This is a genomic window from Ruegeria sp. BA12, assembly GCF_056539625.1.
The window spans coordinates 115343-225504 of the sequence record NZ_JBQFVF010000005.1 but is presented as its reverse complement, the minus strand read 5'-3'; the positions used below and the strand labels follow the sequence as shown (position 1 = coordinate 225504).

Annotated in this window: 122 protein-coding genes, 1 tRNA gene and 2 pseudogenes (2 of these 125 running past the window's edge); 68 read left to right on the top strand and 57 right to left on the bottom strand. The window is 56.0% G+C overall.

The window, feature by feature from the left end; translation table 11 throughout:
- Both cbiB and ACR0B0_RS12305 read left to right on the top strand, forming a co-directional pair.
- Positions 1 to 153, top strand: the 3' portion of a protein-coding gene (gene cbiB, locus ACR0B0_RS12310; protein WP_480647989.1) for an adenosylcobinamide-phosphate synthase CbiB. Its footprint begins 768 nt before the window's first position; the window shows 153 of its 921 coding nt (coding positions 769-921); its start codon lies beyond the left edge, outside the window; its stop codon occupies positions 151 to 153.
- Between the two features lie 11 nt (positions 154 to 164).
- Positions 165 to 1328, top strand: coding sequence for a lytic murein transglycosylase (locus tag ACR0B0_RS12305; RefSeq protein WP_480647987.1), 1164 nt, complete (start codon positions 165 to 167; stop codon positions 1326 to 1328).
- A gap of 12 nt (positions 1329 to 1340) precedes the next feature.
- On the opposite strand, the gene ACR0B0_RS12300 is transcribed toward ACR0B0_RS12305, so the two are convergent.
- The 5 genes from ACR0B0_RS12300 to ACR0B0_RS12280 form a co-directional block, all read right to left on the bottom strand.
- A complete protein-coding gene (locus ACR0B0_RS12300) occupies positions 1341 to 2138 on the bottom strand; it encodes a class II glutamine amidotransferase (RefSeq protein WP_170350346.1) in 798 nt (265 codons plus the stop codon).
- 130 nt (positions 2139 to 2268) lie between these two features.
- Positions 2269 to 2619, bottom strand: coding sequence for a hypothetical protein (locus ACR0B0_RS12295; RefSeq protein WP_480647985.1), 351 nt, complete (start codon positions 2617 to 2619; stop codon positions 2269 to 2271).
- Positions 2620 to 2673: 54 nt separating this feature from the next.
- Positions 2674 to 6129, bottom strand: coding sequence for a chromosome segregation SMC family protein (locus ACR0B0_RS12290; protein ID WP_480647983.1), 3456 nt, complete (start codon positions 6127 to 6129; stop codon positions 2674 to 2676).
- A 140-nt stretch (positions 6130 to 6269) separates the two neighbouring features.
- Positions 6270 to 6680, bottom strand: coding sequence for a hypothetical protein (locus ACR0B0_RS12285; protein ID WP_170398626.1), 411 nt, complete (start codon positions 6678 to 6680; stop codon positions 6270 to 6272).
- A gap of 45 nt (positions 6681 to 6725) precedes the next feature.
- Entirely contained in the window at positions 6726 to 7925 is a 1200-nt protein-coding gene (locus ACR0B0_RS12280) for an aminotransferase-like domain-containing protein (protein WP_480647981.1), read from the bottom strand.
- A gap of 150 nt (positions 7926 to 8075) precedes the next feature.
- Between ACR0B0_RS12280 and ACR0B0_RS12275 the strand changes: the two genes are divergently transcribed.
- Entirely contained in the window at positions 8076 to 8846 is a 771-nt protein-coding gene (locus tag ACR0B0_RS12275; protein WP_170550845.1) for a FadR/GntR family transcriptional regulator, read from the top strand.
- Positions 8847 to 9107: 261 nt separating this feature from the next.
- The gene (locus ACR0B0_RS12270) at positions 9108 to 9713 is read left to right on the top strand and encodes a hypothetical protein (protein WP_480647979.1); all 606 of its coding nucleotides are present in this window, start codon (positions 9108 to 9110) and stop codon (positions 9711 to 9713) included.
- A gap of 69 nt (positions 9714 to 9782) precedes the next feature.
- Here ACR0B0_RS12270 and ACR0B0_RS12265 read toward each other — a convergent pair whose 3' ends face one another.
- The 5 genes from ACR0B0_RS12265 to ACR0B0_RS12245 form a co-directional block, all read right to left on the bottom strand.
- Complete coding sequence (locus ACR0B0_RS12265) at positions 9783 to 10343, bottom strand: F0F1 ATP synthase subunit B (RefSeq protein WP_170350339.1); 561 nt, start codon at positions 10341 to 10343, stop codon at positions 9783 to 9785.
- Between the two features lie 5 nt (positions 10344 to 10348).
- Complete coding sequence (locus tag ACR0B0_RS12260) at positions 10349 to 10900, bottom strand: F0F1 ATP synthase subunit B' (RefSeq protein ID WP_170350338.1); 552 nt, start codon at positions 10898 to 10900, stop codon at positions 10349 to 10351.
- A gap of 86 nt (positions 10901 to 10986) precedes the next feature.
- Positions 10987 to 11211, bottom strand: a complete 225-nt coding sequence (locus ACR0B0_RS12255) for a F0F1 ATP synthase subunit C (RefSeq protein WP_005981269.1) — start codon at positions 11209 to 11211, stop codon at positions 10987 to 10989.
- Between the two features lie 48 nt (positions 11212 to 11259).
- The gene (locus ACR0B0_RS12250; RefSeq protein WP_170350337.1) at positions 11260 to 12018 is read right to left on the bottom strand and encodes a F0F1 ATP synthase subunit A; all 759 of its coding nucleotides are present in this window, start codon (positions 12016 to 12018) and stop codon (positions 11260 to 11262) included.
- Positions 12019 to 12020: 2 nt separating this feature from the next.
- Positions 12021 to 12353, bottom strand: coding sequence for an AtpZ/AtpI family protein (locus ACR0B0_RS12245; protein WP_170350336.1), 333 nt, complete (start codon positions 12351 to 12353; stop codon positions 12021 to 12023).
- A gap of 231 nt (positions 12354 to 12584) precedes the next feature.
- Between ACR0B0_RS12245 and ACR0B0_RS12240 the strand changes: the two genes are divergently transcribed.
- On the top strand, positions 12585 to 12920 hold the full coding sequence (locus ACR0B0_RS12240) for an ArsR/SmtB family transcription factor (protein ID WP_170350335.1): 336 nt from the start codon (positions 12585 to 12587) through the stop codon (positions 12918 to 12920).
- A gap of 2 nt (positions 12921 to 12922) precedes the next feature.
- Here the strand turns inward: ACR0B0_RS12240 and ACR0B0_RS12235 are convergent, their stop codons facing one another.
- The 4 genes from ACR0B0_RS12235 to ACR0B0_RS12220 all read right to left on the bottom strand — a co-directional run bounded on the left by ACR0B0_RS12235 (position 12923) and on the right by ACR0B0_RS12220 (position 15557).
- The gene (locus ACR0B0_RS12235; protein ID WP_170411388.1) at positions 12923 to 13336 is read right to left on the bottom strand and encodes a universal stress protein; all 414 of its coding nucleotides are present in this window, start codon (positions 13334 to 13336) and stop codon (positions 12923 to 12925) included.
- Between the two features lie 88 nt (positions 13337 to 13424).
- Positions 13425 to 13706: a hypothetical protein gene (locus ACR0B0_RS12230; RefSeq protein ID WP_170359979.1), complete on the bottom strand. Its 282-nt coding sequence runs from the start codon at positions 13704 to 13706 to the stop codon at positions 13425 to 13427.
- Between the two features lie 61 nt (positions 13707 to 13767).
- Positions 13768 to 14682 carry a DMT family transporter gene (locus tag ACR0B0_RS12225; RefSeq protein ID WP_480647976.1) on the bottom strand — a complete coding sequence of 305 codons (915 nt, stop codon included), beginning with the start codon at positions 14680 to 14682 and terminating at the stop codon, positions 13768 to 13770.
- Positions 14679 to 15557: a LysR family transcriptional regulator gene (locus ACR0B0_RS12220; RefSeq protein WP_480647974.1), complete on the bottom strand. Its 879-nt coding sequence runs from the start codon at positions 15555 to 15557 to the stop codon at positions 14679 to 14681. The genes ACR0B0_RS12225 and ACR0B0_RS12220 overlap by 4 nt, the downstream gene beginning before the upstream one ends.
- A gap of 117 nt (positions 15558 to 15674) precedes the next feature.
- Here ACR0B0_RS12220 and ACR0B0_RS12215 point away from each other — a divergent pair, with 117 nt between their 5' ends.
- Together ACR0B0_RS12215 and ACR0B0_RS12210 are read left to right on the top strand one after the other, a co-directional pair.
- Positions 15675 to 16256 (top strand): FMN-dependent NADH-azoreductase, encoded by a 582-nt coding sequence (locus ACR0B0_RS12215; RefSeq protein WP_170550833.1) that lies wholly within the window; start codon positions 15675 to 15677, stop codon positions 16254 to 16256.
- A 73-nt stretch (positions 16257 to 16329) separates the two neighbouring features.
- Positions 16330 to 17070 carry an aspartate/glutamate racemase family protein gene (locus ACR0B0_RS12210; RefSeq protein ID WP_170377459.1) on the top strand — a complete coding sequence of 247 codons (741 nt, stop codon included), beginning with the start codon at positions 16330 to 16332 and terminating at the stop codon, positions 17068 to 17070.
- Here ACR0B0_RS12210 and ACR0B0_RS12205 read toward each other — a convergent pair whose 3' ends face one another.
- Positions 17071 to 17601, bottom strand: coding sequence for a prolyl-tRNA synthetase associated domain-containing protein (locus ACR0B0_RS12205; RefSeq protein WP_480647972.1), 531 nt, complete (start codon positions 17599 to 17601; stop codon positions 17071 to 17073).
- An 88-nt stretch (positions 17602 to 17689) separates the two neighbouring features.
- On the opposite strand from ACR0B0_RS12205, the gene ACR0B0_RS12200 reads away from it, so the two are divergent.
- The 11 genes from ACR0B0_RS12200 (at position 17690) to trmD (ending at position 24691) form a co-directional block, all read left to right on the top strand.
- The gene (locus ACR0B0_RS12200; RefSeq protein ID WP_480647970.1) at positions 17690 to 18208 is read left to right on the top strand and encodes a hypothetical protein; all 519 of its coding nucleotides are present in this window, start codon (positions 17690 to 17692) and stop codon (positions 18206 to 18208) included.
- Positions 18209 to 18414: 206 nt separating this feature from the next.
- A complete protein-coding gene (gene ffh / locus ACR0B0_RS12195; protein WP_170350327.1) occupies positions 18415 to 19920 on the top strand; it encodes a signal recognition particle protein in 1506 nt (501 codons plus the stop codon).
- The gene (locus ACR0B0_RS12190) at positions 19917 to 20474 is read left to right on the top strand and encodes a GNAT family N-acetyltransferase (protein ID WP_170350326.1); all 558 of its coding nucleotides are present in this window, start codon (positions 19917 to 19919) and stop codon (positions 20472 to 20474) included. Before ffh ends, ACR0B0_RS12190 begins: the two co-directional genes overlap by 4 nt.
- On the top strand, positions 20471 to 21022 hold the full coding sequence (locus ACR0B0_RS12185; protein ID WP_170350325.1) for a GNAT family N-acetyltransferase: 552 nt from the start codon (positions 20471 to 20473) through the stop codon (positions 21020 to 21022). Before ACR0B0_RS12190 ends, ACR0B0_RS12185 begins: the two co-directional genes overlap by 4 nt.
- Positions 21023 to 21056: 34 nt before the next feature.
- Positions 21057 to 21353, top strand: a complete 297-nt coding sequence (locus ACR0B0_RS12180; protein ID WP_170350324.1) for a chorismate mutase — start codon at positions 21057 to 21059, stop codon at positions 21351 to 21353.
- 43 nt (positions 21354 to 21396) lie between these two features.
- Positions 21397 to 21786, top strand: a complete 390-nt coding sequence (gene rpsP / locus ACR0B0_RS12175) for a 30S ribosomal protein S16 (RefSeq protein ID WP_170350323.1) — start codon at positions 21397 to 21399, stop codon at positions 21784 to 21786.
- Positions 21787 to 21798: 12 nt separating this feature from the next.
- Positions 21799 to 22434, top strand: coding sequence for a 5,6-dimethylbenzimidazole synthase (gene bluB, locus ACR0B0_RS12170; RefSeq protein WP_170350322.1), 636 nt, complete (start codon positions 21799 to 21801; stop codon positions 22432 to 22434).
- A gap of 2 nt (positions 22435 to 22436) precedes the next feature.
- Positions 22437 to 22586, top strand: coding sequence for a hypothetical protein (locus tag ACR0B0_RS12165; RefSeq protein WP_165590802.1), 150 nt, complete (start codon positions 22437 to 22439; stop codon positions 22584 to 22586).
- Positions 22579 to 23082: a ribosome maturation factor RimM gene (gene rimM, locus ACR0B0_RS12160; RefSeq protein ID WP_170350321.1), complete on the top strand. Its 504-nt coding sequence runs from the start codon at positions 22579 to 22581 to the stop codon at positions 23080 to 23082. The genes ACR0B0_RS12165 and rimM overlap by 8 nt, the downstream gene beginning before the upstream one ends.
- Positions 23082 to 23897, top strand: a complete 816-nt coding sequence (locus tag ACR0B0_RS12155; RefSeq protein ID WP_170350320.1) for a hypothetical protein — start codon at positions 23082 to 23084, stop codon at positions 23895 to 23897. Before rimM ends, ACR0B0_RS12155 begins: the two co-directional genes overlap by 1 nt.
- Positions 23894 to 24691 carry a tRNA (guanosine(37)-N1)-methyltransferase TrmD gene (gene trmD, locus ACR0B0_RS12150; RefSeq protein ID WP_170350319.1) on the top strand — a complete coding sequence of 266 codons (798 nt, stop codon included), beginning with the start codon at positions 23894 to 23896 and terminating at the stop codon, positions 24689 to 24691. The genes ACR0B0_RS12155 and trmD overlap by 4 nt, the downstream gene beginning before the upstream one ends.
- Here the strand turns inward: trmD and ACR0B0_RS12145 are convergent.
- On the bottom strand, positions 24688 to 25488 hold the full coding sequence (locus ACR0B0_RS12145; RefSeq protein ID WP_170350318.1) for a glycoside hydrolase family 25 protein: 801 nt from the start codon (positions 25486 to 25488) through the stop codon (positions 24688 to 24690). The two genes, trmD and ACR0B0_RS12145, sit on opposite strands and share 4 nt — an antisense overlap.
- 380 nt (positions 25489 to 25868) lie before the next feature.
- Here ACR0B0_RS12145 and rplS point away from each other — a divergent pair, with 380 nt between their 5' ends.
- From rplS to ACR0B0_RS12130, 3 genes are all read left to right on the top strand, one after another.
- Positions 25869 to 26252, top strand: coding sequence for a 50S ribosomal protein L19 (gene rplS / locus ACR0B0_RS12140; RefSeq protein ID WP_170350317.1), 384 nt, complete (start codon positions 25869 to 25871; stop codon positions 26250 to 26252).
- 11 nt (positions 26253 to 26263) lie between these two features.
- On the top strand, positions 26264 to 26485 hold the full coding sequence (gene rpmE / locus ACR0B0_RS12135; protein WP_170350316.1) for a 50S ribosomal protein L31: 222 nt from the start codon (positions 26264 to 26266) through the stop codon (positions 26483 to 26485).
- 214 nt (positions 26486 to 26699) lie between these two features.
- Entirely contained in the window at positions 26700 to 26927 is a 228-nt protein-coding gene (locus ACR0B0_RS12130; RefSeq protein ID WP_170350315.1) for a hypothetical protein, read from the top strand.
- 45 nt (positions 26928 to 26972) lie between these two features.
- On the opposite strand, the gene ACR0B0_RS12125 is transcribed toward ACR0B0_RS12130, so the two are convergent.
- Together ACR0B0_RS12125 and ACR0B0_RS12120 are read right to left on the bottom strand one after the other, a co-directional pair.
- Positions 26973 to 28568, bottom strand: coding sequence for an MFS transporter (locus ACR0B0_RS12125; protein ID WP_170350314.1), 1596 nt, complete (start codon positions 28566 to 28568; stop codon positions 26973 to 26975).
- 79 nt (positions 28569 to 28647) lie between these two features.
- Positions 28648 to 29535, bottom strand: coding sequence for an AEC family transporter (locus ACR0B0_RS12120; protein WP_480647968.1), 888 nt, complete (start codon positions 29533 to 29535; stop codon positions 28648 to 28650).
- A 206-nt stretch (positions 29536 to 29741) separates the two neighbouring features.
- On the opposite strand from ACR0B0_RS12120, the gene ACR0B0_RS12115 reads away from it, so the two are divergent.
- Together ACR0B0_RS12115 and ACR0B0_RS12110 are read left to right on the top strand one after the other, a co-directional pair.
- Positions 29742 to 30551, top strand: coding sequence for a division plane positioning ATPase MipZ (locus ACR0B0_RS12115; RefSeq protein ID WP_170350312.1), 810 nt, complete (start codon positions 29742 to 29744; stop codon positions 30549 to 30551).
- 96 nt (positions 30552 to 30647) lie between these two features.
- On the top strand, positions 30648 to 31466 hold the full coding sequence (locus tag ACR0B0_RS12110; RefSeq protein WP_480647966.1) for a DUF2189 domain-containing protein: 819 nt from the start codon (positions 30648 to 30650) through the stop codon (positions 31464 to 31466).
- A 26-nt stretch (positions 31467 to 31492) separates the two neighbouring features.
- Here the strand turns inward: ACR0B0_RS12110 and ACR0B0_RS12105 are convergent, their stop codons facing one another.
- Both ACR0B0_RS12105 and ACR0B0_RS12100 read right to left on the bottom strand, forming a co-directional pair.
- Entirely contained in the window at positions 31493 to 32731 is a 1239-nt protein-coding gene (locus ACR0B0_RS12105) for an adenylate/guanylate cyclase domain-containing protein (protein WP_170350310.1), read from the bottom strand.
- 65 nt (positions 32732 to 32796) lie between these two features.
- The gene (locus ACR0B0_RS12100) at positions 32797 to 33249 is read right to left on the bottom strand and encodes a MarR family winged helix-turn-helix transcriptional regulator (RefSeq protein WP_170359952.1); all 453 of its coding nucleotides are present in this window, start codon (positions 33247 to 33249) and stop codon (positions 32797 to 32799) included.
- A 57-nt stretch (positions 33250 to 33306) separates the two neighbouring features.
- On the opposite strand from ACR0B0_RS12100, the gene hmgA reads away from it, so the two are divergent.
- From hmgA to ACR0B0_RS12055, 9 genes are all read left to right on the top strand, one after another.
- A complete protein-coding gene (gene hmgA / locus ACR0B0_RS12095) occupies positions 33307 to 34662 on the top strand; it encodes a homogentisate 1,2-dioxygenase (protein ID WP_480647964.1) in 1356 nt (451 codons plus the stop codon).
- Between the two features lie 7 nt (positions 34663 to 34669).
- Entirely contained in the window at positions 34670 to 35293 is a 624-nt protein-coding gene (locus tag ACR0B0_RS12090) for a LysE family translocator (RefSeq protein WP_480647962.1), read from the top strand.
- 22 nt (positions 35294 to 35315) lie between these two features.
- Positions 35316 to 36572 carry a fumarylacetoacetase gene (gene fahA / locus ACR0B0_RS12085; protein WP_480647960.1) on the top strand — a complete coding sequence of 419 codons (1257 nt, stop codon included), beginning with the start codon at positions 35316 to 35318 and terminating at the stop codon, positions 36570 to 36572.
- 28 nt (positions 36573 to 36600) lie between these two features.
- Entirely contained in the window at positions 36601 to 37077 is a 477-nt protein-coding gene (locus ACR0B0_RS12080) for a DUF2059 domain-containing protein (RefSeq protein ID WP_480647958.1), read from the top strand.
- Complete coding sequence (locus ACR0B0_RS12075; RefSeq protein ID WP_170578303.1) at positions 37077 to 38027, top strand: MBL fold metallo-hydrolase; 951 nt, start codon at positions 37077 to 37079, stop codon at positions 38025 to 38027. Before ACR0B0_RS12080 ends, ACR0B0_RS12075 begins: the two co-directional genes overlap by 1 nt.
- 136 nt (positions 38028 to 38163) lie before the next feature.
- Positions 38164 to 39774, top strand: coding sequence for an FAD-dependent oxidoreductase (locus tag ACR0B0_RS12070; protein ID WP_170350303.1), 1611 nt, complete (start codon positions 38164 to 38166; stop codon positions 39772 to 39774).
- Between the two features lie 4 nt (positions 39775 to 39778).
- Positions 39779 to 39976, top strand: coding sequence for a DUF2783 domain-containing protein (locus ACR0B0_RS12065; protein WP_170350302.1), 198 nt, complete (start codon positions 39779 to 39781; stop codon positions 39974 to 39976).
- A gap of 4 nt (positions 39977 to 39980) precedes the next feature.
- Positions 39981 to 40619: a maleylacetoacetate isomerase gene (gene maiA / locus ACR0B0_RS12060; protein ID WP_170350301.1), complete on the top strand. Its 639-nt coding sequence runs from the start codon at positions 39981 to 39983 to the stop codon at positions 40617 to 40619.
- A gap of 89 nt (positions 40620 to 40708) precedes the next feature.
- Positions 40709 to 41050, top strand: a complete 342-nt coding sequence (locus ACR0B0_RS12055; RefSeq protein WP_170350427.1) for a DOPA 4,5-dioxygenase family protein — start codon at positions 40709 to 40711, stop codon at positions 41048 to 41050.
- On the opposite strand, the gene ACR0B0_RS12050 is transcribed toward ACR0B0_RS12055, so the two are convergent.
- Positions 41047 to 42675: an acyl-CoA synthetase gene (locus tag ACR0B0_RS12050; RefSeq protein WP_170350300.1), complete on the bottom strand. Its 1629-nt coding sequence runs from the start codon at positions 42673 to 42675 to the stop codon at positions 41047 to 41049. The genes ACR0B0_RS12055 and ACR0B0_RS12050 overlap by 4 nt on opposite strands.
- Positions 42676 to 42896: 221 nt before the next feature.
- Between ACR0B0_RS12050 and ACR0B0_RS12045 the strand changes: the two genes are divergently transcribed.
- The 3 genes from ACR0B0_RS12045 (at position 42897) to ACR0B0_RS12035 (ending at position 45646) form a co-directional block, all read left to right on the top strand.
- On the top strand, positions 42897 to 44288 hold the full coding sequence (locus tag ACR0B0_RS12045; protein ID WP_480647955.1) for an aminotransferase family protein: 1392 nt from the start codon (positions 42897 to 42899) through the stop codon (positions 44286 to 44288).
- Between the two features lie 122 nt (positions 44289 to 44410).
- Complete coding sequence (locus tag ACR0B0_RS12040; protein WP_170377416.1) at positions 44411 to 44866, top strand: hypothetical protein; 456 nt, start codon at positions 44411 to 44413, stop codon at positions 44864 to 44866.
- A 117-nt stretch (positions 44867 to 44983) separates the two neighbouring features.
- Complete coding sequence (locus ACR0B0_RS12035) at positions 44984 to 45646, top strand: hypothetical protein (protein ID WP_170411440.1); 663 nt, start codon at positions 44984 to 44986, stop codon at positions 45644 to 45646.
- Positions 45647 to 45771: 125 nt separating this feature from the next.
- Here ACR0B0_RS12035 and rplT read toward each other — a convergent pair whose 3' ends face one another.
- From rplT to ACR0B0_RS12015, 4 genes are all read right to left on the bottom strand, one after another.
- Positions 45772 to 46137, bottom strand: a complete 366-nt coding sequence (rplT, locus tag ACR0B0_RS12030) for a 50S ribosomal protein L20 (protein ID WP_152457001.1) — start codon at positions 46135 to 46137, stop codon at positions 45772 to 45774.
- A 14-nt stretch (positions 46138 to 46151) separates the two neighbouring features.
- Positions 46152 to 46352 (bottom strand): 50S ribosomal protein L35, encoded by a 201-nt coding sequence (gene rpmI / locus ACR0B0_RS12025; protein WP_010443552.1) that lies wholly within the window; start codon positions 46350 to 46352, stop codon positions 46152 to 46154.
- Between the two features lie 182 nt (positions 46353 to 46534).
- Positions 46535 to 48085, bottom strand: coding sequence for an alanine/glycine:cation symporter family protein (locus ACR0B0_RS12020; RefSeq protein WP_170350296.1), 1551 nt, complete (start codon positions 48083 to 48085; stop codon positions 46535 to 46537).
- A 14-nt stretch (positions 48086 to 48099) separates the two neighbouring features.
- The gene (locus ACR0B0_RS12015) at positions 48100 to 48537 is read right to left on the bottom strand and encodes a universal stress protein (protein WP_170350295.1); all 438 of its coding nucleotides are present in this window, start codon (positions 48535 to 48537) and stop codon (positions 48100 to 48102) included.
- Between the two features lie 199 nt (positions 48538 to 48736).
- Between ACR0B0_RS12015 and ACR0B0_RS12010 the strand changes: the two genes are divergently transcribed.
- Positions 48737 to 49180 (top strand): Lrp/AsnC family transcriptional regulator, encoded by a 444-nt coding sequence (locus tag ACR0B0_RS12010; protein ID WP_174818870.1) that lies wholly within the window; start codon positions 48737 to 48739, stop codon positions 49178 to 49180.
- A gap of 48 nt (positions 49181 to 49228) precedes the next feature.
- Here the strand turns inward: ACR0B0_RS12010 and pyk are convergent, their stop codons facing one another.
- Complete coding sequence (gene pyk / locus ACR0B0_RS12005; protein WP_170350294.1) at positions 49229 to 50674, bottom strand: pyruvate kinase; 1446 nt, start codon at positions 50672 to 50674, stop codon at positions 49229 to 49231.
- A 133-nt stretch (positions 50675 to 50807) separates the two neighbouring features.
- Between pyk and ACR0B0_RS12000 the strand changes: the two genes are divergently transcribed.
- The 3 genes from ACR0B0_RS12000 to ACR0B0_RS11990 all read left to right on the top strand — a co-directional run bounded on the left by ACR0B0_RS12000 (position 50808) and on the right by ACR0B0_RS11990 (position 52291).
- On the top strand, positions 50808 to 51545 hold the full coding sequence (locus tag ACR0B0_RS12000; protein ID WP_170350293.1) for an N-formylglutamate amidohydrolase: 738 nt from the start codon (positions 50808 to 50810) through the stop codon (positions 51543 to 51545).
- Between the two features lie 86 nt (positions 51546 to 51631).
- Positions 51632 to 51871, top strand: coding sequence for a DUF6868 family protein (locus ACR0B0_RS11995; protein ID WP_170359919.1), 240 nt, complete (start codon positions 51632 to 51634; stop codon positions 51869 to 51871).
- Between the two features lie 105 nt (positions 51872 to 51976).
- On the top strand, positions 51977 to 52291 hold the full coding sequence (locus tag ACR0B0_RS11990; RefSeq protein ID WP_170377405.1) for a DUF1244 domain-containing protein: 315 nt from the start codon (positions 51977 to 51979) through the stop codon (positions 52289 to 52291).
- A gap of 44 nt (positions 52292 to 52335) precedes the next feature.
- On the opposite strand, the gene ACR0B0_RS11985 is transcribed toward ACR0B0_RS11990, so the two are convergent.
- The 3 genes from ACR0B0_RS11985 to dgcN form a co-directional block, all read right to left on the bottom strand.
- Positions 52336 to 53196, bottom strand: a complete 861-nt coding sequence (locus tag ACR0B0_RS11985) for a D-amino-acid transaminase (RefSeq protein WP_480647952.1) — start codon at positions 53194 to 53196, stop codon at positions 52336 to 52338.
- A 76-nt stretch (positions 53197 to 53272) separates the two neighbouring features.
- A complete protein-coding gene (dgcA, locus tag ACR0B0_RS11980) occupies positions 53273 to 54238 on the bottom strand; it encodes an N-acetyl-D-Glu racemase DgcA (RefSeq protein WP_425081521.1) in 966 nt (321 codons plus the stop codon).
- Between the two features lie 63 nt (positions 54239 to 54301).
- On the bottom strand, positions 54302 to 55303 hold the full coding sequence (gene dgcN / locus ACR0B0_RS11975; protein ID WP_425081522.1) for an N-acetyltransferase DgcN: 1002 nt from the start codon (positions 55301 to 55303) through the stop codon (positions 54302 to 54304).
- A gap of 295 nt (positions 55304 to 55598) precedes the next feature.
- On the opposite strand from dgcN, the gene ACR0B0_RS11970 reads away from it, so the two are divergent.
- Positions 55599 to 56558 (top strand): L-malyl-CoA/beta-methylmalyl-CoA lyase, encoded by a 960-nt coding sequence (locus ACR0B0_RS11970; RefSeq protein WP_480647949.1) that lies wholly within the window; start codon positions 55599 to 55601, stop codon positions 56556 to 56558.
- Between the two features lie 36 nt (positions 56559 to 56594).
- On the opposite strand, the gene ACR0B0_RS11965 is transcribed toward ACR0B0_RS11970, so the two are convergent.
- Positions 56595 to 57173, bottom strand: a complete 579-nt coding sequence (locus tag ACR0B0_RS11965; protein WP_170350286.1) for a PA14 domain-containing protein — start codon at positions 57171 to 57173, stop codon at positions 56595 to 56597.
- Positions 57174 to 57290: 117 nt separating this feature from the next.
- The gene (locus tag ACR0B0_RS11960; RefSeq protein WP_170350285.1) at positions 57291 to 57743 is read right to left on the bottom strand and encodes an Lrp/AsnC family transcriptional regulator; all 453 of its coding nucleotides are present in this window, start codon (positions 57741 to 57743) and stop codon (positions 57291 to 57293) included.
- A gap of 73 nt (positions 57744 to 57816) precedes the next feature.
- Here ACR0B0_RS11960 and ACR0B0_RS11955 point away from each other — a divergent pair, with 73 nt between their 5' ends.
- Positions 57817 to 58413, top strand: a complete 597-nt coding sequence (locus ACR0B0_RS11955; RefSeq protein ID WP_480647947.1) for a LysE family translocator — start codon at positions 57817 to 57819, stop codon at positions 58411 to 58413.
- Between the two features lies 1 nt (position 58414).
- On the opposite strand, the gene ACR0B0_RS11950 is transcribed toward ACR0B0_RS11955, so the two are convergent.
- Positions 58415 to 59248: an AraC family transcriptional regulator gene (locus ACR0B0_RS11950; RefSeq protein WP_170350283.1), complete on the bottom strand. Its 834-nt coding sequence runs from the start codon at positions 59246 to 59248 to the stop codon at positions 58415 to 58417.
- Positions 59249 to 59369: 121 nt separating this feature from the next.
- Between ACR0B0_RS11950 and ACR0B0_RS11945 the strand changes: the two genes are divergently transcribed.
- Positions 59370 to 60332, top strand: a complete 963-nt coding sequence (locus ACR0B0_RS11945) for an acetyl-CoA carboxylase carboxyltransferase subunit alpha (protein WP_170350282.1) — start codon at positions 59370 to 59372, stop codon at positions 60330 to 60332.
- A 4-nt stretch (positions 60333 to 60336) separates the two neighbouring features.
- Here ACR0B0_RS11945 and ACR0B0_RS11940 read toward each other — a convergent pair whose 3' ends face one another.
- The 3 genes from ACR0B0_RS11940 to ACR0B0_RS11930 all read right to left on the bottom strand — a co-directional run bounded on the left by ACR0B0_RS11940 (position 60337) and on the right by ACR0B0_RS11930 (position 62949).
- A complete protein-coding gene (locus tag ACR0B0_RS11940) occupies positions 60337 to 61464 on the bottom strand; it encodes a lytic murein transglycosylase (RefSeq protein WP_170398516.1) in 1128 nt (375 codons plus the stop codon).
- A gap of 111 nt (positions 61465 to 61575) precedes the next feature.
- The gene (locus ACR0B0_RS11935) at positions 61576 to 62223 is read right to left on the bottom strand and encodes a GntR family transcriptional regulator (protein ID WP_170350280.1); all 648 of its coding nucleotides are present in this window, start codon (positions 62221 to 62223) and stop codon (positions 61576 to 61578) included.
- 30 nt (positions 62224 to 62253) lie between these two features.
- Positions 62254 to 62949, bottom strand: coding sequence for a M48 family metallopeptidase (locus ACR0B0_RS11930; RefSeq protein ID WP_480647945.1), 696 nt, complete (start codon positions 62947 to 62949; stop codon positions 62254 to 62256).
- A gap of 100 nt (positions 62950 to 63049) precedes the next feature.
- Here ACR0B0_RS11930 and ACR0B0_RS11925 point away from each other — a divergent pair, with 100 nt between their 5' ends.
- From ACR0B0_RS11925 to ACR0B0_RS11910, 4 genes are all read left to right on the top strand, one after another.
- Positions 63050 to 63376, top strand: a complete 327-nt coding sequence (locus tag ACR0B0_RS11925; RefSeq protein WP_170350278.1) for a TIGR02300 family protein — start codon at positions 63050 to 63052, stop codon at positions 63374 to 63376.
- A gap of 141 nt (positions 63377 to 63517) precedes the next feature.
- Positions 63518 to 63593, top strand: a tRNA-Ala gene (locus ACR0B0_RS11920).
- Between the two features lie 864 nt (positions 63594 to 64457).
- Positions 64458 to 66104 carry an arylsulfatase gene (locus tag ACR0B0_RS11915; RefSeq protein WP_480647943.1) on the top strand — a complete coding sequence of 549 codons (1647 nt, stop codon included), beginning with the start codon at positions 64458 to 64460 and terminating at the stop codon, positions 66102 to 66104.
- A gap of 76 nt (positions 66105 to 66180) precedes the next feature.
- Positions 66181 to 67026, top strand: a complete 846-nt coding sequence (locus ACR0B0_RS11910) for a hypothetical protein (RefSeq protein ID WP_480647941.1) — start codon at positions 66181 to 66183, stop codon at positions 67024 to 67026.
- Here ACR0B0_RS11910 and ACR0B0_RS11905 read toward each other — a convergent pair.
- From ACR0B0_RS11905 to ACR0B0_RS11890, 4 genes are all read right to left on the bottom strand, one after another.
- Positions 67010 to 67489, bottom strand: a complete 480-nt coding sequence (locus ACR0B0_RS11905; RefSeq protein WP_170350276.1) for a hypothetical protein — start codon at positions 67487 to 67489, stop codon at positions 67010 to 67012. The two genes, ACR0B0_RS11910 and ACR0B0_RS11905, sit on opposite strands and share 17 nt — an antisense overlap.
- Positions 67490 to 68586: 1097 nt before the next feature.
- The gene (locus tag ACR0B0_RS11900) at positions 68587 to 69567 is read right to left on the bottom strand and encodes a CobW family GTP-binding protein (RefSeq protein ID WP_480647939.1); all 981 of its coding nucleotides are present in this window, start codon (positions 69565 to 69567) and stop codon (positions 68587 to 68589) included.
- A gap of 14 nt (positions 69568 to 69581) precedes the next feature.
- Entirely contained in the window at positions 69582 to 71048 is a 1467-nt protein-coding gene (gene gntH, locus ACR0B0_RS11895) for a guanitoxin biosynthesis MBL fold metallo-hydrolase GntH (RefSeq protein WP_217353331.1), read from the bottom strand.
- 25 nt (positions 71049 to 71073) lie between these two features.
- Positions 71074 to 71292, bottom strand: coding sequence for a hypothetical protein (locus ACR0B0_RS11890; RefSeq protein ID WP_170350274.1), 219 nt, complete (start codon positions 71290 to 71292; stop codon positions 71074 to 71076).
- Between the two features lie 99 nt (positions 71293 to 71391).
- Here ACR0B0_RS11890 and ACR0B0_RS11885 point away from each other — a divergent pair, with 99 nt between their 5' ends.
- On the top strand, positions 71392 to 72726 hold the full coding sequence (locus ACR0B0_RS11885; protein ID WP_480647937.1) for a tetratricopeptide repeat protein: 1335 nt from the start codon (positions 71392 to 71394) through the stop codon (positions 72724 to 72726).
- A 428-nt stretch (positions 72727 to 73154) separates the two neighbouring features.
- Here ACR0B0_RS11885 and ACR0B0_RS11880 read toward each other — a convergent pair whose 3' ends face one another.
- Entirely contained in the window at positions 73155 to 73679 is a 525-nt protein-coding gene (locus ACR0B0_RS11880; protein ID WP_480647935.1) for a flavodoxin domain-containing protein, read from the bottom strand.
- Between the two features lie 133 nt (positions 73680 to 73812).
- The gene (locus ACR0B0_RS11875; protein ID WP_170377375.1) at positions 73813 to 74193 is read right to left on the bottom strand and encodes a hypothetical protein; all 381 of its coding nucleotides are present in this window, start codon (positions 74191 to 74193) and stop codon (positions 73813 to 73815) included.
- Between the two features lie 375 nt (positions 74194 to 74568).
- Between ACR0B0_RS11875 and ACR0B0_RS11870 the strand changes: the two genes are divergently transcribed.
- The 8 genes from ACR0B0_RS11870 to ACR0B0_RS11835 all read left to right on the top strand — a co-directional run bounded on the left by ACR0B0_RS11870 (position 74569) and on the right by ACR0B0_RS11835 (position 84565).
- The gene (locus ACR0B0_RS11870; protein WP_480647933.1) at positions 74569 to 75015 is read left to right on the top strand and encodes a universal stress protein; all 447 of its coding nucleotides are present in this window, start codon (positions 74569 to 74571) and stop codon (positions 75013 to 75015) included.
- Positions 75016 to 75363: 348 nt separating this feature from the next.
- Positions 75364 to 76149: a formate/nitrite transporter family protein gene (locus ACR0B0_RS11865; RefSeq protein ID WP_480647931.1), complete on the top strand. Its 786-nt coding sequence runs from the start codon at positions 75364 to 75366 to the stop codon at positions 76147 to 76149.
- Between the two features lie 296 nt (positions 76150 to 76445).
- Positions 76446 to 76985 carry a SnoaL-like domain-containing protein gene (locus ACR0B0_RS11860; protein ID WP_480647929.1) on the top strand — a complete coding sequence of 180 codons (540 nt, stop codon included), beginning with the start codon at positions 76446 to 76448 and terminating at the stop codon, positions 76983 to 76985.
- A 347-nt stretch (positions 76986 to 77332) separates the two neighbouring features.
- On the top strand, positions 77333 to 78328 hold the full coding sequence (locus ACR0B0_RS11855) for an HlyD family secretion protein (RefSeq protein ID WP_170359684.1): 996 nt from the start codon (positions 77333 to 77335) through the stop codon (positions 78326 to 78328).
- Positions 78325 to 81021 carry a ribosome-associated ATPase/putative transporter RbbA gene (rbbA, locus tag ACR0B0_RS11850; RefSeq protein WP_480647927.1) on the top strand — a complete coding sequence of 899 codons (2697 nt, stop codon included), beginning with the start codon at positions 78325 to 78327 and terminating at the stop codon, positions 81019 to 81021. Before ACR0B0_RS11855 ends, rbbA begins: the two co-directional genes overlap by 4 nt.
- Complete coding sequence (locus ACR0B0_RS11845; protein ID WP_170397480.1) at positions 81022 to 82140, top strand: ABC transporter permease; 1119 nt, start codon at positions 81022 to 81024, stop codon at positions 82138 to 82140.
- Between the two features lie 196 nt (positions 82141 to 82336).
- Positions 82337 to 82840, top strand: a complete 504-nt coding sequence (locus tag ACR0B0_RS11840; RefSeq protein ID WP_480647925.1) for an Hsp20/alpha crystallin family protein — start codon at positions 82337 to 82339, stop codon at positions 82838 to 82840.
- 150 nt (positions 82841 to 82990) lie between these two features.
- Positions 82991 to 84565, top strand: a complete 1575-nt coding sequence (locus ACR0B0_RS11835; protein ID WP_480647923.1) for a trypsin-like peptidase domain-containing protein — start codon at positions 82991 to 82993, stop codon at positions 84563 to 84565.
- 9 nt (positions 84566 to 84574) lie between these two features.
- Here the strand turns inward: ACR0B0_RS11835 and ACR0B0_RS11830 are convergent, their stop codons facing one another.
- Both ACR0B0_RS11830 and ACR0B0_RS11825 read right to left on the bottom strand, forming a co-directional pair.
- Positions 84575 to 86191, bottom strand: a complete 1617-nt coding sequence (locus ACR0B0_RS11830; protein WP_480647921.1) for an MFS transporter — start codon at positions 86189 to 86191, stop codon at positions 84575 to 84577.
- A 48-nt stretch (positions 86192 to 86239) separates the two neighbouring features.
- The gene (locus ACR0B0_RS11825) at positions 86240 to 87460 is read right to left on the bottom strand and encodes an APC family permease (protein WP_480647919.1); all 1221 of its coding nucleotides are present in this window, start codon (positions 87458 to 87460) and stop codon (positions 86240 to 86242) included.
- A 263-nt stretch (positions 87461 to 87723) separates the two neighbouring features.
- Between ACR0B0_RS11825 and ACR0B0_RS11820 the strand changes: the two genes are divergently transcribed.
- The 3 genes from ACR0B0_RS11820 to ACR0B0_RS11810 all read left to right on the top strand — a co-directional run bounded on the left by ACR0B0_RS11820 (position 87724) and on the right by ACR0B0_RS11810 (position 89243).
- The gene (locus ACR0B0_RS11820) at positions 87724 to 88194 is read left to right on the top strand and encodes a c-type cytochrome (protein WP_480647917.1); all 471 of its coding nucleotides are present in this window, start codon (positions 87724 to 87726) and stop codon (positions 88192 to 88194) included.
- 131 nt (positions 88195 to 88325) lie between these two features.
- Positions 88326 to 88775, top strand: a complete 450-nt coding sequence (locus ACR0B0_RS11815; RefSeq protein ID WP_480647915.1) for a phasin family protein — start codon at positions 88326 to 88328, stop codon at positions 88773 to 88775.
- A 60-nt stretch (positions 88776 to 88835) separates the two neighbouring features.
- Entirely contained in the window at positions 88836 to 89243 is a 408-nt protein-coding gene (locus tag ACR0B0_RS11810; RefSeq protein ID WP_480647913.1) for a universal stress protein, read from the top strand.
- A gap of 199 nt (positions 89244 to 89442) precedes the next feature.
- Here ACR0B0_RS11810 and ACR0B0_RS11805 read toward each other — a convergent pair whose 3' ends face one another.
- The 4 genes and pseudogenes from ACR0B0_RS11805 to ACR0B0_RS11790 form a co-directional block, all read right to left on the bottom strand.
- Positions 89443 to 89979, bottom strand: coding sequence for an adenylate/guanylate cyclase domain-containing protein (locus ACR0B0_RS11805; protein WP_480647912.1), 537 nt, complete (start codon positions 89977 to 89979; stop codon positions 89443 to 89445).
- Positions 89980 to 89990: 11 nt separating this feature from the next.
- Positions 89991 to 90194 (bottom strand): annotated as a pseudogene (locus ACR0B0_RS11800) (integrase); the annotation flags it as partial.
- A gap of 425 nt (positions 90195 to 90619) precedes the next feature.
- Complete coding sequence (locus ACR0B0_RS11795; RefSeq protein WP_170350257.1) at positions 90620 to 91357, bottom strand: SDR family NAD(P)-dependent oxidoreductase; 738 nt, start codon at positions 91355 to 91357, stop codon at positions 90620 to 90622.
- Between the two features lie 34 nt (positions 91358 to 91391).
- Entirely contained in the window at positions 91392 to 91946 is a 555-nt protein-coding gene (locus ACR0B0_RS11790) for an NAD(P)H-dependent oxidoreductase (RefSeq protein WP_170350256.1), read from the bottom strand.
- A 116-nt stretch (positions 91947 to 92062) separates the two neighbouring features.
- Here ACR0B0_RS11790 and ACR0B0_RS11785 point away from each other — a divergent pair, with 116 nt between their 5' ends.
- From ACR0B0_RS11785 to ACR0B0_RS11765, 5 genes are all read left to right on the top strand, one after another.
- The gene (locus ACR0B0_RS11785) at positions 92063 to 92962 is read left to right on the top strand and encodes a LysR family transcriptional regulator (RefSeq protein ID WP_480647909.1); all 900 of its coding nucleotides are present in this window, start codon (positions 92063 to 92065) and stop codon (positions 92960 to 92962) included.
- A gap of 1272 nt (positions 92963 to 94234) precedes the next feature.
- A complete protein-coding gene (locus tag ACR0B0_RS11780) occupies positions 94235 to 94807 on the top strand; it encodes a TRAP transporter small permease subunit (protein WP_425082651.1) in 573 nt (190 codons plus the stop codon).
- On the top strand, positions 94804 to 96132 hold the full coding sequence (locus ACR0B0_RS11775; RefSeq protein ID WP_170350254.1) for a TRAP transporter large permease: 1329 nt from the start codon (positions 94804 to 94806) through the stop codon (positions 96130 to 96132). Before ACR0B0_RS11780 ends, ACR0B0_RS11775 begins: the two co-directional genes overlap by 4 nt.
- 67 nt (positions 96133 to 96199) lie before the next feature.
- Complete coding sequence (locus ACR0B0_RS11770; RefSeq protein WP_170350253.1) at positions 96200 to 97237, top strand: TRAP transporter substrate-binding protein; 1038 nt, start codon at positions 96200 to 96202, stop codon at positions 97235 to 97237.
- A 379-nt stretch (positions 97238 to 97616) separates the two neighbouring features.
- Positions 97617 to 98483: an NAD(P)-dependent oxidoreductase gene (locus ACR0B0_RS11765; protein ID WP_480647907.1), complete on the top strand. Its 867-nt coding sequence runs from the start codon at positions 97617 to 97619 to the stop codon at positions 98481 to 98483.
- A gap of 417 nt (positions 98484 to 98900) precedes the next feature.
- On the opposite strand, the gene ACR0B0_RS11760 is transcribed toward ACR0B0_RS11765, so the two are convergent.
- Genes ACR0B0_RS11760 through ACR0B0_RS11750 form a run of 3 tightly spaced genes read right to left on the bottom strand, consistent with a single transcriptional unit; the run spans position 98901 to position 101086 of the window.
- Positions 98901 to 99365, bottom strand: a complete 465-nt coding sequence (locus tag ACR0B0_RS11760) for a CoA-binding protein (protein WP_480647905.1) — start codon at positions 99363 to 99365, stop codon at positions 98901 to 98903.
- Positions 99366 to 99368: 3 nt separating this feature from the next.
- A complete protein-coding gene (locus tag ACR0B0_RS11755; RefSeq protein ID WP_170350250.1) occupies positions 99369 to 99734 on the bottom strand; it encodes a 2Fe-2S iron-sulfur cluster-binding protein in 366 nt (121 codons plus the stop codon).
- Positions 99731 to 101086, bottom strand: a complete 1356-nt coding sequence (locus ACR0B0_RS11750; RefSeq protein WP_170377337.1) for a selenium-binding family protein — start codon at positions 101084 to 101086, stop codon at positions 99731 to 99733. The genes ACR0B0_RS11755 and ACR0B0_RS11750 overlap by 4 nt, the downstream gene beginning before the upstream one ends.
- Before the next feature lie 70 nt (positions 101087 to 101156).
- Here ACR0B0_RS11750 and ACR0B0_RS11745 point away from each other — a divergent pair, with 70 nt between their 5' ends.
- The 3 genes from ACR0B0_RS11745 to ACR0B0_RS11735 all read left to right on the top strand — a co-directional run bounded on the left by ACR0B0_RS11745 (position 101157) and on the right by ACR0B0_RS11735 (position 103087).
- Positions 101157 to 101918: an IclR family transcriptional regulator gene (locus ACR0B0_RS11745; protein ID WP_170411531.1), complete on the top strand. Its 762-nt coding sequence runs from the start codon at positions 101157 to 101159 to the stop codon at positions 101916 to 101918.
- 96 nt (positions 101919 to 102014) lie between these two features.
- A complete protein-coding gene (locus ACR0B0_RS11740) occupies positions 102015 to 102368 on the top strand; it encodes a putative quinol monooxygenase (protein ID WP_480647903.1) in 354 nt (117 codons plus the stop codon).
- Positions 102369 to 102874: 506 nt separating this feature from the next.
- Positions 102875 to 103087, top strand: coding sequence for a hypothetical protein (locus tag ACR0B0_RS11735; RefSeq protein ID WP_170359648.1), 213 nt, complete (start codon positions 102875 to 102877; stop codon positions 103085 to 103087).
- A gap of 172 nt (positions 103088 to 103259) precedes the next feature.
- Here ACR0B0_RS11735 and ACR0B0_RS11730 read toward each other — a convergent pair whose 3' ends face one another.
- The 3 genes from ACR0B0_RS11730 to ACR0B0_RS11720 all read right to left on the bottom strand — a co-directional run bounded on the left by ACR0B0_RS11730 (position 103260) and on the right by ACR0B0_RS11720 (position 105102).
- Positions 103260 to 103667 (bottom strand): (R)-mandelonitrile lyase, encoded by a 408-nt coding sequence (locus ACR0B0_RS11730; protein WP_170350246.1) that lies wholly within the window; start codon positions 103665 to 103667, stop codon positions 103260 to 103262.
- Between the two features lie 174 nt (positions 103668 to 103841).
- Positions 103842 to 104246: a DUF4345 domain-containing protein gene (locus ACR0B0_RS11725; RefSeq protein ID WP_480647901.1), complete on the bottom strand. Its 405-nt coding sequence runs from the start codon at positions 104244 to 104246 to the stop codon at positions 103842 to 103844.
- A 28-nt stretch (positions 104247 to 104274) separates the two neighbouring features.
- On the bottom strand, positions 104275 to 105102 hold the full coding sequence (locus ACR0B0_RS11720) for a Rossmann-fold NAD(P)-binding domain-containing protein (protein WP_480647899.1): 828 nt from the start codon (positions 105100 to 105102) through the stop codon (positions 104275 to 104277).
- An 11-nt stretch (positions 105103 to 105113) separates the two neighbouring features.
- Here ACR0B0_RS11720 and ACR0B0_RS11715 point away from each other — a divergent pair, with 11 nt between their 5' ends.
- Positions 105114 to 106247: an AraC family transcriptional regulator gene (locus tag ACR0B0_RS11715; RefSeq protein WP_480647897.1), complete on the top strand. Its 1134-nt coding sequence runs from the start codon at positions 105114 to 105116 to the stop codon at positions 106245 to 106247.
- On the opposite strand, the gene ACR0B0_RS11710 is transcribed toward ACR0B0_RS11715, so the two are convergent.
- Positions 106214 to 106687, bottom strand: a complete 474-nt coding sequence (locus tag ACR0B0_RS11710) for a GNAT family N-acetyltransferase (protein WP_480648036.1) — start codon at positions 106685 to 106687, stop codon at positions 106214 to 106216. The genes ACR0B0_RS11715 and ACR0B0_RS11710 overlap by 34 nt on opposite strands.
- Positions 106688 to 106753: 66 nt before the next feature.
- Entirely contained in the window at positions 106754 to 107401 is a 648-nt protein-coding gene (locus ACR0B0_RS11705; RefSeq protein WP_480647895.1) for a class I SAM-dependent methyltransferase, read from the bottom strand.
- A 95-nt stretch (positions 107402 to 107496) separates the two neighbouring features.
- Here ACR0B0_RS11705 and ACR0B0_RS11700 point away from each other — a divergent pair, with 95 nt between their 5' ends.
- A complete protein-coding gene (locus tag ACR0B0_RS11700; protein ID WP_480647893.1) occupies positions 107497 to 108396 on the top strand; it encodes a LysR family transcriptional regulator in 900 nt (299 codons plus the stop codon).
- A gap of 391 nt (positions 108397 to 108787) precedes the next feature.
- Here the strand turns inward: ACR0B0_RS11700 and ACR0B0_RS11695 are convergent.
- Both ACR0B0_RS11695 and ACR0B0_RS11690 read right to left on the bottom strand, forming a co-directional pair.
- A pseudogene (locus ACR0B0_RS11695) lies at positions 108788 to 109473 on the bottom strand (D-lyxose/D-mannose family sugar isomerase).
- Positions 109470 to 110162 carry the 3' portion of an MGH1-like glycoside hydrolase domain-containing protein gene (locus ACR0B0_RS11690; RefSeq protein WP_170350240.1) on the bottom strand. The gene runs 585 nt beyond the window's last position, so the window shows 693 of its 1278 coding nt (coding positions 586-1278); its start codon lies off the right edge, out of view; the stop codon is at positions 109470 to 109472. Before ACR0B0_RS11690 ends, ACR0B0_RS11695 begins: the two are co-directional and overlap by 4 nt.

The following is a 110162-nucleotide window of genomic DNA, read 5'->3' as shown; positions in this document are numbered from 1 at the left end:
GGTAAAGTCCGCGATCTAGCCTGGGTGAACGGCGATGCTCCGCGCGAAATCGGCGCGTCAGAGGTTTTCCGCGCATGTAACATGCTGTGGACCGTTTGGGGGCTTGCGCTTGGCCTTCTATCGGTGTGGGTTGGGGTCAGCTTTATTCTCTGACGGACCTGCCCATGCGCATTCTCTCTGGCCTTGTTGCCGCCGTTCTGCTCGCCTCGCCCGCCCTTGCCCAATGCGGTGGCGGATTCAATTCCTTCGTCAAAGGGCTGAAGGCTGAGGCCATACAGCAAGGGTTCGACAAATCCACCGTCAATGCGTTTTTCAACGGCGTGCAGCAGGACGGCGCCGTCCTGAAAGCCGACCGCGCGCAGGGTGTGTTTCAGAAACCGTTCATCGACTTCTCACGCCATTTGATCTCGCAAAACCGGATCGACCGGGGTCAGGCCATGTCACGCAAATATGATGCGGTGTTTGATCGGATTGATCAGGAATACGGCGTCTCACGCGGGGTTCTTTTGGCCTTTTGGGCGTTCGAGACCGACTATGGCGCGTTTCAGGGCGACTTCAACACCCGCAACGCGCTGGTGACACTGGCCCATGATTGCCGCCGCCCCGAATTGTTCCGACCACAGATCTTTGCGGCCATCGAGCTGTACCAACAGGGCAATTTCGACCCAATTCGCACCACCGGTGCCTGGGCTGGTGAGATTGGAATGGTGCAAATGCTGCCTCGCGACATTCTAGAAAACGGTGTCGACGGGGACGGAGATGGCACGGTCTCGTTGAAAACGTCCGCGCCGGACGCGCTGATGTCGGGCGCCAAGATGCTGTCGCACCTGGGCTGGCAGCCGGGGCAGCCGTGGCTGCAAGAGGTGACGGTGCCCGCGCAAATGGACTGGTCGCTGTCCGGCCCGGGCAAACCGCGCCCAGTGTCCGACTGGCAGGCCATGGGTGTCCAGGCCCGCAACGGATCTTTGGCTAACTTGCCCGCATCGCTGATATTGCCGCAGGGCCACAACGGCCCGGCCTTTTTGGCCTATCCGAATTTCGACGTCTATTTCGAATGGAATCAGAGCTTTGTCTACGTTCTAACCGCCGCCTATTTCGGCACACGGCTGGAAGGTGGTCAAATCTATAATGCCGGTAATGCTTCACAGGGGCTTTCAGGCGCACAAATGAAACAGCTGCAAAGCAAGCTACAGGCGCGCGGGTATGATGTAGGCAAAATCGACGGAATTCTGGGCGCGGGTACACGGGCTGCTGTTCAGGCTGAACAAGCGCGGCTCGGATTACCGGCGGATGCCTGGCCGACGGCCGAATTGCTTGGACGTTTGTGAAACGTTGTTGGATTACGCGCTTTTTGCCGCAAAAAGTGCTCGGCCAGGTTCGAACGCGTGTGAAATGATCTCTGATCCTTCCGTTTCGATTGCAGTGTTCGGCTGAATTTCGACCCAGCCGTCGCTGTCACCATCCAATGGTTCTGATGAGATGATAATACCATCTTTGCAGCGACGGTAATGCAGGCTCGGCGCGTACCGATCCGAAGCATAACGCGCTGCAAATATACGTTCTCCATCTGACCAGCAGGCCGCGAACCTAAGATAGGGTAACACACCGCATCGTCTTGACGCCGCCTCCACTCGCGCGACCGCTCGGGACATTGCTGCTACCGGGTCAGCGTCTAGCCCCTCGCCTTGCGCGATCAGAAAGATCGCTTCGCTTTCTGTTGCGCCAAATCTATACCCATACAGATGTGCTGGGATCATCGCGTCCAGTTCCTGCCGGATCAGATCATGCCCTCCGGCTTGGCCATTGTGCATAAAGCTCCATGCACCGACCCCAAAAGGATGACAGTTGTTCCGAGACGTGGCTGTCCCGGTCGAGGCCCGAACGTGGGCCAGGAAAAGGCGCGATCTGGTATGATGGGTCAATTGCTTAAGGTTTGCGTCCGACCAGGCTGGGTGTGTATCTTTATAAAAACATGGCGTCTCACGATCAGAATACCACGCAAGCCCAAATCCATCAGCATTTACGGGCGTCTTCCCGATCAGCGCGTTGCGGCTCTGAATGACAAGAGATTGCTCTTGATCCAGAACCAATTCATCAAGATACCGCTGCTCGCCGACCCAAGCCAGAAACCGACACATCTGTTCGCCTATTCAAAAATTTCAGATGTGGCTGGTATATCAACTCATTGTGTAGTTTTTTTCCCAAATTTCCAACTTTTTTGGAATTTCTTCTATCAAATGACAACCAGAGTTCGCATTTGGCAATCAATTACTCCGGCCGCACCGGATAACGATCGCCCTTTTGATCAATCAGGATCAGTCGTTCGCCGCTGCGCACATACAAATCGCAGCGGTCGAACCCGTTTCTGTACTGGATGCAGACGCTGCCATCCTCGGCGATCGAATAGGTGCCAAAGGCGGATTCACCGCTGGCATAGGTGTAAGAGTAGGCTCCGCCGACCGAGAAACTGGACTGCCCATCATCAAAAAAGGTCAGTGTGCGCCCGGCCAGCGCCTCCAGTTCTGTTGGCGTCAGGGGAATATCTCCGGGTTTGATTGGCCATTCCGCCGCCCATACCGGGCGTGCGATCAGCAGGATAAGGATCAAAAGACGGGTCATACCAACACCCTACCCCGAATGGTGATGAAAAGGGCATAACGTTGCAGTGATGGGTCAAGCGACCATCTGCTCGGCCTTTTTCAGATCGACCGAGACAAGCTGGCTGACGCCCTGTTCCTGCATGGTCACGCCGAACAGACGATCCATCCGCGCCATCGTCACCGCGTGGTGAGTGATGATCAGGAAACGTGTATCGGTCTGGCGGCACATCTCATCCAGCAGGTCGCAGAACCGAGTGACATTGGCATCGTCAAGCGGCGCGTCGACCTCGTCCAACACACAAATCGGGGCCGGATTGGCGAGGAAGACGCCAAAAATCAAGGCCGTCGCCGTCAGGGTCTGTTCGCCACCCGACAACAGGCTGAGCGTCGACAATTTCTTGCCCGGCGGCTGGCACATGATCTCAAGCCCGGCATCCAGCGGATCGTCGCTTTCGACCATAACCAAATTGGCCTCGCCACCGCCGAAGAGGTGCTTGAACAGCATGGCAAAGTTTGAGTTCACCTGTTCAAACGCGGTCAACAGACGTTCGCGGCCTTCGCGGTTGAGGCTGGCGATACCAGAGCGCAGGGCTTTGATTGCCTCTTCCAAATCCGCCTTTTCGCTGTTCAGTGTGTCAAACTCTTCCTGAACTTCTTTGGCATCTTCTTCAGCGCGCAGGTTCACCGCACCCATCGCATCGCGCTGGCGCTTGTGACGGTTCACTTCGGCCTCAAGCGCGTCGGCGGCAGGCATCTGATCGGGGTTCACGTCCAACTGATTCAGCAACTGGTTCGGGGTCAGCTGCTGATCTTCAGCAATCCGTTCTGCCGTTGCAGTCACGCTTTCCTTGGCGGCATCACAACGTGCTTCTGCCGCCGCGCGGGATTCGCGTGCTTCCGAAGCCTGACGTTCCGCATCCCGTTCGGCCAGCACCACTTCGCGCTGCTGGGTTTCGGCTTCGGCCAACTTATCGGCGGCCTCGGCGCGACGAGCCTCGGCCGTTTCAATCAGCTCGTTCAGCTCCTCGCGGGCTTCGGCGATCTCGCTGGGCGCTGCCATCGCTTCGGACAGCTCTTCTTCCGAACTTTCCTTGCGTTCGGCCAGCTCTGATATCCGTTTTTCCGCCGTTTCCAGACGATGCTTCCACCCGCTGAGGTCTTTTGTAACCTCTTGCGAACGTCGCGTGCGGGCCTCGCCCTCGCGGCGCAATTCATCATGGGACGAGCGATGGGTCAGCATAGTGATCCGCGCAGCCTCGACCGTCTGTTTGATATCTTCGACCTGCGCGCGGGCGGTGTCGAGATCGCCCAGACCGGTCAACGCCCCCTCGGCCTCGCGCAGCTGCGCGCGGGCGGACATGGCGTCCTCTTTGTGGCGATCCACGGCCAGCGACAGTGTCTCAAGCTTGCCTTGCGCCAGATTGCGGTCAGCTTCGGCGCGGCTGAGCGCGCGAGCGGTTTCGGCCATACGCTGATCGGCGGCGCGGCGGGCATCGCGGGCGCGGCGGTCCGCTTCGGTGACATCAGCCAGTTGCTGCGACAACGCCTCATGCGCGGCGCGGGCACCTTCGGCCTGTGCCTCGGTGCGGGTCAGCTCCTGTTTCAGCGCCTCCAGCTTATTGAGCTGCTCCAGCCGCAGGGCAGCGGCGCTTGGTGCATCCTCAGCCCAGGCGCGGAACCCGTCCCACCGCCACAAATCGCCGGACCGGGACACCAGACGCTGCCCCGGCTTCAGCGAAGCCTGCAAACGCGCACCCTGATCCGCATCAACCAGACCAATCTGCGCGATCCGACGGCTCAGGCGATCCGGGCCAGACACATGCAGCGCCAGCGGTTCAACCCCATCCGGCAATGGCTGATCAGCATCATAGCCCGCTACCTGTACCCAACCCGATGGACCGTCGCCTTCGACCAGTGGGGCACGCAGATCATCGGCCAGTGCAGCTCCGAGTGCCTTTTCGTAACCGGGTTCGACGCGTAGCAGGTCAAGTACCTGACCGCCTTCGGCTGTGTCGCGTTCCACCAGCTTTGCCAGCGCTGAGGTTTCGGCACGGATCGCGCCCAGTTCGCCCTCGGCCTCAGACCGTTGTGCGCGGGCCTCAGCCTCACGCGCTTGCGTATCATTGCGCAGTTCATCCGCTGCGGCCAGCGCTTCCTCGGCGGCCTCAGCCGCCTCGCGGGCTTCTTCCTCGCCCTCTTGCGCAGTCTCAAACGCGTCGCTTGCGTTGGTCAAAGCTTCGCGCGCCTCATCCACGGCGCTGCGGGCCTTTTCCTCTTCGACCTCGGATCGAGTCAACGTCTTGCGGCTGTCTTCAACCAGACGCTGCGCCGATTGGTGACGGGCGACCAAGCGCGCCATATCCTCGGTTTCCTGCGACAGATGATCTTCGCGGTCCTGCAACACTGACGCCGCCTCACGCGCGATTTCGGCAGCCTCGGCCACCTTATCCTCGTGCCCTTCGGCGGCCTTGGCCAATTCGCGCGCTTCCCATTCCAGACGTTCGATCATCTGGCCGGCATCGCGATTCAGGCCGGTTTCGCGTTCTATATCGTTGCCCAATTGCTGAATACGGTTGGTCAGCGTCTCAATGGTCTGGCGGGCGCGGGTTTCCTGATCCGACAGGGCATCACGTTGTACCTGCTGGCGTTGCAGGACGGCGGCGGCGATAGCTTCTTCTTCGCGCAGAGGTGGCAGGGTCTCTTCGATTTCGGCACGTTTGGTGGCGGCCGCGCGGGCTTCGGCCTCGGCCCGCGACGCCTCGGTGATCCGTTCGCGCAGCTTTTCTTCGGCCTGCTGGCGGGCCATGTCTGCCTCTTTCCAGCGACGATAGAGCAACATGCCTTCGGCCTGGCGCAGTTGCTCGCCAATCTCGCGATAGCGCGCGGCCTGACGGGCCTGGCGCGCCAGTTGCGCAAGCTGACCGCCTAGTTGTTCAAGCACATCGTCGACGCGGGTCAGATTGGATTCAGTGCCCTTCAACTTCAATTCGGCTTCGTGCCGACGTTGATAAAGACCCGAGATACCTGCGGCCTCTTCCAGAATGCGGCGGCGGGCGCGGGGTTTAGCGTTGATAAGTTCGGCAATGCGGTTCTGCCCAACAAGCGCAGGTGAATGCGCACCTGTCGAAGCATCGGCAAACAGCATCTGAACATCTCTCGCCCGCACGTCCTTGCCATTGGTTTTATAGGCGCTGCCTACGTCGCGGGTGATGCGACGCACGATCTCAAGCTGATCCGCGTCGTTGAACCCTGACGGTGCCAGCCGTTCCGAGTTGTCCATGGTCAGGACAACTTCGGCAAAGTTACGGGCTGGGCGCGTCGCGGCGCCTGCAAAAATCACATCCTCCATCGCGCCGCCACGCATGGATTTGGGGCGGTTTTCCCCCATCACCCAACGCAGAGCTTCCAGAAGGTTGGACTTGCCGCAGCCATTCGGGCCCACCACACCGGTCAACCCATCCGCAATGATCAGATCGGTCGGATCAACAAAGCTTTTGAAGCCGGTAAGTTTGAGTTTGCTAAAGCGCAAAGGCAATGAGTCCTGTGATTCCTATGTGAAGGAAGTCTGCGCAACGGATGGGGGCTGAGTCAACGAAGTTGCGCAGGATATGGGATATCACCCCGACTTATCCACAATATCTTGCCGAAATGCGCAGGAATACGCGTATCTCAGTACGGCGTACACTCGAACACCTGAAAGCCGTACTCCTTCCCAATATCCTCATAAACACCATAATCGACGCATTCGTAATTCGGTGTCGAGATGGCGGTCAGCAACAGACGTTCCCCCGCCTCGTGGTCACAGCCCAGCACACCAACGGTCACCGCGGCGTCGCCCAGTACATCCAGGATTGGACAGCCCGAAACCTGCGCCATGGCCAGCCCCGCCCGATCTTTGATCGGCCCCAGACGCGGGGCGTATTGGGTGTTGATCCGCACGGCCTCGGCCAGATCCCCGCGCACGCGTACGTCAAAGACACTGCCGTTCACGGCGATGCGGGTTGCAGGGATATCCCGGAAATAAGGGGTGCCGGCCGAACACGCGGCCAGCACCGATAGGAGGAACAGATACCGGATCATACCGCCAGCATTGCCGCAATATGGTTAACAGAACCTTTCCTGCATTTAGGTTCGCAGGACGTCGCCCAACCGGCGGATACCCTCGCGGATTGTTGCCTCATCCGAATTCGAAAAGCTCAGACGGATAGTATTGGCCCCGGTTTCGTCTGGAAAGAACGCCTGGCCGGGAACAAAAGCCACCTTCACCGTCTCAAGCGCTTTGGCCAGCAGGTCAGCCCCGCTGAGGCCCTTGGGTAAGGTCACCCAAATGAACATGCCGCCCTCGGGCTTGGTCCAGTCCACCCCACCGGGCATATGTTCGCGCAATGCGCTGAGCATCGCATCGCGTCGTGCGCCGTAAACGCGGCGCAACATGGGGATGTGCGTATCAAAGCAGGCACGCGCCACTTCATTGATAGCCATTTGGTTGATCGTCGCGGAATGCAAGTCAGCTGCCTGTTTCATCAACACCAGCTGCGAAATTACAGGCTTAGCCGCCACGACCCATCCCACCCGAAGGCCCGGAGACAGGGTTTTCGAGAAGCTGCCACAATAAATCGTCCTGCAGCTTTCGATCGACCCTTTGCGCGCCAATTCCAACGCCAGAACTGGCGGAATTGCTTCCCCATCATAGCGCAGGGCCTGATAGGCGCCGTCTTCGATCACAGCGCAGTTCAATTCGTCCGCCAGATCGAGCAGGGTTTCGCGGCCGCGCAGGTCTACAGTTTCTCCGGTCGGGTTGGCAAAGTCAGGCGACAGATACGCAAATTTAACAGCCCCCTCACCCGCTGCGGCAGCGTATTCAGCCGCCCTGCGGTTGCCGTTGATGCCAAGCCGGTCAAAGCGCGGTTCATAGGCATTGAACGCGGCCAATGCCCCCAGATAGGTGGGCCATCCTACCAGTGCTGTATCACCCGGCGACAGGTACAACTTGCCCAAGTAGTCTAGTGCCTGCTGCGAACCCGACGTGATCAGGATGTTATCAAGCCCGCAGTCGATCCCGATCTGGCGCATGTGATCGACTAGCCATTCCCGCAGCGGGACATAGCCCTCGCTGACGGAATATTGCAGCGCCTGATCTTTTAGTTCAGTGCCCAGTGCGTTCTGGAACGCAGCGGCAAAACCTTCTGCCGGAAACAACGCTGGATCCGGAATTCCTCCCGCGAAGGAAATAATGCCCGGCTGGTCCAACAGCTTGAGCAATTCACGTATCTCGGACGCCTTCATACGCTTTGTTCGCGTGGCAAACAGGTCTTTGGTCGACATTGGTCTCCTCCCCTACCTCGCAGGGCAGACTAAGCGTGATTTATTTAATGTCAATCATTCTGACCTAATATACCGAACTAACATTCACCTGTTCTTGAACCGGTCAATATTACGTGGTCATATGATTTGACCAATTTCGGAAAAGCCGACATGCCCTTTCAAAAAGTCCAGACTGAAAAGCTGTCCATCGCAGTGGTGAAACAGATCGAATTGCTGATCCTGCGTGGCATCCTGCGCCCAGGCGAGCGGCTTCCGGCGGAACGCGAGTTGGCAGAGCGGCTGGGCGTATCGCGCCCCTCGTTGCGCGAAGCGATCTCGGAATTGCAGGATCAGGGGTTGCTGACCGCCAAGGCCGGGTCCGGTATCTATGTGGCCGAGGTTCTGGGCTCTGCCTTTTCCCCGGCGCTGGTTCGGCTGTTCAGCAGCCACGAAGAAGCGGTGTTCGACTATCTGTCTTTCCGCCGCGATCTAGAAGGGTTGGCGGCCGAGCGTGCCGCACGGCTGGGATCAGACAGCGATTTGAAAGTGGTTCAGGCGATTTTCGACAAGATGCAGGCTGCGCATGCGCGCAACGCCCCTCAGGACGAGGCGCAACTGGATGCGCAATTCCACATGGCCATCATCGAGGCCAGCCACAACGTAGTTATGCTGCATATGATGCGGTCGATGTACGACCTGCTGCAACAGGGCGTGTTCTACAATCGTCAGATGATGTTTCAGCAGCGCACAACGCGTGGTGCCATTCTGGACCAGCACCGCGCGATCAACACAGCCCTGCAGGCACGCGACCCCGCTGCAGCCCGCGATGCAGTCCAGCAGCATCTGAACTATGTCCAGAGCTGTATGGAAGATCACCAGAAAGCCCTGCGAAACGAAGCCATCGCACAGCAACGGCTGCAGCATGAGACCGGTCAAACCTGAAGAGGCGCGCGAGGTATCAGTGCAGCGTCCAACTGTCGCGTCTCAAATCCGAACACAATAAGTTCATAATTTATTACGCAATTTCTGCTGGTTATCTGCTGGATATTGACCCGCAGCTAAACCAATTAAACAGGCAAGTCGCGAACCTTAACCGTCGCTGAAACCCTGGTGCCTGACATGATCCTTTTCAAACCCGGGCAACGCCCAAAAACGAACCCCTGCTTGATCGTTGCCAGCAACGGTCGATCCGGTAGCACGCTCATGTTTGATGCTTTGTGGAAGGCGCAAAAGCAGCGGCGTGTGTGGCCCAAGCCCAAAGCGACCTTTGAAATGGAGCTGGCACAGGCCGAATTGCATCAGGGAAACCTTGTCAAAACACATGATTTTCCCGGCGTGCTGAGAGGTCGTGACAACGTCAAGGTCTTGTTCTGCCATGGCCCGACAAAAGACTCGGCGCTTTCGGTCTATTCCGTGCTTGGTCGCTATGGTCGCGACTGGATCCGTCAGCATTTCGCACATCTTCACGCCAAAGGAACTTTTGAGGATCTATTCAAATATGACGTTCTCAACCAAGCAGAGCAGATGAGGCAATGGGCCACGTTCGAAAACGTACCTGTCCTGTGCCTGAACTATGATGCCATCTGGCGCAGACAGAGCGAAGTTGCCGATTTTCTGGAGTTGAACTTTTCCCTGCCCGAAAGAATAGAACGCGCAAAGAAATCCATACCCGATGAGATTCTAGATCAAGCGTCGGCGGTTTACGATCCCATCGACGCTGTACTGAGCGAACTACCGGAACTGTTTGTCGCCTCAGCCAAATATGCGGACATTCTGAACCGGCTGCCAAGTCAACGCTCAGCGGCTTGATCTTCGCGTCGTAAGAAAGAAAAAACCCGGCTCTGAGGCCGGGTTTTTCAATTTCATCATGTGAAGATCTTAGTGCAGCTTTTCGCCCACATCGGCAATTGCAGCGTCGATCAGCTTGTTCGCCTGCGTCGCCGTCATCTGCTTGGCCAGAACCGCATTTGCCGCCGAAACAGCAACAGTAATCGCCTGATCACGCACCTCTTTAACTGCCGAAGCCTCGGCCGATGCGATCTGATCCTGTGCAGCGGCCAGACGGCGCGCAATGGACTTTTCCAGATCGGCCTTGGCCTGTTCGGCCGCCAGCGCGGCGTCGTCTTTTGCAGCCGCCACAATCGCGTCTGCCTGCGTTTGAACTTCGCGTTGCTTGCGCTCGTACGAGGCCAACAGGGTGCGGGCTTCTTCGTGCAGGGCACGGGCTTCATCCAACTCGGACTTGATGCCCTCGGCGCGGTTGTCCAGCGCGCCACCGATCATACCCGGCACCTTGAAATAGAACAGGACCGCGATGAAGACGATAAAGCCCAACAGGACCACAAAGTCGGTGTTGCCAAGCGAGAAGAACGGGCCGCTTGCGGCCAGAGCGGGGCTGGCAGCGCCAAAGGTCAGGATAAGGGCAAGAGTGTTCCGCATGTCGCTTATCCTTTCATCTGCGCGTCAACAGCACCGTCAATGGCTTTGGCATCCGCCTCACCGCCCAGTGCAGTAACCAGTTCAGCCGCCGTGTCCTTGGCAACCACTTGAATGCTTTCCAGCGCACCTGCACGGATATCGGCGATCGCCTTTTCCGATTCAGCCGCCTTTGCAGCGATTTCCGCGTCCGCCTTGGCGATCGCGTCATCCAGGCCAGCCTGAATTTCGGCGCGTGCCTCGGCAGCGATACGTTGCGCCTCAGAACGGGCATCGGCCAACGCTTTGTTATAGGCTTCTTCGGCCTCGACCGCTTTGGCCTTCAGATCTTCGGCCGCAGCCAGGTCATTTGTAATGGTCCCCTGACGTTCAGCCAGGATTGCCGCGATGCGCGGCAAGGCCACGCGGGACAGGACCAGAAAGATGACGACCAGCGTGATGACCAGCCAGAAAATCTGGTTGGGGAACCAATCAAAGCAGAGCTGCGGCATCCCGATGGCCGAGCCATGGGAGTCCACGCATTTGCCAACTACTTCTTCGGCAATAGGTTCAGTCGCCATGTTGTCCTCCGTCGGAACGTTGTCTTTACAACAGGCGGGCCGCTATGGCTTGGGCCCACCTGCGCGTAAGGATCAGGTTCCGCAGATTATACGGCGAACATCAGCAGCAGCGAGACCAGGAATGCGAAGATCCCCAGGGCTTCTGCGAATGCGATACCGATGAACAGGGTTGCGGTCTGCGAAGCAGCCGCCGAAGGGTTGCGCAGGGCGCCGGCCAGGAAGTTGCCTGCAACGTTGCCCACCCCGATTGCGGCTGCGCCGGAACCGATTGCTGCCAGGCCTGCGCCGATGTGTGCGAGATCGCCTTCCATGATGTTTCTCCTTACGAATTGGAAGTTTCGATGTTGGGGTATCAGACCTTAGTGCGACGGATGCAGCGCATCTTTCAGATAGACACAGGTCAGAATGGTGAAAACGTAAGCCTGGATAAAGGACACAAGGACCTCGAGGCCATACATTGCGGTGATCGCCAGAACAGACACGGGTGAGATCACGGCGATCGCGGCAAAGCCTGCGAACACCTTGATAACCGCGTGGCCCGCCATGACGTTACCGGCAAGACGAATGGAGTGGCTGACAGGGCGTACGAAGTACGAAATCAGCTCGATGATCGCCAGAACCGGACGCAGGGCCAGCGGTGCGCTGGAGACCCAGAACAGACCCAGAAACGCGGCACCGTTCTTGACGAAACCCAGAACAGTCACGGTCAGGAACACGGCCAACGCCAGCGGGATGGTCACGGCGAAATGCGATGTGGTGGTAAAGGACGTCGGGATCATGCCCAGGAAGTTTGCGCAGACGATGAACATGAACAGGGTCATGACATAGGGGAAGTACTTAACACCTTCCTTGCCGCAGATGTCTTCCAACATCTTGTAGATGAAACCATAGGCCAGTTCAGCCACCGACTGCATCCGGGTCGGAACAATCGCGCGTTTCGAAGTGCTGAGAACCAGCAGAGCAAAGATCGCGGCAATCGCCAGGAACATCCACAGGGTCACGTTGGTGGGCGTGTACCATGCAATTGCACCGTCACCGAAAAGCGGTTTGACGATGAACTGATCCATCGGGTGGAAAACCAGGCTGCTGCCTTCTGCTGCGGTGGTCTCAGTTGCCACGTTCAGTCCCTCTCGTCCTTCTCGGCAGCCGTCGCTGCCGTTTGTTTCTCTTGAACCTCTTTGGCGCTGCGGAGCATTACTTTCACTCCGGCGACAAGGCCCAGCAATGTGAACAGCACCAGAAAGATCGGGATCGTCCCGAGCAGGCTGTCCAGCCCGTATCCGATGCCAAATCCGATCCCCAGACCGGATACCATTTCGATGACCATCCTCCAGGCAAGCTCGCCCCCGGACACGTCAGCATCTGCACGAGGCTTTGGCTGCTTCGCCTTTTTCGCCGCCTCGATCTTCGCCTCCAGCTGCGCCATACGCTGCTTTTGGTCATCATCGGTCACGGGCGTTTCCCTCGCACAGTCTTGGGTAGGGTGCTAAGGGGCAAGGCGCACAGAGTCAACGGCGTTGAGCAACCGAATTGCCGCAGTTTAAATAATTGATTTTAATAGTTTTTCACCCAACCTCAGCCGAGGCAAAACCTGCGCAAGCGCAGCGGCTTCAACCAAAACCCCTGAATCCGCATATTCAACCAAATGGTTGACCAAACTCGAAGGCTGTGGTTGAGCGAAGGCATGTCCAATGATCTCGACACCGTATTCGCAGCTCTCGCCGACCCCACGCGCCGCGCCATTCTGGCGATGCTGCTTGAGGATGATATGGCCGTGACCGATGTGGCAGAACCGTTCGAGATGTCATTGGCCGCAATCTCGAAACATCTGGTGATCCTGACCAAGGCTGGATTGATCAGCCAGGAAAAACGCGGACGGGTGAAGTGGTGCAAGCTGGAACCTGACGCTTTGCGCACGGCGTCGGTCTGGATGCAAGGCTTTGGACAGTTCGAGCCCGTCAATCTGGACGCGTTCGAACGGTTTCTGGAAATTGAACTGCCTGCGGCTGACGACCCCTAGATTTAGCGCACGACGAAAACCGAAACCTTGGCATGGTTAGCCAGGTATCCTGCATGGCTTGAAAAGATATAGTCCGTGATCCGCGGGGCGTGACTTCCCACAACAATCAGGTCAGCACCAATTTCCTCGGCGGCGCGCATCAGGTCACCATCAACCTCCGCTGCAACATCGACCGAGTGAATATTGCGGTATTCGACTTCTGTCCCGCCGCTCTTGGCCAGTTCATCGGCGAAACCCTGCAATTCTTCGTTGACTGCTGCGTCTGTCTGAACCGGGTCACCGGGTTGAGTTCCGGTCACACTGACTACGGTTATCTTCGCATCCTGCCATTTGGCAACTTCAGCAGCGACATCGGCGGCTTTGCGAACCTCGGGGGGAAGATGCAAGTCAACTGGGAACATAATGTGAGTATACATGACGAATTCCTCCTTGGTCCCAAGCATAAGGTTATTCGCATGTATCGACATTGATCTGCCTCAACGGGCGTCTGAACCCTGACGGCCACTAACCTTCTTGGCTGTATTGCACACCCGTGATGACACCGAACGGATCAGACATGCACAACCATGGTGCCTGCGCCCCTGCGACCGACAAGGTTGTCACCGATCCTGTCGGCTCGGACCGGGTGGAAATGGCGTTCACGTCCTTGGGGCCAACCCCCGTTTCGGCGGAAACAAGCGCTTCACAACTGCCCTGCAAATCCGTTTCTGAAACCGCATTGCCCGAGGACGTTTGCGTACAGGCCGACAGCCCCACCACAGTGATCAGATAAAGTGCTGGTCTCATTGGTTATTGCCCCTGTTTTGCCTGCGACCAACGCTCGCACAATCTGACGGGAATACAAGCGTCATTCGGGCACGGGCTTGGATGATGCGCGCGGCTGACCCTCGGCCTTTAACAAGAGTACAAGCGCCACGACGGTCAGAATTGCACCCACAAACACCAGTAAGCCTGGGGGCTTCTGACCCAATGCAACCTCCCACAGGATCACCCAGCTGGGCGTCAGATAGGTGTAAGCCATCACTTTGGCCGAAGGCAGCCGCAGGGTTGCGAATTGCACCAGAACAAAGCTGGCCGCCGTTGCAAAGATCGAGACATAGAGCAGCCCGACCCAAACAATCAGCGGCAGGTTGGCCCAGTTGGTCGCGCGGATCTCGGCCCAACCATACAACGTCAGCAACACGCAGCCCGCGACCAGAGTACCAAAGGTGAACACCACCGCCGGCTCGCCTCGGTTCAGCTTGCGCACCATGGGCGTGTAGATCGCATGCGCCAAACAGCCCCAGAAATAGATGATCTCACCGCCACCGATCTCGAACGCCATAAAGGCCCGCCAGTCGGCCCGGAATATGACCCAAAGCGCGCCCACTGCGCCAACTGACAGGGCAAAAGCCATTCTTGGCGTGGTGACCTGCCGCAGCAACACCCACCCTGCAACCGCTGACATCACCGGCGTCAGCGTGAACACTGCCGCTGCGCTGACCGGGGGCGCGGTCTTCAATCCATGGAACATCAGCACGAAATAGCTGGCGAACAATCCGCCCAAGACCAGATAACGCCAGGGTGCCTGCGCCGCGCTTCGGGGCAAGTCGGTCGTCAGAAGCGCCGCAACGCCGATCACAACCGATGCGATCAGAAATCGAGCTGCCGTGATCGCTTCGGGCGCGATCTGGTTGGCGATCAGTGACCCCAGCGAAAAACTGCCCGCCACCAGAGCCGAAAAAACCAGCATGGCCAGATGGCCCTGGGCCTGAGGACTCACGCCGACCAACCTTTGGATTGCTCTTTCAGAAAGGTCAGGAAACTCTGAACCTTGGTGGTGCGGTGCAGGTCCACATGGGTCACAAGCCACAGATTCCCGAACCATTCGGGCAGCGGCTCTATCACCTCGATCAGACTGGGGTCGCGGCCCGCCTCCCAACGAGCCATGAAGCCGATCCCAGCCCCGGACATAACCGCCTCGCGGTTGCAGAAATTATTGGTACAGCGAAATATGATGTTTTCGGCCGGTACGGTCTTGCGCAACCAGCGCGAAAACGGAGCGCGGCTGTTTTCATCGTCGGCACCAACGAAGAAATGGTTTCTAAGGTCCTCGACACTCTTGGGCTGACCGTGACGCTCCACATATGCTGTACTGGCATAAAGCCCGACTTCCTGATCGATAAACGGCTGCACCACATTGTCCGGTTGATCAGGGGCCGAACCCGCCCGGATCGCCACATGCGCTTCGCCATATTCCAGACGGAACAGGCGATCACCTGTCAGGTAACGCACGATCAGGCCCGGGTGTAAGCGTTGGAATTCACTAAGTACCGGGACCACCAAAGGCGCCAATGAGGACAGCGAGGTCACGACCAACTCTCCTGAAACATCGTCCCCCCGCCCCTTCATTCGCCCGACCAGTTGGTTGAACTGATCCTCGGTCGCTTGTGCCACACGCAACAGATCATCCCCGGCTTCGGTCGGCGTGTAACCACGCGCATGACGCTGGAACAGTTTGACACCCAGCCGTGCCTCGATCGCGTCGATATGGCGGATCACGGTGGCATGATGCACGCCCAAAACCTCGGCCGCGCCGCTGACGGTCCCCATACGGGCAACCTGATAAGCGGTTCTTACTTCGTCCCAATTGTCCACGGCATTACCTCAGATGTGCAAATTCCAACAGTCAGTGTTGATATATCCGAGTTTTGTTCATTCTCGCAATATCCATATTGGCCGCAGACGAAAATCCTATCAGAAGGACCAAGTGAAATGACCAAGACCATCCTGCATATCGACGCCTCGGCCCGCCGTGAAGGTTCAGCTACCCGCGATCTGTCCAACCGTATCGTCAACCATCTGGGTGCTGCACGCATTATCCGCCGCGATCTGGCCTCCCCCCTGCCCCTGCTGACCGAGGACTGGATCAGCGCCAACTTCACCCCCGGCGATCAGCGCAACGACGCGCAGCGCGAACATCTGGCGCTATCGGATTCACTGGTAGGCGAGCTGCAACAGGCCGACACCATCGTCATCGGTTTACCGATCTATAACTTTTCGGTACCTGCCGCATTCAAAGCCTGGATTGATCTGGTTGCCCGCGTCGGCCTGACATTCTCGTATACTGAGAACGGCCCAGTGGGACTGCTGACAGACAAACGCGTGGTTCTGGCCATCGCCTCGGGCGGCACTGCCGTTGGGTCCGAGATCGATTTTGCTACCAACTATGTGCGTCACGTTCTGGGCTTTATTGGCATCACCAATGTCGACGTGGTCGCCGCCGACAAAATGGCGCTGGACGCCGAGGCCACGCTGAACAACGCCCACAAGGCAGTAACTGAGCTGGCGGCCTGATCGCCTCTGGTCTTTATACGCCGAAACGTCCAGTCTGCCTCCCGAACGGGAATTGGCAGGCTGGGCGTTAGTTATGAAAAAGATCGGAATTCTGGGCGGAGTGGGCTGGGCCTCGACCGTGGATTATTACCGGGCGATTGCACAGGGCGCGGGCCGGTATTTTGCTGACCTCGGTCACGGCTCGCCACTACCCATCCCGCCCATGACCATTGAATCCGTCACACAGGCCAAAACCCGCGCCCTGCGCGGTGTGGCAGGGGATGAGGCCAGCTGGGCCGAATTCGACGCCGTCTTCCGCGAGGCCCTTTTGACGTTGGAACGCGCAGGCTGCGATTTCGGCATCATCGCCTCGAACACGCCACACGCAAGGCTGCACGCGATCCGGCAAGGTGTGGCGATGCCAATTCTGAGCATTTTTGACGCAACCGCCGAAGCCACTGCCTCTGCCGGAGCATCAAGCGCTCTGGTTCTGGGGACGGCGGTGACCATGCAGGCGACTGACTATGCCGATCGGCTGGCCAAAGAGGGCATCACGGCCAACGACCGCCTGCCGGAACCCGAGATTGCCGAGATGCAGGCCATGATCGACAGCGAATTCTACGGCGGCGCGTCGGACACGGCCCGCACACGACTACTGACCTTTTGCAACAAACATGCCACCCCCGGCACCGCCGTCCTCCTGGCCTGCACCGAGTTACCCCTGGCCTTTCCTGATCATCTGGACGATCCCGTTTTCAAGTCCGACGGACACCTATTCATTAACCCGTCCGCAGCGCATGTCGAGGCGGCTTTGAAAGAAGCGCTGGAGGGTTGATCAGGGCAACCAGGTCACTTCACAGCCGATCCGGTCAAAGAACGCCATCAGATCGGCGCGCGTCATTACTACGGTACGGTCGTTCACCAGCGGGTGCATGTTGATCACGTCTGAATTCTGCGCCGCGCTATCCATAAAGAACCGCACTTCGTTCTGAACCCCATTGATCATCGCCAGTGGGCTGACCGCTCCGGGCCGGATACCGAGGTTCTGCATCAGACGATCCGCCGAACCGAAGGACAGATTCCCGACACCCAACTCCGCACCCAGGGCTTTAAGGTCAATCTCGCGGCTCTGTTCCAGCGTCACCAGATAGTTCCGCTTTTTCTTGTCACGCAGGTACAGGTTCTTGAGCCGCAGCGTATTTTCTCCGGGCACCAGAAACTGATCCTCAACCCCTTTCGCATCCTCGACCGTGCGCAGCGGGATATGCCTGTGCAACCGATAGGCCAGCCCCCAATCGCCCAACTGCGTCAGCAGCGCGTCAGAGCTGAGCGGCAATGTATCTTGAAAGGCAGATGATGCGTCCATGGGAACCTCCTATGTAACGCGCTCTTCGCGCAACATGGAACAAGATTCAAGGCACGACAGACCCGCGACACAGTGCTAGCGTGCCGCCATGAAAGTCACGCGCAATACACCGAACCAACTGATCCTGTCCGATACCCCATGGTTCATAGGCATCACACTTGTCTTATTTATTCTAATCTTTGTCGGCCTCGGTCTCTTCTTGATGACCGAGGGGGGCGAGGCCATCCTGTTCGGCCTGATATTCGCCCTCGGCGGCGGAGGGTTAGGATTTGGGGCCTTCTGCGCTTTTGTACGGCGCGTTCAGGTCATTCTGGACCGGGACAAAGACAGCATCGTGATCCGCAGGCATTCGGTTTTTGGCTATGATGCCGTCGAACACATGCTGTCGAACCTGTCCCATGCCGAGATTGAAACAACGATTTCGCGCAGCAACAAGGGCTCATCTACGCTGTATCGCCCCGTACTCATACTGGACAAAGGCATGAGCGCGGGTCGGCACCCCATTGTTGAGGCCTATTCCAGTGGGCGCGGCGCGCATCGGCTGGTGGATGCCGTCAATGAATGGCTTCCGGCACGCAAGGTTGACTCTGTCAGCCAATCGGCCTAAATCGCCGCCAACATCCGGAAGCATCTGATCTTCCGGTCCCTTGAGTCGTTCAGGGATCGCCCCCCACCAGCGAGTTTCGCCCGTGGGGGCAATGTCATTTGGCATTACCCCCACGTCTAATTCAGTGGGAGGGGGCAATTGTGCATTTAACCGGTGTTTCTTATCTAAGAGGCGCCACGAGATAACCGGCTAAGGAGGCCGAAGGCATGTTTGAAAATCTATCCGAACGCCTTTCCGGCGTCTTTGACCGGCTGACCAAGCAGGGCGCCCTGTCCGAGGAAGACGTCAAGACCGCCCTGCGTGAGGTTCGGGTTGCGCTGCTTGAGGCTGACGTCTCGCTGCCGGTTGCCCGGGAATTCGTCAAGAAGGTTCAAAGCCAGGCCACCGGTCAGGCGGTCACCAAGTCGATCACCCCAGGTCAGCAGGTCGTCAAGATCGTGCATGACGCGCTGGTTGATGTACTGCGCGGCGAGGAAGACCCCGGTGCGCTGAAGATCGACAACCCGCCTGCCCCGATCCTAATGGTCGGTCTGCAGGGTTCGGGTAAGACGACCACCACCGGTAAACTCGCCAAACGCCTGAAAGAGAAAGAGGGCAAGAAGGTCCTTATGGCCTCGCTGGACGTCTATCGCCCGGCGGCGATGGATCAGCTGGCCGTTCTGGGCACACAGGTCGGCGTCGATACCCTGCCGATCGTCCCTGGCCAAAAACCGGTCGACATTGCCAAGCGCGCCAAGCAACAGGCGACGCTGGGTGGCTATGACGTCTATATGCTCGACACCGCGGGCCGTCTGCATATCGACGAAGTCCTGATGGACGAGGTCGAGCAGGTGCGCAATGCGGTTGACCCACGCGAAACTCTGCTGGTGGTTGACGGCCTGACCGGTCAGGTCGCCGTTGAGGTGGCCGAAGAGTTCGACGCCAAGGTCGGCATCTCGGGCGTGGTGCTGACCCGTATGGACGGCGACGGACGTGGCGGCGCGGCGCTGTCGATGCGCGCGGTCACCGGCAAACCGATCCGCTTTGTCGGCCTGGGCGAGAAGATGGACGCCCTCGAAACCTTTGAGCCGGACCGGATCGCTGGTCGTATTCTGGGCATGGGCGACATCGTTGCTCTGGTCGAAAAGGCCCAGGAAACGATGGAGATGGAACAGACCGAGCGCATGATGAAGCGCATGGTCAAAGGTCAGTTCAACATGAACGACCTGAAAATGCAGCTGGAGCAGATGATCCAGATGGGTGGCATGCAGGGCATGATGGGCATGATGCCGGGCATGAACAAGATGGCCAAGCAGATGGATCAGGCCGGTCTGGACGACAAAATCCTGCGCCAGCAGATCGCCCTGATACAGTCGATGACCAAGCGCGAACGTGCCAACCCGCAACTGCTGCAGGCCAGCCGCAAGAAACGCATTGCAGCCGGTTCCGGTATGGAGGTCAGCGACCTCAACAAACTGCTCAAGATGCACCGGCAGATGTCGGACATGATGAAAAAGATGGGCAAGATGGGTAAAGGCAAGATGCTGAAACAAGCGATGAAGGGCATGTTCGGCAAAGGTGGCCCGTCGCCCGAAGAAATGGCCGCAGGCATGGACCCCAAGGCGCTGGAACAGGCGGCCAAGGCAATGGGCGGCAAAATGCCCGGCATGCCCGGTATGGGTGGCGGCATGGGTCTGCCTCCGGGTCTCAGCGGGTTCGGAAAGAAAAAGTGACCCCAGCACGCTGCACCCAGCCCCCGTCCGGCAAGGCGGCGATGGCAGCAGCGCAGTATCGCGCGGCCCTGCCGGTCCTTAAGACCCGGCGGCTGGTTCTGCGCGCACCCACTTTGGACGACCTGCCAGTGTGGACGTCGATCTGTAAAGAGAGCTTTGGCGACACCAATCAGGACGCCTGGACCGAGTTCTCCTACTATACCTCCGGCTGGCTGTTGCACGGACATGGTCTGTTCACCGTCACACTGAAAGAGGATGCTCAGGTCATTGGCTTTGTCATTCTGGGTCTCGAATGGGACGATCAGGAGCCCGAGCTTGGTTACCTGTTCCGCGCGGATCACAGACTGCAGGGTTACGCCACCGAGGCGTGCTCAGCTGTTCGCGATTTCGGTTTTGACCTGTTGGGATCTGGGCAATTCGTAAGCTATGTATCGGCTTCAAATGCCCGTTCGAATGCGTTGGCACAGCGCTTGGGTGCTTCGCGGGACGCAGTTGCCGAACGTGCATTTGATGCAGACCAGCATGTCTGGCGCTATGGCGAGGTGCCGGCATGAAACTTGCTCTGGCCATACCGACTCTGGAAACCGAACGTCTGATCCTGCGCGCACCATCTGAAACTGATCTGGACGCGGACGCCGCATTCTTTGCCAGCGATGCTGCGAAGTATGTCGGCGGACCTCTGCGTCGGGATGAAGTGTGGCGGATCATTGCCATGCATTTTGGCCATTGGGCTCTGCGTGGTTATGGATATTGGAGCGTCGACGAAAAAGACACTGGCAACTATGTCGGGCGGATCGGCCTTTGGTTCCCCGAAGGTTGGCCCGAGCCCGAGGTCGGTTGGACCCTGATGAATCATGCGACCGGAAAGGGCTATGCGACCGAGGCCGCTCTGGCCGCGCGCGCCCATGCCTATGACATATTGGGCTGGGACACGGCGATTTCACTGATCGACCCGGAAAACCACGCCAGCAAGGCCGTGGCCAAACGGCTGGGCGCTAAGCTCGACTATCACTACGAACACCCGAAATTCGGCGCGACCGAAATCTGGCGCCACCCTGCCCCCGCCGATCTGGTGAATGGCGGCATGGAGGCCTACGCATGACCCACATCGCTTTGCCCGCAAAGAGGAACGGCCAATGACCAACCCCGTGACACAGGCTGCCGCGCTGTTGAAAGAGCATCGCGAAAGCATCGACCGGCTGGACGCGATCCTTGTCTATACGCTGGGCGAGCGGTTCAAGCACACGCAGGCTGTTGGCAAGCTCAAGGCCGCACACGACCTTCCCCCGTCCGATCCTTCGCGCGAGGCTGCGCAGATCGCACGATTAGAAGACCTGGCGAAAGAGGCCGATCTAGACCCCGACTTCGCCAAGGCTTTCCTGAATTTCATCATTCAGGAAGTCATCCGACACCACAAGAAACACCAGAATTAACCGGAAACGATCCCGGTAAACGCCATCCAAAGGAGATACCACCATGGCAATGAAAATTCGTCTCGCCCGCGGCGGCTCGAAAAAACGTCCTTTCTACCGCATCGTGGCTGCTGACAGCCGCATGCCTCGCGACGGTCGTTTCATCGAGAAACTGGGCACCTACAACCCGCTGCTGCCGAAAGACAGCGAAGAGCGCGTGAAAATGAACATGGAGCGTATCCAGTACTGGCTGGATCAGGGCGCACAGCCCACCGACCGTATCGCGCGCATGCTGGAAGCCGCTGGCACCCGTGACAAAGCCGAGCGTAACAACCCCAACAAGGGGACCCCGGGCAAGAAAGCTCAGGAACGCGCGGAAGAGAAAGCTGCAAAGGCTGCTGAAGCTGCCGAAGCAGCTGCTGCACCGGCTGAAGAAGCAGCAGCAGAAGAATAAGCAGGCGAGCGCGTGCAGGATCAGACTTTCACTGACGATTTCCGCACGCAGTTCGATCTGTTAATGCGGCTCCGGCGCGATGTGCGCCGGTTCCGCACCGATGCGATAGACGAGGCAGTGCTGACGCGCTGCCTCGACGCGTTTCGCTTGGCCCCTTCGGTTGGGCTTAGCGAACCCTGGCGTGTGATCCGCGTCGAAAGCGAAGCCGCGCGTGCCGCGGCGCTTGAAAATTTCCAAACCGCCAACGCGCAGGCGTTGGACGGTTACTCCGGCGAAAAAGCGCAACTTTACAGCCAGTTGAAACTGTCCGGCATGCAAGAAGCCCCGGTACAATTGGCCGTGTTCTGCGATGATGCCACCGATAAGGGGCAAGGTCTGGGTGCCGGAACGATGCCCGAGATGCGGCGCTATTCTGTTGTGTCCGCCGTTACCCTGTTCTGGCTGGCCTTGCGGGCCGAAGGGCTCGGACTGGGTTGGGTGTCGATCCTGGACCCTGACCGGCTGGCCCGTGACTTGAACGTGTCGGACGACTGGCGGCTGATCGGCTATTTCTGCGTCGGGCAGCCGGAAGAGTTTTCCGACACCCCCGAATTGGAACGTGTTGGCTGGGAAAGCCGCCACGACACGCTGCCGATTGAGGTGTGCTAAGAATGTTCGGGCTTATTCGACTTCCCATCCTGCTGATGATCGCATTTATTGTGGGCGTGTTCTTTGAACGCTCGAACCAGCGCGAGGCCTGTGAGGCACGCGGCGATTGGCAGGACGGATTATGTGTGACGGTGGACAAGCCAAATGAGTGATCTGATCTGTGTCGGCAGCATTGCGGGCTCGTACGGGGTGCGCGGCGAAGTGCGCCTGAAAAGCTTTTGCGCGGTCCCCGAGGATATCGAGACCTATTCCCCACTGACGGACGAAAACGGCGGCGAGCGTTACCCCTTGGTTTTGACCCGCCCCATCAAGAACGGGTTCGCCGCCCGATTGGGCGGGATTGAAACCAAAGAACAAGCGGACGCGATCAATGGCCTGCGTCTGTATGCCCGTCGCGATCAGCTACCCTCGTTGCCCGACGACGAATTTTATCATACCGATCTGATCGGGCTTGAGGTTTATGATACAGGCGGCACTCTGCTGGGCCGGGTGAAATCGGTGCAGAACCACGGCGCAGCCGACTTGCTGGAACTGCATGGTCCGGGTCTGAAATCTACGGTCTTGCTGCCTTTTACGCGCGAGGCTGTTCCGACGGTTGATCTGGACAAGGGCCGCATTGTCGCTGATCCGCCCGAAGGGCTGATCTGATGCGGAGGGTTTTGTTGCATCTAGGGCTGCACAAAACCGGCACCACCGCGGCCCAGTCTTTCCTGTATGACAACCGCGAATTGATCTGGCCGCATTTCTCGCTGATCTTGCCCTATCGCACCCGAAACTCGGGCCTATCCCGCGCGGCCACCACACATTCCATATATGGCACCGTGGGTACGTTGTCCGAATTCGGAACCCGGATGCGCGCCTTTCTCGAAACACTGGATTTCGGCACCAGACGCGGATTGATCGTCAGCGAAGAAAACTTTGCCGGATTACGCCCTAGCCGCAACATCGAACAGGGCTATGCAGCCGCACCGGAACTTGCCGCTTGTCTGGTGGACGCGGTCCGGCACCGCTTTGACCAGCAAGAGGTCGAAATCACGATCTACCTGTCCTTGCGCCAGCGCGGCGGCTGGCTGCGCAGCCTCTGGGCGCATGATCTGGAACGCATGCGTCAGGTCCATGACTTCGAAGCCTTCCGGGCAAGCATGGATCATCTGCCATCTTTGCAAGACACGGCAGACCAAATCCGCGAACGGCTGCCTTCAGTCACGGTGAAGACAGGTTGGCTTGAGGAATTGCAACTGCAACGCTTTGGTCCCGGCACCCCGTTCGCCGAATTTCTGAACCTGTCGCGCGACAAGACCAAACGTCTGGTGCCGCCTTCCCGGGTGAACAATCGCCTACCCGAGGACGTTCTGGCGGAATTGCTGGATTTGAATCGCTCGCGTCTGGACGAAGCCGCCTTGATTGCGCAAAAGACGGCGATAATTGAACGCGCAAAAGGCGCTCTGACCGGCACGACATGACAGACAAACCCAGTAAATCCCACGGTCGCAAGGCGATCCGGCCAACCCTGAAACCGCGCGAGCTGTTGACTCCTACGCCTGATCTGCATGGGGTGTGGAAGGCCAAGATCATCACTCTGTTTCCTTCAGCCTTTCCTGGGGTGCTGGGCGAAAGCCTGACCGGAAAGGCATTACAGGAAGGTTTGTGGCAGCTGGAAACCGTTGATCTGCGCCCGTTCGGCATCGGCAAACATCGCAACGTCGACGACACACCTGCGGGTGGTGGTGCAGGCATGGTGCTGCGTGCCGACGTTCTTGGAGAGGCGATCGAACACACGATGGCGGGTGTTCAGGGCAATTGGCCGCTGATCTATCTCAGCCCGCGTGGACGCCGGATGGATCAACGTATGATGCAAAACCTCGCGCGCTGCGACGGCATGACCCTGCTGTGTGGTCGCTTCGAGGGCGTCGATGAGCGGGTGCTGGAACATTATGGCGTCCAAGAGGTCAGCTTGGGCGACTTCGTTATGACCGGTGGTGAGATCGCAGCGCAAGCACTCATCGACGCCACGGTGCGATTGATCCCCGGCGTATTGGGCAATCAAGCCTCGGCCGAGGAAGAAAGCTTTTCGTCTGGTTTGCTGGAGCATCCGCAATACACGCGCCCCGCTGAATGGAAGGGCCGCCCGATCCCCGACATTCTGATGTCCGGCCACCACGGGCGCATTGCCGATTGGCGGCACGAAATGTCAGAACAGATCACCCGCGAACGGCGACCCGATCTGTGGGAGATCTACCGAAAGGAGCGGGACTAGCCCCCCGCCTTCCAGCGCGCCCAGCTTTCGGGGTGGCCGTTGAACGTGTTGATATCCACCTTGCCCTGCACGCCAGGCACCAGCCCGGTGCCGGTATATTGCCAGAACCGCCAGGACGATCTCGGATAAACCTGATGGGGGTGTCCGGCAACGGATCGCAGCCAGAATTCGGTCCCGCGCAGACGTCCTATTTCTGTATCTCCATGAAAATCCACCGTTGTATAGACGATCGGACGGCGTCCATAGTGACGTTCCAAGATATCTAGAAACCGCTTAGCCTCGGCCCGGACGGTGGCACCATCGGGGCGCAACCTGCAGGTTCTGGAATGCGGCGTCCACTCCATATCCAGCACATGCGGCAGGTCAGCCCCTTTTGGCACGTTCTTGATGAACCATCGGGCCTGTTCATGCGCTGGGCGGCAGAAATAATAATAATGATACGCCCCCCACGGCACGCCCGCAGCTTGCGCGCCACGGCGATGGTCTTCGAACAAGGGGTCGGCGACATCTCCACCTTCGGTCGCTTTGATGAACACAAAACTGACGCCTGATGCCTTGGCCTGATGCCAGTCGATCGGCCCCTGCCAGCGTGAGACATCCAGCCCATGCACCGGATAGTGGCCAGGATGCCGCCCATCCCAGTCATGCGGGTCGGCGTCGCCAAAGGCCGGGTAGATGACTGAAGGGGAAGTTGTACTTAGAAAAGCTTTGGCCTCGACCTTTTGAGGCGGAGGTGTGCTGCGACCACAGGACAGGGTCGCAAAGGCCATGACGGCCAGCATCAATGCAATGCGCATGATCGGTTCCTGTTTTTAAATTACTGCTCTTATAATTGCCCCCAGAATGCCTGATCCGCCTGATAACGCAACGGTGCAGTTTGCTTACGGCGAAAACCCACCACCCTTGCGTTGAAAATATGGTGTTTTTATCTTGATCCCTGATCGCAAACCCCGTAAAGCAGCGCAATCCGGTGCCGCGTAACGCGACTCCGGTGTTTTGGTTTGCATCATGGCGCATCGCTTAGCTTTCTTCAGCCACGGCGTGTCAGGGCAGGCCAGACCAAAGGAACATTCGATCTGACCTCTGGCGGGCTGTACGCAGGACCCGGTGAAGACCAAGAGCTCTCAGGCCGTGCTTAACTTCGTGGACCAACCACGAGCAGATAGGAGTAACTGCGATGGACTTGATCGCACAGCTTGAGGCGGAACAGATTGCCGCCCTGGGGAAAGACATCCCCGATTTCAAAGCCGGTGACACCATCCGTGTCGGCTTTAAAGTGACCGAAGGGTCGCGCACCCGTGTGCAGAACTACGAAGGCGTCTGCATCGCGCGCAAAGGTGGCGACGGCATCGCCGGATCGTTCACCGTCCGCAAAATCTCGTTTGGCGAAGGTGTGGAGCGTGTGTTCCCACTGCATTCGACCAACATCGACAGCATCACCGTTGTCCGCCGTGGCCGCGTCCGTCGCGCCAAACTGTACTATCTGCGCACCCGTCGCGGTAAATCCGCACGTATCGCAGAAGTCACAAACTACAAGCCCAAAGCTGGCGCCGAGGCGTAAGGAGCGGAAAGATGAAAAAAGACATCCATCCCGATTACCACTTCATCAACGTCAAAATGACCGATGGCACCGTGGTTCAGATGAAATCCACCTGGGGCAGCGAAGGCGACCAGCTGGCATTGGAAATCGACCCCTCCTCGCACCCCGCGTGGACCGGTGGCTCGTCGCGCCTGATGGACGCCGGCGGCCGCGTGTCGAAGTTCAAGAAGAAATACGAAGGTCTGGGCTTCTAATCCCACCCCGTTTCGAATGCGAAAGGCCGTCCCGAGGGGCGGCCTTTTTCTTTTTGGGACAGGCATGTGAGACGATACAAAGGGCCTGCCAGAAAGGAAGCCCCTGAAGGCACCCTCGCCGATCTCACGCGTCACACGCAGTGATCGCCGCACAATGCTGAAAAGGTGCTACACTTGGCACCAAGAACCGCCCTGATACGACGGAGACCCTGAAATGCCCAAGTACAATGATATGTTCGAACTTTCGGTGCAGGATATGGATCTGATCGAAACAGCCTTGCGCGGCTTGGCTGCCTCCCGTTCGCTGGCAACACCAGATGAAACGGATGATGGGAAAGTGGTTCGCGAAAACACCCTGCGCCGCGTCCATGATCTTCTTGGCAAGCTGCACGATCAGAAGGTTTTCTATCGACCCAAAGATGGGGTGTACCTTGGAGGTTAAACCCATTTGATCCAGACCGGTCGACGTCTTTTTCCGCTAATGCATTTACCTGGGTGCGCGCGTCAGTTCTGCCGCACTGTGCAACGGCGGCACCGGCCCGCGCAGCAGCACCAAGGCCAGTACCATGCCGACAAGCGCGGCAATCGCGGCGACCACCATGGCGCTGTCAAAGGCATTGTCCAGCAATTCGCGCAAAGCTCTGGCCAAGACCGAACTGGTCGATGGATCCATCCCCGCGATCAATTGCTGGATCTGGCTGGGCGTGCCGTGGGTCAGCGCATGTGCCAGATCCTCGCGCTGGGTTGAACCGGCGGGCAACGCAGCGATCACCTCGGACAGACCGCGACGAATGGTGATAGATTCGGCCAGACCGCCGACCACCGCTCCAAGGGTGGCTCCGAAATAGAGGCAGGCGTTGATCACGCCTGACCCCTGGCCAACATGTACTTCGGGTAGAAGACGCAGGCCGAGGCGCGGCAGCAAGGAAAAACAGATGCCCATACCGACGCCAACAATCAAAAGCTTCCACCAAATCTCGGCATATTGCGTGGAATTGTTGGTTGTCATCAGCAACAGGAACCCGCAGGCCATCGCCCCTAGGCCAATTGTAACGGGCCACCGGAAACTGTAAGGCGCCAGAAAGCGGGGCGCGGTCACCGAGATGACGAACATGCTGAGGCTGAGCGGCATGATCGCTAACCCTGCCCCAATTGAGCTGTATCCGAAGGCGTCCGGCGACTGCACGAAGGTGTTGAAATAAACAAAAAAGCAGAACAACGTGAAGCCCGTAACAAACATGCCCGCCGCAGCCATAAAGTAACGCGGATGGCGAAAGTATCGCAGTTCGACCAGCGGATCTGCGCTGCGGCGTGAGACAATCACCAGTACGACGGTCGCCATTGCCGCGATGGCCAACGGCACCAACGTAAGCGGCGTGGCCCATCCACCGCTTTCCCCATTGCTGAGCGCAAAGGAAAGTGGCCCGAGGAACAACAGGATGGCAACTGCACCCGGATAGTCGAACTTCGCACCGGCAAGGCGGGTGTCGGGTATGTATTTCCGTCTGCTGACGAGCAGTCCAATGGCGAAAGCCACCGCCAGCAGCACCAGGTCGGCCGCAAAAACCGCTCGCCAACTGACATAGTGGCCAAAGGCCCCGCCGACGATAGGCCCGACACCGATGGCCAGACCAACGATCGCGCCCCAGGCCCCGGTGACACTGGCGCGTTGTTCTTCGGGCGTAGCGGCGGTCAACAAAGACAACGAAGTGCCGAACAGCGCTGCTGCCCCTGCCCCCTGCGCACCACGACCAATCAGCAGCATCACTCCATCCTGAGCAAACAGCGCCAAGGCCGACCCGATCGCAAAGACGATCATACCAAAGAAAAATACGCCCATCTTGCCGGTAATGTCGCCCAGACGGCTGACGATGGTGACAAGCGTCGCGCTGGCTACGGAATAAGTTGCCATCACCCATTGCAGCCCGGACGGGGTCAGGTCGAACTCGGCCTTCAGGTTGGGCAGGATGGTGGTCACGGCGGTGGTATTAAACCCCACGACCATCATACAGATCGCCGTCATCGCCAGCACCACGCGGGCACGAGCCTGCGGGGTGACTTCTTCCGAGGTCTTGTCAGTCATCAACGCCCCTTAAATTGTAGGTCTTTAATCCAATTTATCAGCAGTTTAGCAGTTTTTTTCGCTTCGCATAGGGTGCGCGTCAGATCCAGTAGGACAGCGCAACCGGTAGAACAACAATCGTGGTCAGTGTCGAAACCAAAATGAATCCGGCCACATCCGGGCCGTATTCCGGCATGTGCTGATCAATGAACAGGTAGGTCGCAACCGAAGATGGCATCAGACAACACAGGATAAACGCGCCGCGTTCAGCCCCGGTAAAGCCAAACGCCCAGACCAGCGCGCTTGAGATCGCAACCGCCATAACCAGATGCAGCAGGGTCAGCACCACCGCCAGACCCAGACGTTTGATCCGCAAAGTCGCCAGTGTATGGCCCAGCGTCAGCAACATCAGCGGAATCGACAACCCGCCGAGAATGTCGAAGGACTTGGCGATAGGTTGCGGCAGGCTGTACCCGGTCGCCATTAAAATCAGCGAAAGGGTCACAGCGTAGATGATCGGCGAGGTGGCAATTTTACGGGGCGAGAATTCTCCGGCCGGAATCCACATACCGATGGTGAAGATACTGATCAGCACGACGACAACGAACCCCATCGCATAGGCCATGCCTGCGTCCCCCAACGCCAGCAGCGTGATCGGCAAGCCGATATTACCCACGTTGCTGTGCATCAGCGGTGTCAGAAATGCGCGTACCGGCAGGCGCATTGCCTTGAGGGCGACGAACCCCAGCACTCCGAATCCGGCGATGGCCAGTGCAGCGGCTGCCATTACATCCAGAAAAGTACCAATAGCGATACTGGTAGCGGACAGATGCGAGATGATCAGCGTCGGATACCCCACCCGCGACACGATCCCCCCGATCACCTTATTGTCGAACGGCGCTTTGATCAGGGCCAGACAATATCCGATTCCGGCGCAGATCAAGACGGGTAGGACCACGTTCAGAACGTTCAGAAACAGATGATCCACCGGTCGCCCCTATCGCAATTCTTTGCGTCTGACACTGAAACAGGGCACCGCTTTTGACAAGCACACAGCTTAACCCTATTCCACGTCATAGTTTTCCAATTTAGAGCCTGAAATCACCGATTGAGGTTCTTCCCATCTCGGTTTCCACAACATATAGTGGTTCGCAACAACGTGTGCGAAGCACGGCGGGACATGGGAATACAGGCATGGCACATATCATCGTAGTCGGAAACGAGAAGGGTGGCGCAGGCAAATCGACCGTGTCGATGCATGTGGCCACCGCACTGGCACGGCTGGGTCACAAAGTCAGCACGCTGGACCTGGATCTGAGACAGCGCAGCCTGGGGCGGTATTTCGAAAACCGCGGCAAATTCATGAACGGGTCCGAGGTCCCCTTGCCCAGCCCACGCCACCATGACCTGCCCGAGATCGACGCCTCCAAGCTGAAACCCGGTGAGAATATCTATGACCACCGCCTGTCCGCCGCCGTTTCTGAACTGGAAAGCGACAGCGATTTTATCCTAATCGACTGCCCCGGCTCGCATACCCGCCTCAGTCAGGTTGCGCATTCGCTGGCCGACACGCTGATCACACCGCTGAACGACAGCTTCATCGACTTTGACCTGTTGGCACGGATCGATTCAAAGGGCGAGAAAATCCTTGGACCCTCGGTCTATTCCGAAATGGTCTGGAACGCGCGGCAATTGCGGGCGCAGGCCGGGCTCAAACCCATCGACTGGGTGGTCGTGCGCAACCGCGTCGGTACACAGCGTATGGTCAACAAGGAAAAGATGCAGCGCGCGATCGAAATGCTGTCCCAGCGCATCGGCTTCCGTGTCGCGTCGGGCTTTTCCGAACGGGTCATCTTTCGCGAGTTGTTCCCGCGTGGCCTGACACTGTTGGACCTCAAGGATATCGGGGTCAAACAGCTGAACATCTCGAACATCGCAGCCCGGCAGGAACTGCGCGACATGATGAAGGAATTGAACCTGCCTGGGGTCGAGATCGACTTTTAGAAGTTGTTCTGACAAGGCGGTGCAACCAAGCCGTGCTACTCCACCCTTGCTCTTGCGCTGCCACTGACGCAAACTTGTTTGCGGAGGAGGTATGTCATGACATCCAAGACCGCTGGTTCCACGCCACCTGACAAACTGACGCCGCAGCAGCAGGCTTTGCCCAAAGTCAACAAAGTAACCGCCGGTGATATCACTGCGTCGCTGAAGGCCGGGTTTTCCGACTTTTTAGCTCGCCCCTTAATGAGCGGTTTCTTCGGCCTCTTCTATGCCGTTTTCGGAATCCTGTTTGTTTGGGGATTGGTCTGGCTCGGCAAGATTTGGATGATCATTCCCGCCATTGTAGGCTTTCCACTGGTCGCGCCTTTCGCCGCGGCCGGGCTTTATGAAATGTCCCGTCGGTTGCAAAAAGGGGAAAGCTTCGGCTGGTCTGAAATCCTCACCGTCATGGCCAATCAACGCAAGCGTGAACTGGGCTGGATGGCCTTTGTCACCCTGTTCATATTCTGGGTGTGGGTATATCAGGTGCGGCTTTGGCTGGCGATTATCCTGCAGAATGCATCCTTCTCGGATTTTGACGGGTTCTTGAACACTGTCTTCTTCACGCCGCAGGGCTGGACATTTCTGGCTGTTGGCACCTGCGTAGGAGGCTTTCTGTCGGCTGTGCTGTTCACGGTGACCGTCATCGCCATGCCCATGCTGCTGGACCGGGAAACAAATTTCGTTTCTGCCATGATAACGTCCATTCGCGTCGTCACGGAAAACCCGGTGGTCATGCTTAGTTGGGCGGCGATCATTTCGGTCACCATGCTGTTGTCGATGGTTCCGGCTTTTCTAGGCTTAATCTTCACTCTGCCGATCCTTGGCCACACCACCTGGCACCTGTATCAGCGGGCCGTTTCACCGGCAGAGAGCTAATCAATCCAGCCAGTTAAATGCCCCGGCTAGGCCTCGGCGGCATTGTAGACCGTAAACAACTCTTTCGGCTCGGACACACCCCGCAACATGTAACGCCCAACCGAGATCAAGTCCTGACCGCAAGGCTGAGCCGCGCGGGCCACATCATCCGATATCAGAATTCTCTGCCCCAGCGACCGGTGCATCCCAGCGATCCGTGCGGTCTGGTTTACTGCTGGCCCGATAACAGTGAAATCCAACCGGGTCTCGGACCCGATATTGCCATACAAAATCTCGCCCGCATGCAGGGCCAGAGTAAAGTTGGCCACTGGTAAACCGTTTGCCTTACGGCGGGCGTTTAGGGCCTCCATCCGCTGCTGCAACATCGGTACAGCCTTCAGCGCGGCGCGCGCGTCTTCGTCGATCTCGCCGACGTCGAACATCGCCATCAGCCCATCGCCCATGAATTTCAGAATATTGCCGTCATTGTCGTGAACGACACCAACGGCTACAGCCAGATAGTCATTCAGCATGTCGATGATTTCAGCACCCGGAAGCTCTTCGGAAAGGCTGGTGAATCCTTCCAGGTCAAAATTCCACATCACCGCATCGATCTGCTGCAGTGATCCCCGCCGGATTTCACCAGACAGCACTCGCCGTCCCGCATCGCGACCCAGATAGACCCGCATCAAATCCTTGGAAACACGCGCACTTGCAGCAGATTTCAGCGCCAACCCCAGATGGGGCAAGGCTGTGTGGATCAATTCCAGATCTTTGTCCTCGAACCCCTTGGGGGCGTTCGATGTCCAAGACAACAGCACCCCGTCCACCGCCTTTTTGGCGTCTTTCGGAGCGTTATGGGTGGGAACGTCAAAATTAACACCGGTGGCGTAATAGTCGGTCGCACCAATCTGACGCAGGTCGTTTAACAAGGGAAAACGGCTGGGCTCATTTTGATCGACCAGGCGTTCGCGGATCTCGTCTATCTCATTGTTCAAGATCGCAAACAAAGGGCTTTGCTGCCATTGTTCGCTGGGTTGCTCGGAATACTCAAAGGTCTCGGATTCTCCGCCCCTGCCCTCGTACCAGCTGAAGCCGGTCCCGCCGTAAACGGGATGCAAGGCCGACTGCGCGGCGTGAAAACGCATTAGCGGCACGCCAAGTTCCAAAAGTTTGTTGCAATAGCCATCCAGCAGCTCTTCTTTCGCTGCCCCTTCCAGGCCGCGTGTAACCAACCAGTCAATAAGATCATTGGATTTTGCCGTTTCGGCAGTCAGGGTTGTCATTTTAATATTTTTCCAGTGTCCGCTCTGGTTGTCATCTGGGGACCAGGGGCCGCGATTACCAGTGCTCAATCCATATGTGCCAGCCGCCGCAGCATATTGCGCAACAGCACGACTTCATCTGGGTTAAATTGGGCCGTCAGTTTTGCGTCATATTGCTCGGCAATACCGCTTAGCTCGCGATAGACGGATTGCCCCATGTGGGTCAACATCAGGTTTTCGACCCTGCGGTCTGTTTCACTGCGATTGCGCACCAGGTACCGGCGGGACTCTAACCTGTGTACTGCGCGGCTGATCTTGGTTTTGTGCAATCGGGCGCGTTCGCCGATCTCTTTGGCTGTCATCTCTCCATAATTGCCCAGGTGAAACAGAACCCGCCATTCGGTGCGCAGCATACCGTAACGATCCTTGTAGATCTGCTGGAACTCTAACGAGATTTCCTCGGCCGCGCGGTTCAGCAGATAGGGCAGGAAATCTTGCAGATCAAAGCCATCATTTTCGCTGAATTGATCATCTGTCATGCTTGTTAGTTACAAAAACAACTATTATTCCTCAAGCAGCAAATGGAGGAACACAGGATGAACCATCCGACTGATCCGCATAAAATGACCCAGGCCAGCACGCCCGTGGGCACCCATGCAGGCTATATGCCTGGCTTTGGAAATGACTTTGAAACCGAGGCCTTGCCCGGCGCGTTACCGCAGGGAATGAACAGCCCGCAGCGCTGCAATTATGGCCTTTATGGCGAACAGCTTAGCGGAACAGCCTTTACCGCCAACCCGCCCGAGCGGACGTGGTGTTACCGCATCCGGCCCTCGGTCAAGCATTCGCATCGCTACGAGAAGATCGACCTGCCCTATTGGAAATCCGCGCCTTGCGTTGATCCGGATGTGATCAGCCTGGGCCAGTATCGCTGGGATGCAGTGCCTCATTCCGATCAGGGGCTGACCTGGTTGACGGGCATGCGCACGATGACCACGGCGGGCGATGTGAACACGCAGGTGGGCATGGCCAGCCATATCTATCTGGTTACCGAGTCGATGGTGGATGCCTACTTCTTCTCAGCCGATTCCGAGCTGCTGGTGGTGCCGCAGGAAGGCCGACTGCGCTTTGCCACCGAGTTGGGGATTATTGATCTGGAACCTAAAGAGATCGCCATCATCCCGCGCGGACTGGTCTATCGCGTCGAGGTACTGGAAGGCCCCGCACGTGGCTTTGTCTGCGAGAATTACGGTCAGAAATTCGAGATGCCCGGTCGTGGCCCGATCGGCGCCAATTGCATGGCCAATCCGCGAGACTTCAAAGCGCCGGTGGCGGCGTTTGAAGACCGCGAGGTGCCCTCGACCGTGACCGTCAAATGGTGCGGGCAGTTCCACACCACGAAGATCGACCAAAGCCCGCTGGATGTGGTCGCGTGGCACGGCAACTATGCGCCCTACAAATACGATCTGCGCACCTATTGCCCGGTCGGCGCGATCCTGTTTGATCACCCCGACCCGTCGATCTTTACTGTGCTGACTGCGCCCTCGGGGCAGCCGGGCACGGCCAATATCGACTTTGTCCTGTTCCGCGAACGCTGGATGGTGGCCGAGGATACGTTCCGCCCGCCATGGTATCACAAGAACATCATGTCCGAGCTGATGGGCAACATCTACGGTCAGTATGACGCCAAACCGCAGGGCTTTGTTCCCGGCGGGATGAGCCTTCACAACATGATGCTGCCGCACGGGCCGGATCGCGAGGCGTTCGAAAAGGCCTCGAATGCCAACCTTGGCCCCGACAAGCTGGACAACACCATGTCCTTCATGTTCGAGACCCGCTTCCCACAACATCTGACGCCTTTTGCCGCCAACGAGGCCCCCTTGCAAGACGATTACATTGACTGCTGGACCTCTCTTGAGAAAAAGTTCGACGGAACCCCTGGCAAAAAGTGAGGCTGAGATGAGCTTTGATATCTGGATCACCTATGTCGTCACCGTCTTGCTGCTGATGAGCACACCCGGCCCCAGCCAATTGCTGATGCTCTCCAATTCCGCAACCAATGGCCTGAAACGCGGCGTGTTCACGGCAGCCGGAGACCTGACGGCCAATCTGCTGCAAATGCTGGCTGCTGGGCTTGGTTTGGCCGCGATCATTGCGGCATCGGGCACAGCGCTGGCGGTGATCAAATGGCTAGGCGTGGCCTATCTGGTGTTCCTTGGGGTGAAGATGATCGTAAAGGCGGACCGCAAGACCACGCAGACCGCGCCGCGCGCCAGCCGCAAGGCGCTTTGGATGCAGGGCTTTATTACTTCAGCAGCCAATCCCAAGGCTGTGGTGTTCTTCGCGGCCTTGTTCCCGCTATTCATTGACGGCGCGCTGCCGTTCTGGCCGCAATTCGCAATCCTCTCTGCCACCTATCTGACCATCGACGGGCTGTTTTTGACCGCCTATGGCGGCAGCGCCAGCTGGCTGGCTGCGCGGCTCAAGGGTGCAGCGCGGTTGTGGCTGGACCGGGCTGGGGGCGGGTTCATGATAGTGGCCGCGCTTTTGCTGGGGCTAAAATCCTTGCGCGACGCGCAATAGATCAGACAAACAAGGATCACAGATGCCTTTGATGAAATCCTGGGTGGCCTCGGCCAATGACGCGGCCCACCCTTTTCCACTGAACAACCTGCCCTATGGCGTGTTTTCGACCGGGGGCGACGAGCCCCGCTGTGGTGTCGCCATCGGAGACTTGATCCTGGATGTCACCACGGCCGAAGCCGAGGGTTTGATCGACCTGTCCGATGAGCCGCTGTTTGACCTGCCCTTCTGGAACCCGCTGATGGAGCAGGGCCCCGCCGTCTGGGCTGCCCTGCGCGATCGGCTGACAGATTTGCTGACCGAAGGGTCGGAAGAGCAAGACAAGGTCGAACCCCTGCTTGTCGCGCAGGCAGAGGCTGAAATGCACATGCCGTTTGCCGTCAGCGAATACACCGATTTCTATGCGGGACGGCATCACGCCCAGAATGTCGGAACCATGTTCCGCGGCCCGGAAAACGCGCTGCCGCCGAACTGGCTACACATCCCGATCGGTTATAACGGCCGGGCGTCGTCAGTTGTTGTCTCGGGTACGGACATTCGCCGCCCGTGGGGTCAGCTGAAAGGGCCAAATGACGACACGCCCCTCTTTGCCCCCTCGGCACGGTTCGATATCGAACTTGAGATGGGCGCCATCGTCGGCACCCCGTCGGAGGGTCCGATCTCGGTGCAGGAGGCGGATGACAACATCTTTGGCTACGTCCTGCTGAACGACTGGTCCGCGCGTGATATCCAGGCCTGGGAATACCAGCCTCTCGGCCCGTTTCAGGCCAAGGCCACGGCCACTTCGATCAGCCCGTGGATCGTCACCAAAGCGGCGTTGGAGCCGTTCCGCTGCGACACTCCGGAACGTGAGGTCGAACTGCTGGATCACCTGAAAGATTGCGGCCCGATGCTGTATGATATCGATCTGGAAATCTCCATGGCGCCCAATGGCAAGGCCGCCACAACCATCGCGCGGACCAATTACAAAGAAATGTACTATTCAGCCGCGCAGCAACTGGCGCATCACACCACATCCGGCTGCCCGATGAACACCGGCGATCTGCTGGGGTCTGGCACCATTTCGGGCCCAACCAAGCCCGAACGCGGCTCACTGCTGGAGCTAAGCTGGGGAGGAAAGGAACCCCTGACACTGGACAGCGGTGAACCCCGCAGTTTCATCGAAGATGGCGACACGTTAGAGTTGAAGGGCGCTGCCAAAGGTGACGGTTACACGATTGGCTTCGGCAATTGCACCGGAACCGTTCTCGCCGCGCTCGACACCCCATATGCACGATGAAACGTGCCCAAACGCGATTGGATCAAACGTGACCCTGAAAACTCTTGTTGCTTCTCTGATACTGGCCATCGGGTTCAGCCATTCGGCCTTGGCCGCCGATAATCAAGCCTTAGCCGAGGAATATGTGAACTTGCCGGATGTGCAATTGATGATGGACAACATGTTCTCACCCGAAGGTATGGCCGCACAGGTTGCGGCCACTCTTCCGCCGGGCGTTACTGTGACGGAGGATCAGTTGCAGCGTATCGGGGTTGTGATGTCTGGCGCGATGCAAAGCCTGCGTCCGAAATTGGAACAGCAGATGATCGACAGCAGCGCTGACTTGTTCTCGGCTGAAGAACTGTCTGCATTGATCGATTTCTACGGATCAGAGCATGGCAGCGCCATCATGGGCAAAATGCAGCCGTTCATGCAGCAAACCATGGGAGCCCTGTCCGCTGACATGCAGCGCGTGACGTTACAAGTCACACCTGAGTTGGCAAAGATCCTGCAGGAAACAAACTGATGGCAAAGGCCTTCGCCTCGCAATCGGATCTTTCTGAGAAGGCGATCTCGTTCACCGAAATTGGCAAGGGCCTATATGCCTTTACAGCGCAGGGCGATCCAAATTCCGGCGTAATCATCGGCGACGACAGCGTGATGATTATCGAAGCACAAGCCACACCACGGCTGGCACGCAAGGTGATCGACTGCGTGCGTTCGGTCACGGATAAGCCGATTACACATTTGGCGCTGACGCATTATCACGCGGTCCGTGTACTGGGCGCCAGTGCCTATGAGGCGCAGCAGATCATCATGTCGGACAAGGCCCGCGCCATGGTTGCCGAACGCGGGCAAGAGGATTGGGATAGCGAGTTTCAGCGCTTTCCCCGCCTGTTTGAAGGGCACGAAAGCATTCCCGGCCTGACATGGCCCACGACTTCATTTCGGGACAGGATGACTGTTTATCTGGGCAATCGCAGGGTCGACCTCATGCACCTGGGTCGCGCCCACACTGCCGGGGACATCGTGATTCATGTGCCAGACCAGAACGTGATGTTCACTGGCGACATCGTCGAATATCATTCCGCCTGCTACTGCGGTGACGGGCATTTCGGCGACTGGGGCGGTACGCTGGACGCAATCAAGGCGTTTGATCTGAATGCCATCGCCCCGGGGCGCGGAGATGCGCTGATCGGGGCAGACATGGTGAACGCAGCGATTGAAAGCACCCGCGACTTCGTCAACAGCACCTACCGACCGGCGGCACGGGTCGCTGCGTGTGGCGGCACCTTAAAACAGGCCTGGGATGCTGTGCGCGCTGAATGCGACCCCAAATTTGCCGACTATGCGATCTATGAACACTGTTTGCCCTTCAACGTCGCGCGCGCCTATGACGAGGCACGCGGCATTGACACGCCACGCATCTGGACCGCCCAGCGCGACCTTGAGATGTGGTCGGATCTGCAAAGTTAAGGACATTCCGTCGCATTTGATCCAGATCGTTTTGCGTCGGAAAAATCAATGAAAGCATTGGGCAAGGTCTCGGGCGTGGCCGCGTCAGAGGACAGGAGATTTGCGTCTTGCGCGCATATGTATCGGGGGAGAACCCATGAACAAGATTTTCGAAGTCCCACTTTACGCATACGAACGCAGCCCGGATCAGGACGCTGCCATCGCCATCCGGCACAAGGTCATTGTGGTCGGTGCCGGGCCGGTCGGGCTGGTCACTGCGATAGATCTGGCCCAGCAAGGTGTCCCGGTCGTGGTGTTGGATGACAATGACAAGGTCAGCTTCGGCAGCCGGGCCATCTGCTTTTCGCAACGTACACTGGATATTGCTAACCGTCTGGGCGCGAGTAGCCCCATGGTGGACAAGGGCGTGCAGTGGAATGTCGGCAAGGTCTATTTCGACAATCGCCAAGTCTATGAGTTCAATCTGCAACCCGACACGGGTTTTGCAAACCCGGCCTTCATCAATCTTCAGCAATACTATTTCGAAAATGCTCTGGTCGACCGTGTGCGGCAATTGCAGGCTTCGGGCGCGCCCATCGAAATCCGTGGGCGCAACAAGGTCGAGGCCATCGGCACCCATGACACTCACGTGGTGCTTGAGGTCGAAACCCCAGAGGGGCCCTATAACGTCGAAGCCGAGTGGCTGATTGCCTGCGACGGTGCCAGCTCTCCGACCCGTCGCATGCTGGGGCTGGATTTCGATGGCCGCGTCTTCGAAGACAACTTCCTGATCGCCGACGTGGTGATGGAAGCCGATCTCCCAACCGAGCGCTGGTTCTGGTTCGATCCGCCGTTCAATCGCGGGCAATCGGCTCTGTTGCACAAGCAGCCCGACAATGTCTGGCGCATTGATCTGCAACTGGGTTGGGACATCGACAAAGAGCGCGAAAAACGCCCCGAGAATGTCATCCCCCGCCTCAAAGCGATGCTGGGCGAAGATGTGGATTTCGATCTGGAATGGGTATCGGTGTATACGTTCCAATGCCGCCGGATGGAGCGGTTCCGCCATGGGCGCGTTCTGTTTGCCGGGGACAGCGCCCATCAGGTCAGCCCGTTTGGGGCACTTGGGGCAAACACAGGAATTCAGGACGCTGATAACCTGTGTTGGAAATTGAAACTGGTTCTGGACGGCAAAGCGCCCGAGCTTTTGCTGGACAGCTATAGCCGCGAGCGAGTGCAGGCAGCGGATGAGAATATCACGAAATCCAGCCGCTCGACCGACTTCATCACGCCGAAATCCCAGATGTCGCAACTGTTGCGGGACGCGGTTCTGGACCTCAGCGAACATTTCGAATTTGCCCGCCCTCTGGTCAATTCCGGACGGTTGAGCACGCCCTGCGCCTATCAGGGGTCTTCGCTCAGCTCAGCCGATGCACTGGACGGCCCGGATATCACGCGACCGGGCTCGGCCTGCCCGGATGCGCCGCTGGGCGATGAATTCTTGTTGCCAAAATTGGCAGGCAAGTTCACCCTGTTGACCATTGACGCCGACGCCCCCGAGCGGATCGAAGAAGACGGGGTTGAAGCCACCCGGCTTGCGTTGTCGGTCAAGGATGACCTGACGCTGGAACTCAAGCGTCGGTATCTGGGCGATGCCGCCAGCGCGGTCTATCTGATCCGCCCCGACCAGCATGTTGCCGCGCGGCGTGACAGCTACGAAGAAAACGCATTCCGGCAGGCGATCCGCCGGGCCACCGGCAAGGAGTAAGAAAATGACTGATCTGATCCTCACCCCCAATCTCGACAATGCCGATGATTTCTATGCCGGACTGCTGGCCGCCCATGACGGGTTGGACAAATCCGCAAGCGACGCGCTGAACGCGCGTCTGGTCCTGGTTTTGGCGAACCATATCGGGGACTCCGACGTGCTGAACCAGGCAGTCGAAGCCGCGGCCCTAAGAGAGACCTGAAACAATGGGCGAAGTGGTTCTTTTTGATTTCTGGCGCTCATCGGCCAGCTACCGTGTGCGCATCGCGCTGAATTTGGCGGGAATTGCCTATCGCCCTGTCTTTGTTGATCTAAAGGCCGGGGACCAGAAGTCACAAGACCATCTTGCGCGTAACCCGCAGGGGCTGGTTCCGGTGCTGGATATTGACGGGCTGCGATTGACGCAATCTTTGGCAATCATCGACTATCTGGATCAAAGCCGGGGGTTGGGCTTATTGCCTGCCGAGCCTGCATTGCGCGCCAAGGCAACGGCGCTGGCACACTCCATCGCGGTGGACATCCACCCGGTCTGCAACCTGTCGGTGGCGCAATATGCCACAAAGCTGAGCAACGGCGCCGAAGGGATGCCGGGCGATTGGATGCGCCACTTCATCCGACCCGGCCTGCTGGCGTTTGAAACGCTGCTGGCGGGATTTGACCAGACACCCTATTGCACGGGCAGCAGCCCAGGGCTGGCCGATCTATGCTTGATGCCGCAACTCTATAATGCGCGGCGCTGGCAGGTTGATTTGTCATACCTGCCCCGCATCCTTGCAGTCGAGGCCGCCTGTGCCGACCATCCCGCCTTTGCCGCGGCACATCCAAATGCGAATGCCCCTACTTAACCCGGCGCACAGGGTATGTGTGCCGATGAGGATAGGAATGGCTGCAAGTTCGACCTAGGTTTTCTGTGAAACAGATGGATGAGGTCGCCATGCCCGAGATCACCGGCTATCACGCCCATGTCTATTTTGACGCGGACACAGTGGATGCCGCACGACGGGTTTGCGAAGAAGCGGCAGGGCTGTTTTCTATTGATATGGGTCGCGTGCATGAACGCAATGTCGGCCCTCACCCACGCTGGAGCTGCCAGCTGGCCTTTGCACCGGACGCGTTCGATCAGGTCATTCCCTGGCTGATGCTGAACCGGCAGGGCCTGACCATCTTCACCCACCCCGAAACCGGACAGCACCTTGAGGATCATCGGGACCGGGCCATCTGGATGGGTGAGATGCTTGAGCTGAACCTTTCGATCTTTGACAAGATGGGCGCTTAGGTCAGCGTACGCGCCTGATCCCTCAGGACAAACTTCTGAACCTTCCCAGTTGAAGTTTTGGGCAAGGTTCCGAACACCACTGTCTTAGGCGCTTTGAAATGGGCCATGTTATCCCGGCAGAATGCGATCAACTCCGCCTCGGTCGCGGTGGCGTCAGGCTTTAGCTCGACAAAGGCGCAGGGGGTTTCGCCCCATTTTTCGTCCGGTCGCGCCACAACTGCGGCCTCCATCACTGCTGGGTGTTTGTACAGGATGCCTTCGACCTCGACCGACGAGATATTCTCGCCCCCTGAAATGATGATGTCCTTGGACCGATCCTTAAGCGCGATATAGCCGTCGGGATACATCACCCCCAGATCGCCCGAAGCAAACCAACCGCCGTTAAAGGCTTTGTCCGTTGCCTCGGGATTTTTCAGATAGCCCTTCATCACCACGTTGCCCTGCATGAAAATCTCACCCATGGTTTCGCCATCGGCAGGTACAGGTTCTAGCGTTTCAGGGTCGGCCACCATCAGGCCCGACAGGGCCGAATAGCGCACCCCCTGCCGCACCTTCAGCGCCGCGCGTTCCTGTGCATCCTTGGTGTTCCATTCGTCTTTCCAGGCGCAGACCACCGATGGGCCATAGGTCTCGGTCAGACCATACACATGGGTCACCTCGACCCCCATGGCTTCCATCGCTTCAATCACGGCGGCAGGGGGCGGAGCACCCGCAGTCATCACCTTGATCTGATGATCAAAGTCTTTCAACTCATCCGGTGCATGGGCCAGCATATTCAGCACAATTGGCGCGCCACAGAAATGCGTGACCTTCTCATCCCTGAAGGCTGCATAGATCGGCTCGGCCCGCACCGCGCGCAGACAGACCGAAACGCCCGCATTGGCCGCCATCGCCCATGGAAAACACCAGCCATTGCAATGGAACATCGGCAAGGTCCACAGATAGACCGCGTGTTTCGGCATATCCCAATCCAACAAGTCCGACTGTGCGTTCAGCGCCGCGCCCCGATGGTGATAAACCACGCCTTTCGGATTGCCCGTTGTCCCGGACGTGTAATTCAGCGTGATCGCGTCCCATTCGTCTTTGGGCAAGGACCACTCAAATTCAGGATCGCTGTCTGCCAGCAAGGCGTCATAGGTCAGGTTGCCCAACTTTTCTCCGCCCTCAAAACTGGCGTCTTCGATATCAATGACCAGCAGGTCGTGGTCGACCTGTTTCAGCGCCTCTTTCACCACACCCGAAAATTCGGGATCGACCAGCAGCACCTTGGATTCCGCGTGGTTAAGGATGAAGGCAATGATCGCCGCATCCAAACGCGTGTTGATCGCGTTCAAAACGGCACCGGCCATGGGCACGCCAAAATGTGCCTCGTACATTTCAGGGATATTGGCTGCAATAATCGACACAGTGTCGCCCTGCCCTATTCCACGTGCGACCAATGCGCCCGCCAGACGGCGGCATCGGGCATAGGTCTCAGCCCAGCTATACCGGCGATCACCATACACAACCGAGGGGTAATCAGGGTAAACCTGCGCTGTGCGCTCGAGAAAGCTCAACGGGGACAACGGCACATAGTTGGCCCGGCATTTGTCCAGATGACGCTCGTAAATTTGTGTGGCTCCCATCCGCTGATCCTCCCAATCGCGATTTGCGCGAATTGAGCACAAAGTTGAGCCCCTGACAAACCCGTAAAAATACGTCTCAGGAATGGACTGGCAATACGGGATGGTGCAATCTGGCCCTATCTCCGACAGGCCATTCAAGGTGATCTGAGCCATCGAAAACATCTGCCGGTTCGGGATAGCCCCTGCAATCCGTGCAACGAGCTTTATTGAAAGGACATGTCATGGACGGCACGTTCAACGAAAACGATCTTTCCCGCGTAGTCGAAGCCGACCGCGCCCACATCTGGCATCACCTGATCCAGCATAAACCCTTTGAAACCAATGACCCACGCATCATTGTCGAAGGCAAGGGCATGCGCGTTTGGGATCAAAAGGGCAAAGAGCATCTGGACGCCGTGTCCGGTGGAGTTTGGACCGTCAACGTTGGCTATGGCCGCGAATCAATCTGTAAGGCGGTCTACGAACAGCTGATGAAGCTGTGCTATTTCGCCAATACCGCAGGTTCGATCCCCGGTTCGATTTTTGCCGAAATGCTGATCGACAAAATGCCGGGCATGAGCCGGGTGTACTACACCAACTCGGGCTCTGAGGCGAACGAGAAGGCCTTCAAGATGGTCCGTCAGATCGCGCATAAGCGCTATGGCGGTAAAAAGACCAAAATCCTGTACCGCGACCGTGACTATCACGGCTCGACCCTGGCGACCATGTCGGCAGGCGGTCAGGACGAGCGCAACGCCCAGTACGGCCCCTTCGCGCCCGATTTCGTGCGCGTGCCCCACTGCATGGAGTACCGCAAGCACGAGCTGGACGGCGCGCCCGAAGAAAACTTTGGCGTCTGGGCCGCAGATCAGATCGAAGAGGTCATCCTGCGCGAAGGTCCCGACACCGTTGGCGCCCTGTGCCTTGAGCCGGTAACCGCAGGCGGCGGCGTGATCGAAGCGCCCGAAGGCTATTGGCAGCGCGTGCAGGAAATCTGCAAGAAGTACGACGTGCTGCTGCACATCGACGAAGTGGTCTGCGGCGTTGGCCGGACCGGCACTTGGTTCGGCTATCAGCAATACGGCATCAAGCCGGACTTCGTGACCATGGCCAAAGGCGTTGCCTCGGGCTATGCGGCGATTGCCTGCATGGTCACCACCGAGGAAGTCTTTGACATGTTCAAGGACGATGCCGCTGATCCGATGAGCTATTTCCGCGACATCTCGACCTTTGGTGGCTGCACCGCCGGCCCGGCAGCTGCGGTTGAAAACATGCGCATCATTCAGGACGAGAACCTGCTGCAAAACTGCACCGATATGGGTGACCGCATGATGGGCAACCTGCAGGCGCTGATGGAAAAGCACAAAGTCATCGGCGACGTCCGTGGCAAAGGCCTGTTCCTGGGCGCTGAACTGGTCGCGGACCGTTCGACCAAAGAGCCGATGGACGAGAAAAAGGTTCAGGCCGTTGTGGCTGATTGTATGGCGCAAGGCGTCATCATCGGTGCCACCAACCGCTCGATCCCCAGCCGCAACAACACGCTGTGCTTCTCGCCCGCGCTGATCGCAACGGCAGATGACATCGACCTGATCACCGACGCCGTCGACGGCGCGCTGGGTCGTGTGTTTGGCTAAGTCGCTGCACAAAGCTAATGAAAACCGGCGCTTTCGGCGCCGGTTTTTTTGTTTCTAAACCATGGTTTGCCAATTTCCAGAACTCGGGTAGCCTGATGGCACCCTTTGCAGGAGATCGCCCCATGACACTCAACCTTTTCCGCAGCATTGCCGCCGCCCTTGTGCTAGCCCTTGCAGCCCCTGCCAGCGCCGAAGACGGCAGCGGCTTCCCTCAGATCGTCGGCACATGGCATGGCACCTATCTGGTGGCCTTCGCCAAATCGAACCCCAACCACGAGAAAGGCCTGCTGCAGACCGAGATGGAGTTGGAAGTCACCAAATTGGACGGCAACCTTATCACCGCCACCAACCGCTGGCGGCGCATTGGGGACAAGGAATGGATCGTCGAAGAGGCAATGGGCACCTTCAGCCTGGACGATCCGACCCGCTTTGTTCTGGCCGAGGCCGGGATTTCCGGGGACGATGTCTCGGCTGGGATTTTCAATGGCGTCTATCTGGATGATGTGATCATGGTCACTTATGCTGGACCGGGGACCGGCGTGGCCTTTGCGGCACAGTTGGTGAAGAAGGGCAACTAGCCACGCCGAATGCGTTAGACATGAAAATGATAAACTAAGTTTTCCCCAATCCTGTGCATGATGCATTTCATTCCTCTTGCACGATCACGTAAGTTTGCTCTTACCGGGAGTTTGAGAATGAAGGCTGACAGCAGCTTAAAATGCTACTCCGTGTATCTTTCACTGGCTCTAACCTTCATCTCGGCGTGCTCAACAACACCAAAAAATGAAGAACCGCCGTTAACAGTGATGCCTTCGACTGGAACGGTTGAGTTCAGGCAACTTGCTTCTGTTTTCAGTTCGACTTGCCTTGCAAGTTTTCCAGACACCCAAAAAACAATCGAACAGTTTGAAAAACTTGGCTTTCAGGAAGTCGAATCCAAACGACCGTCCGAGGGGAATTACTGGCAACTTGTCGGCAATAGAATGCAAATAAACTCTACGGTAGGCCAGCGGGTTATAATCCTCACCGGCACCCGAAGAGCGGGCAATGGTTCTACTATACAAAATGTTTGTAACGTCCGAGCTGAATTGAAGAATCCCGAGACCCACAGTGATACCTCTCTCGTTTTCACTATGCTGAGCGGTAACGAAGTCTCCTTAAATCCGATCGACGGACACGAGTTTTCCAAATCAGGGGAGTTGCTGACTCAGGATGGCATTGCGAACGTTAGTTTCCGACAGTCGCGATGGATAAACAGAACAACTCAAGGGCGTCTACCCGAAGAATGCAATGGCCTTTCTGACTGTATCACCTGGGGCGAGGCAACGCTTGAAGTGTGGGTGAACACTGATGAATGATGCTTTCAAACGGAAGATATCGTTGCAGCCCAAAATGGGTTCAGGGCCTACCTAGCCAGGGTTCAGCTGCAAAAAAAGGCCGCCCCAAAGGGACGGCCTTTCATTCACTGTCTCTTTTCAGAGGATCAGGCAGTCAGAGCGGCCTGAGCTTTGGCGACGATCGCGCCGAACGCTTCCGGTTCGTGCACGGCCAGGTCGGCCAGAACTTTGCGGTCCACTTCGATACCGGCCAGGTTCAGGCCGTTGATGAAGCGGGAATATGTCAGTGCTTCGTCATGCGAACGGACAGCAGCGTTGATACGCTGGATCCACAGCGCGCGGAAGTTGCGCTTGCGGTTCTTACGGTCGCGGGTTGCGTACTGGTTGGCCTTGTCGACGGCCTGACGGGCAACCTTGAAGGTGCTCTTGCGGCGGCCATAGTAACCTTTGGCTGCCTTAATGACCTTCTTGTGACGGGCGTGAGTTACGGTTCCACCTTTAACGCGGGACATCTCTTAATCTCCTCTTAGCGGTCGTAGGGCATGTAGCCCTTGACGATCTTGGCGTCGGGGGCGGACAGGGTGGTGTTGCCACGGGCATCGCGGATGAATTTCTTGGTCCGCTTAATCATGCCGTGCCGTTTGCCGGCCTGGCCAGCAAGGACCTTACCGGTCGCAGTCACCTTAAAGCGCTTCTTGGCGCTCGACTTTGTCTTCATCTTAGGCATTTCCGTCTCCTTTCGGGGTTCGGTACTTGACGCGACTCGGCATGCCACATTGGCCGGTCACGCGATCAGAAGCGCCGTTTACGCAAGTTCTTCCATACTGGCAAGGGGGTTTTGACCAGAATCTGCGCTTTTCGCAGGGTGGTCAGGCACCGGGGCAGCGTTGGCTGCCCCGGTGGATTGATTTAGTGCTCGAATTTGCGGATTTCGCCGCTTTTCAGGCGGGCTGCATAGCTGGCCAGCTCTTCGCGCACTACTTTCATCAGGAAGTAGAGCGCAAAGACGTTCACAACCGCCATTGCAAAGATCGCCGCATCCGAGAAGTCGATGACCGGACCAAGGTTGGCCGCCGCGCCGATGACAACGAAGATGCAGAAGATGACCTTGAACACCAGCTCTTTGGTGTGTCCTTCGCCGAACAGATAAGTCCAGGCCTTGAGACCATAATAGGACCAACTGATCATGGTCGAGAAGGCAAACAGAACCACCGCGATCGCCAGAACATAGGGGAACCAGCTGAACGCACTGCCAAACGCCGCAGACGTCAGGCTAACACCCGAATTACCGTCAACGGTGGCAATAGCCGAACCATCTTCGGTCAGCATGTAAAGACCGGTTTCCGGGTCGATGATCAGCTGCTGAGTGATGATGATCACCAGTGCAGTCATTGTACAAATCACGACCGTATCGATGAACGGCTCAAGCAGCGACACGAAGCCCTCGGTGATCGGCTCTTTGGTCCGCACGGCCGAGTGGGCAATCGCCGCAGAACCAACGCCCGCCTCGTTCGAGAACGCCGCACGGCGGAAGCCCTGGATCAGCGCCCCAACCATACCGCCTGCGATGCCGAGGCCAGTGAAGGCACCCGCAAAGATCTGGCCGAAGGCCCAGCCGATCTGGTCTGCGTGCATAATGATGATCACTAGTGCTGCCGCCACGTACATAACACCCATGAACGGCACGACCTTTTCGGTGACGCGCGCGATGGATTTCAGGCCGCCCACGATCACTGCGAACACGATACCGGCAAAGACCAGGCCTGTAATCCAGCCCGGATAATCCCCGACAATGCCTGCAATCTGTTGGTGCGCCTGATTGGCCTGGAACATGTTGCCCCCGCCCAGCGCGCCAAGAATACAGAAGATCGAAAACAGAACAGCCAGGATCTTACCGCCCGGCAAGCCCAGCTCACTGAACCCTTTGGACATGTAATACATCGGGCCACCGGAAACGGTGCCGTCGTCGTATTCGTTGCGGTATTTCACGCCCAGCGTACACTCAGTGAATTTCGACGCCATGCCCAGCAGGCCCGCGACGATCATCCAGAACGTGGCACCCGGCCCGCCGATCCCGACGGCCACCGCCACACCAGCGATGTTGCCCAAACCGACCGTTCCTGAAAGCGCCGTGGCCAACGCCTGAAAATGGCTGACCTCACCCGCATCGTTGGGATCGGAATAGTCACCTTTCACAAGGCTGATCGCGTGACTAAAGAACCGCAGCTGCACAAAGGCAAAATACAGCGTGAACACTGTGGCCGCGACGACCAGCCAACCCACGATCCAAGGGAAGCTAGTGCCCGGAAACGGGGCAAAGATAAAGCTAACGAACGGCCCGGTGAAATCAGCAAAGGCTTGGTTGATCTTGTCGTCCAGACCCGGCGCCTCTTGGGCCAAAGCGGGGCTGGCGAACAGGGCAGCCGCTGTGGCAAAGCCCAGTTTTTTAAGCATATTCATTCTCGTCCCTCCGCTCAGTTCACAACGGTGACCGGTACATCGGCATGCATGACCAGATTCTGGGTCGAGCTGCCAAAGAGCCGTTTCTTGAACCCATCGGCCGAGGCGCGTCCGACGACGATCTGGGTACCACCGTTTTCGACTGTGATCGCGTTCAGCGTTTCAGCCACGTCACCATGGCGTACAATGCCATGGGCCGTAAAACCGTCCGCGTTCAAAGCTTCCACCGCAGGGGTGACGATCCGTGTCGAGGCCAATTCGACCTCTTCCTCGCGCCGCTTATGGCGCAGAGCATTTTCTTCAGGTGTTTGAAAAGTAAATGGGGACCATTCGATCACATAAACCACAAGCAACTCGCATGAACCGATGCGCCCTGCCAAATCCTTGGCAAAAGCGATCGCGCGCTCCCCGGTCTCTGTCCCGTCCAGTCCAATGACAATTTTTGTTGTCATGTCGGTTCTCCAATTTTTTTTCGTTGGGTCGAGGCCCGTGCCCTCGACAAGACAGCCAAACTTGGAACACATTGACGCAGCTGTCTTCAGATAAGTATCAGGAATAATCACTAGGAATTGGGGATTATTTTAGTCTATATTCAGTGAAAAATGTCGTCTTGCGCTAAAATTTCAGGGATTTTTACTGATCGATAGAGAATTGGACAAAATAGACCAACGCATCCTGCAAGAGCTGGAAATCAACGGAAGGTTATCGATCGTCGATCTTGCGGCACGTGTCAACCTGACCAATACCCCCTGTTCCGAGCGGGTCAAGCGCTTGGAAAAAAACGGGTACATCAAAGGCTATTGTGCCATCGTCGATAAAGAGCGAATGGGGCTAGCCTTGGTCACGGTTGTCCAGGTTTCACTGGCCGCGACGGCTGAGCAATCTCTTGGCAGGTTCAATGACGCTGTCCGCAATATTCCAGAAATTGAAAGCTGCTTAATGGTGGCGGGATCGTTTGACTATCTCCTGACAGTCCGCACGCGGGATATCACGCACTTCCGCGATATCCTCGGTGAGAAAATTAATAAGCTGCCTGGAATTCACCAGACCAGCTCATTTACTGTAATGGAGATCGTAAAAAGCCCTGTCGCTTGACAAGTGACCTGTCTGCCATGAGGCAGCATGCACGTTGACGCAAGTTCATCAGCCCGGATCTGTGTTGTATATCAGGCGTTCGTCACAGGGCGCAATACGCAGGATATTAGTGGTTCCGGGCACGTTGAATGGCACCCCAGCGGTCACCACAATCTGATCGGTCTCGGTCGCAAACCCACTGGCGCGGGCAGTGCGGGCGGCATTGACAACAGCACCCTTAAAGCGCTCAAGCTCGGGCGTCATCACACAATGGCAGCCCCAGCTCAGGCACAGGCGCCGTGCTGTTCCGGTGGCGGGCGTCATGGCGATGATCGGCACACCGGGACGTTCCCGCGCGGTCAACAGCGCCGTTGTGCCGCTTTGGGTAAAGCAACAAATGGCCTTGATGTCTGTCTTTTCAGCAATCTCACGCGCAGCTGCCACGATCCCGTCAGCAATTGTGGTGCCCTTTGCGGTGCGCGAGGCGGCGATGATCTGGGTGTAGGTCGGATCGGCCTCGACCTCGATAGCGACCTTGTTCATGGTTTGCACGGCCTCTATTGGATACGACCCCGCCGCTGATTCAGCGCTGAGCATGATGGCATCAGTGCCTTCATAAATCGCTGTCGCGACGTCCGAAACCTCGGCTCGCGTTGGCATCGGGCTTTCGATCATACTCTCCAACATCTGAGTGGCCACGATCACCGGCTTAGCCGCCGCGCGGCATCGTCTTACCAGCCGTTTCTGGATCGGCGGTACGGCTGAAACCGGCAATTCGACCCCCAGGTCGCCGCGGGCCACCATGATCCCGTCCGAGGCATCGAGGATTTCGTCAAATGCCTCAACTGCCGCAGGTTTTTCGATCTTGGACAGGATTGAGGCCCGGCCATCAGCCAGTGCCCGGGCCTCAAAGACGTCCTTGGCGCGCTGAACAAAGCTCAACCCCAGCCAGTCAACGCCCAATTTACAGACAAACTCCAGATCATCGCGATCTTTTTCAGACAGCGCGGCCAACGGAAGAACCACATCGGGGACGTTCACACCTTTCCGGTTCGATATCGTGCCTCCGACCTCCACCGTGCAATTGGCGAATTCTTTGCCACAATCCTGAACGATCAGGCGGATTTTGCCGTCATTGACCAACAGCCGCGCGCCCGGTTCAAGTGCGGCGAAAATCTCGGGATGCGGCAGACAAACGCGGCCTCTGTCCCCCGGAGTAGCGTCAAGGTCCAGACGGAAGGCTGCGCCCTCTTCCAGTTCTTCGGCGTCATTGGCGAACTCACCCACGCGCAGTTTGGGCCCTTGCAGGTCAGCCAGAATCGCAATCGGGCTTTCCAGATCCTTTTCCACCTGTCGGATGATCCGGTGACGTTCGCGAATCTCATCATGGCTGCCGTGGCTCATGTTCAGACGAAACACATCTGCCCCGGCCTCGTGCAGCGCACGGATGGTGTCATAATCATTGGACGCCGGTCCCAGCGTCGCCACGATTTTTACATTCCTCAGGCGTCGCATTGGTATTTCTCTCCTCACGTCTTTTGTCTGAATCGCACAAATGTTACCGCAAACATTGCATCAGGCTGCTTATTGCGCAATTCCCTTTCCGAAGCAACTGCCCTACACCTGCGGCAAACTAGATGACAGGCTTATGACGTATTCCCCGTTTTTTATCCACGGCGCTGATCGCCCCTCGCGCTGGCTGATCACATGTGACCACGCAACCAACACGGTGCCCCCCGAAATCAACGGCGGAGACCTCGGCCTGCCGCGCGAGGATATGGAGCGTCACATCGCCTATGACGTGGGCGCGTATGAGGTGTCAAAGCATTTGGGAGAGATCCTGAACGCGCCAGTTATTGCCGCCAATTTCTCACGTCTGGTGATTGATCCCAACCGGGGTGAGGATGACCCCACCCTGCTGATGAAGCTGTATGACGGTTCGATCATCCCCGGCAACCGCCACGCAGACGCGTCTGAGCGTGAACGGCGTCTGAACATGTGCTACCGCCCCTATCACGAGGCGCTGGAACGTATGGCGGGCCTGCCGCATGCGGTGATCGTGTCGATGCATTCCTTCACCCGCCAACTGCGTGGCCGCGACCCACGCCCATGGCAAATCGGGGTGCTGCACACTCCGGATGAACGGTTCTCGCGCCCGTTGATCGACCGTCTTGAGGCCGAAGCAGACCTGTGTGTTGGTGTCAACGAGCCCTATACTGGCGTGCTGTCCGGTGACGCAATTGATCGGCACTGCACAACGCATGGCCGACCTAACGCCTTGATCGAGCTGCGTAATGATCTGATCGCGGACAATGCCGGACAGCGTGAATGGGCAGAGCGTTTGGCCATAATCCTGCAGGACGCTTTGAGCGAAAGCGGTCTTTGACGTCAGGTCAAATAAGGTCGATTCCGGGTCTCACGTTATTGTGAGGGTATCCCGAGCCCCCATATATTAAGGGAAAGGAGACGACCATGACTCAGGAATTCCTGACGACCGTCTTCGGCTGGATGACGGTCCTTAACCTCGCCCTTCTGGTGTTCACTACTCTGATGATCGTTGTTTCACAGGACTGGGCTGCCAAGATACACGGCCGGATGTTCCAGATGGAGCCTGGCGATGCAAAAAGGGCCTATTTCCGGTATCTGGCCAACTACAAGATACTGACCATCGTATTCTGCCTGATGCCGTGGCTGGCCCTGAAGCTGGCTTAAAACCGAAATCGATCGCTGGGAAGGGCCTGCTGGCTCTTCCTGTTTATTGTAACGACGCCTTCGGATTGTTAGGTCAGGCAAACGACACGCATTGGGAGCCCGACAATGGACAAGCAAACCGAAATCGAACTTCAGGCCGCCGCATTCCGCCGGTTGCAAAAGCACCTGATGGAAGACCGCACGGACGTTCAGAACATCGACATGATGAATCTGGCCGGGTTCTGCCGCAACTGCCTGTCGCGCTGGTATCAGGAAGCGGCCAATGAAAAGGGCATCGAGATGGGCAAGGACGAAGCCCGTCAGATTTTCTACGGCATGACCATGGATGAGTGGAAGGCGAACTATCAGACCGACGCCAGCCCTGAAAAACAGGCCGCCTTCAAGGTCGCGTTTGAAGAAAATGTTGGGAAAAAAGACTAATCCCCTAAAACGAAAAAGGCCCGCCAATCCGGCGGGCCTTTGCTTTAGATCGCTGCCTTGCGGCTTTCGTCCAGATAAATCTCACGCAGCCGTTTGGCGATCGGACCCGGCGTGCCATCCCCCAGCGTTACACCGTCAATTTCAACTACCGGCATGACGAACGCACTTGCCGAGGTGGTAAAGGCTTCGTCCGCCTCTTTCGCTTCGTCGATGGTGAACAGACGTTCTTCGACTTCCATCTGCGCCTCAGCCGCCATGCGCAGCACGGCTTTACGCGTGATACCGTGCAGAATGTCGGTCGACAGCGGGCGGGTGACGATCTTGCCGTCTTTCACGTAGTAGGCGTTGTTGCTGGTGCCCTCGGTAACATAGCCGCCTTCGATCAACCATGCATCGTCGCAGCCCGCTTTCTTGGCCATCATCTTACCCATCGACGGGTACAGCAGCTGAACAGTCTTGATATCGCGGCGACCCCAGCGGATATCCTCGATCGAGATGATCTTTGCACCTTTTTTCGCCGCTGGGCTGTCGACCAGACCCGGCTTGTTCTGCGTGAACAGAACCAGACTGGGCTTGGTGTCCGCCGACGGGAACACGAAATCCCGGTCGCCATCCGATCCACGGCTGACCTGCAGGTACACAAGCCCTTCTTCGATGCCGTTCAGCTCAACCAGCTTGCGGTGAATCTCGAGCAGCTCATCCTTGGTGCAAGGTTCGGCCATCTCCAGCTCGTCCAGAGACCGCTTGAGGCGCACGGCATGGCCTTCAAAATCGATCAGCTTTCCATCCAGAACGCTGGTGACCTCGTAAACGGCGTCGGCGAACAGGAAACCACGGTCAAAAATGGAAACCTTGGCTTCGGTTTCAGGCAGGTATTCGCCATTCACGTAAACGGTGCGGGTCATGTCATATCCTTTTCGTCTCAGGGCTTCGCCCGTTCCTTACTGAAAATGATCCACCGGATCATTTTCCGGGCGTTCGTCACCCCCAGAGCGCCGCCAAAGGCGGATGCACTCCGGCATCATCAAAATTCAGCGGGTTGTCGCGGTCTTCGGCCAACAGAAGCGGGCCGTCAAGGTCTGTTACCATCGCACCCTGCGCCAGCAGTGTCGCGGGCGCCATAGCCAGCGAACTGCCGACCATGCATCCGACCATAACTTTGTAACCCTCGGCCAGCGCCTGTTCACGCAGGGCCAGCGCCTCGGTCAAACCGCCGGTCTTGTCGAGCTTGATGTTTACTACGTCATACTTGCCCTTCATCGCGGGCAGGCTACTGCGGTCATGGCACGATTCATCGGCACACACCGGCACCGGGCGATCCATCCCGATCAGGGCGTCATCTTCCCCGGCTGGCAGAGGCTGTTCGACCAGCGCAACTCCCAGCCGCACCAGATGCGGTGCCAGATCGGCATAGACTTCGGCCGACCAGCCCTCATTGGCGTCGACGATGATCTTGGCGTCAGGGGCACCTGCGCGTACGGCTTCCAGACGAGGCATGTCGTCTGGCGTACCCAGCTTAATCTTCAACAGCGGACGATACGCGTTCTCAGCCGCCTGTGCCTGCATCTTTTCCGGCGTGTCCAGCGACAAGGTGTAGGCGGTGATCTCTGGGCCGGGCGCGGGCAGACCGGCCAGTTCCCATGCACGTTTTCCGGCGCGCTTCGCCTCAAGATCCCACAGTGCACAGTCTACCGCATTGCGGGCGGCACCCGCGGGCAACAGATCCATCAACTGCGCTCGATCAAACGTCCGGGGCAAACTGGCAATTTCAGCCTCGACCGACTCCAGCGTTTCATTATACCGCGCGTAGGGCACACATTCGCCCCGCCCCTGATGCGCGCCATCCGATAAACGTACAGTCAGCACATTCGCTTCGGTCCTAGACCCGCGCGAGATCGTAAAGACCTGAGCCAACCGGAATACATCACGAGAGACGTCAATCTGCACGCGCCCACTCCTTTATTCATTCAAGATTTCCCCGCCAGAGAGTCCTCTGGCGGGGTCTATTGATCACAACGCGGCCAGCGCGTCGACCAGTTTGCCCGGACCAAAGCGGAACGGATCAGTGGCGGGCATACCCATATCGGCCTCGACCTTCGCCAGATAGGCGATGGCGTCCTCTTCGCTCATGTGCTGTGTGTTGACCGAGACACCCACGACCTGACAATCAGGGTTTGCAACCTTGGCAAGTGCCAGCGCGGTGTCGCGCAGGTTTTCAAGCGTCGGCAAAGTATAGGTCGGCAGACCGCGCATATGCTCACGGGTGGGTTCGTGGCTCAGGATCAGTGCGTCCGGCTGGCCGCCGTGGATTAGCGCCATGGTCACACCGGAGTAGGACACGTGGAACAGCGATCCCTGCCCTTCGATCAAGTCCCAGTGGTCGTCGTCATTGTCGGGTGTCAGCCATTCGACCGATCCGGCCATGAAGTCAGCGATCACGGCGTCCAGCGGCACACCGTCACCGGTGATCAGAATACCGGTCTGGCCGGTGGCACGGAAGGTGGATTTCATGCCACGCTTGCGCATTTCGGCATCCATTGCCATCGCCGTGTACATCTTGCCGACCGAGCAATCCGTGCCAACTGCCAGACACCGCTTGCCCTTGCGTTTGATGCCGTTTGCGATCGGATACTCGACCTCGGGAACGCGCACATCGTGCAGCTTGCGGCCCGTGGCCTCGGCAACGGCAACCAGATCGGGCTCGTCGCGCAGCAGGTTGTGCAGGCCAGACGCCAGATCAAAGCCTTCCTCCAGCGCCATCACCAGAACCTTTTTCCATTCCTGGCTGATCACACCGCCACGGTTGGCCACACCGATGACCAGAGTCTTAGCGCCCGCCTCTTTTGCTTCGGTCAGGGTCATGTCCGTCAGGCCCAGATCGGCCTTGCAGCCGTCCATCCGATATTGGCCCACAGCGTTTTCCGGGCGCCAGTCTTTGATGCCGACTGCGACTTTGGCCGCCAATTGGTCGGGCGCATCGCCCAAAAACAGCAGGTACGGTGTCTCGATCATTGCGGTTCACTCCTTTGATTCCGGCGCAGCCTATGGGACGCGCCTGACGAGTGCTTTGCGTTTTCGCCTGACATAGTTGCCATTGGTGGGAAATTTTCGCGCGAGTTCTTCATATACTGAAATATTCTTTCAAGTTTTCACAGTGATTAAACTTTAATCACCAGTTTGATCGCTTTCCGTGGCAAATGCTGCGAACGCAATGCCGCACTTGCATAAAGACGCTTGCGCATAAGCACGCAATTTAATACCTCAATGAGCAGAAAAATTGTAATTTCATTTCTCGCACGAGGTCCAGATGAGCTTTCGCCTTCAACCCGCCGCCCCCGCCCGCCCCAACCGTTGCCAGCTGTTCGGGCCTGGATCGAACACCAAGCTGTTTCCGAAAATGGCCGCGTCAGCGGCAGACGTGATCAACCTTGATCTTGAGGACTCGGTGGCGCCGTCGGACAAGGACGCGGCCCGCGCCAATGTGATCGAGGCGCTGAACACCGTGGATTGGGGCAACAAGTACATGTCCGTGCGCATCAACGGACTGGACACATCCTATTGGTATCGCGACGTTGTGGATCTGCTGGAACAGGCTGGCGACCGTCTGGACCAGATCATGATCCCCAAGGTCGGCTGCGCCGAAGATGTCTATGCCGTGGACGCGCTGGTTACCGCCATCGAACGCGCCAAGGGCCGCACCAAGCCGGTATCCTTCGAAGTGATCATCGAATCTGCCGCAGGCATTGCCCATGTCGAGGAAATCGCGGCCTCGTCACCACGAATGCAGGCGATGAGCCTGGGTGCGGCGGATTTCGCGGCCTCCATGGGCATGCAGACCACTGGCATAGGCGGAACGCAGGAAAACTATTACATGCTGCGCGAAGGCGAAAAGCACTGGTCCGATCCTTGGCATTGGGCACAAGCGGCCATCGTCGCCGCTTGTCGAACCCATGGCGTGCTGCCGGTGGACGGGCCGTTTGGTGACTTCTCGGATGATGAGGGATACATCGCACAGGCCAAACGCTCAGCCACGCTGGGTATGGTCGGCAAATGGGCGATCCATCCCAAGCAGATCGCACTGGCTAATCAGGTCTTTACCCCCTCGGACGAGGCTGTTTCGGAAGCGCGCGAAATCCTGGCGGCAATGGAACAGGCCAAGGCCAATGGCGAAGGCGCGACTGTCTACAAAGGGCGTCTGGTCGATATCGCCTCGATCAAACAGGCCGAAGTGATTGTGGCGCAGGCGGAACTGATCGCCGCTGGCTAATGGCCAAAAAAAGGCGCCCTGCGGGGCGCCTTCTTGTTACCGCCCGAAGATGTCGTTGGGCACCCAGGTGAGCTTTTCGCCTTGTTTGCCCGACTTCATCATCAGGCAAGAGGATCCCAATTTTTGGAAATAGATGATCTTCAACGGATACCAGCCCGCCTGGGGCACTTCAACTTCGGTACGTTGATTGGCTTCACAGCCTTGAATACCGGTTACGCGGCCAATCTGTTGACCACCAACCGAAGCCTCAATCCCGTCATTTGACCACGTTTCCAACTCGTAAATCCCCGGCGAGTCGAACCGCATATACCCAGTAACTTCGGCAGCAACGTTGTAAGCGCCGTCGAATGTCATGACGTCCTCACCCTTGCTGGTGTCCCTGTAATCCAACCCCCGCAACGGTGTTCCGGGTTGCGCTTGTGACAGCAGGCTTTTCGCCTGGCTCAGATCTCGGATCTTCTTGTGTTGATTGCCTGTACCATAGTATTTCACATTCAACCCGGCCTGCGGGCTGGGTTGTGGGCTTGCAGGTTGCAGCTTAAGCGGCGCTGACGCTACCGCTCCGGCAATCAATGCCATAGCTGCGGCAAGCGCACCGGCTTTGATAAGTTTCATGATCGTCTCCCTGTGACGGCATAAGAGGGGTTTGCCCCCATTTTGGTTTTCCCATTGCTGTGACACTAGGATGTGAGGATTTTCCCCGCAAGACAGTTAAAATTCACAATTTCCCTGTCAGGCGCGCAAATCCTTGGGTGAATCCATCACCACGTAGGAGGTGATCGACGTCACATGCGGCAGGGTTCCCAGCACCTCTGTGTGAAAGGTTTTGTACTCGGCAAGATCAGCGCATTCCACACGCAGCAAGTATTCGATGGTGCCGGTGATATTGTGGCATTCAATCACTTCGGGCGCATGCTGCACGGCCCGTTCAAAACCTTCCTGCGCGGCTTTGGTATGCTCTCCCAATCCAACGCCGATGTAACCCACGAACCCTACGCCCAGTTCTTTCGGGCTTAATACCGCGCGGTAGCCGGTGATCACGCCAGCGCGCTCAAGTTCTTGCACGCGACGCAAGCAGGCCGAGGGCGACAGGCCAACGCGGTCCGCCAGTTCCAGGTTGCTGATACGGCCGTCACCTGTCAGCGCGCGCAATATTTGTTGATTTATGTGATCAATCTTCGCCATTAATTGTGTAATTACCCCAAACACGCACAAAAACGCAATTTCATTTACTGTTTTGTCAGTGATTATCCCCGCCATGACCTATGATATCCTTCTGGCCCTGATCGCCTTTGCTTTTGTCTCGTCCATCACGCCTGGGCCGAACAACCTGATGCTGATGGCCTCGGGGGCTAATTTCGGGTTTCGCCGAACCATCCCGCATATGTTGGGGATCGGGTTGGGGTTTACTGTCATGGTCCTGCTGGTCGGTGCCGGTTTGGTGCAGGTATTTGACCGATACCCGGTCAGCTACACGGTGCTGAAACTCGCCTCGGTCGTCTATCTTCTGTATCTGGCGTGGAAGATCGCGCATGCGGCTCCTTCAAAAGGCAATGATGCCGAGGGTGACCCAATGACCTTTCTGCAAGCCGCCGCTTTTCAATGGGTCAACCCAAAGGCCTGGGCCATGGCCCTGACGGCCACCACGGCCTACACGCCAGATCACACGCTGCAAGCCATCGTCATCGTTGCTCTGATATTCGGAGCGGTGAACCTGCCGTCGGTCAGCACCTGGACGGTGCTGGGGCAGCAGATGGCGCGGATTCTGACGAACCCGCGCCGGTTGGTGGTGTTCAACTGGACCATGGCGGTGCTGCTGGTCGCCTCGCTCTACCCGGTCCTGTGGCCAAACTGACCTATTTCAGCGGTAGGCAAATTTCTGTCAGCAGCTCTTCGGGTGCGGTGTTGCGCGGATCGTTCAGGTAGATCTCGTAGCACGGCTGGTCCGCGGGTTCTTCGCCTGACTCAGGCAGCCAGTTTCCGAACAGCGTGTGATACGCCGCGTGCAAACCGGAGTATGGGCCCTTGTAGGTCAGAATAGCTGTTTTGCCGCCTGGAATCTGCACGTCTTCCATACCCTCTGGTGTGTCACCACCTTTGAATTCGGCGCCTGCATAGCTGCGCAGTTGGTCTTGTGACACATCATCGGGGCTGTCCAGATAGACTCCGATGACTGGACCAAGTTGAGACCACAGGTTGCGGGATTCACACAAGGCACCAAATGCCTCAAACTTATTGCCGATCTCTGCGTAATCCCCTTTGTGAGCCAAGGCTATAACTCGGCGAGCGGGTTCAGTACGGGTTGTAACGGGATGCATTGGATATTCTCCGATTCTCAATTTGCGATTAAGCACCAGCCAACGCCCGGATTTTCTAAAGGCCGCCGGGCTGGCGCTGTAGGCCTGCGAAAAGGCCCGCACAAAGGAATTCAGATTGGGATAACCCACCGCCGACGCGATCTCTGCCACGGACCGGTCGGTTTGCACCAGCCAACACGCGGCACGGTGCAACCGGATCCGGCGGACAGCTTGCGCGCAGGTTTCGCCGGTAATCGCGCGAAACACACGATGCCAGTGAAACCGGGACATCGCAGCCACATCAGACAAGGCATCCAACGACAGATCCCCGGCGGGGTGATCGTGGATGTAAGTCAAGACGCGCAGAATGCGATCTTCGTAGCTGTTTGCCATCGGCAACCTTCCTTCTCTTTGCTTATCCGTGGTCGCATATTCCGCATCCACAAATCTTGCTGAGTTGCATCCCGCGCAACCTCAGGTCATATAGCAAAGAACTTCCGCGTTGAGAGGCGTCATGACCCAGTATCTGGATTTCGAAAAACCGCTGGCCGAGATTGAAGGCAAGGCCGAGGAATTGCGTGCGCTGGCCCGTGCCAACGAAGAGATGGACGTGGCCGAAGAAGCCGCTGCGCTGGACGCCAAGGCCGCAAAGCTTCTGGAAGAGCTTTATGGCGATCTGACCCCCTGGCGAAAATGCCAGGTGGCGCGCCATCCGGACCGCCCGCATTGCAAGGACTATGTCGAGGCGCTGTTTACCGAATTCACGCCGCTGGCGGGCGATCGCAACTTTGCCGACGATCTGGCAGTTATCGGTGGTCTGGCCCGATTCAACGATCAGCCGGTGATGGTGATTGGTCATGAAAAGGGTTCGGACACCAAATCGCGGATCGAACGGAATTTCGGCATGGCCCGCCCCGAAGGGTATCGCAAGGCCGTGCGCCTGATGGAAATGGCCGGTCGCTTTGGCCTGCCCGTTATCACTCTGATCGACACGGCAGGCGCCTATCCCGGCAAGGGGGCCGAGGAACGCGGTCAGTCCGAGGCCATTGCCCGGTCGACCGAGATGTGCCTGAAGATCGGCGTGCCGCTGGTGTCGGTGATCATCGGCGAAGGCGGGTCCGGCGGGGCTGTGGCCTTTGCCACCGCGAACCGCGTCGCGATGCTGGAACATTCGGTCTATTCGGTGATCTCGCCGGAAGGCTGCGCTTCGATCCTGTGGAAAGATGCCGAAAAGATGCGCGAGGCCGCCGAGGCGCTCCGCCTGACCGCGCAGGACCTGCACAAACTGGGCGTCTGCGATCTTATCATTCAGGAACCCAAAGGCGGTGCCCATCGCGACCGTCCTGCCACCGTCGAATCCGTTCGGGATGCTATCACCCTTATGCTGAAAGAACTGGACGGCAAAGACGCGGCGGCCCTGATTCAGGACCGCCGTCAGAAATTCCTTGATATCGGCTCGAAAGGGCTGGCGGCGTAACCCGTCAGCCGCCCAGGCTGCGCAACAACGCAACAGAAGGTTCTCCGGTGACTGGCATGCCGCTGGCGCGCTGATAGGCGCTGATGGCGGATTTGGTGTTGTTGCCGATCACCCCGTCCGCGCCCTGCGTGTCATATCCGGCCGATGTCAGTCGGCGCTGGAGCTCCTTGCGATCTTCCAGCGTCAAACCCGTTGCGTCTGGCCCGAATGAGGCCTGAAACGGCGCACCGCCTGCAATCCGGTCAGACAAATGTCCGACGCCAATCGCGTAGCTGTCCGAATTGTTATAGCGCTTGATGACCTGAAAATTGCGGAATACCGCGATACGTGGCCCCGGCTTTTGCGGCTGCAGAACTGCAACGGGCGAACCAGACACCGTCCCGGCCTCACCACCCCAGGGCTGTCCACGCACCCAACCCGCGCGTGCCAGATAGGCTGCGGTCGAGGCCAGCGAATCCGTCGGGTCCTCGGACCAGATATCGCGCCGCCCATCGCCGGTGAAATCCACCGCATAGGCCAGATAGGATGTGGGAATGAACTGCGTGTGCCCCATTGCCCCGGCCCAGCTGCCGGTCATGTTGGCCGGGCTTGTGTCGCCCTCTTGAATGATCTTCAAAGCCGCGATCAGTTGCTTCTCAAAAAACGCGCCGCGCCGCCCGTCATAGGCCAGCGTTGACACAGCAGACACCACAGGCACATCCCCGCGCCGCGCGCCATAGCGGCTTTCCAAGCCCCAGACGGCAACGATCACTTCTTTATCGACGCCGTATTTGGCCTCAATCTGCGACAAGGTTCCGGCGTGGCGCACCAGCATCTGTTTGCCAGTCGCGATCCGCTCATCTGAGGCCGCAATGGCCAGGTAATCCTCGAGTGAACGTTTGAATTCGACCTGATTGCGGTCCCGCTCGATCACATCGGGCAGGTACCCCGCCCCCTGAAAAGCCAGGTTTAGGGTTGTCTGCGATATCCCCTGCGACGCCGCGCGGCCCTTGAAACCGGCAACCCATGCATCCCACCCGGCGTTGGGCACAGGCCGCATCCGTGACGCCGGGGTGCTGGTGGGGGTGCCTGTGGAACAGGCAGATAACAGGGCTGACCCGAGCCCCAAAGAAAATATCCGTCGATTGATCATAACTGAAAACTGCTCTTGTTGTGATTTGGTCCAGACTAGCCCAGACCCAATCCCCAAACCAGAACGACGACGTCAATCAGATGCAAAATTCGGGCTTCGGCAACAAGCCGCTCAGCTGACCAGCAACCTCAGTCCCTGAGTCACGTCCGAGCGGACGGCCAAACGCAATCCGGGCTCGTCACCGGCCTGCAAAGCGGCGATGATCAGTTTGTGGTTATGCGGCGGGTCGGTCCGCCGCAGTCGGCCGTACAGCGCACGCATGGTGGGACCAAGTTGCAGCCAGACTGTTTCTGCAATCGCGAGCATCGCCGGGGCCTGCGCCCGCAGATACAGAGTGCGGTGAAATTCTAGGTTTGAGCGAATATAGCCAACGGCATCACGTTTGGTGACCATCTCGGCCACGTTCATGTTGATGCTTTGCAGCCGGTCAATCAGCGCCATATGTGCACGCGGCAGGGCGCGGCTGGCAAGTTCGACCTCAAGCAGCGCACGAAGCGCAGCCAACTCTTCGATCCGGTCATTGGTCAGCTCAGGCGTCGAAACCCGGCCCGATGTGGATAGAAACAGCGCTCCCTCGGCTGCCAAGCGGCGCACGGCCTCGCGCGCGGGGGTCATCGAGACGCCAAATTCCTTACCGATCCCGCGTAGGGTCAGCGCCTGCCCCGGTGCCATTTCACCGTGCATAATGCGTGCGCGAAGAACACGATAGACCCGATCATGGGTGGCGGTATGGGATTCAGTGGGGCGTGCGGACAACATACCCCCATGTGATCACAAATGAACCCGGGGTCAACTCGCCTTGGTATCAAATCTGTATTGATGCAGTTGCGCCCCGTTGTCGCGCAGCCAACGCCGCTGATCGCAGTAATCGCCGAAAATCCGCTCGACCTGCGCCCAAAAATCGGCCGAATGGTTCATCTCTACCAGATGCGCCACCTCATGCGCGGCGACATAATGCAGGATCTCAGGCGGCGCTAGGATCAACCGCCAGGAAAACATCAGACCGCCAGCGGAACTGCACGACCCCCAACGCGACCGCGTATCGCGCATGGTCAGGCTGGAATAGGACCGTCCCAGCATCGCCGCGTAATCATCGCAGGCGCCGGTCAGGCGATCACGCGCCAATTCCTTGAGAAATCGCGCCAGACGCCGTGCCTCGGCACCCTCGGGTACTGCAACCTCATCGCCCTGTAACAGAACGCGCCGCCCGCTGGCAGGCACGATTCGCCGCTCTGTGCCTTCGATCGGGATGGTTTGCCCGAACTGAACCACCGCAGGGTCAGGACGGTCCAGCAGGTGCTGACGTATCCACTCTTCTTTGGTGCGCGCAAAACTCAAGGCTTCGGCTTCTGGCACGCCTTGTGGATAGGTCAGCGTAACCCGGCCATCCAATTGGGAAATCCGCAAACTGATCCGCCGCGCTCGCGCCGATTTGCGCAACGTCAGTGGCACCGGTGGCGTCCCGGGCAGTGCGTGATCTTCCATATACCTGTTTCTCCTGCGCAAAGGCTTTGACAGTGCCCGCTGCATGTGGCACGTGACCTGAATCGTTGATACGACTCACCTGATATCAAGGGGATTTCACATGCCCAAGGAAGAATGGGGCGTAAAGCGCGTTTGCCCGACAACCGGTAAGCGGTTTTATGACCTGAACAAGGACCCGATCGTCAGCCCCTATACCGGCGAGATCGTGGAGCTTGAGACCGGCAAAAGCCGGATGATCGCCGCAGATGCGGAAGATGCCGCCTCGGCCAAAGCGCGTGAGAACGCGTCGGATGAAGATATCGTTCTGGATGATGACGACAATGTCGACGTCGAACTGGACGACGATCTTCTGGACGATGATGACGACGACAACGATAACGTCTCGTTGGACGATATCACCGACATGTCGTCGGAAGACGAAAACTAAAACCGGTCAGAGGCGGCCCCGCGTCGCCTCATGCCCACCCCGGACGCGGGTCGGAAACTTTTTGGCAAATTCCATTTTTGGTCTTGCGCTCGCCGTTGCCGTCTCATAAACGTCCGTCCACTGCTTCGGCAGTACCTTGATGGGGCCTTAGCTCAGTTGGGAGAGCGCTTGCATGGCATGCAAGAGGTCAGGGGTTCGACTCCCCTAGGCTCCACCAAAACCTAACAAATGATCCGCAACGCATAGTTCTTCCTTTTTGGCAGCAGGATTTTCCTTTGGGGCCGAAGCGGAACTCAGAGCCCGAAGCCGCAATCGATCAAGCCGCGCGCATATGCAAGCGCGGCACGCCGCCAACCGCGCAAACCGGACATTCCCACGCGCTTCTCAGATGGCAGGGCAGCGGACTTTGCCGCCATTGGCCCGCTTTCACCGGAGAACCGCAGACAGCGCAAACCGGACATTTAATAGGAAGGTCCCAAAATCCTTGCTGCGCAAAAAATGCACACGGTCTAAAGCGATGGCCTGCTCTGGGTGCGCCCAACCCAATTCGCGATTACGGCCGCTTCTAGCGCGTGGTCGAACTGAGCTGCCCCATTTAAGTGGTCCAAATTGAAAGTTAGTGCTTGGTTGGCCTTTGGTCTATCAGGACGAAGACATCCGGGGCTGGATTTGCACACGACGAAGTTTTTGACAAATAAATGAATCGCAATAACATAATGTGAGTTGTTGGTTCTCTGCCGTTTTCCACTGACAACCTTCGATGAAAATGAGGCGGCCATACTTTTTGCAGGGAAAGCAAGTCTTGTTCGTGGGTTAGGTCGATCAAAAAGGTGGAGTGTTGGTCTGGACTTTCAAACGCCGCAAAAGGTTCCTGAAAACGATCTCCAAGATTACCTAAAAGTTGTCGACGCATCATTGTGATTTTCAGGGTGATGAAACGGTGCCCCTAAAGTCTGAGCTACCCATAAGAATAGGAAGCTATTCGGAATAGCCCAAGGCGCGTTGTGTCCTGCACGGTATATAGACCGTAAAAGGGGCGCAATTTCTTAACTTTGATGCTTTTCCCGAGAAGGAGACTAACATGATTAAACCTCACCAAGTTGCCACGCCTTTGGCTGCTTTCTTTTGTACTTTTGCGATCTCCGCGACGGCTCAGGATTTCGATCCGACATCGCTATCGACCTACGGGAGCAAACCCAACATCATTCTGATTGTTTCTGACGATACTGGTTATTGGGACCTTGGTGCCTATCATGGTGGCGCAGCGCGTGGCATGGACACCCCCAACCTTGATCAAATGGCCAAGCAGGGGATGATGTTCACGGACTTCTACGCTCAATCCTCTTGCACGCCGGGGCGTGCAGCAATGCAGACTGGGCGTTACCCGAACCGCTCGGGCATGACGACGGTCGCCTTTCAGGGTCAAGGTGGTGGACTGCCGGCGGCAGAATGGACGATTGCGTCTGTTTTGAAACAGGCTGACTACAACACTTACTTCATGGGTAAGTGGCATCTCGGTGAAGCGGATTACGCCATGCCAATTGCCCATGGCTATGACAAGATGGAGAATACATTCCTCTATCACCTGAACGCGTATACTTATGCTCTGGACGACTGGAATGTGCAGATGTCCGACGATCAGAGGGCATTTTATAAAGAGAACACCACTGGCGTATTTGAAGGTGTAGCCGGTGAACCTGCCAAAGAAGTGCTGACCATTGAAGACATGACAACCGCAGATCTAGCTGCGTTGGACAAGGTTGGTGCAGAAAAGGCAGTGGCGGAACTGGAGCGTCTTGCTGGTCTGGACAAACCGTTTTTCATGTCGATCAACTGGGCTGCAAACCACCAGCCTAACCTGCCGTCGCCTGATTTCGTGGGTAAGTCAGCGGTAAAGAACAAGTACGGCGACAAGGTGGTCGAGCTTGATTTCCACACTGGTCAAATCCTCGACAAGGTGGAAGATCTTGGAATTGGGGAAAGTACCCTGATCATTTACACTGTTGATAATGGCGCGTGGCAGGATGTTCATCCTGATGCCGGCATGACACCGTTTCGCGGAACTAAGGGAACCGACCGGGAAGGAGCGTACCGCGTACCGTTCTTCGCCAAATGGACAGGTAAAATTGCGCCGGATTCGAAGTCGAGCGACATTACCGGTGGTACTGACTTGATGGCCACCTTTGCGAGCCTTGCAGGATTGCCGTTGCCGACCGAAGACCGGGAAGGTCAACCGACGATCTTTGACAGCATCGATATGGCTCCAGTCCTGTTTGGAGAGGCTGATCCGCAGCGCAACTCCTGGGCATATTTTACAGAAAATGAACTTTCGCCGGGCGCAGTGCGCGTTAACGAATGGAAAGCTGTCTTCAACATGCGTGGCGACAATGGTGCACGGGCCGGTTCTGAAGCCCCGGCAGCCGAATTGGGTTGGCGCGGTGCTGAAAAGTACGTTGCCACCGTTCCGCAGGTGTTCAACCTGTGGGAAGATCCCATGGAGCGCTATGACATCTTCATGACAACCGGGCGTGAGAACACTTGGACAGTTCCGACGCTGATGGGCGAACTTGAACGTGTGGTAAAAACCTACATTGAGTATCCACCGCGTCCAGTTCAGAGCGAGTCATATTCTGGTCCGATTACTCTAACCGAGTATCACCGGTTCAAGACTGTGCGAGACCAGCTGGAAAAAGACGGGTTCTCGCTAAGCCTTCCAACCGGGAATTGATGCAAATGGTTGAGGCGTCGTTATGCGGCGCCTCGACACTTCGATGACACAGTCGAGTGGGGCAAGGAGTAGCAAGGTGCAGACCAATCTGAAGGCTTCAGGTACAAATGTAACTTCGACCCGGAATTTCCTTGCCAGGTTCTTCTTTAGCCTTTTCGTCTTTCTGGGAGTATCTACGGCAACAGGCAATCCTGTGGTTGCACAGGAGAGCGACGCGGCCTCAGCAGCAGCTCAGGCGAATAATCCGCTGGCAAATTTCAAAGCGGTCAACGTTCAGAACTATTATATTGGCGATATTTCCGGAACGGACCAAACTGGCAATCAGTTTTGGCTCAGGTATGCGCAACCTTTGAGCTTGGGGAACACAAATTGGGTTCTAAGGGCCTCTTTGCCTTTAAATTCATTCCCGGCACAAAGTGGGAAAACGACGGGCGTTGGTGACCTCAACGTTTTTGCCGCTTACCTTATAGATATTGGAAATCCGGCTGTTAGCTTTGGTGTCGGTCCTCAATTAACCGCGCCAACAGGTTCGACGGATGGGTCTGGATCTAAAAAATGGTCAGCCGGTATCGCGAACGTTTTGTTCAATGCGTCGTCACCGATATTCCAATACGGTTACCTTCTGACTTGGCAAGCCAGCTTTGCCGGAGACAGTGATGCAAAGGATGTAAATATCGGAGCTTTTCAACCTTTTCTGTTCTACCAACTCGGTGGAGGGACATACCTAAGGTCAGCGCCAATAATGACCTACGATTTTGAATTGGACAGCTATAATGTGCCAATCGGCTTGGGTATCGGGCAAGTGTTCAAAAAGAAGGACATCACCTACAACGTTTTTGTCGAACCGCAGTACTCAGTTGCGAGCAAAGGGCCAGGGCAGGCAAAATGGCAGATCTTTGCTGGCTTCAATACTCAATTTTGACGCTGAACTTTGATTGCAAACAACCGTGTAGGTGCGTGAAATGCAATCGCATTGAGACTGATGTTTCAAGTGTCGACTGAACGACAAGAAGTATGACAATAGCGGTTTTCCTTATTTTAGCTCCAGCCTGTCTCTTGGTTCTTTTGGCAGCACCTTTCACGAAAACGGCGCTTTGGCGGGCCACCGTCACACCATTAACAGTATTAGGAGCGCTATGGCGATTGAGGCGGCCCTCCCAAATTCTCTTGCCTACAACGATGCTGAAACTAGAAAACCGCTCCCCATGATCGACGCCAACTCGGCTAAGTCGAGTGCTTTGCAGCGATGGTGTCAAAAATACAAAGCCTGGCTGAGGCGGTTTGACGAACTTTGCATAGCCCGCTTTCTGCGCAATGCGGCCGTTTTTGAGCGACGCAGCATTCGCCACCAAGGGCTCGTTGCCGCCTTTCGCTACTTTTTGCATCAATGACCCGTCGCAGCCCAAACCGGACCTTCATTACGAGCTCTACATCCACCGAGATGCGGAGCAAACCACCGTTCGCTTTCATCAGCGCAATGCCTGCATCCGGTAAGCGGTATTCTCTCAGGAAAAGCTCAACTATTTGGGAAATAGCAAGGTAGCTACAAGTCTTACGCCCCAACCGTCAGGTCCACTATCTGGGCCTTCGGCCCAGTAGCGTACTCCCCCGCCTACGCTGATAAGTTGATCCCCGAGTTGGGTACTTTGGTGACAACACCGTTGATTGGCACAGACCATTGATCGGTTTCCCAGCTGTAGGTGGACTCAGTGTTTAAAGTGAACGTCCACGCGTTCGAATTTGTGTAGGAAATAAATGGCTGTAAGAACGTCTGGTTGATGTCGGTATCACTATCAATGTCCCAGATGTGATTTGTCAGGCCACCATATGTCCACGGACCCTGCTGTTTGAGTGCCACGCCGGTAACTCCAGCACCCCACTCTCCGAGACCTAAGCTGTTATCTGTCGACGTTGGCAGCAGAAAAACGGGGCCAGCCCCCCAGATCCAACCGCCCGCACTTGGTTTTTTGGGCGAAAGGAATAAGCTTTGAACAGTATCTCCTAGCCCAGTCTCGGATCCAGAACCCGGTAGGCCACCATCTATGGAGGCAATTGGAAGAATTGTTCGGGATATGAGGTTCTAATCATCCGTAAGATCAAAGGGAACAACCGGTTGTACGTTTAAAATCCAACGCGAACCATTTCTGTCGGCACCCAAATTCTGATCATAGTTCAGCTGGAATGGTACACTAATGAGAGCGGCCACGGGGTTAGCAAGTTGCTTTGCTGGTTCTTCTTCCTGGGACTCTGCCCACGCAGTACCAGAAAGGGCACCAATCCCAGCAAATATGGAGCAGCGTAGCAACCTGAGGTTCATAGGCGGTCTCCTCTTAGCAGGCCGTTTTTTCATGGGTAGCTTGCACTTGAGATCGCCAGGTTGGCAATGACGTCAATGGCCCACTCACAGTCCGCCGCCGCCGAACTGGATGAAATTATCCAGCACGGTTGACTTATAGCCAAAATACTTGATCGAACATGGCTTTCAGACTGTCTCCATAAGCGTATCCGAAAGCACATCCTCGGAGAGGGCCCCCGGTGCGCCTATTGCGACAAGCCTTGTTTCGGGTTTGCAGTCACCCCAAGCGCCATCACGTGCGATGTCCATACGTTTTCCAACGACCTGAACGAGAATGCGATGATCTGGATCCTCCTCGCTAAAAACAAAGCCCTTGAGGCGATACACATCGCCCGGAAGCTTTCGAATTGCGCTCCGGAGAGAAGATAAGCTTATCGGGCGTTCAGCCTTCATCATGGTTGTTGAGAAGCTGTCTGAGTGATCAGAGGCTTGGCAACCACAATCCGGTCCATGTTCGTGATGATCGGGTATTTCTGTTTGTAGCTGTTCGGCGGCAAAGCGACCGACTGAAAGAAGTATATCCAGTGGGACGTCCGCATTGACAGCTTCGACCAAACGATAGCGACGGAAGCGAGACCCGAGCCAATCGTGCACCCTTTGAACAGCGGCCCTGTCGACAAGATCGACTTTGTTCAAAATAACCATATCTGAGAACGCGATTTGACGGAGCTTCAGTTCCATTTGTTCCGGCGCAGCAAAAAGCTGTTCCGCATCGACCAGACACATAAGGCTGTCCAAGCGGATCATGTCCCGAAACTTCTGATCGGTAAATGTCATCGCAATTGATGACGGATCCGACACTCCACTTGCTTCAAGGACGATGTATTCCGGTTTCTCGGGCCGGGCGAGAACGGCTTCCACCGTTTCGATCAAGTCATCTCGTATCGAGCAGCAAACGCACCCATTCGCGAGGCTCATGACGTCGTCTTCGAGGCCGACCACCAAGTCTGCATCGACGTTTATGGATCCAAAGTCATTTACAAGAACCGCAACCCGCAACCCGTGATTGCCTGTTAGGATCCGGTTCAAAAGTGTAGTCTTACCGGCTCCTAGAAAGCCGGTAAGGATCGTTACGGGGATCGCAGAAGTCGAACCAAACTCAATCATTGTTCGATCTCCTCTCAGTCTTCATCACGCGAGCCGATTACATCCGAAACTTTGATGGTAAAGTCCTGCGGCCAGTCCCCGCCAGGTGCTCGGAAAACGTCAGTTGGGTAGTATTCGCGTGGATCGATCTCCATATCACGGTACTTCTGGTCTTGCTGATCTGCTCGGGTGAGCCTCGGATTCGGTAATGTGATTTCATCCGGAAGCTCAATACGCCCGGCCTCGGCTGCCGCAGCCAGTTCACGAAATGGTGGCACAGTACCGGACTTTCCGGGCAGTGCAGCTTTCCTGTACCAGATTGCATCCTTGGTCACGTTCACAACGGCTACATCGAGACCCCATTGGAACAGACCGTCGTAGTGGGCGCGAATACCAGCCAGCATTTCAGCGTCGATGTCTTCGTCCTGGGTATAGTGTGTCACCATTCCCAAACGCGGCCTTGTGTCCGCAAAGAGCTTACCCACGGCATAGTGGGAGGTGTGATGCGTATCGATAGTGTAATTGAAGAGATCCTGTGGGATACCGTATTTGTAGGTCATCAACTGACCAATATCCTGTCCCGACATTTCGGTTACAAAGACATCAACACCTTCGCCGTATTTCCGTGAAAGCTCATCCGGGCGTCCATCGCCGGTCCATACAAAGCTCAGACCGTTCCAATCGAGCCGATAACCAACTGCGCCGTCCTTGGCATGACTGCGCGGCCAGGACCGAACAGTCACACCGTCTTGGTCATAAACGATGCCACCTTCTTGGCGGAAATCGAACTCGTTGACCTCGATCTCATAGCCGTCACCAATTGGGAACACGTCGAAAGCTTCAAGATGCCATTTGAGCATCTGTTGCATACCTTTAACCATTCCGGCTGTGCCAAGTTCGGGCGTCCGACCAGAGGGACCATGGATGCGCAATGGTGTATACCCTCCAGACCAGGCCCGGAACGGATAGATATAAGGAATGTCGGCGTAGTGGTCGACATGCAAATGAGAGATGAAGATATCGTTGATCAGTTGCCCCGGCACTTGCATGGCAATGATGTTGCGGACACAACCGGATCCAAAGTCAAAGAAGAACCGTTTTCCATTCCCCAACTCCACCATGATGCAAGTACCCGCCTGATCTTCACGCGGCGGATATGGTGTTGAGCCACAGAATGAGATGCGCATCTCATCTGGCCCCAACTCCTCACTAAGTGGAAAATAGTTCGCATTTGAACCAGTCATGTACTTCGTCGGACGGAAGTACTCCGGTAACGAGATGCCGCCTGCGGGCCGACCACCGTATGGGTTCTTGAGTGTTTCTCCCAAGGGGCCGTCTCCTTGGTGAGCCTCAGCACTCCCTGCCGCTAACCCAGCCGCCCCTGTCGCAGCCGCTCCAGTGGCCAAGCCCTTAAGAACACTCCGTCGCGACGGGTCTTCAATTTGATCTGACGCCTGAACCTGTTTGTCGTCTTGGTCTTTTCTATTGTCTTCCTTGGTCATGGATTGGTCCTCAGTTAGAAGTGGCTCACATATTGCGCTTCAACATGCGGCGAAGCTCATTGATGAGTTCAGATTTGATGTGGGCCCATTCGGCGCGTTCTGAGGCCGTGATCGATGCGTCTTTCGAAAACGCAGATGCTTTCTTCAGGTCTTCGATGACCTCGCCGAGTAGCGCATCCGTTTCCATGCGCCTCGACAGCACATCGGAAAGTTCTGGAATTTCTTCAATCAGGTCCACCGTCATTGGAAAAATCCCGACGCCCACTATCCATTCTCAAATCAAGATGAGTGCGGTTGACCGCAAAGGCCAAGTGAGTCACCGTGAGCTGGGGGTGAGTTGACATTGAACAAATCCAACGATTTGCTAGTAAATCAACATGTTGAACAGCCTTCTCCGGAACTCATCCGGGAAGCTCTGAGTCGAATCGTATCAAGCGACGGGTTTCAAGCTTCACCACGACTCACGCAATTTCTCACCTACATAGTCGAGGAATCTCTATCTGGTCGAAGCACTCAGATTAGAGGCAAAGCTATCGCTGTTGAGGTCTATGGGCGGCGCATAGATGGTACTGGTGGTCAAAACCTGGTTCGCGTTGAGGCAAGGCGGCTGCGTCGTCTTTTGCATCAGTTCTACGAAGATCACTGGGACGGCAATGGAGTTCGCATTTTTGTTGACCCCGGCGGATACAAGCCGCGGTTTTCATTCGAACCTACAATCGAAGACCGCACATCAAGTGAACTGAAGAGCGACAATCCAGTTGGCCGTTGGCGTTCGCGACAACTGCTGCATGCTGGACTGGGTGTTCTTGCATTGGTCGCTGTGCTTGGCATCTGGATGAGCCAGGATAACAGGGAGGTTGTGCCAACAACTCGATCCATCGAACAAGCAGAACGTGTGGCGCTTGGTGAACAATCATTGACACGACTCCAGGCGGTCAACCTTGCGGATCAAGCCCGCGGCATGTTTTTCCCCGTTTTTGATGTCAAGCGTCAGCAAATAGCGCTGGGAATGTTCCAGCACGCTAGGGAACTCGACCCGGCTCTGTCCGACGGCTATGCCGGATCCGCGCAGGTCTTGGCGATCCTGGCAGTGTTGTCGCCGGATGAAGCACAAAGGGATGATCTCTTCAATCAAGCCTCGGAAATGTCTGGAAAAGCGCTTGAATTGTCCCCCTCTGATGCGTGGGCAAACGGCGCAAATGGTTGGGTGCTGGCTGTCAAAAACCAGTCAAATGAGGCATTGAAATACGCTAGAATGTCCGTCGAACTGGCGCCGAAGGATGGCCATATTCTCGACGTTGCAGGTATGACGGCCATCTTGGCTAACGCCCCGGAACTTGCTGCCGAGGTTAGCAACCCGGAGAGACCCAAATCAGGATCTGGTAGGTTTGGTGCGAGAAACATCTGGGGCGTTTCACAACTTATGCTCGGGAACTACGAAAGTGTTGTTGAAGCCTTTCAGGGAGCGCCAGCTGCCGGAGCGCCAGTCAGTGCGCCTTCGCTCTTATTCCAAGCCGTTGCGTATGATCAGTTGGGAAATTCAGAAGAAGCACGACGGCTCGTCGCTGAAATGCGCAGGACATGGCCTGAGTTTCCGTCCGAGTTTCTCGCCGGCAGGATTTTCCACAACGACGTCAATACGCGGAATATAATACTGGAGACGCTGAGCAGATACTGACGAAGCGTATCTCGCCTATTGCCTGGAAACGAGCGTCAAAATCTATTCATATAACTCCGCTTTGAAAGCACACGGCGTTGATAAAATCGGCGATAGAGCCGGACCACGCCGTCTGTGGATTGAGGGTGGGCTTTGCAGATTTGCAAAGTCTGCTTATGCGCTATAGCCGCCGCTCGTGAGGTGCAGTGCTGCTGACGCGGCGAACGGCAGCATGGTGGCCTTTTGCATGTCCGTCATCGAATGATTTGGAACACGAGCGTTTCATTGGCTTAGGAAGATCATGCTCGCTGTAGTTTCAATCTAGGCCGCGTTCTGATATGGAACTCAGTGAATTCGAACGCCTGTTAAAACTGGCGTAGGTGCAATGTGGCGGCGACATTTACAGGTAAGACAACTGAAGAAAGGCAGCAGTTAAGCCACGGGATGGATCAATTGTCCAAGAATGTTACCACGGTTTCCCTTAAAGCGTCCCAATCGGTGAACTCCCGAGCACCGTCCCTTGGATCGATCTTTTGATCCTTTAAGACAACATGCTGAACGATCTCTTCTTCAAAATACCCATAGTTGTCAGGCTGCACAGCGCCCGCAACCAAAGCCGTTAGGTCAGGTTCAAAATGCGTACGCATCAGCATTTCGGTAAGATAGTCCCAGGCGTCTTCCTGGCCTCTTGCAAAAGCCGCCTTTAGGCCTATCGAAAGCACTAGCGACTTCCGGGACGCAAGCGCGTCTCTATGCGTTTCAACAAACGCTTCGAATAGCTTGGGGTGCCGGCGTTCATGGACAGGAGCCGCAAGAATGACCCTGTCCACACCTGTCAGGGACACGTGTCGTATCTGGTCTCCGGTGTTGATCAGTATTGTATCGTAGCCGGCTTTTCTTGTTACATCGTTGATAAAGCGAGCAATCTTGGCAGTCTGACCTTCAACGGTGCCGTAGGCAATCAGCACTGTCATTTCGATCCTCCCGTAAATCGATCCGAAAAGCGCGCCAACTATGCCGAAACCGTTCGCTTCAGCCCTTGATCTCAATCAAAAGTGACTGTCTTGCCAAGTTTTTTGGACGCGGGTGCGGCGTCGTTTTGTCGGCTCATGCGGTTCTGGAAAGCGCGACAGCTATCGCCAGCCAAAATCCAGTGCGTATGGTCATTGCACCGACGGTTCGCCATTCAAACGGCGTTCCAAACAGTGCCACTAATATCAGAACAGCGAACACAAATAATGTTGATAAGCCTATCACCCAGGCAATTCGAGTTGCCCAGGTTTTTGATTTAAAGAGCGCGATTGCACCAAGCAAATAGACAAATCCAGCCAGAAAATTGAACCAAAGCACGAGTGGAACTGCATCTCCAACTGCTGCTTTAGCGGCGGCACCCCCAAACAGGGCCGTTCCGCCGGAGAATATTGTCAGGAGACCGAAGAATGCCGCGGCTATTGCAGCTGGGCGAGTCCAAGGCGGAGAGGGCTGCATAGTCGTTATCCTCAGGAATTAGATTGAATGTCGTGTCGTAGGAAAGCTGCCAACTTCGCCAAAGGGATTGAAAAGCACGTCCATAATAGCAATTTTTCTCACCATTACTCTTGATCTTTATCATTGGGCCCAAATTGACACCCTTTGAACAAAGCAATGCCTGCGGGAGGCTTTTTGCAGTAAAAATACGCTGTCGCCCCTTTGGCGCGACTAGCTTGCAGCTCCAACGGTCATTAAATTTGTTCGGTTACCGTGAATCTTCTGGAAACGAACGGACGACAACGCTCGAATTTGCAGCGAAAAGTGTTGATTTGAGTCAATGCTAGTTGCTGCAAGTTCACCCATACTGACCCCTCACAAAGGAGGGTGTGCGACATGTTCAAAATAATTGTGGTTGGCTTGGATGGATCAGAGGCGTCAGAAGCAGCTCTACACGTAGCCTGTGATATCTCAAGCAAATATGGCTCCCAAATTCACCTTGTCCATACACCTCAGCCGCAAACCGTGGCTTTCGCAATGGGCGCTGTTGCTGGCTATCACGCCGTCACGACAATGCCTTCAGACGAAGAGGTTCAGCAGGCAGCAGACAAGATCATTTCCGCGGGCAAAGAGATTGCCAAAGAATACAATCAGACAGTTTCGCAAACACATACCCAACGCGGTGATCCGGTCGACGAGATCATCGCATGCGCCGAGCAATGCAAAGCTGACCTGATTGTGACGGGCCGCCGCGGATTGGGAAGCATTGGTAGCCTGATTCAAGGGAGCACCTCTCAAGGCATCAGTCGGAATGCCACTTGTGCGGTTTTGACCGTTGCCTAAATTTCAAACTTGGTCCCAATCGGCACAAAAACGATGACGATCAATAAGCTCAGCATTGAAATCTCGTGGCAGAATTAAGTTTCGATGGCTACCCCGTGACGCTGAACTCCCTACTGTGAAAATGGAGTCAGATATCCACTGCTTCATGACGGTGGCACGAAAACGGAGGCTGAAACAGAGGTCATTGGGGCCTGTGGCGATGACCGGCAATTAAACTGTGTTAGGCGAAACGACCCGAACTGTGGTGGAACAGATGAACTTCCCGTTTTTTTACGCATTGTTTCAAGGTCAGAAGACAGGCTGTAAACTACCTGCCAACGTAGATCCGTTCTAACTCTGGAGCCCGACATGAACACCTCGTCCCTGTTCGACGCTCATAAACCCTCTGAAATTGCAACATTAGTTGAGACTGCTGGGGTCACAAAGGCAAAGTTGCCAATGGCACCCATGTTCGTTCTTGCGATGCTGGCCGGGGCATTCATAGGGTTTGGCGCAGCGGCCTATACGATGGCGGTTACTGGCGCAGACAGCGCTGCGGGGCCGATCCGCGTTCTGGGTGGCGCGGTGTTTTCCCTGGGCCTTATCCTGGTGATCGCAGGTGGTGCAGAATTATTCACCGGCAATGTTTTGATGGTGATCGCAGCGGTCGACCGCAAGATACCACTGCGACTGCTGTTTCGAAGCTGGGGCATCGTCTACGCCGGAAACTTCGTGGGCGCCCTCGGGCTTGCATTGGCCTTCTCTCTGACCGGCCTGCTCGAGGGGCCGATGGGCAATACCGCCGTGGTGATAGCCGATGCCAAAGCGGGGTTGGAACCGATGGAGGCCTTCGCCCGTGGCGCACTGTGCAACGGGTTGGTATGCCTTGCTGTTTGGCTGTCCTTTGCCGCCCGCAGCGTCGCCGGCAAGGTTCTGGCCGTTTTGTGGCCCGTCACTGCTTTTGTGTTGCTGGGACTCGAGCATTCGATTGCGAACATGTTTTTCTTCCCGCAGGGTTGGGCGGCGGGGGCAACTGTGCCGGTTTTCTCAGCGGCGACCAATCTATTGTGGGTTACTCTGGGCAATATTGTCGGCGGGGCGGGAGGAGTCGCCTTGGCCTACTGGTTTGCTTACCTTGGCGCTACTAAAGGGTAAGACCCACTTCTTCGATCACTGCGCCCGCCAGAACAAAACGATCGGTTTCAGTTGGTTTTGAAGGCGTTGTCTAATTGTGCAGCCCACAACAAGCTTTTCCTGCACTCAATAGTCTAGATGCCAGGAGCATGGTTGTCTTCGTGGTCGATATCGGTTGTCGCATGATGGTGCAACACAAGAGGAAGCGGCACAGGCTTGCCTAAGTCCGCTGATCGGGATGCGAGTCGGTTGATCAGTCAGATATGAGAGTTGGATGCGGAGGTGACTCACCGACCACGAGGCAAGGAGATGGCGCATTGGCTGATGACGGTGCCGGGAATTGGGCCGTTCTTTGCCACTGCACTAGTTGCCCTCTCGTTCCCGAACTGGATTCTTCGCCAACATCTAAATTCATTGATCCTCGTCAAGATTGGAAAAGGCAAGATGTGATACAGTTGATGCCTAAAATGAGGGCTATCATGGAAGAATTAGTCGATATTGGAAGAACATTTGTTCAGGCGATGCGTGATCGCAGGGGCCTTGCAAATGTTGATGAAATGTATGCCGAGAACGCTCAATCCATAGAAGCGGTTGTGCCTCCGGTTCGACAGTTTCGCATCACCAAAGGCCGTGATGCTATCAAAGGGAAAAGAGAGGATTGGCTGGCAGCTCATGAAATCATCGAATTTGACGTTGATGGCCCTTATGTTCATCCCCCAAACCGCTTCAGTGTGCGATATAAGGCTGTCGTAAAGCAGAAGGAAACTGGGCAACGTATCACCTTGAGTGAGATTGCAGTTTATTCAGTAGCAGACGGAAAGATTGTACTGGAAGAGTTCTTCATGTTGCCGAAGTAGCAGCGGCAACCCGCAATACTGACGCAGTGTTGATTTTATCCGCACGCTGGAAGTGTGACTTGTAAGTGCTTTGACACGATGGATGGACAATTGGGCATTTGTTTCGACCGCGTGATGCTTGCCCATGCGCAACAATTCCGTCAGTTCGGCGCAACCGAAATCTAAAGTCACGCCGTGAAATCCGCATTGAGCCATTGATGCGGGTTAACAATCAGACTGCTGCGCCGGCTTTCTACCCGAGTTTGGCCTGAACAACCCTCTAAAGGGCTCTGTTTGATCCAAAACAAAGCGTTTTGCGGGGTTTGAGATAACGTCACCTAGTAGCTTTAACCGCGGTACGCCAGATCATGAAAAAGAATGTGCGCGCAATACTGATCGTCGTAATGCTCCTTCTCGCAGGTGCGGCGTTGTACATATTCGTTTCAGAAGACAGCAGTGAATTGCCAGTTGGATTTGTACAGGGCAATGGACGGATAGAGGCCGAACAAGTGGAAATTGCCCCCACCTTCGCAGGGCGGGTTGCACAGGTTTTGGCGGCAGAAGGCAACTTGGTTGTTGTGGGTGAACTGTTGGTCGAGATGGACACCGATGAACTGTCTGCAGCGCTTGATCGCGCCAAAGCCGAAGTAGCATTGGCGCGTCAAGCCAAGGCCGAAGCCGAGGCTGTTGTTGTCCAACGAGAAAGCCAACAGCGTCGCGCGGCGCAGGAACTGGAACGGGCAAAGGCACTGTTGGCCGGTCAAAACATTTCGATGACAGTCTTTGAAGATCGCGAAACCGCATTTCAGGTTGCCGACGCCGTTCTGGGTGCCGCCAAGGCCCGGGTTGCAACCTCGGACAGCCAGATCGCGGCTGCCGAAGCCGAAGTGCGCCGGATCGTCGCCCAGATCGAGGATGCTTCGCTTGTTGCCCCTATGCCGGGGCGCATTCTTTACAGACTGGCTGAGCCCGGTGAAGTTGTTGGCGCGGGTGAGCCGATCCTTACGCTTCTCAGCTTAGAGAACGTCTATATGGACGTGTACCTGCCCGCACGCGAAGCGGGGTTGCTGCCCATCGGGGCTGAGGCGCGCATCGTACTTGATGCCTTGCCGGATTTTGCCGTTCCTGCAACCGTCACTTTTGTATCTCCCGAAGCCCAGTTCACTCCAAAGCAGGTAGAGACATTGAGCGAGCGTGAACAGTTGGTCTTTCGCGTTCGGGTTCGCATTCCTGAGGATCTGATCACAGAACGGATCGAACATGTGAAAACCGGCCTTCGCGGTATCGCTGTGATCAGGCTTTCTTCTGACAGTGTATGGCCGGAATATCTGGAAAGGCGGATTCCACCCGAACTGTTCGAATGAATTCCCAGGCGGGCCCATCTGATTTCTGCGTCAGTGGTGTCACGCATAAGTACCGCCAGCGGACAGCACTCGATAACCTGTCGCTTAACCTGCCGGTCGGTCAGCTTATTGGGCTGATCGGGCCTGACGGGGTTGGCAAATCAACGGTTTTGGGATTGATCACCGGCGCGAAGAAGCTTCAATCCGGTACAATCAATGTTCTCGGAGGCCCAATCGACGACCGCGCCCATCGTCACAAAATCTGCCCAGCGATCGCATTTATGCCGCAGGGGTTGGGCCGGAACCTCTATGCAGAATTGTCGGTGCGCGAAAACCTTGAGTTCTTTTCGCGTCTCTTCGGACAAGGGCAGCAGGAGCGTGACATCCGGATCGCAGCATTGCTGTCGGCAACCGGGCTTGCGCCATTCTCTGATCGGCTGATGGGAAAACTCTCGGGCGGCATGAAACAGAAGCTTGGGCTGTGTTGTGCACTGATCCATGACCCTAAGCTTTTGGTTCTGGATGAGCCGACCACCGGCATCGACCCACTGTCGCGGCGTCAGTTCTGGGCGCTGATCGACGCGGTCCGAGAGGCTACACCCGACCTCTCCATACTGGTTTCGACAGCTTATATGGAAGAAGCCGAACAATTCGACTTTATCGTCGCGATGGATGCCGGGCGCGTGCTTTTCCATGGTTCTCCGGCAGAATTGAAGGGGGAAGCCAGCGATCTTGAAACGTCCTACCGGCGGTTGCAGGCGCACGGAGATCCCCTGATCGCACCAAGGAAAGCGCCCACACATCACCGTGAGGCAGACCCAGTGATCACGGCACGCGGATTGACGCGGCGCTTTGGCGATTTCACGGCAGTCAATAACGTCGAATTCTCGATCAACCGTGGTGAGATTTTCGGCTTCCTCGGGTCGAACGGCTGCGGCAAGTCGACCACCATGAAAATGCTGACAGGTCTTCTGCCCGCAAGTGACGGTGAGGCGCTACTGTTCGGAAGACCGGTTGATGCACGCGATCTGAGGATGCGTCGCGAGATTGGCTATATGAGTCAGGCATTCTCGCTTTATGGCGAGTTGACCGTTCGGCAGAATCTCCAGCTACATGCCCGCATCTTTGCGATCACGGACCGCGATAGGCGTATCGATGAACTGGCAGAACGCTTTGGCATGATTGCACATATGGACATGCTGGCCACGGCGCTGCCACTTGGCATCAAGCAACGTCTCTCCCTGGCGGTCGCTGTGATCCACCGACCTCGCGTACTGATCCTGGATGAACCAACTTCGGGGGTGGACCCTGAGGCGCGCGACTCGTTTTGGGCGTTGCTGATTGAGCTTTCGAGAGATGAAGAAGTGACGATTTTCGTCTCGACCCATTTCATGGCCGAAGCAGAGCGCTGTGATCGGGTGTCGTTCATGCACGCGGGCCGTGTTCTGGCTGAGGGAACACCGGATGAGTTGATCGCCGGGGCACAGGTAGACAGTCTGGAAGAAGCATTTGTCACGGTATTGAAGGCAGCTGACCCTCCGGCACCGGTGAAAGCTCCTGAGGCATCGGTTCATGCCCTTGATGACAGCGCTGGCGGGGGTATCAGGCGCACACTGGCATACACGAAGCGTGAAACCATCGAGATTTTGCGCGACCGCGTGCGTTTGGCGTTTGCGTTCCTGGGCTCGGTGATCCTGATGCTGGTCTTTTGCTATGGGATTACGCTGGACATCGAAGAACTGGATTTCGCGGTACTGGATTTGTCACAGGGGCCAGAAAGCCGCGCCTACATTGCAGAGATTTCAGGATCGCGCTACTTCAACCCAACGCAGCCACTGACGAGTATCAATGAGGGCCATGAACGGCTGGCCCGAGGAGATGCCTCGCTGGTTGTCGAACTCCCACCTGACTTTGGGCGCAAGATCCGCTCTGTTGAAGCAACGGACGTGCTTGCAATTGTGGACGGCGCAATTCCGTTCAAAGGCGAGACTGTAGAAGGCTATGTGGCGGGGCTCCACAATACCTTTTTGGCGGCAATGGCCCGCCAAAACGGTGTGCATCCGGTCGAGATCGCCCATATCGAACCACGCTTCAGGTACAACCAGAGTTTCGAGAGTATTGCCGCAATGGCCCCGGCCATGCCTGCGATCCTTTTGATAATGTTACCGGCAGTTCTGATGGCGGTCAGCGTCGCACGTGAAAAAGAGTTGGGAACAATCACCAATTTCTATGCGACGCCAACGACGCGGCTTGAGTTTCTGGTTGGCAAGCAAATCCCTTATATCGCAATCGCGTTCGCCAATTTCCTGCTCTTGGCTGGAATGACGGTCTTGGTTTTTGATGTACCGCTCAAAGGCAACCCGGTTCCTCTGGCAATCGGCGCGTTGCTGTATGTCTGGGCTACAACATCCTATGGGCTACTCATTGCGACCATGACTTCAAGCCAGGTGGCCGCTACCTTCGCCACCGCGATCGCCTCGGTCGTACCTACGATTCAGTTCTCCGGGTTGTTACAACCGGTGTCAACGCTTGAAGGCGGCGCGCAGACAATCGGGTCGCTCTGGCCGTCATCCTATTTCCTGCATCTGAATGTCGGTGCCTTCACCAAAGGGCTGGGCTGGGATGCGCTTGCCCCTGATCTTCTGGCCCTGGCCTGTTTCGGACCGGTGCTGACGTTGATCGCTGCCCTTTTACTTCGAGCGCAGGAGAAATAAATGCAACGGTTGTCCTGCATCTTCTGGCTTGGCTTGAAAGAAATGATGAGCCTTCGGCGTGATTGGGTGATGATGGCGCTGCTGGTTTGGTCATTCACGCTGGCACCCGTGATGGAGGCGACGGGGGTTTCGAACTCGGTCAACAATGCCTCCATTGCATTTGCCGATGAGGATGGCTCGCCCCTTTCACGGTCTCTTGCCACGGCGTTCTTCCCTCCGGAGTTTCAACCCGTTGTCCAGATCGCACCGGGTACCGGAGCCGAAAAGATGGATGCCGGGCATTTCCTGTTTGTGGTCGCGGTGCCACCAGGGTTCGAGAAAGATGTTCGCGCCGGGCGCACGCCGGAAATTCAGGTTCTGATTGATGCGACGGCGATGGAACAGGCCGGGATTGGCGCAAACTATATCGTCAATATCCTCAGCGCCGAGATCCGTCGCTTTGCCATTGGCGCGGACCTGGCAGAGTCATTGCCCGTCGATATCATCATGCGCAGTGCGTTCAATCCCAACCGTGATACTGTTCGTTTTGCCGGCATCGTGGCGCTCATCGGCCAGATCATGTGGCTGACCACAATCCTCACCGGTGCCGCAATGATCCGCGAGCGTGAACATGGCACAATTGAACACCTGCTTGCGATGCCGCTTACCCCGTTTGACATTGCGATGGCCAAGATTTGGGCAAACGCAGCGGTGGTTCTTGTCGCGGCCGCCTTATCGCTGACCTTTGTTATGCAAGGTTTCCTGGGGATCAACATCGCGGGGTCGAAGGTGTTGTTTCTTTTTGGCACCGCCCTGTTTCTCTTCACAGCAACCGCACTTGGGGTCTTTCTTGCAACGATTGCGCGCTCAATGGCACAGTTCGCGCTTTTGGTAATGCTGACTGTCCTTCCGATGCTGATGCTGTCAGGAGGAGAGACACCGATCGAGGGGCAGCCCGACTGGCTTCAGGTCGGAACATCGATCCTTCCGTCCCGCCATTACATGTCCGCCAGCCAATCCATCATCTTCAAGGGGGCGAGGTTTGAGACGGTCTGGCCAGAGTTCTTATGGATGGCGTTACTCGGCGCAATCCTTCTGGCGTCAAGCCTGATGCTTTTCAGACGCTCGGTGGCGCAATAGAGTCAGATCAGTTTACCCCTTGGCCTGGACGTATGATTGGAAATGCGCCTTGTTTCATTCGGAATACTGATACGGCCGGGTTGTCCTTTTGGCGCGATACCGAGGACGCTTGCTTGCGCAAGATCAAGGTAATTGGACGCGTTTTTTGCAATAATACCGCCTCCCCCCAATCGCACTAAAGGAGGAGGATCAGAAAATGCTTGAAGACAAAAATACCCCGCAACTGTTTGCTGGAACACATCCGCTCTCTGATAATTTTCGACGCGAAATGGAATCCATGATGTCGCGCTTTTTCGGGGGCGCAGCGCCATTCCTTCCGCTGGAGACAGCCGCGCAACGCACGGGCTTCCCGTCGTTGGACATGACGGGTGCGATTTCGCCGGCGATTGACATCCACGAAACGGATACAGCGATCGTTCTCACGGCTGAATTGCCGGGTCTCGAAGAAGACGACGTCGAAGTCGAAATCAAAGACCGTAGATTGACGCTGCGGGGCCAGAAGAATGTTACGCATGATGACACAGGCGATCTGCGCGTTAGCGAGAGAAGCTATGGCAGTTTCACTCGGACAATGACGCTGCCTGATGCAGTCGATATCGAGGAGATTTCCGCTGCGTTCGACAAAGGTGTCCTGCACGTCACGATGCCGAAATCCGAACCTCAGGATCCCAGCCGGAAGATTAAGGTCTCATCGAGATAGGCGCAATGGAGGCGCACGCGCAACCTTCATGGTCCGGGCAGCATGCGCGGACCTTTGGTGTTCTTAAAACGAGCACATTATTGCCCACCATAGCGGTTTCACTGCTGCGCATGATAATGTGCCAATAGGGCTAGAGAACTGAGATGAACAATGCGGACGCCGGACAAAAGCGATGTGGAAAGTGAAACGGGCGATGTCCGTGCATTTCTGGAGAGCTTGACGGGGCCGTCCCGCGGAACCGTTACCTGGCTTGTCGGCAACGCTTTGGCTGCTTCGGTGGGTCCTGATCGTATCCTGAAGTTCAGGCGGAAAGAGGATTTGCCCCCGCATGACGAAGACGTGGCGACCATTCAGTGGTCGCAAGGCGGTTACGCGCTAAACGCGTTGCCTGGCCGGGATATTTGGGTCAATGGTCAAAAAACTGCTTCGGCAGTTCTTGGGCATGGCGACATGATTGAGTTCGGTGAAGAGGGGCCCATGTCGCGCTACAGGGTGTGTGACCACTCATTCCCTGCACATCACACGGTCGAAGACATAATAAGTGACGCTTATGTGTATGCGCGCTCCAGCCGACGACCCTTCACCAGAAAAATGTCCGGTGCGCTGCGCGAAGGCGGGCGTCGGCTGACATCACAAACCACGGTTTTGTTCAGGGTTACCGTTATCGGTGTGCTTCTTCTGATCTTTGCCTTTGGCTATTTGCTTTTTCAGAACGACCGGAAGCTGGCGGACAGCCTTAAACAGGAGTCTCTCAAGATCGAGGCGGTTGCTGTCATGCTTACGCAGACGCGAGAAGATGCACTGACGGCGGATGATCTGGTCGCGCTCAGAGAAGCGTTTGACAACCAGGTGATTTCCACCGAGCAGCGCCTTGGCACTTTGGAAGAACGCGCTGGTGCGTCAAGGCGAGTTATCACAGCCTCGACGCGATCTATTGCCTTCATCCAGGGTGCTTACGGATTGCGACAGACCGAAAGCGGCAAATTGCTGCGGCATGTGCTTGGCCCGGACGGGGAGAAACTAAAAACTCCATTCGGAAAACCATGGATTGAGCCAGATGCGGAAGGCGCGCCGGCAGAATTTCAGTTCACCGGAACCGGGTTTCTATTGCAGGACACCTCTCTTTTGGTGACCAACCGTCATGTCGCCTTGCCCTGGACGACCGGGGATCGGGCGCAGGCCCTGAAGGCAGCAGGGCTTGAAGCCGAGATACTTAGCCTGCTGGCTTATCTTCCAGAACAATCCAAGCCAATGGAAGCGGTATTGCTTAGGGCAAGCAAAACGGCCGATCTGGCGCTTCTGTCCGTTGATGCGAACCGTGTTCAAGGGCTTGGACTCTCACTGGCACCTCACCCGACGCGAGCAGGTGAAGAAGTTTTCTTGCTTGGATTTCCGACTGGCCTTAAGGCCTTGATTGTGCAGGCTGGGCCGGATTTTCTGAAAACGCTTGAGAGAGACGGCGCCGTCGATTTCTGGACTATTGCAAAACACCTTTCAGAGCAGAACAAGATCAGGCCTCTGGCCAGCCGGGGGATCGTCGCCCAGACCAGTCCCGGTGCAGTCGTTTATGATGCTGAAACCACAACCGGCGGAAGCGGCGGACCTGCCCTGAACCGAAACGGCGAGGTGGTTGCTATCAATGCCGCGATCTTACCCGAATTTGGCGGCTCGAATATTGGCGTTCCGGTGTCACACCTCAAGATACTTCTCGATGAAAGCGATTGATCCGCATATTCAATCGCGCGTCTGATAAGGCGAGTTTTGCACCAGAAAAACCACAGCCAGTGGGATGATGACAGAGATCAAGCCCACGGTAATCAGCAAGTTCCCCAAGTGGCTATAGTCAGCGACGGAGGCAACAGTACCCGTTCTGGGATCGGTAACCGCGCGGTTAACGGTAAAGATCTGATTCAGGTATTTTGTACCGAGACTGCTTGCTGACAATGCCATGTTGGTGAAAGACGCCATGACCGCAAAAAAGGTAGCCTTCAGATGTGTTGGGGCGTTGCGCGCGATCCAAGCCAACATTGGGACCATCGCGATCTGACCCAGCGGCGACTCAACGGCTGTGTCAAGAATGGCGATAAACCTTGCATCCACGACCCCACCTGTGCGCGCGGCCGTCCATTCATGCACCCCGTAGTACAAGGCAAGGTTTGGCAGGGACAGCACTCCGGCGGCAATCGTGAGTAACACTACAACCTGCGCAATCGAACGACTTGCCATAAACGGCCTGAGGATAATCAGGCCAAGCAGAGCAAGTAGTGAGGTCAGAAGCGCTAGAATGGCCAGGAACTGTTCGTCAAACCCAAGCTCGTCGATCTCGAACCAGATCAGGCCCGGTCCTGGCAAGGGAACTGCTCGAAAAACGAAAATGATAGTTGCTGTCCCGATCAGAACTTTGGCCTGTTTCGACTCCAGCTCTCTCAACAAACGCGACATGAGGTAGAGAATGACCGTGAGCGACACCGCAAAAACGGTCTCTTGCGCGAAGGCAAAATTTGCGGTTCCCAACACTATGCTGAGAACAACAAACGCAAGTCCGCCCAGCAGTATCGGCCACCTGACTTCGGTGGTTTGATCTGGTCTGTGCAGAAGGTGTCCTCGACGAACGAGGCGACGCTGTATCAGAGCGTGAAGAACCACTCCACTGACAGACAACAGTGGGATAGCCAGGGCAATGAGATAGACCCGACCGTAGAGAACCAAACGATCGGCTTTCTCCAGATTTTCCGCCCCCGAAAAAATCCAGATGTTAACCGCGGCGACCCCCGCAAACCCTGATATGATCGCAATCCTGCCGAGGGTCTGCATGGTGGTGTGCCGGGCACGAACTTCGTCCTGAATAAACGCGCGTCCGTCTTGGTCCGATTGCGGCACTGCTTCGACTGTCATGGCGTCAGCAACGACATCCTGAATGGCATAACCTGAAGGAGCCAACATCAAGGCAACGACGTACCAATCCTCAAGTGGCATAATGCCGGCCATTCGGTCAGGCGCAGCCACAAGCCTGTACATGATGAGCAATGACGCCGTGATAAGGGATGCGCCAACAACAATCAGCAGGGATTTCCAGCGCCAGAACAGATCAACCAGATGACCCAGCGGCATTTTTAGAATCCATGGCAACCCGGCCCAGAATGCCAATCCCGCAACAAAAGCGGCGGATAGATTCAGATAGTCCTTTAGAAAAAACGCACCGACGACGGATGTTAGCCCCGAAACCCCGGCCGCAAAGTAAACCATCAATGGTGGAAGGTAAGACCATTGCAATTGCGCGACTAGATCAACGAAAGTCCGGTGCCACCAGCCTGAAATCCGCCTTCCAAATGTTGATTGGTCAGTGTTCATGCGTCAGTCGGACCCCGTTCTGGTGACCCTGTGCTGTCGGTTTTCCTCTCAGAGAAATCCGGCACCAAAAAGCAGAGCGCTGGTCAGCACCCCAAGGATTGGTACAACAAGAGGTACGCGGAAATGTTCCCGAGTTGACCCTGGCCGGGACTTCAGCAATATCAGCGAGATGTTGACCAAAACAAACACTCCCAAAACGATCTGGGATGTGCGTTCCGCTAGTATGCCGATTGGCAAAGTTTGCGTCAGCAGAAGAATTATCGCAACTACCAACAGGGTTGCGACGACCGGTGTTTGGGTAACCTGCGGGACAGTCGCCAGTATTTTCGGAAGATGATCCCGGTCGGCAAGACCATAGATCACCCGCGACGCCATAATCATCTGGATCAAGACGCCATTGACTGTTGCAACGACTGCGACTGCGGCGAACCCTTGTTTTATTACTTCGGGTGCGTCGAAGAAAACCAGCGTGAGTGGGGCGGCCGAGGTCGACAAGGTATCGATAGGAACAACGAGCAGGACCGTGATCGAGGTCGCTAGATACAAACCCGTCGCCAGAACGAGCGTCAAAAGGATAGCCTTTGGAATTGTGTGGGTTGGGTCTTTTACCTCTTCTGCGACGTTTGCCATGTCCTCAAAGCCGACAAAGGCAAAAAAAGCCAGCAGAGATGCCGCCATAATACCGCGCCAGGTACTGAGCTCGAGCCCCGGAATCATCTCACTAATTTCATGGCCTTGCGGTTCCTGCACAGACATGCCCCAGCCAATCACAAAAAGAAGCCCCGCGATCTCGATGACCGTGATTACGGCTGCCACAAAAACCGATTGTGTAATGCCCCAGAGTGCAATCAGCCCCATGACCGACACAACGCAGATCGTAAGCAATGCGGTGCCAAGCCCCGTCAGGGTGTGAAGGTATGAGGCCGCCCCAATCGCAACAGCGGAGGCTGAAATAATCCCAGACGCAGCAACGGCAAGACCGATTAGAACCGCCATCCAGCCCCTTTGAAATCCCGCTTCAACGTATGCCGCTTCTCCCGCGCTTACGGGATAGCGTGTCGCGAGTTCGGCGTACGACAAAGCCGTCAGCGAAACGACGAGCGCTGCAACAAGAAACGAAACTGCAGCATAAGGGCCCGCGGCCTCGGCGGTTGCGCCGACGAGCACATAAATTCCCGCACCGACGGTAACACCGAGCCCATATAATGTAAGCAACGGGGTGGTGAGAGAACGTCGGAGTTTAGGGGACGGTGGATCAACTGTATGCATTCACCTCACTCCTTGATGAGCAATTGCCGGGTTACCGAAGCTGTGCCGCAAACAAGCACCCCGATGATAAACCAAGGGCTCATCACCGTTCATGCCGAGCTTCTTCTGAAACATTCATACTTTGATATGTAATTCTTTATTTGGCATTGATCTATATCATCAGGCGCTAAGACTGATCAGAGAGGCAGATCCGAATGCTGCGACCGTCGTTTCGTGATGGTTTTTCCCAGTTGATACTCAAAGGTTGAATATGAGCGAGATCAATGAAGCATTCATTCGATATCGCGTATTTTCAACTCGAAATGCTGATCTCGGAGGAGGAACAGATGCTAGTTTGTCGCGGACTTCTTTTGTCAATATTTGCTGCAAGTGCTGCACTGGCGCAGGATATTGACCTTCAAAATGGGCACGATCTCTACAGAACCTATTGTTGGCAATGTCATGGTTTCGAGGCCACCGGAGATGGCCCAATGGCGGAGATGTTGGCGATAAGGACGCCCGATCTGACCAGGCTTGCGGTGCAAAATGGCGGCGTTTTTCCGACTGAGGCGGTGGCGCGTCAAATTGACGGTCGCGCGCCACTGCTGGCACATGGCGGGGAAATGCCCATTTTTGGTCCAGCATTGGATTCGGATAAAAAAGTAGCGATTTCCATGCCTGACGGCCAACCGATGATAGTCGGCGTGCCACTGGCGAATGTGATTGCGTATCTTGAGGCTATACAGACCGAATAGGTTGGCACAAAGTTCACCCTAGGATTGCAGGACACCTCTACCACGTTTGCCGGCGCTGGTTGATTTACATTAAGGCAAGTTTCCTCGATCTCAGTTAATATTCAGCATTTAGAGATGAGGAGGAATCTCCGATGCCTGAAGAGAAGCCAAAATCAAGTTACTCCAACCCACTTGTCGATATCTTCAAGCAGATGCAGCTATCTACTTCAGCCAATCCGTTTCTGGGCGCTCAGCTTGAGCAATTCTGGGACATGCAGGAAAAATCGCTGAAAGAGGCAGAGGCCTTTGCTCAGCATTGGTTTGAGAGGCGTCACGAGGCTGTGCGAACCGCGCTGGAGGCTGCGCGCTCGGCGTCTGCTGCAGACCCGACTGATCCGGCTAAAGCGCTGCAATCCATAGCAGAGTGGCAGAAGCACTCAGCCGAACGCCTTGTGGCTGACGCTCAGGAATGGTTCGAAACAGTTGCCCGATGTGCAGCATATGCAGCGGAAACAGAAGTCGAAGCTGTGGAAAAGACAATGGATGATGTTGCAAGCACAGCTAAGAAGGCGGGTAAATCTCCGAAATCCGATCCGGTATAGAGAGCCGTATCACCGCAGAGGTCGGAACGATCGCAGCTGGAGCAATGGAAGGTAGCTCATATGTATAAAAACATTCTGGTACCAGTCGCACTGGACAAAGATCACGATACACAGGCCTCAGTTGAAGCTGCTCGTTTGCTGGCGAATGCCGATGCGGAATTCACAGTGCTTCATGTGCAGGAACCGATCCCTGCATATGTGGCATCTCAGATACCCGAGGAAGTTCTGGCAAATACGCGAAAAGAACTTCAGGAAAGCTTACATCGGAATGCTGCCGACCTATCGGGTGCGAAACCGCGCCTTGTCTCGGGGAGTGCTGGCCGCGCGATCGTTGACTTCGCAAATGAAAATGACATCGATTGCATAGTGCTGGCCTCACACAAGCCGGGGATCGAGAACATTTTTATTGGGTCAACTGCAAACCGGGTCGTTCACCACGCCAATTGTTCTGTCCACGTGATCCGCTGAACCGGTTTCTGGTAACGGCCGCACGTCGATTAAGCGTTGTGGATGAGTCGATTTTCCAGACCCGAGTTGTTTTACGATCGTCACACGCTGCATGACCATATGGAAATGGATGGCGTTGACCGGCTCAATGAGCGGGTCCGACTGAATGGATTGCGAAAGTTGAATTCGGTGGAATGGCAAAGCCATGCGCAAACACTTACTATTTCAGCGGGTAGATCCAAACGCCGATCTTTCCTCGTCTTCCTCTCAAATCTTGCACTCCGGCGGGAACCAATCTTTTGATTAAAGATTGCCCGACCTTGTCTGTCGGACTTATTGCCTCGATCAACAAATCGCTAACCGCCAAAGAAGCATTTAGTTTCCGGGACAGCTTCTCAAGCCTGCTTGCGACGTTCACGGTATCGCCGATGACACTGTATTCAAGACGGCGTCGGTTTCCGATGTCACCCGAGATAACGGGACCGAAGTGGATGCCAATCCAAATGCGTACCGGAGGAAGCCCTTCGGCACTCCTGTCACGGTTCCAGATGCTCAATGCCTCAAGCATGTCAAAGGCGCATTGAAGTGCGTTATTGGCGTCGTTCTCACCGGGTTCTGGTGTCCCGAAGGTCGCCATCAGCCCGTCGCCCAGATATTTGTCCAGTGTGCCTTCGTTCTCGAAAACTGCCTTGCCCAACCTGTCATGATACCCGCGCAAGAAATCAACGACATCGCCGGGGGCGTCGCTCTCGCACATGGTGGTAAACCCAGTTTCACCAAGTCGCATCCGCGAAGCTTGCTATCAATCGCCACGTTGAACAATGTAAGATCGCGCAGGTTGCCCGCCAATTCGAGCCGCGCTCGGATCGCCCAGACCTGTTTCGGCAACAGCGGTCGTTTCTGGCCAATGAACCGGCCCTTGTTCCAGGCTCTTCGTTTAGGGGTGACAGCGGGAAGTTGAATTCTTGGCATGTTGGGCCCTCCAATCCTCCCGCCAGGCCCAGACATCAGCACTGCGCTGACACCTGAACTTTACAGTTGGTTTGAATGGCCGTTGTCCGATTGCTTGTTCTTCGGGAAACACTGCGGGTGCATTGAGCTGGTCTGAGCCCCAGTCTTCCAGATGCTGCTTAACGCTTGAAGAGGCGCTAAACGCAGAGTTCGTACATTTTCCTACAAAGGCTAATTCAAGTGGGTCAGTCTTTGCGGTTTTCGTTGCTTCAGCAGCGCAATATTGATCCCGACGGTGTAACTCAGCAAATCGTTTGGTTCGGCAAGAAATCTCATGCTGTAATCATTGAAGACCCGACAGCATCATGTTGAAGATGTTGCCGGGTCGCTTTTGACCCTCTGCGGATATTTATTGAAGCTTGATGTTCAAAATCACGCTCGTCGCCTTACAACAGGAACCCTCCACCTGCTTGTACAGACTGGCCTGTGATCCACCCGGCACGCTTATCGGCAAGCAAAAGAACCGCGTTTGCGATGTCTGCAGGTTCACCGATGCGACCCATCGGTGTTTGAGCGATAATCATTCCTAGCATTTGTTCATTTGACTTTACGTCTGCCGTTATTTCCGTGTCTGTAAGTCCGGGTGCGACCGCATTGACCCGGATGCCCATTGGACCGAGTTCCGCAGCAATGAGTCTGGTTGCGTGGTCCACAGCTGCCTTTGACGATGCGTAAACCGCAGCGCCAGGCATCATGCCGCGCGCGACTACCGAAGAAATATTGATGATTGCCCCCTTACTGTTGGCAAGATGGGGGGTTGCCTCGCGGGCAAAAGCCAGCGGTCCGAACACGTTGGTTCGGTAAATGCTTTCGATATCCTGGTCACTGGTTTCAGACAGTGGACCCATCTTTCCGGTTCCAGCATTGTTGACCAAAACATCCAGCCGGCCAAATTTGCGGATGGTCTCCTCGATAATTCGGGCCGGTTCGCCATCTTTGCTGACATCCCCAACAATAGCGTAGGCTTGCGGCCCAAGTTTCTGAGTTGCTTCTTCAAGAACGGATTGTCTGCGACCGGTAATAACCACCTTCGCCCCATTGGCAATAAAGGCAGATGCCGTGGCTTTCCCAATTCCCGTACCACCACCGGTGATAAGGATCACTTTGTTTTCGAGGTTTTCCATTTGCTTCTCCTGATTTTTTGCGAGGGGTATGTGCCTATCCAACCAACTTGGCGCTGGCTTCGGTCTGTTGTCCCGTCAGATGCGCAATCAACGCCGGGACGCTTGCTTCGAGCCTGATTTGGTCCCGGCTCATAGCACTGTGAAGCACGAATGGCGGCAGATAGGTCATGCCAGTCATAAGTGCCGTCTGTTGAAAGGGGGTTAGAAACTCGGACATGGAAAAGTTGTTGAATGCACCAGTCCGATAGCTTTCGACCGGTCCACCAGTGGAAACGGCAAGCACGAGCTCTTTTCCGTTTAGTTGGTTGCCACCGGGGCCATAGGCAAACCCGGCAAGCAACACCTGATCAAGCCACGCCTTGAGTACGGGCGGGGAGGAGTACCAGTAGAACGGAAACTGCAACACGACACGGTCAGCATTCCGAAGCAGGGCCTGTTCGACCTCCGGATCAAATTTCATCTCCCGCCCGCCGACGGCCATCAGGTCACGGGTTGTGATGCCTGCCACATCTGACAGGGCGTCAAACCACACTCGGTTGACCAATGAGGCTTTGAGGTTTGGATGAGCGGTCAAAACGAGAATGTTCATTGGTGATTTGTCTCTGCCGTCCGGGGAGTTGCGTTTACTTGTTGGCCAAATCTATATACTCCATCACAGACAACAATATGCCTGTTAACCATCTCTATGGTGTAGGAGATGCACCAATGCGCCTGCCTCTTTCCACTCTCGAAGTGTTCAATGCGATTGCTCAACACGGCAGCCTGAGTGCTGCTGCACAAAAGCTGGGGCTCAAACGGTCCACAGTAAGTCATCAGCTAAAGAACCTAGAAGACAGACTTGGAACTGCACTGTTCATTCGGACGACACGGTCAATCAATCTGACAGAAGCCGGGCGTGCTCTGGCGAGAAGCTCAGGCCCGGCATTTGATCAACTTGCCGACGGGCTTGAAAGCGCACTTACAGCAGGCCATTCAGCCCGCGGTACGTTGAAGCTCGCGATTTCCGAGATCGCCTATCATCTGGTCGTTCGCGAAGCGCTGGTCTCATTCCAGGAGCTATACCCCGAGATCGAGGTTGAGCTGCTGCTAACCGATGCTTTGTCGGATGTGCTTGGCGAGGGCTTCCATGCTGGTTTTCGTATGGGTGGCATGATTGCGCAGGATATGATTGCCATCTGCTTAACAAGTCCATTGCAAACAGCTGTGGTGGCAAGCCCGAAGTATCTTGCGGAGAATGGCACCCCAGAAAACCCAAGGGATTTGTTGGAACATAATTGTCTGCGCTACCGCTTCCAAAGCTCCGGCCAATTCGCCCCCTGGACATTCACCGGCCCTGAAGGTGAGTACGCCGTCGAAGTGGGCGGTAGCCTGATTGCAAACTCTTCGCCGGTCACGGTTGAAATGGCGGCCCGCGGGCTGGGAATAGCTTATACGTTTCGCGACACGTATCTGGAATCACTGGCATCCGGTTTAGTCGAAGAAGTCTTAGTCCAAAACAGGGTTTCCATCCCCGGCATCAATATCTTTTTCCCGCGGGAATACCGTTCGATGACACCACTGCGCCTCTTTATTCAACACCTGAAAAAGAACCGCGTTGGTGCTTAATCAAAAGGGCGCTATTGAGCTCACTCCAATGTCGTCTGAATTAGCACTAAGTCCGCGACCTGTGAGTTGGCGCATCCATTGTCGCCGCGCTGCGCAGGAACGACCGGTTCTTCAGACGCGTTGCTGTGCACAAGATGATGCGCACGCGGCAAAGTCTGTGCTGCGAGCGTACGCAGCGAGAAAATCAAATTCACAGGATGGGCTCAGTGCAGTCGTTCTCCGCGCGTTAAATGAAGGACTGCTTTTTATTTGTTTGGTTAGAAAATCTCGGATTCTGGAGTCTCAAAAATTGAAAACTCTAAGTAGCTGATTTTGTTGGAACCGCAGTCTCACCATTAAGGTGATCCGACAAGAATTGTCGGAGTACGTAAATAATGGGACTGAATTAATGAGACTCGCCTGCCATTGAATTCAACACCTTATGATTTCTGCGCTTTTAGAGTGTTTCGACGGTTCAAGCGCTTCAAGTCGACGTAAAACAGTAAGCCAATGTGCCTCTTCGCAACCTGGAAACCGGCGCAGTGTGTGTTACTTGGGCGTGATTGATCAGCAGAATACCCTGCCTCAGCGTTCGGCCCAGAGCCGACCTCCAGCCGCCAACCGAGATGCTGCGGTCGCAGCTCGCTTTGCCGCCATTCGCTGCACTAGCGAGAAAGGAGGCTTGTCGAACTCTCAAACTGCGGGCACTGCTGCCACTGGTATTATCTGATGAACATTCATTTAGGTAAGGATGGGCCGCGCAGCGAATTGGCGATAGCTATAACTGTTACTCGGCAAGAAGATACAACTTCAATTGCAGGCGCCCCCAGGACGTCACAAAATCACTAAGGACCTTAGGCATCTCATCGGGAAGATTGTTGGCCTCCCCAGGTTCGGTTTCGATCTCAAATAAAGGTCGTATTTGAATGAAATGTTAAATTACGCTCCTTCGCGCCAAATTCTCTGTTTTTGTCGCTCTGAAAGGTTTGTTCTCACACAAAAAAGTGCATCCATCGAAATGAGAAAGTAGCAAGTAAGGGCGACTTGCAACAATAGGTTTGCCATGAAGCTCTAGAACCATCACCTTAATCAGCCAATTATGCCTGGTACCAACTTGACAGCTATCCGACATGTCGCTCTGATGAAGAGGGAGAGTATTGGGGTAGAGCTCAACATGCGTGAATTTTATAGCGGTTTTCCGCGCGAATGCGGGATGTTAGTTCTTAGTCGCTCGGAGAAGTTTTCGCTCTACGCTGGCTCACATGACAAATCACATTATGTAAAGGCGGCTTCGTGACAGGTGTGATGAAGGCCTATGTCAGATTTGTGGACCGTGCCAACAGGACGATTGGGCGGGTCATCATGTATGGCATTTTTCTTATGATGGCGATCCTGCTGTATTCCTCTGTGTCCAAGACCTTCTTTGTCCCCTCGCTCTGGACCCTTGAAATGGCACAGTTTGCCATGGTCGCTTACTACATTCTTGGCGGTCCTTATGCGATGCAGATGGGTGCGAATGTCCGGATGGACCTGCTGTATGGAGAATGGACAGACCGCCGAAAAAGCCAGGTTGACGTGCTGACGGTGCTTTTTCTGATCGTGTATCTGGCCTTTTTATTGTGGGGAGGTTGGGACAGTTTGATGTATTCGTTCCAATATGGCGGCGAGAGGTCCTCGTCCGCGTGGCGCCCCTATATCTGGCCCATCAAAACGATCATGGTGGTTGGCATTCTGCTGATGCTGTTGCAGTCAATCTCGGAACTGTTCAAAGACATCTTGCGGTTGCGAGGACATGATATGGGTCCGAAAGATGATGAGCCGGTGCATATGGCCCCCGAAGACCTTGAAGGGGGACACCGCGGGTGAGCTATGAATTGATAGCCGCGCTCATGTTCTCGACCATGATGCTGATGCTGTTAACCGGGCAGCGTGTATTCGGGGCTATCGGGTTCGTAGCAGTGATTGCCGCCTTTTTCCTGTGGGGCGACAGGGGGGGCTATGATCTGGGGTTTGCGGCAGCGATCAAGGTCATGCGCTGGTACCCCCTGCTTACGCTGCCGATGTTCATATTCATGGGATACGTTTTGTCGGAATCTCGGATCGCGGATGACCTGTATCGTATGTTCCATGTCTGGATGGGCGGTCTTTCCGGCGGGCTGGCTATAGGCACAATCGGTCTGATGGTTCTGATCTCAGCCATGAACGGATTGTCCGTTGCAGGTATGGCGATTGGAGCGACAATTGCTTTGCCCGAATTGCTGCGCCGGAACTATGACAAGCGTATGGTGACGGGGGTCATACAGGCCGGTTCATCCTTGGGAATTCTCGTGCCGCCTTCCGTTGTGTTGGTCCTTTACGCCATGATTGCCCGTCAACCGGTCGGGCAGCTTTGGCTGGCAGGCGTTATTCCCGGTTTGATGATGGCCACGCTGTTCATCATCTACATCGCCATCCGCTGTCGCCTGAACCCATCGCTCGGCCCAGTGATGAGCGCCGAAGAACGCGCGCAGGTCACCTGGAGCGAAAAACTCCGCCTGCTGGGGGCTGGTCTGCTGCCCATAGGCATCTTTGCGGTGATGATGGTGCCCTTCGTGAATGGCTGGACCTCATTGGTCGAAAGCTCGGCCTTGGGGGCAATCGCGGCCTTGATGGCGGCGGTTCTGAAACGCCGCATGACGTGGCAGGTTTTTGAGACCTCGATCAAACAGACGCTTGGAATTACCTGCATGTTCATGTGGATCATCCTTGCGGCCCTTGCCTTCGGCGCGGTTTTTGACGGGCTGGGCGCGGTCAAGGCGATCGAAAACCTGTTTACGGTGCAGCTTGGTCTGAACCCGTGGATCATCCTGATCCTGATGCAGCTCAGCTTTCTGGTGATGGGTACGTTTCTGGATGACACCGCCATGCTGGTCATCGTCGCTCCGTTATACGTGCCGCTGGTCGGTGCGCTGGGGTTTGATCTGATATGGTACGGTGTCCTCTACACGATCACATGTCAGATCGCCTATATGACTCCGCCTTTTGGGTACAACCTGTTTTTGATGCGGGCCATGGCCCCGCCAGAGGTGACGATTGGAGATATTTACAGGTCCATCATACCGTTTGTGGCAGTGATGGCATTGGCTTTGGGATTGGTGATGGCCTTCCCAGACATCGCATTGTGGCTTCCGGGCATCGTCTACGGAAACTGAGCACGTAAAGAACGAGAAACCGGGTTAACCGGATCAAGTTCAATGAAAAGCACAGGAGAGGAAGACCATGACTACAAGACGTAGATTTTTGCGGACCGCCGCTTTGGCCGCGCCCGCGACGCTTGCTGCACCGGCTATAGTAAAGGCGCAGGCCCCCATCAAATGGCGGTTCCAGACCTATGCCGGAGGCGCGTTGGGCGAGCATGTGACCAAGCCTGCAATTGACTACATCAACGCCAATGCCAACGGCGAGCTGGAAATCGAGCTGTTCTTCGCAGATCAGATTGTACCCACGGGCGAGCTGTTCCAAGCGCTTCAGCGCGGAACAATCGACGGGGTTCATTCGGACGATGACTCGATGGCGTCACCGACACCGCTTCGCGTCTTTGGCGGGTACTTCCCCTTCGCGACAAAGCACATTCTCGACGTGCCGGTTTTGTTCAATCAATACGGGTTGGCGGACATTTGGCGCGACGAGTATGCCAAAGTTGGCGTTCAGTGGTTGTCTGCAGCTGGGCAAGACCCGTGCAACTTCAACACAAAGAAGGAAATTACATCGGTTGCTGATCTGGATGGGCTAAAACTATACACTTTCCCAACCGCTGGTCGGTTCCTCGCCAAGTTTGGCGTCGTGCCGGTGAACATTCCCTACGAAGACGCGGAAGTCGCCGTACAGACCGGAGAGCTTGACGGCATGGCGTGGTCCGGCATTACCGAGGATTACACGGTTGGTTGGGCTGATGTGACGGACTATTTCCTGACCAACAACATCTCGGGTGCGTGGATCGGATCTTGGTTTGCAAACCAGGAGCGTTGGGCAGAGCTACCGGATCACCTCAAATCCATCGTGATGGCGGGTATCGAAGCAGGTCACACCTATCGCAATCAATGGTATTGGGGCGGAGAAGCGGCACTGCGCGCAAATGGCGATAAGCTGGAATTGCGATCAGTGCCAGCGTCCGAATGGGCCGAGGTCGAGAATGCAGCCAAAGAGTTCTGGGAAGAAATTGCCCAGGAAGGCGAAGTGCATGAGAAAATCGTTGGAATTTTCCGAGAATACAACAGTGTGATCAACCAAGCCGGTGCGCCGTACAACTTTGAGTGATACGCTAAGAAGTGGCCTCTGACAGGGGCCACTTCAAATTCCTTTTTTTAGTATTGTGGCAGCCAGATTAAATATCGGAGCATTTTCTAACTGAAGGCGTTGCCAGGCAAGTTGCAATCAGTGTCAGTCAGGCCAGTAGAATTGTCTAAAATGCCGCGCCGAGTTTTCACCACTCGGCGAGAGTGCGGTAGTTAGTGCCTGACCATCGGTCAATGGTGATGCGACTGTGAAGCACCCGTTTCCCAAAAGACCTGTTCAGAAAACCTTAGTATAGCGAGCCGTTTTCCAAGTACGGTGATCTGATTGGTCGCCCCGTTGGCATTTCGGCGAGACAAAACCGCGCCGTTGTTTGCAATTGGTTATTAGGGAGGAGTTCAGCATGACGGACATTTCAGTAATAGGTCTTGGGTCCATGGGTACAGCGCTTGCCCGAGCTCAAATGAAAGCAGGCCGATCTGTAACTGTTTGGAATAGGACACCTGAAAAAGCGACCGCTCTTGGTTCCGAAGGAGCAACTGTGGCGGCCACTGTTTCTGAGGCGATATCTGCCAGTCCTGTAACGATTACCTGCGTAAAATCGCACCCGCAGACAATAGAAATCTTGTCCAATGCGGCTAATTCGCTGCCCAACAAGACCATAATCGAACTCTCAACTGGAGGCGCAGAGGATGCTGAAGACGTAGCGCAACTCGTGGAAAACGCTGGCGCCTCGTGGATGGTTGGCATCATCAATGCTTATCCGCATATGATCGGAGATAAGGATACCGTACTGTCGGTCGTTGGAACCGAAGAACAGTGGAAGATCCACGGTCCAATCATTAGAAATTTGGGCGGAAGCTCTGTCCATGTGGGTGACCAAGCTGGAATGCTGGCTGCACTCTTTGCGGGACTTTTTACAGTTCGCCAAGGTTTCATGTGGGGAATGATTTACGGAGCGCTGGCAGCGAAGAAGGCAGGTATCCCCATGCAAACCTTCTCAGATCTTGTGCCCATATCTATGGGAATGATGAAACCCTATTACGACTACTTTGCTGCGACAGCGCCTCAAGCCACCTATGACAACCCACCAGCTTCGATGAGTACTTACGCCGCAGCTTTGGAAGATGTTCTCGCTAGTTTTGAGGCTCTTGGCGCCCGGGATGAATTGCCCCGACTGTTTGTTGAGATGGCGCAATTGGGTATAGATCAAGGGCTTGAAGACAAGGCTCTCACTGCGATAATAGACGTCCTTGCGCAAAAGCAATAAGTTATCACAACGATAGAGCAAACCGCGATTTCTGCTTTGGGCTCAGACCGGCCTTGGAGGCGGTGCAGCATCCTGTTATCGTCCCTCGTCATCGTCGGGTTGTCGTTGTGGGCGTGCATAGCGGAGCGGAGGATCAGTTATGGAAACCCAGACTTACCTGCCATTCGCGCTCTTTGCCCGACCTGGAACAACGGCCGGATCGTCGGCCAGAAGCGACAATTGAAACCAAAGCACGTCTGGCTAAACCGCACTGCGGACAAAGCGGCCTTTGGTTCTCCAAACAAATCGGACATTTTTGGTTTTAGACTAGGCGGTTGTGTAGAGTGACAGGATTACTTGTCTTCTCTTCCGTAAGCACAAAATCTCAATTGGCACCCTCATTGGAAGCTGAGGAGGCCGCTACCAATCGAATTTCCATCATATCTTTAGGTCCAGGCGCGGCTTCCAAAAAGGGCGGAAGAGTTCAATCTTGGGGCATCGGTTCATCACGACTTTAAGGCCCGCCGCTTCGGCGAGTTGCGCTGCTTGGTCGTCGTACACACCGATTTGACCCCAAAGAACTTTTGCCCCGATTGCGATAGCCTCCTCGGCAAAGCCATATAACTCTTCCTTTGGGCGGAAGACGTCAACCATATCAACATGTTTGTCGATCTCTTCTAGCGAGTGGTAGACCTTGAGTCCTCTAATTTCCGAAACATTCGGGTTAGGATTCACCGGTACAATATCATAGCCGATTTCACTGAGCTGTCGCAGAACGCCATAACTGAATTTTGTTTTGTCCGCGCTAGCCCCCACCATTGCAATGGTTTTGACCGACTGCAGGATGTCGGCTAGGTACTTGGGGTCGTAATCGTAGATGCGATCAATATCTGCTTCGGGCATCGGTTAACCTTCCTTCGGCGTCGCAATGTCAGCCTTGAGTTCGTGGGGTTTGAGTGGGTCGAGAAACGGATTGCGGTACAGTTCGTCATGGCTCTCGACCCCTATCTCAAGCGTGATGTCGGATGTTGGGCGTGCCACGCAAAGGATCACATAGCCGTTCGCGATTTGCCGATTATTCAGCGCAACCTGTCGGCGTTGATCGATCGCGCCAGTCTTTAGTTTTGCCGCGCAGGTAATGCAGCCGCCATACTTGCACCCAAAAGGCAAGTCGACGCCCTGTTCTCTCAGCGTTTCCAAAAGTGGACGCCGCGCATCCACACAGTATTGCGCGCCATCTCTGTTCGCGATCGTCACGGTATACATAGTCATAGCCAGATGTCGCTTGTGCAATCACCGCCCGGATACCGGCTCTCGTGACAGCGCGATGGACCATTCGGTTCTTTGCCAAAGTCCACAATGAAATCCTCGTTGATCTTCATGCCACCGTTTTCAGGGTCGCAATCGATCATCACCATAACCCCGCCCTTTTCGCGGATCTCGGGATAGAACTGGTTATCCCAAGTCGAAAACAGCGAGGTCGTGACATAAAGCCTTCGTCCGTCGAGAGAGAGCTGGAACATTTGCGGACCACCCGCGACCTCGACCCCGTTAACGATCGGAGCTTTACCCAAAAGCCCCCCCATAAACACTTGGCCGGTCAGCTTGGGATTATGCGGGTCGGTGATGTCATACTGGCGCATATCTCCGTGCAGCCAATTATTCAGGTACAAGTATTTGTCGTCCATCGAGATCAGGATCGCCGACATAACCCCCGGCAACGGGATCGGCCATTCGGGGTGCATCTCGTTTTCCACGTCGATGATCTTTTCCCACCGCCACTTTTTAGCATCGTCTTGCCACCAATGGATCACATTGGTCGAAAGAGCTGCGCCACAGAACCCATGCGTGCTGTCGGGGTCATGGTGGAACTTGACTTCCAGTGGCAACAGCCCGTCTTCACCCAAATAGAAGCTTTCGACCGGTTCGCGCTTTTCGAAATCCCAAAAATGCAGCTCCCGCCCATATTTCAGATGGCCCACTTCTTCCAGATCGAAGCCCGGCATGAAGGTATTGGGCGCAGCCCATTCGGAACTGACCATCACGTTGTGGCGCGGTTGGTACCAGAAATCGTAGCCAAACTTGATATCGCCCATCGAGGTTTCCCAGCGACCGACGATGTTGAACTCTTTGTCGAGATGCAGATAGCCTCCAGGAGCTTCACCCTTGGCATTTCCAAGGAAGGAAATGATGATTTCCGATCCCAAACAATGCACCGTATGCGGGCCCGATAAATCTGCCTTGGCCTTGATCTCGGCCCCGTCGATGACCTTATGCAACCGCGGCGCACGCGGGTCAGTGGCTGTATCAACGATATGAAGGTTGTTAGAGCGTACGCCTGGCAGGATCAGGTATTTGCGGGACATCGAGCCGTCGTCGTGACAGGACGAACAGGCGTTCCACCCCATATGGTGAAGCTCGTCCCCAATCCCCGGCATTTCCAGCCTATTGATTACCTGAGAATAGGTCGGGCTGTCAGGGTCGACATCCACAGTAGCAAGGTAATCAGGTTTCTGGATCCCTGTCCCGGTGTAGATGGCGATCGTGTAGAGTAGCTTTTCTCGGGGGGCTTTGATGGCTTCTTGCGGACTCTTGAAGCCCGGTCCACAGCATTGTCCATCCATCGTGTGCTCCTCCCTTGATTCCCTAAATTGTATCGTATATCGAAAACTTAGTTATCATAAAGTGAGAAAAATGCATCTCGAACGATTAGCGCTGATTTTGGAAATCGTGGGTCAAAAAGGACGTGCGTCCGTAGCGGATATCTGTGCCCAGTCCGATATACCTAAACCGACGGCCTACAGACTGGTTCAAGACCTTGTTTTGTCCGGCCTCCTTGAATCACCAACCCGCGGTGAGTTCGCGATTGGGATTAGGCTAAAGCGTATTACGTTGAGCGATCACTCTGATCCCGCTCTTTTACAGGTGATTGCGCCTGTCCTCTCTGGCGCCGCGAATGACTATGGCGCTGCGTTCTTCTTGTCTCGGCTACGGGGCCATTGGGTTGAGATTATTCATGTGGAGACACCGCAGACGGGCGTGTCTTTTCTTCATCCAGGCATGGGCAAACGACCAATGCACGCGTGCTCTTGCGCCAAGGCAATCGCCGCCGTGTCGCCTGAGCTGCTGTCTCAAGACCGATTGGATGGGCAGCTTAAGCGGTACACAGATCGCACGATCACAGACCCTAAGGATTTGGCCGCGGAACTCGATGTCATTCGAGCCAAAGGGTATGCCGTATGTGTTGAAGAGCTCGAGCGCGGGATCAGTTCTGTCGCAACAACGCTGACCAAAACAGGTGTTGGTGCGACGCTTTCAATCGGCGCTACCGCGTCTCTTCGGGTGTTTACACCTTCGAAGCGAGAAAAGATTGGCCATACACTTACCACAATGTCACACGAACTTGCACGCGCGCTAGGATGGGGTGAAGCAGATAAAGAAAGGATACCCGCTTAGGTTCATGGGTATCGCAGTGCTGTAGGTTAACGCTATCCAGCAGGACAGGTGTGTATTGCGACCTTCGCCGCTTTTAGGTCAATGAAGGAGACAAATATGGACGATGCAATGTTTGGTGTGTTCTTCGTGATCAACGTAAAACCTGAGTATCGGCAGCCCTTTTTGGATGCCAGCATCTTCCAAGCGCAAAATGTTGTCAGTGAAGAACCCGAAGTTTTCCAGTTTCAAATTATGGTGGATGAAACAAACCCAAATCGTTTCTATTTCTACGAAGTGTTCAGGAACGAAGCCGCGGTCCAAGATCATTGGGAATCTGAAACCTTCAATAACTGGTTAAACACTGTCCGAAAGATGCTGGATGGTGAGATCGAACTTGTTGCCAGGATGCGCTCGCTTTTTCCGACGCCAAAAGGTTTCGAGGCGCAAAAAGCAAGCCTGCTACTATGGTAAAATTGACCGACGTTTGAAATTTTCGTCCGTGCGAGAACATTACGGGTTTTGGTGCTGGTCCGCTTTGGACTCGATGCGATCATGCGATGATATTTCGAGAGCGTCTTCGATGCGCTCGAAGCTGACACCCGACAGATTTGACTGAACAGCTGCCAGCCTATTTTAGAGAAAAAGGGAATTTCGTATGAACAGATGGATTTATTTTGGGTTCGCGTTGCTGGTTTCAGCGTGCAGCCCACCTACACAGGCTCCATTGGTCACTGACGCGAACGGTCAGACTGCCATCCAAATCAACACAAGCGGGCTGACATGCTACGGGTCGACCTGTCTGGAGATCACAAGAGGCAGCGTTCGCGCGATCGGACACAAGAGAGCGCGGATCCCAAAAGGTATCGATGTCAGCAGCGGCACCGTCACCCCAGACGAGTTCAAGCGGATGCGCCAATCAGCGATGCTGGCGGGGGGACCCGGTTCTGGCAATCGGTAAAGGAAGGAGAGGTCGTGATATGTTCAACGATGACGTCCAGGCACGATGCCCGGAATGCGGATCGCCGGATACGCTGGTTTCGGGTGAGAAGGCTGCCGGCAATGCATGTGGGTACGAGGAGTCTTTTCTGTTCGATGAGGAGGTGCGCGACGGAGCGCATGAGGTTGTGGCCAACGCGCAGAAAATGGCACGGACGAGAGACGTTCTGCAGCGATGGGATTTTGCAGGGTAAATGGGTGGCTGAGGGGGCCAGAAAACCAGAAAAGTGAAAACGCGCAGTGCGGGCCTCTCAGGAACGAAACAAGGGCCGCGCCTGTCATGAGATGAAAAATCCGTTAACCCCTCTTTGAATGGGCGTAGAAGGGGTTACTCTGCTGCAACTTGCTCGTTAGGGCTCAAACGCTTCATTCTGCGCGGGCTGCGCTGTAATCCTCGTCTGAGACATGCTCCATCCAATCCGCAGTCTTGCCTTCAACAGAGGTCTGCACAGCCAGATGGGTCATCGCACAGTCAGGCGACGCGCCGTGCCAATGCCGCTCTCCTGGCGCGAACCACACCGTATCGCCAGGGCGCAACACCTGCACTGGCTGCCCCTCAGACCCAGCCAGGCCCAAGCCCGACAAAACATGCAGCGTTTGACCGGCAGGGTGCGTGTGCCAAGCTGTCCGTGCGCCGGGCTCAAAAGTCACCGTAAGGATCTTGACCGGCGAGGGATCATTCCCTGTTACAACGGGATCAAAGCGGACCGTACCGGTGAAATACTCATTGCCGGGAAATTGAGAGGGCCGGTCCCCGGCGCGGTGAATCTCCATGATGTGCTCCTTCGATGCGCTGCTCTTGGCGACTTAGCAGAGTTCCGATTTCAAACCCAGAGGTGCGCCGGGTCGACGCGGCCATCAGAGCGCCATTGTCGAATGCCCAGAATGCGACTGGAACCGGTGATCGGATTGAACAGGACCTACGGCCGAGTTGCAGACAAAGCCGTCTCAGGCTGGCGCTGGAGATTTCGCATTTCCACCGACAACCCACAAACACAACACCGCAAGCAAAACCTCTATCGCAAATGCGGCAAGAATGTTTTCGGAAGGCCAACCATCGAGGACGAAACTGATTGTCCTGCCCACGGCGAAAGATGAGAAAACCGTAACCCCAAGCAAGGCTGAGGCCTGGACCAACTTTTGGTAAAAGGCTCCGCACAAAATGATCAGGCCAAGTACCGCGAGATTGGCAGCAGGTGCACGCAACTCACTCATCAGGTTTGGCTGCGGCGAGAGTACGATGCCGTAATTAGCGTAGAAAGACTGTGGGTCCAGAGTAATGGCCAGACCTATTGCGAATGCAGTTAATCCGGACATGCCCAAGATAAGCCTGCCTCTAAGTTCAAGTTTCATGTTTGTCTCCAATTTCCTTTGGCCTGCCTCAAGCGGCTTTGGTCCACGCGCCAGACATTTCAGCTTTGTTTGCGAAGTCGGCGAAGTCGCGTGGTGCGCGTCCAAGCGCACGCTGGACACCGTCCGCCAGGTTCGCATTGCGCCCGTCCAGCGTTTCACGCGCGATGTCCGTGATCACATCAGCAATCATCTCGCCATTCGCGTGCGCGATTTCCGCGTGGAAGTCTTCGAATGAAATTGGCAGGTATTGCACAGTCCTGCCCATGGCGCGCGAAAGCTCTGCGGCCATGTCGGCAAACGTCATGAGACGTGGTCCCGTGACCTCGTACAGTTCGCCGTCGTGTCCTTCTTCTGTCAAAGCAGCTACGGCAACATCGGCGATGTCGTCCACGTCGATGATCGGTTCGCGTACTTCGCCGGCGGGCATCGGCAAGACACCTGCCATGACCGGACCAAGCAATGCCCCTTCAGAGAAGTTTTGTGCAAACCATGCTGCACGAACGATAGTGAACGGAACTCCGGAATTGCGTACGACTGCTTCCGCTCGTTCCGCATGAAACTCGCCACGCCCGGTTAGCAGAACAAGACGCTGTAATCCCTTTTCACGAGCCAATGCTGTGAAGGCTTCGACTTGCTCAACCGCGCCAGGAAAAGCGATGTCAGGAAAGTAAGAAATATAGGCAGCCGAAACGCCTTCCAGGATTGCGGGCCAGGTCTGCGGTTGTTCCCAGTCAAATGGCGTTTCACTGTTCCGCGATCCGCGCCGGACTGTCTGCTCTTTTTCTTCCAGACGTGTCGCGATCCGCGATCCGGTTTTACCTGTTGCGCCAAGTACGAGAATGGATTGCTGTGTCATTGGTCATCTCCTTGAGTTCAGTTGATGGCCCGAAATTAAGCAATCATAAGAGATGTTCTATTCTTCAAAATCCCGCATTCTTATCCAATCGTCCAAACCGAATAGACGAACAGGTGGATTTCGTCCAATCTCATGACATGAACCAGTTTGACCCTCATGTCCCCGACCCCGATGCGCTGGCGCAGCCGATTGGCGATCCGCTGGGGGAAATCCTTCATCTTCTGAAGCTCACCGGCACATTCTACTGCCAGTCGCGCATGTCCGCTCCTTGGGGCGTGTCCATACCAGGCTTTCCCGACATACTGAGCTTTGCGGTCATTACGCACGGGCGTTGCTTCATGAAGGTCGGACAAGATGACCCCTTTGAGGTCGAAAAAGGCGACCTGGTCTTGATGACCAACGGTGCGCCCATCGGTTTTTTCAGCTCGGAAGACACGCCGCTTTTGACGCTGGAAGAGTTGCCCATTCGCAAGGTGACCGAGCTCTATGAAACACTGGAATACGGTGGTGGTGGAGCGGAGACGGGCATCATGTACGGCCTCGTCCGGATCGATCACGCCGCCAGTGGTATGTTGATGGGCTTGCTTCCGGATGTGCTCAAAATCGACCCGTGGGAAGAGGATGCCGGAAGCTGGCTACAGGCGACTTTGCAATTCATCGCAAAAGAGGCGCGGGAATTGAGACCGGGTGGCGAAACCGTGATTACGCGCCTGGCAGATGTCGTTGTCATCGAGGCCATTCGTCGTTGGCTGAACAGCGCACCAGACGCAAACCGCGGCTGGTTGAAAGCGGCGCGAGACCCGCAGATCGGGCGCACGATAGTCGCCATTCACCGTACGCCTGCTGCGGCTTGGACAGTCGAGTCTCTCGCGGAGGTTGCTGGTATGTCCAGATCCGCGTTCGCGGCGCGGTTTACTGGGTTGGTAGGCGTTCCAGCAATCCAGTATCTTGCAACGTGGCGTATGCACCTGGCCAGCGAAAGGTTGGTGTCCACCGATCAACCAATCTCGCAGATTGCCGCTGACATCGGATACTTGTCAGAGCCTGCGTTCAACAAAGCCTTCAAACGGGTATTTGGCGTGCCACCGGGAAAAATCAGGAAGAACGGAATTCACTCCGTATCCAGGCGAAACTTGAGAAACTGAGCATCTTCGTATTCGATCTCGCCGATGCGTTTGGCACCGAGTTTCCGGAGTGCACCCAGATTATTTCTACTTGGTGGCAGCAGAAACGTGACAAAGGGGATACGTTTGTCAGCGATCGCAAAGTCGATTGCCATTTTGGCAATCCGTTTCCCAAGTCCAAAGGCGTCGGGCCGCAAAACCAACCCAAAATCCCACTCGTCACCTTCTTTTTGAAAGCCCCCCCAACCAACATACCGACCGCCTGACAAAAACGCCCAATGTCCAAGACCGTCCCGCGCCCAGTAGCCTTCCTTTTTGGCGATAAATTCTCTTGCGACCTCAACATTCCATTTGAACGTCAAAAGCGGCATATGCTCTGCTACCCGGGGGTCGGACATATGAACCGCAATGTCATTCGGATCGATTTCCGAAAGGCGTGCAAATGAAATCCCATCTTTCATCATTGTACTCACTTGATGGCCCGAGCTGTCCCTTGCATGCAAAGTAATTAGGGCGCGAATACTGTTTCACAGCTTTCTCGCGACAATGTACCGGCTCGGCAATAACCCGGCTTGATCCGCTGTCTCAACGATATCGAAGCCCGCACGTTCAATAGCGTCCTGGAGTTCAGCTGCGGATACAAAATTTACGAACGGAGCTTTCCCGAGCACCTGCATAATCGGGATCGCTATTCGGCTGATTATGCCATATTTGAACCCTCCGCTCTCTGGAGCGCAGACGGTCTTGGAAATGAATACCCCACCGGATTTTGTAAGGGTCGCAATGTGTTCGAGTGCATGGCCCATATCGGGGACAAGGTGCAGTAGATTATGTGCGAGGACAGCGTCGTAAGAACCGTCGTTAGGATCGTGCTGCAGAACCTCGGCCACTTTGAACGTTACATTCTCCAGCTCTTCTTCAGCGAGTTTCTCGTTGGCGATTTCGATCATCCCCGGTGCGAGATCGGAGGCAGTGACTTGAGCCACATGTGGTGCCAGTAGCAACGCGGTTGACCCCGTCCCACACCCGATTTCCAGCACGCTGTCTTCGGCTTGCAGGTAGGACTTTGTACGTTCAAGCGTGTTCAGATACCCTTCCATGTTCCGGATAGGATCAGCCGCATATTTGCGCGAAATCTTGCTCCAGAACGCGGCATCTTTGGACAATGCAGCCATATCGTTTCTCTTTTCCTTGGTGTCACCGCAGCCAATATCTTAAAACGCCGATTTATTAAATTGCCAGATATTGCAGAACTGTTATGCATTAATGCATGAATTGGAACGCTATCAATTTCGATTGGAACCAGGCACGGTCCTTTCTTGCAACGGCAGAAGAAGGTTCGTTTTCCGCCGCGGCGCGCGTGCTTGGGCAGACCCAGCCAACCGTCGGTCGTCAGGTCGCCGCGCTGGAACAGGCGCTTGGCGTCACCTTGTTTGAAAGGGTTGGCAAGTCGCTGAATCTGACAACAGCCGGTGCTGAGCTTTTGGTGCATGTCAGTGAAATGGCAAATGTCGCGAACAAAATTTCTCTGACCGCAACAAGCCAGTCACAAGCAGTTGAAGGGCAAGTCAGGATCACTGCTTCCGACGTGATGTCAGCCTATCAGCTACCGCCTATTCTCAAACAGATCAGGCTCGCGGCACCGCGGCTTGAGATCGATGTTGTCGCAGCAAATGACATACGAGACATACAGCGGCGCGAGGCAGATATCGCAATTCGGCATGTGCGCCCGACACAGCCGGACCTGATTGCAAAGCTCGTGGCAGAAGCGACGGCACATTTTTACGCTGCCCCTTCATACCTCGAACAGGTTGGGCGACCACGAAATGAAGACGAACTTGCTAAGTTGGATTTCGTCGGCTTTGGCGATGTTGACACGATGATTGGATTTCTCAATCCGGCCGGCATCGAAGTAACCCGCAAGAATTTTCGGATTGGATCGCAGAGCGGGATAGTGTCATGGGAGTTTGTGCGCCAAGGCTTCGGCATTAGTGTTATGTCAGACGATGTGGCGGCCCTGACACCCGGTGTGGAGCGTGTTCTGCCCGAACGCGAGCCGTTCAAGTTTCCTATCTGGTTGGCCACACACTCTGAGTTACAAACAGCGCGAAGGATCAGGTTGGTATTCGATCAGCTCGCAGACCATCTCGGCTCGCGGACAAATTATTGAACGTGAGTTGGTCTGGTGTGTGAACTGGAACCTGCTTCGGGCTCAAGGCAGTCATCTGAGTCTTTCTGTCAGATGACGGCTTAGGAACGGATAGCGGTCATTGTTGGTGGTCATTCCGAGGAATTTCGCCTGAAGGTCTGCATTGAACGCGCAGCGGACGTTCGCTGAAATCTGCTGAACGGCAGAAATGCGGGACGAAGCCGCCGCTGCGAGATGCTGGGTGAAGGTCCGCTTTGGTTAACTCTGGGAGTGGTAGCACAATGTAGAGGACGGCCGGATGAGGTCCACACAACATTGCCAAATTATTCAATGCAGGATGACTGCCTAAACGCGGCTATGGGGATCAAAGTTTGCGAAAGGTCTGCCGAGAATCCGCCACTGTTTTCATCGATCAACCCAGCCATTTGGAATAGTCGCTGACCAACAGATGTGTCGGAGCGACATCCTCCTGAATCTCGGCAAATCGGCCAATTGGGTCACGAAAAATATTGTCGGTCTCGTCGTCATTGACGGTCGAGACCTCGCCTATCAGCACATCCCCGCCTTCGCCCCAGAACGCGTGCCAATCACCAGGACGCAGGGTAACGTTTTCACCCGGTGCCAGGCGCGGCTTCTCGCCCGGTTGATAATGATGTCGGAAGCCGTCCAGCCATACCACACCGCCGCGATCCTCTGCAAAACCACCCGCGTTGCCTGAGCCGAAAAGCTCAACAATCAGAGTTGCGCCACCGCGGTTGATGATATCCTCAGCTTTCAGAACATGCGTGTGCATGGGCGACAGCTGGTCCTGCCTTGAAATCAACAGCTTCTCGGCGTAGCACATGCCGCCGCCCTTGGCCAAATCACTCTGTAACCGTTGCGTAGGGTAAAGAGGAACAGGCCCATCTTGTCAAAATCACCGTCACCATAATCGGTGATGTCCCAACCGCACCTTGCATCAATCACGTGACGGGCATCACTTTCACGGGCCTTAAACTCCTTGGGTGTCCAAAAGGCAAAGGGCAGCAACGTGAACCCGTGAGTGCGGATCATCTCATCTGCTTGGGCCATGATTTCATTGATGCGCGAACGCTTCATGCCGGCACTCTTTTGGTTTTGAGGATTTCGATTACCATGGCTGCGGTCCACGTAAAGCTGCCGCCGCCACAAGGTTCACCACTCATCGGGTCATAATATTCTGCAAAGCCGCTTTTCTGAATAAGCTTTAGGCTGTCGGCGAGGATGCGTTGTGCCATTTCCCCCTGCCCGGACTGACCTAGACCTTCAGCAATCAAATAATTTACGATTAACCATGTCGGCCCGCGCCAGTAGCGCAGGCTGTCAAAAGCGCCATCTGCCGGATCGTGACTGGGCACCAGATAGCCGCATCGCTGGCCCAACAAGGCGATCCTGCGTACCAACTCCTCAGCGCGGCCATGAGGGACATCGGCAATTGCTGCGAGTAGCCCTGCTACCGTGGGCGTGCTCTGCAGATGACCAGCAGCGCGGTTGTAACACGTGTATTGTCCAAGTGTCCGATTCCAAAGGCTTTCCAATGCCGCACGACCCTTCACGGCCATTGTTCGTGCCTCCGAAGCCATTGAGGTATCGCCCAGGACTTCGGCCAAATCCGCTACATCGTCGCAGGACCGTATCAGGATACCGTTGAAGCCCGGATCAACCAGCCGGAAGGGTGAGGCATCGTGGAGCTTCGCATTGTCCCAACCAAGCCCTCGGAAATGTTCAAGCAGCCAGATGTAACACTTGTATTGCTCGTCCGACGGGCG

What these genes read in the sequence shown, in the direction of transcription:
- ACR0B0_RS12180 (WP_170350324.1), top strand. Translation starts at nt 21,057, where the DNA reads ATGACCAACCCCGTGACACAGGCTGCCGCGCTGTTGAAAGAGCATCGC.
- ACR0B0_RS11845 (WP_170397480.1), top strand. Translation starts at nt 81,022, where the DNA reads ATGCAACGGTTGTCCTGCATCTTCTGGCTTGGCTTGAAAGAAATGATG.
- rplS (WP_170350317.1), top strand. Translation starts at nt 25,869, where the DNA reads ATGGACTTGATCGCACAGCTTGAGGCGGAACAGATTGCCGCCCTGGGG.
- ACR0B0_RS12215 (WP_170550833.1), top strand. Translation starts at nt 15,675, where the DNA reads ATGACCAAGACCATCCTGCATATCGACGCCTCGGCCCGCCGTGAAGGT.
- ACR0B0_RS11880 (WP_480647935.1), bottom strand. Translation starts at nt 73,679, where the DNA reads ATGACAGTGCTGATTGCCTACGGCACCGTTGAAGGTCAGACTGCCAAG.
- ACR0B0_RS11890 (WP_170350274.1), bottom strand. Translation starts at nt 71,292, where the DNA reads ATGACGGTGGACCTGATTGAAGAAATTCCAGAACTTTCCGATGTGCTG.
- ACR0B0_RS12165 (WP_165590802.1), top strand. Translation starts at nt 22,437, where the DNA reads ATGTTCGGGCTTATTCGACTTCCCATCCTGCTGATGATCGCATTTATT.
- ACR0B0_RS11840 (WP_480647925.1), top strand. Translation starts at nt 82,337, where the DNA reads ATGCTTGAAGACAAAAATACCCCGCAACTGTTTGCTGGAACACATCCG.
- ACR0B0_RS11960 (WP_170350285.1), bottom strand. Translation starts at nt 57,743, where the DNA reads ATGGCGAAGATTGATCACATAAATCAACAAATATTGCGCGCGCTGACA.
- ACR0B0_RS12090 (WP_480647962.1), top strand. Translation starts at nt 34,670, where the DNA reads ATGAGCTTTGATATCTGGATCACCTATGTCGTCACCGTCTTGCTGCTG.
- ACR0B0_RS11855 (WP_170359684.1), top strand. Translation starts at nt 77,333, where the DNA reads ATGAAAAAGAATGTGCGCGCAATACTGATCGTCGTAATGCTCCTTCTC.
- ACR0B0_RS11825 (WP_480647919.1), bottom strand. Translation starts at nt 87,460, where the DNA reads ATGCATACAGTTGATCCACCGTCCCCTAAACTCCGACGTTCTCTCACC.
- ACR0B0_RS12040 (WP_170377416.1), top strand. Translation starts at nt 44,411, where the DNA reads ATGACACTCAACCTTTTCCGCAGCATTGCCGCCGCCCTTGTGCTAGCC.
- ACR0B0_RS11970 (WP_480647949.1), top strand. Translation starts at nt 55,599, where the DNA reads ATGAGCTTTCGCCTTCAACCCGCCGCCCCCGCCCGCCCCAACCGTTGC.
- ACR0B0_RS11720 (WP_480647899.1), bottom strand. Translation starts at nt 105,102, where the DNA reads ATGACACAGCAATCCATTCTCGTACTTGGCGCAACAGGTAAAACCGGA.
- ACR0B0_RS11755 (WP_170350250.1), bottom strand. Translation starts at nt 99,734, where the DNA reads ATGACTATGTATACCGTGACGATCGCGAACAGAGATGGCGCGCAATAC.
- ACR0B0_RS12280 (WP_480647981.1), bottom strand. Translation starts at nt 7,925, where the DNA reads ATGTCGACCAAAGACCTGTTTGCCACGCGAACAAAGCGTATGAAGGCG.
- hmgA (WP_480647964.1), top strand. Translation starts at nt 33,307, where the DNA reads ATGAACCATCCGACTGATCCGCATAAAATGACCCAGGCCAGCACGCCC.
- ACR0B0_RS12055 (WP_170350427.1), top strand. Translation starts at nt 40,709, where the DNA reads ATGCCCGAGATCACCGGCTATCACGCCCATGTCTATTTTGACGCGGAC.
- ACR0B0_RS12270 (WP_480647979.1), top strand. Translation starts at nt 9,108, where the DNA reads ATGTTTGATGCTTTGTGGAAGGCGCAAAAGCAGCGGCGTGTGTGGCCC.
- ACR0B0_RS11815 (WP_480647915.1), top strand. Translation starts at nt 88,326, where the DNA reads ATGCCTGAAGAGAAGCCAAAATCAAGTTACTCCAACCCACTTGTCGAT.
- ACR0B0_RS11705 (WP_480647895.1), bottom strand. Translation starts at nt 107,401, where the DNA reads ATGGCTGCATTGTCCAAAGATGCCGCGTTCTGGAGCAAGATTTCGCGC.
- ACR0B0_RS11940 (WP_170398516.1), bottom strand. Translation starts at nt 61,464, where the DNA reads ATGATCAATCGACGGATATTTTCTTTGGGGCTCGGGTCAGCCCTGTTA.
- ACR0B0_RS12260 (WP_170350338.1), bottom strand. Translation starts at nt 10,900, where the DNA reads ATGGCGACTGAACCTATTGCCGAAGAAGTAGTTGGCAAATGCGTGGAC.
- ACR0B0_RS12230 (WP_170359979.1), bottom strand. Translation starts at nt 13,706, where the DNA reads ATGAGACCAGCACTTTATCTGATCACTGTGGTGGGGCTGTCGGCCTGT.
- ACR0B0_RS12070 (WP_170350303.1), top strand. Translation starts at nt 38,164, where the DNA reads ATGAACAAGATTTTCGAAGTCCCACTTTACGCATACGAACGCAGCCCG.
- ACR0B0_RS11745 (WP_170411531.1), top strand. Translation starts at nt 101,157, where the DNA reads ATGCATCTCGAACGATTAGCGCTGATTTTGGAAATCGTGGGTCAAAAA.
- ACR0B0_RS11760 (WP_480647905.1), bottom strand. Translation starts at nt 99,365, where the DNA reads ATGCCCGAAGCAGATATTGATCGCATCTACGATTACGACCCCAAGTAC.
- fahA (WP_480647960.1), top strand. Translation starts at nt 35,316, where the DNA reads ATGCCTTTGATGAAATCCTGGGTGGCCTCGGCCAATGACGCGGCCCAC.
- ACR0B0_RS12210 (WP_170377459.1), top strand. Translation starts at nt 16,330, where the DNA reads ATGAAAAAGATCGGAATTCTGGGCGGAGTGGGCTGGGCCTCGACCGTG.
- ACR0B0_RS12235 (WP_170411388.1), bottom strand. Translation starts at nt 13,336, where the DNA reads ATGTATACTCACATTATGTTCCCAGTTGACTTGCATCTTCCCCCCGAG.
- ACR0B0_RS12035 (WP_170411440.1), top strand. Translation starts at nt 44,984, where the DNA reads ATGAAGGCTGACAGCAGCTTAAAATGCTACTCCGTGTATCTTTCACTG.
- ACR0B0_RS11730 (WP_170350246.1), bottom strand. Translation starts at nt 103,667, where the DNA reads ATGGAGATTCACCGCGCCGGGGACCGGCCCTCTCAATTTCCCGGCAAT.
- ACR0B0_RS12285 (WP_170398626.1), bottom strand. Translation starts at nt 6,680, where the DNA reads ATGATCCGGTATCTGTTCCTCCTATCGGTGCTGGCCGCGTGTTCGGCC.
- ACR0B0_RS12000 (WP_170350293.1), top strand. Translation starts at nt 50,808, where the DNA reads ATGACGTATTCCCCGTTTTTTATCCACGGCGCTGATCGCCCCTCGCGC.
- ACR0B0_RS12205 (WP_480647972.1), bottom strand. Translation starts at nt 17,601, where the DNA reads ATGGACGCATCATCTGCCTTTCAAGATACATTGCCGCTCAGCTCTGAC.
- rbbA (WP_480647927.1), top strand. Translation starts at nt 78,325, where the DNA reads ATGAATTCCCAGGCGGGCCCATCTGATTTCTGCGTCAGTGGTGTCACG.
- gntH (WP_217353331.1), bottom strand. Translation starts at nt 71,048, where the DNA reads ATGACCAAGGAAGACAATAGAAAAGACCAAGACGACAAACAGGTTCAG.
- ACR0B0_RS12130 (WP_170350315.1), top strand. Translation starts at nt 26,700, where the DNA reads ATGCCCAAGTACAATGATATGTTCGAACTTTCGGTGCAGGATATGGAT.
- ACR0B0_RS12050 (WP_170350300.1), bottom strand. Translation starts at nt 42,675, where the DNA reads ATGGGAGCCACACAAATTTACGAGCGTCATCTGGACAAATGCCGGGCC.
- ACR0B0_RS11990 (WP_170377405.1), top strand. Translation starts at nt 51,977, where the DNA reads ATGGACAAGCAAACCGAAATCGAACTTCAGGCCGCCGCATTCCGCCGG.
- ACR0B0_RS11965 (WP_170350286.1), bottom strand. Translation starts at nt 57,173, where the DNA reads ATGAAACTTATCAAAGCCGGTGCGCTTGCCGCAGCTATGGCATTGATT.
- ACR0B0_RS12265 (WP_170350339.1), bottom strand. Translation starts at nt 10,343, where the DNA reads ATGCGGAACACTCTTGCCCTTATCCTGACCTTTGGCGCTGCCAGCCCC.
- ACR0B0_RS12075 (WP_170578303.1), top strand. Translation starts at nt 37,077, where the DNA reads ATGGCAAAGGCCTTCGCCTCGCAATCGGATCTTTCTGAGAAGGCGATC.
- ACR0B0_RS12105 (WP_170350310.1), bottom strand. Translation starts at nt 32,731, where the DNA reads ATGACAACCCTGACTGCCGAAACGGCAAAATCCAATGATCTTATTGAC.
- ACR0B0_RS11915 (WP_480647943.1), top strand. Translation starts at nt 64,458, where the DNA reads ATGATTAAACCTCACCAAGTTGCCACGCCTTTGGCTGCTTTCTTTTGT.
- ACR0B0_RS12300 (WP_170350346.1), bottom strand. Translation starts at nt 2,138, where the DNA reads ATGTGTCGGTTTCTGGCTTGGGTCGGCGAGCAGCGGTATCTTGATGAA.
- ACR0B0_RS11785 (WP_480647909.1), top strand. Translation starts at nt 92,063, where the DNA reads ATGCGCCTGCCTCTTTCCACTCTCGAAGTGTTCAATGCGATTGCTCAA.
- ACR0B0_RS11810 (WP_480647913.1), top strand. Translation starts at nt 88,836, where the DNA reads ATGTATAAAAACATTCTGGTACCAGTCGCACTGGACAAAGATCACGAT.
- ACR0B0_RS12045 (WP_480647955.1), top strand. Translation starts at nt 42,897, where the DNA reads ATGGACGGCACGTTCAACGAAAACGATCTTTCCCGCGTAGTCGAAGCC.
- ACR0B0_RS12255 (WP_005981269.1), bottom strand. Translation starts at nt 11,211, where the DNA reads ATGGAAGGCGATCTCGCACACATCGGCGCAGGCCTGGCAGCAATCGGT.
- ACR0B0_RS11795 (WP_170350257.1), bottom strand. Translation starts at nt 91,357, where the DNA reads ATGGAAAACCTCGAAAACAAAGTGATCCTTATCACCGGTGGTGGTACG.
- rimM (WP_170350321.1), top strand. Translation starts at nt 22,579, where the DNA reads ATGAGTGATCTGATCTGTGTCGGCAGCATTGCGGGCTCGTACGGGGTG.
- ACR0B0_RS11950 (WP_170350283.1), bottom strand. Translation starts at nt 59,248, where the DNA reads ATGGCAAACAGCTACGAAGATCGCATTCTGCGCGTCTTGACTTACATC.
- ACR0B0_RS11805 (WP_480647912.1), bottom strand. Translation starts at nt 89,979, where the DNA reads ATGTGCGAGAGCGACGCCCCCGGCGATGTCGTTGATTTCTTGCGCGGG.
- ACR0B0_RS11865 (WP_480647931.1), top strand. Translation starts at nt 75,364, where the DNA reads ATGAACACCTCGTCCCTGTTCGACGCTCATAAACCCTCTGAAATTGCA.
- trmD (WP_170350319.1), top strand. Translation starts at nt 23,894, where the DNA reads ATGACAGACAAACCCAGTAAATCCCACGGTCGCAAGGCGATCCGGCCA.
- ACR0B0_RS12015 (WP_170350295.1), bottom strand. Translation starts at nt 48,537, where the DNA reads ATGACAACAAAAATTGTCATTGGACTGGACGGGACAGAGACCGGGGAG.
- pyk (WP_170350294.1), bottom strand. Translation starts at nt 50,674, where the DNA reads ATGCGACGCCTGAGGAATGTAAAAATCGTGGCGACGCTGGGACCGGCG.
- rpmE (WP_170350316.1), top strand. Translation starts at nt 26,264, where the DNA reads ATGAAAAAAGACATCCATCCCGATTACCACTTCATCAACGTCAAAATG.
- ACR0B0_RS11700 (WP_480647893.1), top strand. Translation starts at nt 107,497, where the DNA reads ATGAATTGGAACGCTATCAATTTCGATTGGAACCAGGCACGGTCCTTT.
- ACR0B0_RS12305 (WP_480647987.1), top strand. Translation starts at nt 165, where the DNA reads ATGCGCATTCTCTCTGGCCTTGTTGCCGCCGTTCTGCTCGCCTCGCCC.
- ACR0B0_RS11925 (WP_170350278.1), top strand. Translation starts at nt 63,050, where the DNA reads ATGCCCAAGGAAGAATGGGGCGTAAAGCGCGTTTGCCCGACAACCGGT.
- rpsP (WP_170350323.1), top strand. Translation starts at nt 21,397, where the DNA reads ATGGCAATGAAAATTCGTCTCGCCCGCGGCGGCTCGAAAAAACGTCCT.
- ACR0B0_RS12275 (WP_170550845.1), top strand. Translation starts at nt 8,076, where the DNA reads ATGCCCTTTCAAAAAGTCCAGACTGAAAAGCTGTCCATCGCAGTGGTG.
- ACR0B0_RS11955 (WP_480647947.1), top strand. Translation starts at nt 57,817, where the DNA reads ATGACCTATGATATCCTTCTGGCCCTGATCGCCTTTGCTTTTGTCTCG.
- ACR0B0_RS11725 (WP_480647901.1), bottom strand. Translation starts at nt 104,246, where the DNA reads ATGAAACTTGAACTTAGAGGCAGGCTTATCTTGGGCATGTCCGGATTA.
- ACR0B0_RS11900 (WP_480647939.1), bottom strand. Translation starts at nt 69,567, where the DNA reads ATGATTGAGTTTGGTTCGACTTCTGCGATCCCCGTAACGATCCTTACC.
- ACR0B0_RS11740 (WP_480647903.1), top strand. Translation starts at nt 102,015, where the DNA reads ATGGACGATGCAATGTTTGGTGTGTTCTTCGTGATCAACGTAAAACCT.
- rplT (WP_152457001.1), bottom strand. Translation starts at nt 46,137, where the DNA reads ATGTCCCGCGTTAAAGGTGGAACCGTAACTCACGCCCGTCACAAGAAG.
- ACR0B0_RS11985 (WP_480647952.1), bottom strand. Translation starts at nt 53,196, where the DNA reads ATGACCCGCACCGTTTACGTGAATGGCGAATACCTGCCTGAAACCGAA.
- ACR0B0_RS12155 (WP_170350320.1), top strand. Translation starts at nt 23,082, where the DNA reads ATGCGGAGGGTTTTGTTGCATCTAGGGCTGCACAAAACCGGCACCACC.
- ACR0B0_RS11930 (WP_480647945.1), bottom strand. Translation starts at nt 62,949, where the DNA reads ATGGAAGATCACGCACTGCCCGGGACGCCACCGGTGCCACTGACGTTG.
- ACR0B0_RS12065 (WP_170350302.1), top strand. Translation starts at nt 39,779, where the DNA reads ATGACTGATCTGATCCTCACCCCCAATCTCGACAATGCCGATGATTTC.
- ACR0B0_RS12125 (WP_170350314.1), bottom strand. Translation starts at nt 28,568, where the DNA reads ATGACTGACAAGACCTCGGAAGAAGTCACCCCGCAGGCTCGTGCCCGC.
- maiA (WP_170350301.1), top strand. Translation starts at nt 39,981, where the DNA reads ATGGGCGAAGTGGTTCTTTTTGATTTCTGGCGCTCATCGGCCAGCTAC.
- ACR0B0_RS12100 (WP_170359952.1), bottom strand. Translation starts at nt 33,249, where the DNA reads ATGACAGATGATCAATTCAGCGAAAATGATGGCTTTGATCTGCAAGAT.
- ffh (WP_170350327.1), top strand. Translation starts at nt 18,415, where the DNA reads ATGTTTGAAAATCTATCCGAACGCCTTTCCGGCGTCTTTGACCGGCTG.
- ACR0B0_RS12115 (WP_170350312.1), top strand. Translation starts at nt 29,742, where the DNA reads ATGGCACATATCATCGTAGTCGGAAACGAGAAGGGTGGCGCAGGCAAA.
- ACR0B0_RS11935 (WP_170350280.1), bottom strand. Translation starts at nt 62,223, where the DNA reads ATGTTGTCCGCACGCCCCACTGAATCCCATACCGCCACCCATGATCGG.
- ACR0B0_RS11710 (WP_480648036.1), bottom strand. Translation starts at nt 106,687, where the DNA reads ATGAAAGATGGGATTTCATTTGCACGCCTTTCGGAAATCGATCCGAAT.
- ACR0B0_RS11875 (WP_170377375.1), bottom strand. Translation starts at nt 74,193, where the DNA reads ATGCAGCCCTCTCCGCCTTGGACTCGCCCAGCTGCAATAGCCGCGGCA.
- ACR0B0_RS12185 (WP_170350325.1), top strand. Translation starts at nt 20,471, where the DNA reads ATGAAACTTGCTCTGGCCATACCGACTCTGGAAACCGAACGTCTGATC.
- ACR0B0_RS12020 (WP_170350296.1), bottom strand. Translation starts at nt 48,085, where the DNA reads ATGAATATGCTTAAAAAACTGGGCTTTGCCACAGCGGCTGCCCTGTTC.
- ACR0B0_RS11905 (WP_170350276.1), bottom strand. Translation starts at nt 67,489, where the DNA reads ATGCAAAAAGTAGCGAAAGGCGGCAACGAGCCCTTGGTGGCGAATGCT.
- ACR0B0_RS12240 (WP_170350335.1), top strand. Translation starts at nt 12,585, where the DNA reads ATGTCCAATGATCTCGACACCGTATTCGCAGCTCTCGCCGACCCCACG.
- ACR0B0_RS12145 (WP_170350318.1), bottom strand. Translation starts at nt 25,488, where the DNA reads ATGCGCATTGCATTGATGCTGGCCGTCATGGCCTTTGCGACCCTGTCC.
- ACR0B0_RS11820 (WP_480647917.1), top strand. Translation starts at nt 87,724, where the DNA reads ATGAAGCATTCATTCGATATCGCGTATTTTCAACTCGAAATGCTGATC.
- rpmI (WP_010443552.1), bottom strand. Translation starts at nt 46,352, where the DNA reads ATGCCTAAGATGAAGACAAAGTCGAGCGCCAAGAAGCGCTTTAAGGTG.
- ACR0B0_RS12200 (WP_480647970.1), top strand. Translation starts at nt 17,690, where the DNA reads ATGAAAGTCACGCGCAATACACCGAACCAACTGATCCTGTCCGATACC.
- ACR0B0_RS11945 (WP_170350282.1), top strand. Translation starts at nt 59,370, where the DNA reads ATGACCCAGTATCTGGATTTCGAAAAACCGCTGGCCGAGATTGAAGGC.
- ACR0B0_RS11770 (WP_170350253.1), top strand. Translation starts at nt 96,200, where the DNA reads ATGACTACAAGACGTAGATTTTTGCGGACCGCCGCTTTGGCCGCGCCC.
- ACR0B0_RS12110 (WP_480647966.1), top strand. Translation starts at nt 30,648, where the DNA reads ATGACATCCAAGACCGCTGGTTCCACGCCACCTGACAAACTGACGCCG.
- ACR0B0_RS11995 (WP_170359919.1), top strand. Translation starts at nt 51,632, where the DNA reads ATGACTCAGGAATTCCTGACGACCGTCTTCGGCTGGATGACGGTCCTT.
- ACR0B0_RS12295 (WP_480647985.1), bottom strand. Translation starts at nt 2,619, where the DNA reads ATGACCCGTCTTTTGATCCTTATCCTGCTGATCGCACGCCCGGTATGG.
- ACR0B0_RS11830 (WP_480647921.1), bottom strand. Translation starts at nt 86,191, where the DNA reads ATGAACACTGACCAATCAACATTTGGAAGGCGGATTTCAGGCTGGTGG.
- ACR0B0_RS11765 (WP_480647907.1), top strand. Translation starts at nt 97,617, where the DNA reads ATGACGGACATTTCAGTAATAGGTCTTGGGTCCATGGGTACAGCGCTT.
- ACR0B0_RS11735 (WP_170359648.1), top strand. Translation starts at nt 102,875, where the DNA reads ATGTTCAACGATGACGTCCAGGCACGATGCCCGGAATGCGGATCGCCG.
- ACR0B0_RS11750 (WP_170377337.1), bottom strand. Translation starts at nt 101,086, where the DNA reads ATGGATGGACAATGCTGTGGACCGGGCTTCAAGAGTCCGCAAGAAGCC.
- ACR0B0_RS11790 (WP_170350256.1), bottom strand. Translation starts at nt 91,946, where the DNA reads ATGAACATTCTCGTTTTGACCGCTCATCCAAACCTCAAAGCCTCATTG.
- ACR0B0_RS11835 (WP_480647923.1), top strand. Translation starts at nt 82,991, where the DNA reads ATGCGGACGCCGGACAAAAGCGATGTGGAAAGTGAAACGGGCGATGTC.
- dgcN (WP_425081522.1), bottom strand. Translation starts at nt 55,303, where the DNA reads ATGATCGAGACACCGTACCTGCTGTTTTTGGGCGATGCGCCCGACCAA.
- ACR0B0_RS11870 (WP_480647933.1), top strand. Translation starts at nt 74,569, where the DNA reads ATGTTCAAAATAATTGTGGTTGGCTTGGATGGATCAGAGGCGTCAGAA.